The sequence below is a fragment of the Edaphosphingomonas haloaromaticamans genome, from assembly GCF_001853345.1.
Classification (GTDB): Bacteria; Pseudomonadota; Alphaproteobacteria; order Sphingomonadales; family Sphingomonadaceae; genus Sphingomonas_E; species Sphingomonas_E fennica.
This window is the reverse complement of record NZ_MIPT01000001.1, coordinates 1,880,173-1,976,215: the sequence shown is the minus strand read 5'-3', so window position 1 is coordinate 1,976,215 and position 96,043 is coordinate 1,880,173. Positions and strand designations below refer to the sequence as shown.

The window sequence follows — 96,043 nt, the reverse complement described above, 5'->3', positions numbered from 1 at the left end:
AAAAAAAAAACCGAAATGGCAGTAGGTGCGGAAGCTGCCGCCCTCCCGCCGCACGACCATCGATACCTTGGCGTGCGTCTTCCAGTCGACGAAGCCGTAGACGACCTGCACGCCCGCCCGTTCGAGCTGCGAGGCCCACATGAGGTTCTGCTCCTCGTCGAAACGGGCCTTCAGCTCGACCACGGCTGTCACCGACTTGCCGGCCTCCGCCGCATCGACCAGCGCGCGGATCACCGCCGATTGCTTGCCGGCGCGATAGAGCGTCTGCTTGATGGCGACGACATCGGGATCGCTGGCGGCCTGGCGGAGGAAGGCCAGCACCACGTCGAACGTCTCATAAGGGTGATGGACGACGATATCCTTGGCGCGGATCGCCGCGAAGCAATCCCCGCCATGTTCGCGGATCCGCTCGGGAAAACGCGGCATGAAGGGCGGGAATTTCAGGTCCGGCCGATCTTCCTCGACCAGCTGCTCGAGATCCGAGATGCCGAGGAACCGTTCGGTATCGGTGATGATGGCGTCGGTGCCGACGATCTCGTCCTTCACCAGCCGCTCCAGCGATTCAGGCATGCCGGCCAGCAGCTCCAGCCGGATCACGCGGCCCTTGCGCCGCCGCTTGATGGCCGACCGGAAATAGCGGACGAGATCCTCCGCTTCCTCCTCGATTTCGATATCGCTGTCGCGGATGACGCGGAAGGCGCCATAGGCTTCCACCGCATAGCCCGGAAACAGCATCGCCGTGGATCGGCGGATCGCCGCCTCGATCGAGATATAACGCGCCTCCTTGCCGGGCAGGCGGATGAAGCGCGGCAGGGTGGCGGGCACCATCAGCAGCTCGCGGATCGGTTCGCCGTCCGCAAGCCGGCGCAGCTCGAACATCAGGCTGAAGCCCTTGTTCGGGATGAAAGGAAACGGATGGGCGGGATCGAGCGCCTGTGGCGTCAGCACGGGGAAGATCTGGTCCCTGAAATGGGCGTCCAGCCACAGGGCGTCATCCCCCGATATCTCGTCATGCGCGAGCACGACGATGCCCGCGCGCGCAATCTCCGCCCGAAGATCGCGCCAGACGAGCTGCTGCGAATCCATCAGCTGATCGGCCTCGACCTCGATCGCCGCGAGCTGCTGGGCGACCGTCAGCCCATCGGCGGAGCGGGCATCGACATCCTCGGTGAGCTGGCCCTTGAGGCCGGCGACGCGGACCATGAAGAATTCGTCGAGATTGCTGCCGGATATCGACAGGAAACGGAGCCGCTCCAGCAGCGGATGGGCCGTGTTGCAGGCTTCCTCCAGCACCCGGCGGTTGAAGCCGAGCCAGGATATCTCCCGATTGAAATAGCGCTGGGCCGGTTCGATTTCCGGTGTGACGGGATCGATTTCGACGATCGACTGCAGGGCGACGGCTTCATCCATGCGCGGGACGATATGCCAAATTTCATGAATCGTCGATGACACCCACCAGCCGCAGCGCCTCGCGCGTAAGCGGCACCGTGATCCGCGACCGGCGCTCGAGCGAAAGCTGGTCCAGCGCATCCACCACCCGCAGGATCGCGACATAGCTGCGCTCGATCCGGGGCAGCAGATAAGCGATCACGTCCGGCCCGGCGGCCAGCCCGCGCTGGCCCAGCAACCGTTCCATCAACGTCGCGGCGAGCCCGTCATCCGGCTCCGTGATCGCGACATGCGGCGTCGCCGCTATCCGCGATCGCAGATCGGGCAAGGCGATCTGCCACATGGGCGGCGGCGCATCGGCGATCAGCAGCAAGGGCAGCCGCTCCGCCTGGGCGCGGTTCCAGGCGTGGAACAGCTCCTCCTCCGGCCGGCGATCGGCATCGTCGATCAGCCCTCCGCCCGTCTTGGCGGCGAAGATGCGGCCCAGCAGGCTGCGCCCGGACTTGCGCGGGCCGGTAATCAGCGTCGCCATGACCGGCCAGAGCGCGCGATGCTCGAGGTGGCGGAGCACCTGGATATTGGCCTCGCCACGGCAGAAATCCCGCTCATCCTCCACCGCCGGCCACGCGAATGGCAGGGCGATCTGGCTCATTGGCCCGGCGTTCCGCCTGGTGCCGGCGGGGGGGCGGGCGTGGGCGCGGCCCGCCTGATACGGAGCGTGCCCGGCCCCTCATCGACCCTCCAGCCCCGCGCCTGCAAGGCAATGCGGAGCCCCGAAATCTCGCCCTCATAGGCGACGCGCATCACCGATGTGCCGCCGAGCGCGAGGCTGGTGGTATCGACCCCGCGCACGCCCGGCACGGCGCGCAGCGACGATTCGGCGACGGTGAGCGCGTTGGCGTCGGCGGTTTCCACCTGCACCGTATAGTTGACGGCGGTAAGCGGGCTTTCCTCCGCCATCGTCTCGCCGGCGAACGCCTCGTCCGAAAGCTCGGCCGGCTCCTCCTCGATCACCAGCGAGGGATCGGGCCGCAGCCGGCCGTCGCGCAGCGCCTGCGAATAGATTTCGTCCATCCGCCGCACGCCTTCGTCCATCAGCGCCGCCATGCCGTCGCCATTGGCCGCCCGCAGGGTGAAGCGATCGAGCACGACATCGTCCGGCCCGTGGCGCGCGGTGAAGCGGGCGAGGATCGGCCCGCCCGGCCAGCTCCGTTCGACCGCGACCTCCGCGACGATCACGTCGGCCGTGCCGAACTGATCGAGAATCATCCGCCACCAGCCGCGCCCCGGCCGGCCGGCCTGCGCCTCGTTCAGCAGCAGCGGATCGCTGCCGGTGCCCGTGGGCCGCACATAATCGATCGGGCTGCCGCCGGGGCGGAACCGCGCCCAGGCCCGCTGCCATTCGGTGCGGGTTTCGAAGCTGGTGGGCGTGGCGCCGGACCACATCACCGGGATGAGCAGCATCGGCGGCGATCGCAGCCCCCGCCCGTGCGCGCCGAGGAGCTGGCCGGTGCGGGCGCGATCGAACAGCACGCCCAGCCGGGCGATGTAGCGGCGCGGGCCGACCTGCTCATCCTCCACGACGATGCCGGCGACGATCGAATCGAGGGTCGAATCGGAAAGGCTGGGCGCCGCCGACACAGGCTGGCCGTTGGTGCGGCTCCACAAAAGCTGCCAGCCCTTGCGCTGGGCGATCCGCCATCCGGCGGTGCGCGCGGCATCGGCGTCGCGTGCGGCGACGTCCACGGCAACGCCGCCGACCTCGTAGCTCGACGTGCTGTCGATGGGGGCTATCCCCCTGTCACTGCCTTCAATCTGGGCGAAGACGACGCCTGCAACGCCCAGCAGCCCGGCCGCCAGCAAGGCGAGCCCGGCACGATTCAGCGGAGGCAAGGAACGAACGGCGGAGATCACCGCCGTCTTTTGGCGACTTGGGCGTGGAAATCCAAGCAGGATATGTCTAGGCGGACGTCATGAGCGACGATACCCCCTATACCTACGCCAAGGCCGGCGTCTCCATCGCGGCCGGAAACGCCCTGGTGAAGGCGATCGCGCCGCTGGCGCGCGCCACCGCGCGGCCGGGCGCCAATGCCGACCTCGGCGGGTTCGGCGGCTTCTTCGACCTGAAGGCCGCGGGCTATGCCGATCCGCTGCTGGTGGCCGCCAATGACGGCGTGGGCACCAAGCTGAAGCTTGCCATCGACAGCGGCAAGCATGACGGCGTGGGCATCGATCTGGTCGCCATGTGCGTGAACGACCTGATCGTGCAGGGTGCCGAGCCGCTCTTCTTCCTCGATTATTTCGCGACCGGGAAGCTCGACAACGGCGTGGCAGAACGGGTGATCGCCGGCATCGCCGAAGGCTGCCGCATCGCCGGCTGCGCGCTGATCGGCGGCGAGACCGCCGAGATGCCGGGCATGTATGCCGATGGCGACTATGACCTCGCCGGCTTCTGCGTGGGCGCCGTGGAGCGCGATCAGGCGCTGACGGGCACGCGCGTGGCCGAGGGGGATGTGATCCTGGGCCTCGCCTCTTCCGGCGTCCATTCCAACGGCTTCTCGCTCGTCCGCCGGCTGGCCGCCGACAAGGGCTGGAAGCTCGACCGCCCCGCCCTGTTCGATCAGGACGTGCTGCTGATCGATGCGCTGCTGGCGCCGACCCGCATCTATGTGAAGTCGCTGCTGCCCTTGATCCGCGCCGGCAAGGTGGCCGCCATGGCCCACATCACCGGCGGCGGGTTGCTGGAGAATATCCCGCGCGTGCTGCCCGATGGCCTCCACGCCCATGTCGATGCCGATGCCTGGCCGCAGCCGCGGCTGATGGCCTTCCTGCAAGCGCAGGGCAATATCGAGCCTGGGGAAATGGCCCGCACCTTCAACTGCGGGATCGGCATGGCCGTGATCGTGCGGCCGGACGAGGCCGACGGGGTTGCCGCCGCGCTCGAATCGGCGGGCGAGACGGTGTTCCGCATCGGCCGGATCGCGCAGGGCGCCAAGGGCTGCACGGTTTCCGGTTCGGCCGAGGCATGGAGCGCGCGGGCGGCCTGGACGGCCACGCATGAAGGCTGATCCGGTTCGCGTCGGCATACTGATTTCGGGCCGCGGATCGAACATGGCCTCGCTGGTGAAGGCGAGCGAGGCCCCCGACAGCCCCTATCGGGTGGTCCGGGTGCTTTCCAATGTCGAGGATGCTGGCGGGCTGGCGATCGCCGCCGCGGCCGGCATCCCGACCTGGGCGAAAAGCCACAAGGGGATGCCGCGCGCCGAATTCGATGCGCTGCTGGATGCCGAGCTGCGCGCCGCCGATGTCGAGCTGATCGCGCTCGCCGGCTATATGCGCCTGCTCTCCCCCGAATTCATCGCCGGCTGGCAGGGGCGCATCCTCAACATCCACCCCTCGCTGCTGCCGCTCTACAAGGGGCTGGATACCCATGCCCGCGCCATCGCCGCCGGCGATGCGGAAGCCGGCTGCTCGGTGCATGTGGTGACGCCCGAGCTGGATGACGGCCCGGTCGTCGCGCAGGCGCGCGTGCCCGTGCTGCCGGGCGATACGCCCGATACGCTGGCCGAACGGGTGCTGGGGCAGGAGCATGCGCTCTACGCCCGCGCGCTCGCCGATTATGCGCGGAGCCTGCGCTGAACGCGGCAGCCCTGCTCGAACGGATAAGCGCGATATGCCTCGCGCTGCCCGAAGCCGGCACCAGGCTTTCCCACGGCGCCCATGGCTTCCACGTCGCCGGCAAGAAGATGTTCGCTTATTTCGCCGACCACGGCCATCACGGCGCCCCGGTGAGCATCATGGTGAAGACGAGCGGCCGGGAAGAGCAGGAGATGCTGATCGAGGCCGATCCCGGCCTCTATTACTGGCCCGCTTATATCGGCGTTTCCGGCTGGATCGGCATCCGGCTGGACGGCGGCGAACCCGACTGGGATCATATCGAGGATCGGGTGCGGCAAAGCTATCGCCTCGCCGCCCCGAAAAGGCTCGCAAGGCTGGTTTAGATCAGCCCCGCCAGCGGGCTCGACGGATCGGCATAGAGCCTGCGGCCCATGCGGCCCGCGCGATAGGCCATGCGCCCCGATTCCACCGCGGCCTTCATCGCCTGGGCCATCAGGATCGGGTCCTTCGCCTCGGCGATCGCGGTGTTCATCAGCACGCCGTCGCAGCCCAGCTCCATCGCGACCGCCGCGTCGGATGCGGTGCCGACGCCGGCATCGACCAGCACCGGCATCCCGGCGCCTTCCACGATCAGCCGGATCGTCACCCGGTTCTGGATGCCCAGTCCCGAACCGATCGGCGCGCCCAGGGGCATGATCGCGACCGCGCCGGCATCCTCCAGCCGCTTCGCCGCGATCGGATCGTCCACGCAATAGACCATCGGCTGGAACCCTTCCCTGGCAAGGATTTCCGTCGCGCGGAGCGTTTCCAGCATGTCGGGATAGAGGGTGCGCGCCTCGCCCAGCACCTCCAGCTTCACCAGGGTCCAGCCGCCCGCCTCGCGGGCAAGGCGGAGGGTGCGAATCGCCTCGTCCGCCGTGAAGCAGCCGGCGGTGTTGGGCAGGTAGGTGATCTTCTTCGGATCGATATAGTCGGTCAGCATCGGCGCCTTGGGATCGGCGATGTTCACCCGGCGGACGGCGACGGTGACGATCTCCGCCCCCGATGCCTCCACCGCGGCGGCATTCTGCGCGAAATCCTTATATTTGCCGGTGCCGACGATCAGCCGCGAGCGGAAGGTGCGGCCGGCGACCGTCCAGCTATCCTCCTCCACCTTCGCGGCATGATCGCCGCCGCCGACGAAATGGACGATCTCCAGCTCGTCGCCATCCTCGATCACCACGTCGGTAAGGGTGGAACGGGGCACGACCTCCAGGTTGCGCTCCACGGCGACCTTGGCCGGATCCAGCCCCAGATCGGCCGCGAGCCCGGCGAGCGTGAGCCCCGCCGGCACGCGACGATGCTCGCCATTCACGCGAAGCTGGATGGTGCCGTCGATGGTCATGTTCGAAAAGGCTCCTCGAGGGGGGAATGCAATAAGGATGTCCATGCTTGGACATCGGCTTCGACCCCATATAGAAACCGCCCTACCCCGATCGCAACCGCAAGGCATCCCACGCATGGCCGATACGATTTTCGTCCTGAACGGTCCGAACCTGAATCTGCTCGGCCTGCGCGAGCCGGAGATATACGGATCGGATACGCTGGACGACATCGCCGACCGGCTGGAGGACCAGGCACGCGCGCTCGGCCTCACCATCGACATGCGCCAGTCCAACCATGAGGGGCATCTGATCGACTGGCTGCACGAGGCGAACGCGCTGCCGGCCAGGGCCGTGCTGCTCAACCCCGGCGGCTATACGCACACGTCGGTGGCGCTGCACGACGCGATCAAGGCGATCCGCGTGCCGGTGATCGAGGTGCATCTTTCCAATCCGCACGCGCGCGAAAGCTTCCGTCACAAGAGCTTTGTCGGCATGGCGGCACGGGGCACGGTGGCGGGCTTCGGCGCGCTTTCCTACACGCTCGCGCTGGACGCGGCGGCGAAGCTCTGACAGTAGCGCGCGCAACTTTGAAACAAGCAAGACAAGAGAAGGGTCAGATCCAATGACCGAGAAGCATGAGGGCCCGATCCGGGTCGACGTCGATCTGGTGAAGCAGCTGGCCGAGCTGCTGGACGCCACCAAGCTCACCGAGATCGAGGTCGAGGACGGCGATCGCCGCATCCGCGTGGCCCGCAAGGCGGCGTCGCCCGCCCCGGTGGCCTATGCCGCCGCCCCGGCGCCCGCCGCCGGCGCTCCCGCCGCCACGCTGCCGGCCGCGCCGATCGTGGAAGCCGCCCCGGCGGACCATCCGGGCGCCGTGAAATCGCCGATGGTGGGCACGGTCTATCTCGCGCCCGAACCCGGCGCGCCGACCTTCGTCTCTCCCGGCGACAAGGTTGCCGCGGGCCAGACGCTGCTGATCGTCGAGGCGATGAAGGTGATGAACCCGATCACCGCGTCGCGCGGCGGCGTCGTCCGCGATGTGCTGGTCGAAAACGGCCAGCCCGTGGAATTCGATCAGCCGCTGCTGATCATCGAGTAAGCGGCGATGGCGATCCACAAGGTCCTCATCGCCAATCGCGGCGAAATCGCGCTGCGCATCCATCGCGCCTGCCATGAAATGGGCATCCAGACGGTGGCGGTGCATTCCACCGCCGACGCGGACGCGATGCACGTGCGGCTGGCCGATCAGGCGGTGTGCATCGGCCCGCCGCCGGCGGCCGAAAGCTATCTGAACATTCCGAACATCATCGCCGCCGCCGAAATCTCCGGCGCGGACGCGATCCATCCCGGCTACGGCTTCCTTTCGGAAAATGCCCGCTTTGCGGAGATCGTGGAAAGCCACAACATCATCTGGATCGGCCCCAAGCCCGAACATATCCGGACGATGGGCGACAAGATCGAGGCGAAGCTGACGGCCGCCAAGCTGGGCCTGCCGCTGGTGCCGGGATCGGATGGGCCGCTGACGTCCTTCGATCAGGCCCGGAAGGTCGCCGCCGAGATCGGCTATCCCGTGCTCATCAAGGCCGCGTCCGGCGGCGGCGGGCGCGGCATGAAGGTGGTGCCGAGCGAGGACCAGCTGGAAAGCCTGATGGCGCAGGCGGGGTCGGAGGCGAAGGCCGCCTTCGGCGACGCCACCGTCTACATGGAAAAATATCTGGGCGATCCGCGCCATATCGAGTTCCAGATCTTCGGCGACGGCAAGGGCAACGCCATCCACCTGGGCGAGCGGGACTGCTCGCTCCAGCGTCGCCACCAGAAGGTGCTGGAGGAAGCCCCCTCCCCCGTCATCACCGCCGCCCAGCGCGAGGAGATGGGCGGCATCGTCGCCAAGGCGATGGCGGAGATGGGCTATCGCGGCGCCGGCACGATCGAGTTCCTCTACGAGGACGGCCGCTTCTACTTCATCGAGATGAACACCCGCCTGCAGGTGGAGCATCCGGTGACGGAGGCGATCACCGGGCTCGATCTGGTGCGCGAGCAGATCCGCATCGCCGACGGCCACGGCCTGACGCTGCGGCAGGAGGACGTGCATTTCCGGGGCCACGCCATCGAATGCCGGATCAATGCCGAAGACCCGCGCACCTTCGCGCCCTCGCCGGGGCTGGTGAAGCAGTTCCACGCGCCGGGCGGCATGAACGTGCGCGTCGATAGCGGGCTTTATGCCGGCTATCGCATCCCGCCTTATTACGACAGCATGATCGCCAAGCTGATCGTCTACGGCACCACCCGCGAGGGCGCGTTGCGCCGGCTGCGGCGGGCGCTGGAGGAATTCGTGATCGACGGCGTGAAGACCACCATCCCGCTGCACCAGGCGCTGCTGGACGATCCCGATTTCCAGAAGGGCAACTACACGATCAAATGGCTGGAGGAGTGGCTGGCCGGGCAGGAGGCCGCGGAATGAAGGCCACCATCTGGCACAACCCCAAATGCGGCACGTCGCGCAAGACGCTCGCGATCCTCGAGGAAGCCGGCGCCGACGTGACGGTGGTGGAATATCTGAAGACGCCGCCCACCCGCGCCAAGCTGGCCGAGCTTTATCGCAAGGCCGGCATCAGCCCGCGCGCGGGGCTGCGCATGAAGGAAGAGGGCGCGAAGGCGCTGGTCGCCGCCAATGCCAGCGACAATGCAATCCTGGATGCGATGCTGGCCGATCCGATCCTGATCGAACGCCCGCTGGTGGAGACCGAGAAGGGCGTGGTGCTGGCCCGCCCGCAGGACAAGGTGCGCGAAATCCTGTAGCATCCGTCCTTTCCGACGGATTCAGCCAATCGAGGAGCTGACATGGCCCTGACGCCCCCGCCGCACCGCAAGCAGGCAAATGGGGGCGCAGGCGCCGCGACCATCGCCGTCTTCAGCCTGAAGGGCGGCGTGGGCAAGACGACGCTGGCCGTGAACCTTGCCTGGTGCGCCGCCGCCCAATCCTCCCGGCGGACCTTGCTCTGGGATCTCGATCCGCAGGCGGCCTCCACATTCCTGCTGGGCGGCGAAACCGGCCGCAACGTGGCGCAGGCCGTGTTCGCCAAGGACGTCGCCCCGGCGAAGCTGCGAACTCCCACCGCCATAGACCGGCTCTGGCTGCTGCCGGCGGACGCATCGCTGCGCGGCCTCGATCACTTCTTCTTCGGGCTCGGCAAGAAGAAGCGGATGGCCAAGCTGATCGACGATATCGGCCGCGATCATGACCGCATCGTCCTCGATTGCCCGCCGGGCCTTACCGAGACCGCCGATCAGGCGATGCGGGCCGCCTCGCTGATCCTCGTGCCGCTGATCCCCTCCCCGCTTTCCCGCCGCGCGCTGGACGAAGTGGTGGCCCATCTGACGCGTGAGCATGGCCGCCATGCGCCGATCCTGCCGGTGTTCACCATGGTCGATCGCCGTCGCGCGCTGCACCTGTCGGCGCTGGCCGAACAGCCGGACTGGCCCGTCGTGCCGATGGCGAGCGCGATCGAGGCGATGGCCGCGCGGCGCGAGCCGGTGGGCGCCTTCGCCCCGAAATCCCCTGCCAGCGAGGCGTTTTCCAGCCTGTGGCGCGGAATAGAGCGCCGCCTGGCCCAGGCATGAGCGAGGGCAGCGGGGCCGCCCGCGCGTAAATGCTGTTCACTCCCGCCTCGCGGCGGGTTACGATCGTCCCACATGTCGCGCCTCGACCCGGATCTGCTGCTACGCGCTTACTCCGTCGGTGTGTTTCCGATGGCGGACAGCCGTGACGCCCGCGAGATATTCTGGGTGGAACCCAAGCGGCGCGGCATCCTGCCGCTGAACGGGTTCAGGCTTTCGCGGTCGCTGGCCAAGACGATCCGGTCCGATCGCTTCACCGTGACGGTGAACAAGGCCTTCGCCCGCGTGGTTTCCTGCTGCGCGGAACCGCGCCCCGACCGCCCCGATACCTGGATCAACCCGCAGATCGAGGCAGCCTATGGCGACCTGCATCTGCGCGGCCATGCCCATTCGGTGGAATGCTGGATGGGCGAGGAGCTGGTCGGCGGCCTCTACGGCGTGGCGCTGGGCGGCGCCTTCTTCGGCGAGAGCATGTTCAGCCGGCAGCGCGATGCATCGAAGGTCGCGCTCGCCTGGCTGGTGGCGCGGCTTGCGCTCGGCAATTTCCGCCTGCTCGACTGCCAGTTCATCACCGATCATCTCGCCTCGCTGGGCGCGATCGAGATCAGCCGCGACGATTATGTCGCGTTGCTGGATGCGGCGCTGGGCGCGAGGGGCGGCGGCGTGGTCGGCGGGGTTGGAGGGCTTTCCCCTTCGCCCGACGGCGTGGGGCCGCCCGACTTCTTCGCGCTGGATCGCGGGGCGCCCTGCGATGATCCGGCGGACACGGTTTCCGGCCCTACATCGGGATGGCGCATCGTGCAGCTTTTGGGCCAGACATCGTAGATCGGATGCTCGACCATGTTGAGCGAGGGCGACTCCTTGTAGAGCCAGCCTGAAAATACCCGCCGCCACACATTGTCGCGGCCGCGAATGTCGGTCTGGATGAAGGCCCCGGTCAGCTTCTGCGGTTCCCACGGCGCGGTTTCCTCGCACGCCTTCAGCCGGATGATGACGTCGCCCGCCCGCACCGCCTGGCCGGGATGCATCGAGAAATCGCGGGCAATGCCGTTCCGCTTGTTGAGCAGGCCGATCACCGCGATGCGATCGGCCATCGGCGTGGCGGCGCGGACGGCGGGTTCAGCCGCCCGCCTTTCCGCAGGCGGCCTGGAAGGCGCGTCCGCGTTGGTTGAGGAAGGCTCGCCGGGCGCGGCCGGTTTCGGATCGGTATCCACGATGGGCTGCGGCGGCGCGGCCTCGTTCTGCAGGGCTTCCGCCGCCTGCCACGCGCCGAAGCCCAGCAGCGCGGCGAGCGCCGTCGCCGCGACGATCCGTTTCACGGCGTGGCGCCGTCCGCTGCGGCGCCTTCATTCTTGGCGGAACTGTCGGAATCGCGGCCCGTGCCGTTCACGAACTGGCCGATCATGCCCATCAGGTCGGTGGCGCCCTGGGTATCGATGATCGTGTCGCCCGTCTTCAGCGGCGTCTCCGACCCGCCGGGCATCAGCGCGACATAGGTGGCGCCGAGAAAGCCTTCGGAGGTGATGGCGGCGCTGCTGTCCGACGGGATCTTCACGCTGGGATCGATCGCCAGCGTCACCGCCACCTGGAAGCTCTGCGGATCGAGATGCTGTTCGGCGACGGTGCCGACCTTGAGGCCGGCCACCCGCACATCGGTGCCGACGTTGACGCCCGCCGCATTGGGGAAGAGCGCCGTGACCCGCACCGCGCCCGCGCGCGCGCCGCCGCCCGTGCTGTCCCATGCGAACATCACGAACCATGCGGCGAGGAGGACGACCAGAAGGCCGACCAGCGCTTCGCCGACATTTTCCCGCAGCAGCGCTTTCATGGTCAGTTCGGGCTCCAGGCCTCATAATCGCCCGTCGCGGCGGCACGATGGCCGCCTTTCTCCAACGCGCCGGGCGGGCGATAGGCCAGGGCCGTGCCGGTGGCGTTGGGACGGGACGGCTGCTGCCAGGCGCGGGCCGGAGGCAGTGCCTTGTCCGGCGCCTCCTCGATCGTCTGGTGCAGCCAGCCATGCCATTCGGCGGGCACCCGGCTCGCATCGTTCGAGCCGTTATAGATCACCCAGCGGCGGCGCGGCGACTTGCCCGCGCGGCTTTCATAATAGACGTTGCCCAGCGCGTCCTCGCCAATCCTGGTGCCGTTGCGGCGGCTCCAGAGCGAGGTGCCGATGGTGGCGCCGTCCCACCAGGTGAAGATGCTTTTCAACAGACCCATGGGTGTGCGCTTAGCCTTTGTGACGGGGTGGGTGCAACGGCAAAGCCGCCGATGCCGTTCAGCGGATGCCCTTGCGCCGCGGATCGTGCCAGCTGACCTTGTCGCCCACGGCGATTCCCAGCGCCGCGGCGCCGCCGCCGGCAATCTCCAGCACGGCGCCGACCGGCTCGCCCGAGGGCACCGGCTGTAGCGATTCGGGAATCGTGTTCTCGGCGATGCGGGCGATCGTGCCGTCGCGCCGTATGAAGATCATATCCAGGGGAATCAGCGTGTTCTTCATCCAGAAACTGGCCGGCTGGGGCGGATCATAAGGGAAGAGCATGCCGCGATCGGCCGCTAGCTCGGTGCGGAACATGAGCCCGCGCTCCTGCTCCGCCGGGGTCCGCGCCATTTCCACCAGGAAGCTGCGCGCGCCCGAACTCGTCGCGATCGTCAGCGGAACGAGGTCCTCCGCCTGGGCTGCGGCATTCGCGGTCTTGGCGGCGGCGCAGCCGGCCAAGGGAGAGATCGCCAGCATCAGCGCGGCGACCGGAGCAAGAGAGCGTCTGATCATGGCCCCCATTAGGACGATTTCGGCGCCGGTGAAATGATTCAGCTCACCTGCACCATCACGGCCAGCGGCCCCTTCCGGCCGGAAGCCACCCTGGCGAGCAACGCCTGATCGGGCTCCAGATCGCTGAGCCCGGCACGGCGCACCACCTCCATGTGGACGAATATGTCCTGCTCGTCATCCGGACGGACGACGAAGCCATAGCCCTTCAGGCGGTTGAACCATTTGACCACGACGGGCTCGAATTCGCCGGCATCCTCGACCAGTTCGGCGGGATCGACCCGGTCGGCGCTGCGCTGGGCGATCGCGTCGGCATCCGGGCCGGTGGCGGTGGTGAGATCGATATCGATCACCGATCGCGCCTGCAGACCCCGCTCGCGGCGCACCGCGATGACCGTGGCGCGCGCGCCTTCCGGCAGCGTCCGCCGATCATGTTCGCGCAACACCGAAAAATGGACGAGGATATCCCCGACCCCATCGTCTCCGATCAGGAAACCGAATCCCCTTGTGGCATCGAACCATTTTACGGTGCCGCCGATGGAGAAGCCCTCGTCCACCGGCTCGGAAAGCAGGCTTTCGCCCACCCCGACATCCTCAATGGCCGAATTCTCCGATGCCCGCGACACCTGACTTTCAAACTTCATTAGGCCCACCCCCCCGGTAAGCATCTGACGAAGCTAGCACGGGCCGCAACCGAAACGAAGGTCCAATTACCGTCTTTCGCTCAACTGATCCGATCCGGGACATCATCCGGCGCGCAGGCGATGATTTTCCGGGCAAGCTCCAGCGAATGCCCCGCCCTCAGCATCGCCGCGAGCGCGCGGCGGCGGGCATCGGGATCGAGAGGCTCGGCGGCGAACGGGCCGATCCTGCGGCGACGGGCGAAGGCCAGCGCCGCATCCCACGCCCCGTTTTCGGCAACATCGCGGGCGGCGGCGGCGTCCTCGCCCTCCACGCCGTCGGCGCGCAGGCGATCGGCCAGGCGGCGCGCGCCATAGCCGCGCCGCACGAATGCGGCCGCGCGCGCCTCCGCGAAGCCGCGATCGTCGATATAGCCCGCCTCGGCGAAGCGCGCGACGATCGCCTCCACGGGCGGGGCGCCCTCGCCCTCCCAATCGCGCTCGGCGAGCTTGCGGCGGAGATAGGCGGCGAGCTTCGCCCGCGTCGTCGCAAAGCGGCCGACATAGGCGATGGCGAGTCGCTCCAATGCCTCGGCATCGAGCGACTTATGGTTGCGATATGATGATGATCGTGCCACGCGCCATGTTTGTGCCACAGTCGGGCCGGATTTAGAACGCGTCCATTGGGGTATTCCGTGCGTAATATGCCGCTTCGTGCGGCTGGAACCCAGCAATCGCGAACGGGGATCGGCTGACGATTACCGTTCGACCAAGAATCTAAGGAGTCGCCGTCGGTGCTGAACAAGACCGCAGCCACGACGATCAAAGCCACCACGCCCGCCAGCGCCGAAGCCAAGGCGACGATCGCCCCGACGCCGACCGAGGATGCCCTTCCGCGCATCTTCTCGGAATTCGCGACGCTGGGCGATGCGCTGGACTATGCCGCCAGCGGCGTGCGCGGGCTCAACTTCCACGACGCGCGCGGCGCGTTGGTGCGCCCCTATGCCTATGCCGATCTGCGCGCGGATGCGATCGCCACTGCCTATCGGCTGATCGCCCACGGCGTGCGGACAGCCGACCGGATCGCGCTCGTCGCCGAGACGGGACCGGAATTCGCCGCGCTCTTCTTCGGCGCGGTCTATGCCGGCGCCTGGCCGGTGCCGCTGCCGCTGCCGACCAGCTTCGGCGGCAAGGAAAGCTATATCGACCAGCTCAAGGTCCAGCTCGGCAGTTCCGACCCGAAGATGCTCATCTTCCCCGAGGAATTGCGCGAGATGGCCGGCGCCGCCGCGGCCGCCTGCCACGTCGAAGGCATCAGCTACGAGGAATTCGGCCAGCGGGACGCCGATCCCGCGCCGCTGCCGCATGCTGCGCCGCATGACATCGCCTATCTGCAATATTCCAGCGGATCGACGCGCTTTCCGCACGGCGTGGCCGTGACCCACGCGGCGCTGCTCAACAATCTGGCCGCCCACGCTCATGGCATGGCGCTGGAACCGCAGGATCGCTGCATATCGTGGCTGCCCTGGTATCATGACATGGGGCTGGTCGGCTGCTTCCTGTCGCCGATCGCCAACCAGGTGTCGGTCGATTATCTGAAGACCGAGGATTTCGCCCGGCGTCCGCTCGCCTGGCTCGACCTCATCAGCCGCAACCCCGGCACGACGCTCAGCTATTCGCCGACCTTCGGCTACGATATCTGCGCCCGCCGCATGTCCAGCCAGACCAAGGCTTCCGACCGGTTCGATCTTTCGCGCTGGCGGGTGGCCGGCAACGGCGCGGACATGATCCGGCCGGACGTGATGCAGGCCTTCGTCGACGCCTTCGCCGAAGCCGGCTTCAACGCATCGGCCTTCCTGCCCAGCTATGGCCTGGCCGAAGCGACGCTGGCGGTTTCGATCATGCCGCCCGGCGAAGGCATCGTCGTGGAGCTGGTGGAGGAAACCCAGCTTTCCGGCGGCGACGCCGCGATCGGCCGGCCGCAGCGCTATCGCGCGATCGTGAACTGCGGCAAGCCGGTGAAGGACATGCTGGTCGAGATACGCGACGAGGACGGCAGCCCCCTGCCCGACCGTGCGATCGGCAAGGTCTGGTGCAAGGGCCCGTCGATCATGGACGGATATTTCCGCGATCCCGAATCCACCGCCGCCTGCATGGTGGACGGCTGGCTTGACACCGGCGACATGGGATATCTGAGCGACGGCTACATCTATATCGTCGGCCGCGCCAAGGACATGATCATCATCAACGGCAAGAACCACTGGCCGCAGGATATCGAATGGGCGGTGGAGCAGATTCCCGGCTTCAAGGCCGGCGACATCGCCGCCTTCGCGATCACCACGCCGGGCGGGGAGGAAACGCCGGCGGTGCTCGTCCAGTGCCGCACGTCGGACCTGGCCGAGCGCGCGCGCCTGCGCGACCAGATCCGCGNGAAGGTGCGATCGATCACCGGCATGCATTGCGTGGTCGAACTGGTGCCGCCCCGCACGCTGCCGCGCACCAGCTCCGGCAAGCTCAGCCGGGCGAAAGCGCGAAATCTGTATCTTTCCGGCGAAATCCAGCCCTACGACATCGCCGCCTGACACGGATCGCGGCAAGTTTCGTGCAATTATGCGGAACTGCCGCGATTATCCGTGTCCATGAAATAACCGGCGCGGTTACTTTGCGCTAACCCGCCGCAACTAAGGATCGTCCGCATCATGCGGCAGCGATCCGATCCATCGTCGACGACCGGAGCTGGCTGGCGGGCCATATCGCGCATGTTGCGCGATCGCCCGGCCGGCTGGGAACAGGTGCGCGCCGCACAGATCGCCGAGCTGGCGCGGCTGTGCGGCGGCGCCGTGCTGGCCCAGATCGGCTGCGCCGCGGTGCTGGCCGCGCTGCTGTGGGGCGCCGCGCCTTCCTGGCAATTGATCGGCTGGCTCGCCGCCGTCGCTGCCGTCGCGATCGATATCCATCGTCTCGCCCGGCGCGCGCGCCGGGGGACCGGGCCGGCGGCATCCGGAGCACCCGTCCGCCGGGCCGTCGCCCGCGCCATCCTGCTCGGCGCGCTGTGGGCCATTCCGCCGGCCTTCCTTTCAGGCACCGGCACGATCGAGCAGCAGCTTGCGATATGCCTCGTTTCGGCGGCCATCATCGCCAGCGCCGCCATGGTCGCAGCGCCCGTGCCTCCGGCAATGCTGGGCTTCATCCTGATCGGATCGGCGGGGCTCACCGCGATGATGGTCAAGACCGGATCGTGGCTGCTGGCGGCCCTTCCCGTGGGCTATGCCGCCTTCCTCGCCGCCGGAGGGCTGCTCAATGCCCGCGCCTTCGTCCGCCGCCAGTGGGCGGAGATCGCGCTGACCGAAAAGCGCGCGGTGGTAAGCCTTCTGCTCCGCGAATCCGGCGATCGCGACGGCGGCTGGCTCTGGCAGACCGATGCCGGGCGCTGCCTCCGTTCCGTCTCGCCCGCATTCGCCCAGGCCGCCGCCGCCACGCCCGAGGCGCTGGAGCATATGCCGATGTTCCGCCTGCTCGCCGGGGAGAATTGGGAGACGGCGGATCATCCCCAGGAATTGCGCGAGCTGCTCAATCGCATGAACGCGCGCGAACGCTTCATCGAGTTCGAGCTTCCCGTGGCAATCCTCGACGAAACCCGCTGGTGGCGCGTTTCGGGTGCCCCGCGCGAGGATGAACGCGGCGGCTTCGCCGGCTATCACGGGGTGGGATCGGATATCACCGAAGCGCGGCGATCGGCCGACAAGATTGACCGGATGGCGCGGTTCGACGCGCTGACCGGCCTCGCCAACCGCACCGCCTTCAACGAGGCCCTTCGCAAGGCGCTGGGGCGGTGCTTCCGCGAAAAGGGCCAGTGCGCGCTGATGCTGATCGATCTCGATCGCTTCAAGGCGGTGAACGACACGCTGGGCCATCCGGTGGGGGACAAGCTGCTGCGCCTCGTGGCCCAGCGCCTGCTGGGCCTGATCGGCCCGGCCGATACCTGCGGCCGGCTGGGGGGCGACGAATTCGCCCTGGTCGTCGCCAACGCCGCCGACATCGCCCGCATCGATGCGCTGGGCGAGGCGATCATCGCCGCGCTTTCCGCCCCCTTCGAGATAGACGAGCAGATCGTCCGCGTCGGCGCCAGCGTGGGCACGGCGATCGGCCCGCGCGACGGGCGATCGGCCGAGATGCTGGTCCGCAACGCCGATCTCGCCCTCTACCGCGCCAAGGAGGACGGCCGGGGCCTCCACCAGCGTTTCGAGCCCAACCTGCTGGCCCGCGCCGAAAAGCGCCGCGCGATCGAAAGCGCGCTGCGCGACGCGATGGACCGGCGGGAATTGCGGCTGAGCTACCAGCCCGTCGTCCGCGCCCGCGACGGCCGCATCAGCGGCTTCGAGGCATTGCTGCGCTGGACGCACGCCGAGCTGGGCGAGGTGGCGCCGGACGAATTCATCCCCATCGCCAGCGAAGCCCGGCTGCTGAGCCAGATCGGCGAATGGGTGATCCGGTCCGCCTGCGCCGAGGCCGCGCGCTGGCCGGATCATGTCCGGCTCCACGTCAACCTCGCCCGCGAACAGATGATCGATCCGCAGCTGCCGGCGATCATCCTTTCCGCCCTCGCCCAATCCGGCCTGCCGCCGTCGCGGCTGGAGCTGGAGGTGGGCGAAAAGGCCTTCCGCGAGGACAGCGCCGCCGTCAGCGCCGCCGCCGATCGGCTGCGCGCGCTTTCGGTGCGGATCTCGCTCGACGATTTCGGCACCTGCGCCTCCGCGCTCGGCCATATCCGCCAGGGCCGGTTCAGCACCGTGAAGATCGACCGCAGCCTGATCGTCGCGGCGGCCGATCGCGATCCCGACGCGCTGGGCCTGATCCGCGCGATCGTGGCGCTGACCGGCACGCTCGGCATGGATACGACCGCCGAGGGAACCGAGACCGATGCGGAGCAGCGCGTGGCCCGCGATCTCGGCTGCACGCACTTCCAGGGCTTTCTCACCGGAGCCCCGGCAACGCCCGACGATGCCAGGGCGATGATCGCGGGAACGCTGCGCCGCACCGCCTGACGGCCGCGCATTTCGCGCCACGGCGAGGGGCAAATCTTTGCGCGTCATGGCTTGCGCTCGCCTTTCGCCGCCGCTATGTCGCCCTCCTCTCCGGACCCCGGAGGAGTGTAGCTCAGTTGGTAGAGCATCGGTCTCCAAAACCGAGGGCCGGGGGTTCGAGTCCCTCCACTCCTGCCAGTCCAGCCGCCTGAAGGTGTCTGGAAAGGCTGGTCCAAGGGTCCGGAAAGGCAGGACGAGGCCGGGCTGCGCCGGGACACCGGATAGCGGCCGTCGGCCTCGTTGTCGCTGTTTGCGTCCGATCGATTCGGATGCGATGAGGCGGAAAACGGATTGCGAGGTTCTTGGTGGCGAAGGTTTCACCCGGCGAATTCATCCGGCAGGTCCGTGCCGAGACGGCGAAGGTCGTCTGGCCGAGCCGTCGTGAGACGATCACGACCGGCATCCTCGTCGCGATCATGACGTCGCTGCTGGCGATCTTCTTCTTCGGCGTCGATTCCTTCTTCGGCGCCGTCGTGAAGTTCCTGATCGGCCTGGCGTCCGGCAACTAATCGGGGAACAGGCAAGGCACATGGCGCGCTGGTACATCATCCATGCCTATTCGGGCTTCGAGAACAAGGTGAAGGAAACGATCCTCGCCGATGCCGCGCGCCTCGGTCTCGAGCAGCTCGTGGAAGCCGTCGAGGTTCCGACCGAGAAGGTGACGGAAGTCCGCCGCGGCAAGAAGATCACCTCCGACCGCAAATTCTTCCCCGGCTATGTGCTGGCGAAGCTCAGCATGAACGACGACGTCTATCACCTGGTGAAGAACACACCGAAGGTGACGGGCTTCCTCGGTTCGTCGGGCAAGCCGCAGCCGATCAGCGAGGCCGAGGCCGCGCGCATCCTCAACACCAAGGAGGAGGCCGCCGCGTCCGCGCCCAAGACGAAGATCAAGGTCGATTTCGAGATCGGCGACAGCGTCAAGGTGCTGGACGGCCCCTTCGCCAGCTTCAACGGCCTGGTCGAAGAGCTGGATTTCGAAAAGAACAAGGTCAAGGTTTCGGTGTCGATCTTTGGCCGCGCGACGCCCGTCGAGCTCGATTTCGAGCAGGTGGAGCGCGCGAAGTAAGAGATTTCCGGCACCAGCCGGAATGCCCGCGGGAGGCGGCCTCGGCCGTCGCATGAACCGCTAAACTTGGAAGAGAGTGAGTAACCATGGCCAAGAAGATCACTGGCTATATCAAGCTGCAGGTGCCGGCCGGCAAGGCCAATCCCAGCCCGCCGATCGGCCCCGCGCTCGGTCAGCGCGGCGTCAACATCATGGAATTCTGCAAGGCGTTCAACGCGCAGACCCAGGGTGAGGAAGTCGGCACCCCGCTGCCGACCGTCATCACCGTCTATGCCGACCGTTCCTTCTCCTTCGTCACCAAGACGCCGCCGGCGTCCTACCTGCTGAAGAAGGCCGCCAACCTGAAGTCGGGCTCCAAGGAGCCGGGCAAGGCTTCGGCCGGCAAGATCAAGCGCTCGCAGCTCGCCGAGATCGCGACCGCGAAGATGAAGGATCTGAACGCCAACGATATCGAAGCGGCGACCCGCATCATCGAAGGCTCCGCCCGCGCGATGGGCCTCGAAGTGGTGGAGGGCTAAGACATGTTCGCTCCGAAGAAGCTGACCAAGAAGCAGAAGACGCTGGTGAACGCGGTCGACAAGACCAAGCTCTATGGCGTCGACGAAGCGATCGCGCTGGCCAAGACCCACGCTACCGCCAAGTTCGACGAGACGATCGAAGTCGCCGTCAACCTGGGCGTCGATCCCCGCCATGCCGACCAGATGGTCCGCGGCGTGGTGACGCTGCCCAAGGGCACCGGCAAGGATGTTCGCGTCGGCGTGTTCGCCCGTGGCGCCAAGGCTGAGGAAGCCAAGGCCGCCGGTGCGGAAGTGGTGGGCGCGGAAGACCTGCTCGAAGCCGTGCAGGCCGGCAACATCGATTTCGATCGCTGCATCGCCACCCCGGACATGATGGGCCTCGTCGGCCGCCTCGGCAAGGTGCTCGGCCCCAAGGGCCTGATGCCGAACCCGAAGCTCGGCACCGTCACCATGAACGTCGGCGAAGCCGTGAAGGCCGCCAAGGGTGGCCAGGTGGAATATCGCGTCGAGAAGGCCGGTATCATCCACTCGGGCATCGGCAAGGCGAGCTTCCCGGCGGAAGACCTGCGCGCCAACTTCGACGCGCTGCTCGATGCGCTGGTGAAGTCCAAGCCGTCGGGCGCCAAGGGCAAGTATGTCAAGAAGATCGCCGTGAGCTCCTCGATGGGCCCGGGCATCAAGGTCGACGTCGCCGACGTGGCGGCCGCCTGAACGAGATCGCTTGCCCTTTCGGGGGCAAGTTTGGGGCTGGCCCTTTCCGCAGAGATGCGCTAAGGGCCGCCCACGAAAACCCGCCGGCCTCGCGTCGGCGGGTCTCTCTTTTCTCCCCGCGGGGCGAATCGAGGGAAGTACCGTCCGAGACTGCAGCTGGGCCTTGGCCCTTAATTCGGCTGCATAGGCGGGGATAGAGTTTCCGGACCGGCCAATGGCCGTCCCTCCGGGTCTGCCAAGGGCTCCATGCCCGGCGTCAGACTACCCTACCCCTTCGGACTTGCCGTGCGGACTGCGTATCCGTCTGCCGGCGCAATCACCCGTATCCGGCATGCCGGCTGCGGGGCCTCGGCGGATGTTCCGTCGGGGCAGTCAAGGAGTAAGGCATGGATCGAGCTCAGAAAGCCGACCTGGTCGCCGAACTGAAGAGCACCTTCGCCGAGAGCGGCGTGGTCGTCGTGACCCGCAACCTCGGCCTTACCGTCGCGCAGTCCACTGCGCTTCGGGTGAAGATGCGCGAAGCCGGCGCCAGCTATCGGGTATCGAAGAATACGCTCGCCCGCATTGCGACCGAAGGCACGCCCTACACAGCGATCAACGATCTGCTGGTGGGGCCGACGGCGCTCTCCACGTCTGCCGATCCGGTGGCGGCCGCCAAGGTCGTCGTCGAATTCGCGAAGACCAACGACAAGTTGGAAATCGTCGGCGGCGCGATGGGTGACACTGTCCTGGACGTGAATGGGGTGAAGGCTCTGGCGACGCTTCCGTCGCTGGACGAACTGCGCGCGAAGATCATCGGGCTCGTCAGCGCGCCCGCGACCAAGATCGCCCAGGTGCTTCAGGCGCCCGGCGGCCAGGTCGCTCGCGTGCTTGGCGCTTACGCCGCCAAGACCGACGCCTGATTTTCGATACCGTTTCACTGACACTGACTGGGGCGCTGCGCCCCACATGGAGACTTTAAATGGCTGACCTTCAGAAGCTTGTTGACGATCTTTCCGCCCTCACCGTTCTCGAAGCCGCTGAGCTTTCGAAGCTGCTCGAAGAGAAGTGGGGCGTTTCGGCCGCTGCGGCCGTCGCCGTTGCCGCTCCGGCCGCCGGTGGCGCCGCCGGTGGCGCTGCCGCCGAAGAGAAGACCGAGTTCGACGTGATCCTCACCGGCGACGGTGGCAAGAAGATCAACGTCATCAAGGAAGTCCGCGCCATCACCGGCCTGGGCCTGACCGAAGCCAAGGCGCTCGTCGAAGGCGCGCCGAAGGCGATCAAGGAAGGCGTCGGCAAGGACGAGGCCGAGAAGCTCAAGAAGCAGCTTGAAGAAGCCGGCGCGACCGTCGAGCTCAAGTAAGCTTCCTCGCTTCGGCGAAGAACAGGAAGGGCGGCTCCATCCGGGGCCGCCCTTTTTTGCGCCCGGAAACCGGCTTTTCGTTGCCTGGCCTTAACGGAAACAAGACGGACCGTGGCGCTGGCGGGGCCGATTCCCCGCATGGTTATTCCTTATCAACCGCACCGGCGTATTTTCTGATCCGGGTTTGAAAAGCGGTTGGGCATCATGACTGTAGCTACGAGACACACGGATCGGCGTGGGCTGCTGGCCGGCGCCCTCGCCTTCGGGGCCGGCGCGCTCCTCACGCCGAAGGCAGCCTTCGCCATGGTGGGCGAAAAGCGGCTGGCCTTCCGCAACGTCCACAATAACGAGCGGATCGACGCGCGCTATTGGGGCGCGAGCGGCTTCGATGCGGACGGGCTGGCCGAGATCAACCACGGCATGCGCGACTGGCGCACCGGCGACGTCACCACGATGGATCGCGATCTGATCGACCTGCTGGTGGCGCTGCGCGACAAGCTCGGCGCCTCGCCGCGATCCTCCTTCGACCTCATCTCCGGCTATCGCTCGCCGCAGACCAACGCCTCGCTGCACGCCCGCAGCAACGGCGTCGCCACCAAGAGCCAGCACATGCTGGGCAAGGCGAGCGACATCGCGCTGCCCGGCGTGCGGCTGGAGACGCTGCGCACGGCGGCGCTTTCCATCGGCCGGGGCGGCGTCGGCTATTATCCGCGCGACGGCTTCGTCCATGTCGATACGGGGCGCGTCCGCACCTGGTGAACGCGCCGCCGGCCGGAAAACCTCAGGAAGCGGAGAGCAGCGCCGCGAATTTCCTGACGGCCGCCGCCGGCCCTTCCGGATCGTTCCAGACGGCGCCTGACACGGCGAGGAAATCGGCCCCGGCATCGATCAGGGGCTTGGCATTGTCCGGCGTGATGCCGCCGATCGCGACACAAGGTATGCCCGTCACCGTCGACCACCAGCCCAGGATCGAGGGATCGGGCCGGTGCTTCGTCTCCTTGGTATCGGTGGGATAGAAGGCGCCGAAGGCCACATAATCGGCCCCCGCCTCGCCCGCTTCCATCGCCAGATGCCGGCTGTCGTGGCAGGTGACGCCGATCTGCGCGTCGCGGCCCAGTTGCTCGCGCGCGTCGCGGGGATCGCCGTCATCCTGGCCGAGATGGACGCCATCGGCCTTCAGGCGCTTGGCAAGGCCGATCGAATCGTTGACGATGAAGGCGACCTCGCGATCGGCGCAGACCTTCTGCAGCGGCGGCGCCAGCGCGGCGATGGCATGTTCGTCGATGCCCTTGAGGCGAAGCTGGAAGGCCGCCACGGGGCTGGCATCCAGCGCCTCGGCCAGCCTATCGGCAAAGCCTTCGTCGATCTTCGGCGGCGAGATCAAATAGAGCTGGCAGGCGGGCTTTTCCTCCTGCTCGAAACGGTCCGCGAAATGCGGGTCGAGCGCCAGATCCTCGTCGTCGAAATCGTCCTGATCGTTCATTTCAATCCATGTCCGCCGATCGGCCGGGTCGAATGGCCGTTGTCCATGCCCGCTATCAGTGGGCGCGCCCTGGCGATAGCGGCACGGACCGCGGGAAGCGAGAGCGAAGCCGCATGCGCTTCCCTGCTTTCCCAAACCTCGGTGATCCACAGCGCGTCGGCATTCTCGCCGTCCTCGGCCACGATGTAGCTGAGGCAGCCGGGCATGTCCGAAACGCCATCCAGCAGGATTTCCGCCAGCGCGTCCCGCTGGCCGGGCCGTGCCATCATCCGGCCGATCAGCCCATACATCGCCGCGTTGGCCGGAGCCCCGGCCTGCGCGGTGCCGGCGAGCGCCGCGACGGCGGTGGACCCGGCGATGAAATCGCGTCTCAACAATTCCATCGCCGGTCCTTTCCCCGGATTATTCCTCGTTCTTGTAGATGCGGACGAGCTTGTCGAGCATCGCCAGCGCCTCGTCGCGCGGGCGCTGGAAGGTGTTGCGGCCGATGATCGATCCGTTGCCGCCGCCATCGCGGATGTCGCGGGCATCCTGATAGACGGCGTCCGCGCCCTTGGCCGCGCCGCCCGAGAAGACGACGATGCGGCGGCCGTTGAAGCAGCTCTTCACCACATGGGCGACGCGCTTGGCCTGGGTGGAGGCGTCGAAGCCCTCATAGGCCTTCTTCGCGTCCTTCTGCTCGATATGGTCGGTCGGCAGCTTCACCTTGATGATGTGCGCGCCGAGCAGCGCCGCCATGTGCGCGGCATAGGCGCCGACGTCGAGCGCCAGCTCGCCATCCTTGGAAAGATTGCCGCCGCGCGGATAGGACCAGATCACGGTGGCGATGCCGACGGCGGCGGCTTCCGCCCGCATCTCGCGGATTTCTTCCATCATCTCGAAGATGTTGTCCGAACCCGGATAGATGGTGAAGCCGATGGCCGAGCAGCCGAGCCGCAGCGCATCGTCGACCGTACCGGTGACGGCCTGGTCGATGGAAGTGGCCCAGCTGTTCGAGGAATTGACCTTCAGGATCGTCGGGATCTGGCCGGCGAAGGCATCGGCGCCGGCTTCCAGCATGCCGAGCGGGGCCGCATAAGCCGACAGGCCGGCATCGATGGCGAGCTGATAGTGGTAATGCGGGTCATAGGCCGGCTCGTTGACCGAGAAGCTGCGCGCCGGGCCATGTTCGAACCCCTGGTCCACCGGCAGGATGATGAGCTTGCCGGTGCCGCCGAGGCGGCCCTGCGTCAGGATGCGGGCGAGATTGGCCTTAACGCCGGGATTGTCGCTTTCATACTTGTCGAGAATGGCTTTGACGGTGGGCGTGAAGGTCATCGTCGGCTCCTGTTGGGACATGTCCCCGCGTCCCTATCCGAATTGTCCCGCAGGACAAGACCTGTCGGTCAAATCCTGTCCTGTTCGGGACCAACAGGCCATGGCGGCCCTTTCAGCTCCAGCATATTGCCTTCCGGGTCGGCGAGGTAGATCGAAGGCCCCTCCCCCTCCGCGCCGTAGCGCGAGGCGATTTCGGCCGCGATCCCATGGCCGGCGAGAAAGGCCAGGATCGCATCGCCATCCCATGGCGACACGCGGAAGCAGACATGATCGACATTGCGCCCCTCCCTGCCCGGCGGAGCGCCGCCCATCGCGCCGAGCGCGCCCTCCACCGGCACGAGATCGACGAGCGCGGTGCCGAGGCGAAGCTGATAAAGGCCGATCTCCGCCTGCACCTTCTCCAACCGCGCGCCTAGGATGCCGGTGTAGAAACGGATCATGCGATCGAGATCGACCACCCGGAACACGACATGATCGATGGCCGCGATGGAAATCATGCCGGCGGCACCACCCGCCGGGGTCCGGCGCGGCGCCCGCCGAATCCAACGAAGTTGAGGAAGTTGAGGATTGCCAGCGATATCGGGCAGAAGCCGGGTATGGCCGGCAAGCGACTAATATTACGTCGATTTCCGTCGATCGTGGCCATGAAGGGACTTTAGCATGATCCAACGGCCGTAGGACAGTTCCAACGAAGATCGGGATCATGCGGGGCATGGGCGACGAGTTTCGGAATTCCCTTCCGTCATTCCCGCGAAGGCGGGAATCCATGGTATCCCGACATCGCGGCCCTTTCGGGGTCGGTGCCTATGGATCCCCGCCTGCGCGGGGATGACGAAGAAGGGGATTGGCGCCCGCCCTCAAGGCTCAGCCGAGCGCCTTCACGCCCGGCAGTTCCTTGCCTTCCATCCATTCGAGGAAGGCGCCGCCGGCGGTGGAGACGAAGCTGAACTGATCGGCCACGCCGGCATGGTTGAGCGCGGCCACCGTATCGCCGCCGCCGGCGACCGACACGAGCTGGCCGGCGGTGGTGAGCGCGGCGGCCGTCCGGGCGAGCGCCACCGTGGCGGCATCGAAGGGCGGAATCTCGAAGGCGCCGAGCGGGCCGTTCCACACCAGGGTGCGGCAGGTCTTGAGCGCATCGCCCAGCGCCTCGACGGCGGCGGGGCCGACATCGAGGATCATCTCGTCCGCCGCCACCTCATGCACGTTCACGGTGCGCGTCGGCGGATTGGCGCGGAATTCCTTGGCCACCACCACGTCATAAGGCAGGTGGACGATGCAATTGGCCTTGTCCGCCGCGTCGAGGATTTCGAGCGCGGTGCTCGTCAGGTCGTGCTCGCACAGCGACTTGCCCACATCCACGCCGCGCGCGGCGAGGAAGGTGTTGGCCATGCCGCCGCCGATGATGAGGTGATCGACCTTGGCAACGAGATGCTTGAGCACATCGAGCTTGGTGGAGACCTTGGCGCCGCCGACCACGGCCGCCACAGGATGCTCGGGCTTCCCCAGCGCCTTTTCCAGCGCTTCCAGTTCGGCCTGCATCGAGCGGCCCGCATAAGCGGGAAGCACGTGCGCCAGCCCCTCCGTCGAGGCATGGGCGCGGTGCGCGGCGGAGAAGGCGTCGTTGACGTAGATGTCGCCGAGCGCGGCGAAGCGCTGGACGACGGCGGGATCATTCTTCTCCTCGCCGCCGAAGAAGCGCGTATTTTCAAGAACGGCGATGTCCCCCGGCTGGAGCGTCGCCACAGCTTCCTTGTCGCCTTCCCAATCGATGTAGCGGACCTCGCGGCCCAGCACATCGGCCAGCGGGCGAACGATCTGCGCCAGCGACAATTCCGGCGTCGGCGCCTTGGGCCGGCCGAAATGGGCCAGAACCAGCACGATGGCGCCCTTGTCCGACAGTTCGGACAAGGTGGGCGCGGCGGCGCGCAGACGGGTATCGTCCGTCACCTTCGCGCCGTCCATGGGCACGTTCAGATCCTCGCGCACCAGCACGCGCTTGCCGCGGATATCGCCCAGATCGTCCAGCGTCTTGAAGGTCATGATGTCCCGATCCTTACTTCGTCGCCGATGGCAAGCTCGCCCCCGGCCAGCACCCGCGCCGTGATGCCGCCGCGCCAATCGGGCACGAGCGCATCCTGCAGGCCGGGCGCGATTTCATCCATCCGGCGGCACGGGTCGCATTCGCCGGTAATTTCCAGCACCACCCCGCCCGCGAAAAGAAGGCGGGCGCCCGCCTCGCGCGGGAGATCGATGCCATCCACCAGCAGGTTGGCGCGGCGGACCCACCAGTCGAGCGGCTGGGCCAGCCCCAGATCCGCCATCGCCGCATCCCAGGCCGCGCGGGCGATCACCGTCACCTGACGGCGCCCCTTTCCGCCCGGTTTCACCGCGCCGCGATGATCGCCATGGATGCCGAGCGACGGGGTGACGATGGCGGCATCGATCGTCTCCATGGGGCCGCGCGGCCGATCATGGCGCGCGATCCCCAGGAGACGGCCGGTCATGCCTGCCTTGCCTTAGAGCAGCTTGCCCATGGCGGCGCCGGTATCGACCATGCGGTTCGAGAAACCCCATTCATTGTCATACCAGGAAACGACGCGCACCAGCTTGCCGTCCAGCACGGCGGTTTCGAGGCTGTCGACCGTCGAGGAAGCCGCGGTGTGCTGGAAGTCGATCGAGACGAGCGGCTCGTCCGTATAATCGAGGATGCCGGCCAGCGGGCCGCTTTCCGACGCCGCCTTGAGGATGGCGTTCACCTCTTCCTTGGTGGTGTCGCGCTTCGGCGTGAAGGTGAGATCGACGAGGCTGACGTCCGGCGTAGGCACGCGGACGGCCGAACCGTCCAGCTTGCCCTTCAGCTCCGGCAGCACCTCGCCTACGGCGCGGGCGGCGCCCGTGGTCGTCGGGATGATCGACATCGCGGCCGCGCGGGCGCGGCGGAGATCCGGGTGGATCTGATCGAGGATCTTCTGATCGTTGGTGTAGGCGTGGATCGTGGTCATCAGGCCACGCTCGATGCCGATGGTGTCGTTCAGCACCTTGGCGACGGGCGCCAGGCAGTTGGTGGTGCACGACGCGTTGGAGACGATGTTGTGCTCCGGCTTCAGCTTGTCGTCGTTGACGCCGAACACGACGGTCAGGTCGACATTCTTGCCGGGGGCCGAGATCAGCACCTTCTTGGCGCCGGCGGCGATATGCTTCTCAGCCGACGCGCGATCGGTGAAGAAGCCGGTGCATTCGAAGGCGATGTCCACGCCGTTGGCGGCGTGCGGCAGGTTGGCGGGATCGCGCTCGGCCGAAACCTTGATGCGCTTGCCGTCGATGATCAGATCGTTGCCGTCGACCTCGACCGAGCCCGGCCAGGTGCCGTGCACGGAATCGCGCTTGAAGAGCAGCGCGTTGGACTTGGCATCGGCGAGATCGTTGATCGCGACCAGCTCGAGCCCGCTGTCCGGACGCTCCAGGATCGCCCGCGCGACGAGACGCCCGATACGCCCGAACCCGTTGATCGCTACCTTCACCGCCATGGTCTCGTCTCCTTAGTTGCCAAGCGCCGCAAGAATCTTGGGCGCGATCGCATCGGGCGTGAGCCCGAAATATTCGTAGAGGGCCGGCGCGGGCGCCGACGCGCCGAAGCCGTCGATGCCGAAGCGCAGGCCGTCAAGCCCAACATAACGTTCCCAGCCGATCGTCGTGCCGGCCTCGATCGAAATCTTCAGCACGTCGGCGGGCAGGATTTCCGCCCGATATTCCGGGGTCTGCGCATCGAATCGCGACCAGCAGGGCATGGAGACGACATCGGCGCCGATGCCGGCGGCTTCAAGCCTTTCCGCCACGCCGAGCGCGATTTCCACCTCGGAACCACTGGCGACGATCACCGCCTTGCGCGCGGCGGTGGCGCCCCGCAGGCGATAGGCACCCTTCGCCGAAAGATTCTCGTCCGCGCCCGTCCGCACCTGCGGCAGGTTCTGGCGGCTCAGCGCCAGCAGCGACGGGCCGTCCGCCTTCTCCAGCGAAAGCGCCCAGCATTCCGCCGTCTCCACCGCATCGGCGGGGCGATAGACGTCGAGATTGGGCATCACCCTGAGCGACATGAGATGCTCGATCGGCTGATGGGTGGGGCCATCCTCGCCCAGCCCGATCGAATCGTGCGTCATCACATAGACGACGCGGGTCCGCTGCAGCGCCGACAGGCGGATCGCCGGGCGGCAATAATCGGAGAAGACCAGGAAGGTGCCGCCATAGGGGATGACGCCGCCATGCAGCGCCATGCCGTTCATCGCGGCGGCCATGCCGAATTCGCGGATGCCGTAATAGATGTAGCGGCCGGAATAATCCTTGGCGGTCAGCGGCTGCTGGATCTTGGTCTTGGTGTTGTTCGAACCGGTGAGATCGGCCGAACCGCCCACCATCTCCGGGATCGCGGCGGTCAGCGCTTCGAGCGCGTTTTCCGAAGCCTTGCGCGTGGCGACCTTCTGCGGATTGGCGAGCAGCGCCTGGATATGTTCGGCAGCGGCGGCGTTCACCGGCAGCCGGCCTTCCATGCGGCGGGTGAATTCAGCGCCCTGCGCATGCGTGGCCAGCCGCTTTTCCCATTCGGCGCGGACGGGCGCGCCGCGGGCGCCGGCCTCGGCCCAGGCGGCGGCGATGTCCGCCGGAATCTCGAACGGGGCCGAATCCCAGCCCAGCGCGGCGCGGGCGGCGGCGACCTCGTCCCCGCCCAGCGGCGAACCGTGGGTGGCCGACGTGCCCTGCTTGTTGGGCGCGCCATAGCCGATGACGGTGCGGCAGGCGATCAGCGACGGGCGCGGATCGGCGATGGCGGCATCGATGGCGCGGGCGACATCGGCCGGATCATGGCCGTCGCAGGCGATGGTGTGCCAGCCCGAGGCATCGTAGCGGCCGAGCACGTTCTCGCTCGACGAAAGGTCCACCGATCCGTCGATGGTGATGCGGTTGTCGTCCCACAGCACGATCAGGCGGCCGAGGCCGAGATGGCCGGCCAGGCCCACCGCCTCATGGTTGATGCCTTCCATCAGGCAGCCGTCCCCGGCGATCACCCAGGTGCGGTGATCGACAAGGTCGTCGCCGAAGGTGGCATTCAGGTGGCGTTCGGCGATGGCCATGCCCACGGCGGTGGCGAAGCCCGAGCCCAGCGGGCCGGTGGTCGCTTCCACGCCGGCCAGCTCGAAATTCTCGGGATGGCCCGCGCACGGGCTGTGGAGCTGGCGGAAATTCCGGATATCCGCCATCGTCGGACGGGCGTACCCCGTAAGATGGAGCAGCGAATAGATCAGCATCGATCCATGGCCGGCGGACAGGACGAAGCGGTCGCGATCAGCCCATTTCGGCGCCTGCGGATCGAACTTCAGATATTGGGTGAACAGCACGGTCGCGGCGTCGGCCATTCCCATCGGCATGCCGGGATGCCCGGAATTGGCCGCCTGCACGGCATCCATCGACAGCGCGCGAACGGCGTTGGCGAGTTGCTTGGGAGCGACGGTCATGGGCAAGCCTTGTATATCAAGCGGGATGGAAACCGCAGGGGCTGCGGCGATTCGAATGGGATCGCGGGTCCCTTTGTAGCGCGGAGCACCGATCGTCAACCACGGTGGAATGCACCGGGCGCGCGGTGCGCGATATTGATGCGCGCCCGAGCCGTGCTATGCGTGCGGCGATGACCGACGAGCGCCTGATTTCCGCGATCGATCGCATCGAACGCGCCCTCGCCCGCCTCGAAAGCCGGGGTTCCGGCCGCCCCGGCGGCGATCCCGCCATGGAAGCGCTGGGCCAGCTGCAGCAACGCTACGACCTGCTGGCCGAGCGGGAACGCCGCCTGCGCGAGCGCACCAGCGCGGCGATGGAGCGGCTGACGGCGATCATCGACCAGCGGAAGGCGGGCTGATGGCGGAAGTCGACCTCGATATCGGCGGACGCCGCTACGCGCTCGCGTGCCGCGACGGCGAGGAGGCGCATTTCCGCCGGCTGGCCGCAATCATCGACGAGCGGATGGCGCGGGCGACGCAGGCGGTGGGCGGCCTGAACGAGGTGCGCCAGTTCCTTTTCGCCTCCCTGCTGCTGGCCGACGAGCTGGACGAGGCCAAGCGCGGCGCGGCGCCCCGCACGGCCGCCCCCCCCGCCCCCGCCGCGACGCCGGCGGCGATCGAGCCCGCCGCGCTGACCGCGCTGGAGCGCCTGGCCGACCGGCTGGAAGCGCTGGCCGGCTTGAACGACGCCGATCGCCCTTGAGCCCGGCCGGACGGACGCCTAAATAGAAAGACGGCGGGCACTGCCCGGTACGAGCCTTTGAACATCCCTGAGGCGATTCATCATCCAAGGGAGCTGTCCCTGTGAGGACCCTGGTCCAAAACACACGGCCCCCACCTGACGTTTACGGCGTCAGAGGATATTCCGGAAAACGGCCATGGTGGTCCCGCCAACCCTCCAGCCGCCTTTCCTCCTGCCGCCCACGGCCCGGCTTCGGCATGATCCGGGCGGCATGATCCCGGCGAAGGCCGACCTGCGGCGCGCGCTGCGCGGCCGGCGGCGCGACTTCGCAGCGCTGCTCGATCGCGAGGGGCGGTTGCGCGAGGCGGCCGACGCCCTCGCCGCCCAGGCCCTTCCCCATATCCGGGACGCCCGCGTCATCGCCGGCTATTGGCCGATCGGGTCGGAAGCGGACCCCCGCCCCCTCCTCCACGCGCTCCACGATCGCGGCCGCGCCGTCGCCCTGCCCCGCGTCACGACCCCCGAAAGCCCGATGACCTTCCATCGCTGGCGCCCCGGCGACACGCTCGTCGCCGGCGGCCACGGCCTGCTCCAGCCCGCCGACGGCGCGCCCGCGCTCCTGCCGGACCTGATCGTCACGCCGCTGGTCGGCTTCGACCGGCGGCTGATGCGGATGGGCCAGGGCGCCGGCTATTATGACCGGCTGTTCGCGCGCTTTCCCGATATCCGCAGGATCGGCCTTGCATGGTCCGCGCAAGAAGTGGAGGAGGTGCCGGCCGATCCGTGGGACATGCCGCTCCACGCGATCGCCACCGAACGCGAATGGATCGAACCGGAGACCGCATGACCCCGAGCTGGCGCAAACCCGCAGGCATGTTCCTGATATTGGCGCTGATCGGCCTGTGGGCATTCGCCGCCGTGACGATCGTCGAGGCGCTTTCGCCGCCGGAGTGGATCGCGATGGCCCTCTATGTCGTGGCGGGGTTCGCCTGGCTATGGGCGCTGCCGATGAAGCGCCTGCTGCGCTGGATGGAGCTGGGCGTCTGGAAGGATTGAAGGCGCGTGGGGAGCGCGAAGGGCGCCCTTCCCGCTGCATGGCTGCGTTGCATGCTGATGCATGGGAAGTGGCGCGAGTGACGGGGCTCGAACCCGCGACCTCCGGCGTGACAGGCCGGCGCTCTAACCAACTGAGCTACACCCGCANNNAANNNGAAGNNCGANCCTNNCGAAAACCACCCCCGTTACAGGGAATGGCGCGAGTGACGGGGCTCGAACCCGCGACCTCCGGCGTGACAGGCCGGCGCTCTAACCAACTGAGCTACACCCGCATCGAAGCGATGAGGCGCGCTCCCTAGAACCGCCCCCGATGGCTGTCAACCGCCATGGAAGGATTATTGTGGAGAACTCCGCCTCGCCTCGCGCTCGGCCTCCATCGCGGCGATCACCTCGTCATGATGGCCGTTGGTGAGCGTGCCTTCCTCGAACAGGAAGCCGGCGATGTCCGGCTTGCCCGCCGCATCCAATATCGTCTTGAGGATGATGAGCAGCGGCACCGCCAGCAGCGCGCCCGTGGTGCCCCACACCCAGCCCCAATAGCTCAGGGCGATCAGGATCAGCAGCGGATTGATCGTCAGCCGCCGCCCCACCAGCGTGGGCGTGAGCACGTTCGCCTCGATCAGGTGGATGGCGACGAAGATCGCCGCCGGCGCCAGGCCCACCCACACGTCGGGATAGGTCATCAGCCCGCCCGCCGCCAGCAGCAGCGCCGCCGCGATCGGCCCGAGATAGGGGATGTAGTTGAGCAGCGCGACGATGCCGCCCCACATCATCGGCGTTTCCATGCCGATCGCCCACAGCGCCACCGCCACCAGCGCGCCCAGCGACATGTTGATGATGGTGATCGTGCCCAGATAGGCGGAGGTGGAATCCACCATCTCCTGGATCACCCGCGCCGTCATCATCGCGTTGGAAAAGCTCGACCGGCTCTGGATGATTCGGCGGCGCATCCGCGTCCAGCCGGACAGGAAGAAGAAGACCACCAATATGCCGAAGAACATCTGGATCGCGGCATAAGGCGCGGAGGAAGCCACGATTTCCAGCAGCGAATTGGGCGTCTGCACCGCGACCGTCGCCGCCGCCGTCGGCTTGCGCGCGAAGGTGTGGACCAGATCGTCGATGAAACGTTCGAAGCTGGCGTAAAGCTCGATCAGCGGCGAAAGGTTGGCGCGCATCTGGCCGGCGCGTTCCGGCAGGCGGGCGAACCAGTCGCTGGCCGGCACGACGATGAGGGCGACGGCGATATTGGCCGCGCCCAGGAACAGCGACATGCAGGCGAAGGCCGCGAGCGCGGACGGCACGCGCCGCCGCTCCAGCCATTCGAGCAGCGGCACCAGCGCGATCGCGACCACGAGCGCCGCCGTCACCGGAAGGAAGAATTCCGCCCCCGACCGGAGCGCGAAGGGCGTGCCGAGGAACAGGCCCGCCCCGCCCAGCAGCGTCAGCGCCGCGAGCAGCCGATCGCGGCGATAGGCCATCTCCGCATTCTCGGCCCGCGCGCTGTCCAGCGCTTCCTCGACGGCGTGATCGATCACGTCCTCGATCTCGGTGGCGAGATTGCGTTCGTCGTCTTCTTGCCGGGCCGGATGCTGGTTCATCGCTCACACTTCATTAAGCTTCGCCTGCTCTACATGCATTCCGCCGTCGGCCACAACGCCGCATCGCGATTCGACGGGGGCCGCCACCGGCCCGCCAAGCCACCCGTTTTCTCAATGGGTTCCCCGGAACGTGCATCGGGCCGTCCCGTGAGCGTAACGACTCGTCGTGCGACATTTGACTCCTCGCCCCGCCGACCCGATGTGGGTGCCGATCCGGTCGCTGCGGGGGATCGCGACTATCCTGTCCCTACCCTGCTGATCGACAAGACGTGAAAGTTTCGGCCGCGCCCAAGTGTTTGGTTTTGGGGGCACGGACGGCTTTTGCGCATTCGATAGAGCCTTGAATGTCGTTCCGCGCTTCCCGCCGCCAACTCTATATCTCCGCCACCGCCGCGATGGCGATGGCCGTTCCGGCCACCTTCGGTTTCGCTTCCGAAACCTCCCTGGCCGCCACCGTTTCCGCAGCGTTTCCCGCCATCGTCGCCGAAGAGACTGCGCCCGCGATCGTCGCGGATGCTCCGGGCGAAGCGGTCGAGACCCCTGCGCTTTCCCTGGATATTCCGGCGCGCGACACCCGCGCTGCCACCACAGCCACGGCTTCGGCCGAACGCATCGACGATCCCGAGCTGGAATGCATGGCCAAGGTCGTCCACCACGAAGCCGCGAACCAGTCGCGCGCCGGGCAGCTCGCGGTCGCCCAGCTCATCATGAACCGCCTCGAATCGGGCCGCTTCGCCGATACCGTGTGCGGCGTGGCGCACCAGCCGGGCCAGTTCTTCAACACCAACACCTATAATCCGCGCCGCACCACCGCGCAGTGGCGCACCGCCGTCGAGGTTTCGCGCGAGGCGATGGCCGGCAAGGCCCCGGATGTGATGCCGGGCGCCCTCTTCTACCACGCCTCCTACCAGGCCCCGCCGCGCTTCTTCCGGACCCGCGAACGCGCCGGCGTGCTGGGCGACCATATCTTCTACCGCTGATCGGCCGCGGCCGGCGAAGGCACCGCCCCCGCCGGCCCGGCTTTGTTGCCACATGCCCGGCCTTGAGTTATAGGCCGTCCATCCGCCTCGGCTGCGCGTCGCCCAGACGCCGCGTCCGGGGCGATCTTCTTTTAACGCCCGGGGAGCCCGCGCCCATGTCCCGCCGCCGCCAGATCTACGAAGGCAAGGCCAAGATCCTTTACGAAGGCCCAGAGCCCGGCACGCTGATCCAGTATTTCAAGGACGACGCGACCGCCTTCAACGCGCAGAAGAAGGGCACGATCTCGGGCAAGGGCGTGCTGAACAACCGGATTTCCGAGCATGTCTTCACCCTGCTCGGCCAGATCGGCGTGCCGACGCACTTCATCCGCCGCCTCAACATGCGCGAGCAACTCATTCGCCAGGTTGAAATCGTGCCGATCGAGGTGGTCGTGCGCAACGTCGCCGCCGGATCGCTCAGCAAGCGGCTGGGCATTGAGGAAGGCACGCAGCTGCCGCGCACGATCATCGAATATTATTACAAGGACGATGCGCTCGGCGATCCGCTGGTGACGGACGAGCATATCGCCTGCTTCGGCTGGGCGAGCCAGGAGGAGATGCACGACATCGCCGACCTCGCCATCCGCGTGAACGATTTCATGTCCGGCCTGTTCGCGGGCGTCGGCATCCGGCTGGTCGACTTCAAGCTCGAATTCGGCCGCATCTGGGACAATGATTACAGCCGCATCATCCTGGCGGACGAGATCAGCCCCGACGGCTGCCGCCTGTGGGACATGACCTCGGGCGAGAAGCTGGACAAGGACCGGTTCCGCCGCGACCTCGGCGGCGAGGTGGAGGCCTATCAGGAGGTCGCACGCCGCCTCGGCCTGCTGCCGGAGGGCGACACCACGGTGCTCGACCTCGAAAAGCACCGCAAGAATCGCGAGAAAAAGTAACGACTTGCCGTTGGCGCGGGGCGTCCGCGCCAACGGAAGGTTGAAAGCCAGGCCCCCCGGGCGCATAAGCCCGCCAATCCAAATCATCATCGGGCTGAATCGCATGAAGGCGCGCGTCTACGTCACCCTCAAGAACGGCGTTCTGGATCCGCAGGGCCGCGCCATCCACCATGCGCTGGAGGGCCTCGGCTTTTCCGGCGTGGAGGATGTCCGCGCCGGCAAGCTGATCGAACTTTCGCTGGCCGACGGCACCAGCGACGCGGACATCGAGGCGATGTGCCGCAAGCTGCTCGCCAACACGGTCATCGAGAATTTCCGGATCGAGCGGATCGCGGCATGAAGAGCGCCGTCATCGTCTTCCCCGGATCGAACTGCGATCGCGATCTCGCCGTCGCCATCCGGGACGTCACCGGCGAGGCGCCGGCGATGGTGTGGCACCGCGAGACGGAGCTGCCCGAGGGCGTGGGCCTGATCGGCGTTCCGGGCGGCTTCTCCTATGGCGATTACCTTCGCGCCGGCGCGATGGCCGCGCGCAGCCCGGTGATGCGCGCCGTGGCCGATGCCGCCGCCCGCGGCGTGGCCGTGCTCGGCGTGTGCAACGGCTTCCAGGTGCTGACCGAGGCGGGGCTGCTGCCCGGCGCGCTGATGCGCAACGCCGGCCTCAACTTCGTCTGCCGCGACGTGACGCTGACCGTCGGCACCAGCCAGTCGGCCTTCACCTCGCGCTACGAGGTGGGCGAGGAAATCCGCATCCCCGTCGCCCATCATGACGGCAATTACACCGCTGACGCGGAAACGCTGGACCGGCTCGAGGGCGAAGGCCGCGTCGCCTTCCGCTATGGCGAGCAGGTGAACGGCTCCGCGCGGGACATCGCCGGCATCCTCAACGATGCGGGCAACGTGCTGGGCATGATGCCGCACCCCGAACGGATGATGGAGCCGGCGCACGGCCGCACCGACGGCCGCCGCCTGTTCGAAGGCCTGGTCGCGGCCATCGCCTGATGCGGGTTTGCCTGATGCGGGGCCGGCGGTGAGCGTTTCCGGCGGCTGCCTGTGCGGCGCGGTGCGCTTCACGGCCGATGCCGCGCCGCTCGGCGCCAGGGCCTGCTGGTGCCGCCTCTGCCAGTATCTGGGGGCCGGCAGCGCCACCGTGAACGTGACCTTCCCGGCCGATGCCCTGCACGTGGAGGGCGAGGTGCGCTGGCATGAGACGCTGGCCGATTCCGGCAACCACATGCGGCGCGGCTTCTGCCCGCAATGCGGCACGCAATTGTTCAGCAAGGCGGACGAGCGGCCGCACCTCACCATCATCCGGGCCGGCGCGCTGGACGATCCCGGGTTGATCGGGCCGCAGATGACGATCTGGACATCGGCCGCGCCGCGCTGGGCGCATATCGATCCCGATCTGCCGACCGACGACGCGCAACCACCGCCGATTGCCTGAATCGAGAAGCCTCGATCCTTGCGGGCGCCGCCGCGCCGTCGTCTGATAGGAGCATGGAGAGGCGCGAGAACAGGCTGATCGCCTGCCACTGGACGATCGCCGGCAACCAGCATCCGCTGCGATCGGACGGCACCAGCCCGCATTCGCTGCCGGACAGGATCAGGGCTGCCGCAGGCGCCGGGTTCAGCGGCATCGGCTTCCTCCACAGCGACCTCGCCCGCCTGCTGGAACGATACCGCCCGGCCGAGATCGCGCGGATGCTGGGCGACCATGGGCTGACCGACATCGAGGTGGAATGCCTGGGCGACTGGTTCGCCGTAGGAGAGCGGCGCCGGCAATCCGATGCCATGCGGCACATGCTGATCGAATTCGGCGCGGCGGTGGGCGCGCGCCACCTGAAGCTGATGGGGCCGATCGGCGAGGAATGGCCGCTGGAGCATCTGGCCGAATGTTATGCGGGCGTGGCGGGCGACGCCCGGGGATCGGGCGTGAGGCCCGCGATCGAGTTGCTGCCCTTTTCCGGCATCGCCGATCCCGCCACAGGGCTGAAGGTGGTGGGCGGCGCGGATGGCGGCCTCTATCTGGACATCTGGCACGTCCGCCACGGCGGCATCGATGACGACCAGATCCGCGCCATCCCGATCGATCGGATCGTGGGGATCGAGATCAACGATGCGATCCCGAACCCGGCGCGCGACATGATGGACGCCACCATCGGGGACAGGCTGCCACCGGGGCACGGCGCGCTGGACACGGCGGGCTTCGTCCGCACGATGCGCGAGATCGGCTATACCGGGCCGATCGGCGTGGAGATCATCGCGGACGCCCATCGCGCCCTGCCGCTGGACGAGGCCGTGCGCATTGCCTTTGCGAGCGCCACGGCCTGCGCCGCCGGATCAGGAAGCGACGACGGGGAAGCAATCGAAGCCGGCGGCGGCGGCGGCGGCGCATAGCCGGATCGAATCCGCCCGGCTGCCGAGCGGGCCGACCTGCACGCGCACCAGCTTCTTCCCCGGCACGGCTTCGTAACGCGGCTTGAAGCCGGCGACGTCGGCCATCCGCGCGCTGATCTTCCGCCAGGCGCCCTGCGCCGCATCCTCGCCCGAAAAGGCGCCGAGCTGGATGCGCCACGAGGCCGACGACGCGTCCATGGCGTCAGCGCGGGAAGCCGCCGCTGCCGCCTGCTTCGGGGCCGGCGATGCCGCCGCCAGCGCCGTCGGCGCGGCGCGCGCGGCCGGAACGGCGGCCGTCCTGACCTGATCGCCGCGCTCCCACGCAGCGAGCTGGACGCGATAATCGTCATAGGCGCGGTAGAAATCGTCGAACGGCCGCTCCAGCCGGGCCAGCGCGGACATGGCGAAGGCGGGGAAGGCCCCCGTTCCCACGCCGCGCGCCTCGGTCGCGACATCGCGGGCGACGGCGCAGAAGCCGGCCTGGGCAGGCGGCTGCGCGTAGAAATTGTAGAGCTGCGTCATGTGGCGATCGAGGGCGATATTGCCGCCGGACCTGTGCCCCGCCACCTCCGCCGCATAGGCTTTCGCGAACAGGCTTTTCCGCTGCGTGAGCAACGCATTGTAATCGGCGGGGATATTCGTGCCCGAACAGCTCAGCGCGGCGACGTTGAGCGCGGAGCGGAGGTGCCAGACGGCCTCGTCCTGCCCGAGCCCGTCATTGATGGTGCGATAGCCGCCCTGCCCGTCCGCCGGCGGGACGACCAGATTGGTCGCGGCACCGGCCGGGGGCACGGGCCGGGCGGCGGACGGCTGTTCGGGCCGGGCCTGCCGTTTCGAGGCGCAACCGGCCAGAAGCGCGATCCCCGCCACCAGCGCCGCCCCGGCAAAGGCCTTTCCACCAGATCGCGCCTGCATCGCCCCCCTCCCCGCTGATATGCTTGGGAATCTGCCGCAATCGGCGCCCATGGGGAATCGCGCCCGCGCCCGCCCGTGCCGGGAGCGCGGCGGATTCCCGCCGATCGGCCGAAAGCTCAGGCGAAAGCGCGGATATAATCGCGGGCGAAGGCTTCCATCGCGCGCTTCTTCTCGTCGATCGTCGATCGCGGGCCGATGGTGAGCATGAAGGGATAGGCGACGGTGGCATCCATGCCGGCCGCGTGCAGGCGCTTCAGCTCATCGACGCTGGCCGGCCGGGTGAGCGGCAGGATGGTTTCGAACGGCTGGTCCGCCCGGCCAGCCTCGGCGCGCAGGCGCTTCAGGGTGGCGAGCAGTTCGGGCACATCCTCCGGCGCATCGCCGCCGCCGATCCAGCCATCGCCCAGCCGCGCCGCGCGCTTCCACGCGACCTCGCCCGATCCGCCGATATAGATGGGCAGCGCATAGCCGGGCATCGGCTCTAGCCGGACCGGCCCGAAATCGTAGAATTCGCCATGATGCTCGACCGCGCCGCCGCCCCAGAGCTTGCGGGTGGCGCGGATCGCCTCGTCCAGCCGCGCACCGCGCCGTTCGAAGGGGATGCCGGCGGCGTCGAATTCCTCCTTCATCCAGCCCGGCGCCACGCCGACGATCGCGCGGTTGCCGGAAAGCAGCGCCAGCGTGCCGGTGGCCTTGGCGGTGACGATCGGGTGCCGGGTCGCCATGGTGTAGATGGCGGCGGCGAAGCGCAGCCGGCTGGTCACCGCCGCCTGCGCCGCCATCGTCACCCAGAGATCGGGATAGGCCCAGTCGGTGGGCATCGGCGCCGCGCCGTCGGGCGACATGGGATAGCGGCTGCGGATGACATCGGGAAAACAGAAATGATCGCCGTGCATGACGCCGTCAAAGCCGACCTCCTCGGCGAAGCGGGCGCATTCGATCTGCTGATCGGTTTCGATCCAGCTCAGATTCTGCCAGAATTTCATGCTCTCAAGGCTCCCTTCCCTGCGGACGATAATGGCGCAAATCGGGAAGGAAGACTGCCGGCTTCGCTTATGGTTTCGGGCGGAGCGTTCCGGATTTTGCTTCGATGCGGGTTAGAGCGGCCGGCTGGGAAATCCCGGAAAAACAATCCAAACAGATGCAGGTCTCGACCTATCCGCAAGCAGATCAACCCGACCATCGCAGATAAATTTCCCCTTCAGAAAATCTAATCAATTCTATTTTCGAATTGATGATCCATCGAAAATCATAATATCATCGTGGCAGCCTTTGGGGGGAGGCATTCCATGACACGCTTTTCAGCATCTTTATTGATCGCGTCATCGCTGCTGGCCGGCTGCGCAACGATCCGCACCACGCCATATCGGGAACAGACCGTGGAGGCGGGAGATGCCCTGCCGGGTTTGACCTACAGGCTGCCGATGGCGCGATACGAACTGACGATCGTGCGAACTCTTGCCGAATGCCCAGGTGGCATGATCGAAGGCAAACCGACGAGCCTCAAATTCTCCACCGATGTCGCGGCCGAGAAAAGCTATGTCCCCGGCGAGGCCTATATGCTGGACCCGCGGCTGACCGGCTTCCTCAAGACCTCCAGCCTGGAAATGAACTATTATCCCAACGGCACGCTGAAATCGATCGGCGTGGCGGCGGAAGATCGCACCGGTCAGGTCGTCGAGAATGCCGCCAAGATCGCCGCCGCCGGCGTCATGCTGGCGGCGGGAGTGCCGCCAGTTGCGGTGGTAGCGGGCGCAGGTGCCGCCGCCATACCGCCGACTTCCGGCGACGCGAACGTGCTGTCTAACAAATCCAGCAATTTCAAATTGCAGCCGATCGGGCCAACGCAGGTAATCTGCACCGATGAGGCGAAGCAGAACCTGAAAACGCTCACCGATGCCGACAAGGCGATCAAGGAAGAGACGAAGGCGCTGATCGGCGCCAACAAGGCCATGGAAGAGCTGACCGAGGAACTCAGGCTCAAGCTGAAGACGCCCCGGCAAGCAAAGGGGCGGTGGCAGGCGATATTGCTGGAACAGCGCCGGGCGAATGCCGCCATCGAAGGCGCCAAGGACAGCAAGGCCAAGGCCTTGGAAGCGCTGAGCGTGAAAGAGATCGCACGCTGGCCGGAGCATTATGGCGAGGCCGGCCGCCAACAGGATTTGCCGCTGGGGAATAGCGCGCGCGAGAAACTGGAAAAGCTGGTGACGATGGGCACCGCCCAGCGTGTCGTCCCCGTGGGCGGGGTGGACATGTCCGCGCTATCCAGCGAGATACGGGCGCTTGCCGGCATGAAAGCCGTATCGCCATTCGGAAACAGCACCACCAAGGCACAATCCACGGATCTCGCCGCTGAGTTGGCGAGCGCCGCCACGCAATCCACGCCCACGGTCCCGGCCGAATGCCTCGGCAGCAGCACGCTGAAAGCCTGCCTGGAACATCACCTCGAGCTGCACCTGGCCGTCCGCACCGAATGGCCCCTTGCCAAGGACTGCGCGGCAGGAGCCCCCAACGATGCGGAGTGCCTGCACAAACGCCTGACCGACGAAGCGGTCGACGATCTTGATAAGGCCTATCGCATCCGGCACGCCCGCGACACGGCATATGACGAAGGCGTCTTCATTCGCGAGCCCGCGCAGGGGAAGCTGCTCGTCTGCCGCAAGGCACTCGCCACGGACGTCGGCTGCGCCCTCGAAGATGATCTGGCCGAAGTGGAGGCAGCCAATTTCCCGCAGCTCGGCCAGTTGCGCTTCCTGAAGTTCAAGGTCCCCATGTTCCAGGCCAAGGATCTGGGCGTGTTCCTGAGCGCGGACGGACGGCTCGAACGTTATTATCTGAAATCGACCAAGGCCGCACTTGAGGCCGCGACAGCCTCGGCCGCCAACGCGGCGACGACCATGGCCGATGCCATGGAAAAACGCGAAACGGAACGCCGATCCGACCTGGAATATGCGCAGAGCGAAAAGAGCAAGGCGCTGACCGCGCAGATCGCGGAGCTGGAAAATGCCGAAAAGCTGCGGAAACTCCAGCAGCCGCCTTCAAGCGATCCTTTGAAGCCACTGCGCGAGGCCGCCGCGGAAAATGAGGCGCATATAGCGCAGCTCCAATCGCAGCTTGCGCGGGAACAACTGGAAGCCGCGCTCAATAGCGGAGACGATGCGGCGGCGCGTGCCTTGCTCGCTATCCTGAAGGGGCAGTAGTTCGAGACCGGGGTAGCCCTGGAAAAGGGCTACCCCGGGCGATCGTCAGGCCGCTTCCAGTTCCCGGATCAGCGCCAGCACCTGATCGGCATAGCTGGGCGGGCAGATCAGGAGATCGGGAAGGTAGACGTCCGCCTGGTTGTAGACGAGCGGGCTGCCGTCGATGCGGCTGACGTGGAGGCCCGCCGCCTGCGCCACCGCGACGGGGGCGCAGCTGTCCCATTCATATTGGCCGCCGGAGTGGAGGTAGATCTCCGCCTCGCCGCGCACCACCGCCATCGCCTTGGCGCCGGCCGAGCCCATCGGCACCAGCTCCGCGCCCAGCTTCTCGGCGACTGCCACCGCTTCCCGCGCGGGGCGGGTGCGGCTGACGAGCATGCGCGGCTTGCCCCTACCGACGAGCGCGCCGAAGCTGCGTTCGGTGCAGAGCGTGAGCGGGATGCCGGGCAGCGCCACCGCGCCGACCGTGGCCCGGCCGTTGACCGCGAGCGCGACATGGACCGCCCAGTCGGTGCGTTCCTCGCCATATTCGCGGGTGCCGTCGAGGGGATCGACGATCCACACCCGCTCGCGCTTCAGGCGCTCGGGATTGTCCTTCTCCTCCTCCGACAGCACGGCGTCGTCGGGGCGCTGCTGCTTCAGCGCCTCCATGATGAAGGCGTTGGCGACGCGATCGCCCGCCTTGCCCAGCGCCTTGCCTTCGAACAGCCCCGATTTCTGGAGCGTGACGAGGATGTGGCCGGCGGTTTCCGCGATGCGGCGGGCGAGATCGACGTCCGATCCGATGATGCCTTCGAACAGCGTGCTCATTTCAGCAGCTCCTCGACGATCAGGTCGGCGGCTTCCTCGGGCGTCATCTTCGTCGTGTCGATGCGGACCTCGGGATTGGCCGGCGCCTCATAGGGGCTGTCGATGCCGGTGAAGTTGGCGAGCTGGCCGGAGCGCGCCTTCTTGTAGAGGCCCTTCACGTCGCGCGCCTCGGCATCGGCCAGCGGCGTATCGATATGCACCTCGAAGAATTCGCCCGGCGCCATCATGTCGCGCACCATCTGCCGTTCCTGGCGGAAAGGCGAGATGAAGGCGGTGATGACGATCAGGCCCGCATCGGTCATCAGCTTCGCCACCTCGCCGACGCGGCGGATATTCTCCACGCGATCGGCATCGGTGAAGCCGAGATCCTTGTTCAGGCCGTGGCGGACATTGTCGCCGTCGAGCAGGAAAGTGTGCCGGTTCATCCGGTGCAGCTTCTTTTCCACCAGGTTGGCGATGGTGGACTTGCCCGCGCCCGAAAGCCCCGTGAACCACAGCACCGCCGGCTTCTGGTTCTTGAGGTTGGCATGCGCCTCGCGGCTGATGTCCAGCGCCTGCCAGTGGACATTCTGCGCGCGCCGGAGCGAGAAGTGCAGCATGCCGGCCGCCACGGTGGCGTTGGTGAGCTTGTCGATCAGGATGAAGCCGCCCAGATCGCGGTTCGCCTCATAGGGTTCGAACACCAGCGGCCGATCGGTCGACAGGTTGGCGACGCCGATGGCGTTCAGATCCAGCGTCTTGGCCGCCAGATGCTCCATCGTGTTGACGTTGACCTGATATTTGGGCGCCTGGATGCTGGCCGTCACCGTCTGGGTGCCGAGCTTCAGCCAATAGGGACGGCCGGGGAGCATCTCCTCATCTGCCATCCAGACGATCGTCGCCTCGAACTGGTCGGCCGCCTGGGGCGGCGTATCGGCGACGGACAGCACGTCCCCGCGCGAACAATCCACCTCGTCGGCCAGCGTGATGGTGACGGACTGGCCGGCCACCGCCTCGTCGAGATCGCCGTCCATGGTGACGATGCGGGCGACGGTGGAGGTCTTGCCCGAAGGCAGCACGCGCACCGCATCGCCCGGCCGCACCGTGCCGGTGGCGACAAGCCCCGAGAATCCACGGAAATCGAGGTTCGGGCGGTTCACCCACTGCACCGGCATGCGGAACGGCTTGGCCTGATCGGTGGTGACGTCCAGCTCCACCGTCTCGAGATGCTCGATCAGCGCGGGGCCTTGATACCAGGGCGTGTTGGGCGACGGGCCGGTGATGTTGTCGCCCTTGAAGCCGGAAATCGGCATCGCCACGAAATCGCCGATCCCGATCGAGGTGGCGAAAACGCGATAATCCTCGACGATCGCCTCATATTGTTCCTGATCGTAATCGATCAGGTCCATCTTGTTCACCGCCAGCACGATATTCTTGATGCCGATCAGGTGGGCAAGGTAGCTGTGCCGCCGCGTCTGGGTGAGCACGCCCTTGCGCGCGTCGATCAGGATCACGGCGAGATCGGCGGTGGACGCGCCCGTTACCATGTTGCGGGTATATTGTTCATGCCCCGGCGTGTCGGCGACGATGAACTTGCGCTTTTCCGTTGAGAAGAAGCGGTAGGCGACGTCGATGGTGATGCCCTGCTCGCGCTCGGCGGCGAGGCCGTCGACCAGCAGGGCGAAATCGATATTCTGCCCCTGCGTGCCGACGCGCTTGGAATCCGCCTCCAGCGCGGCGAGCTGATCCTCGAAGATCATCTTGGAATCGTAGAGCAGCCGGCCGATCAGCGTGGACTTGCCGTCATCCACCGAACCGCAGGTGATGAAGCGCAGCAGCGACTTGTGCTGGTGCTGCTTCAGATAGGCGTCGATATCCTCGGCGATGAGGTCCTGCGCCTTGTAGGAGCTTTCATTGGTCGTCATGGTTCAATCCCGTCATCCCAGCGCGGGCTGGGATCTCTTGCGGTTGAGAGCATGCTCTCGGGGAGGGAGATCCTGACCTTCGTCAGGATGACGCACGGCCGCCGCCGTCCGTCAGAAATATCCCTCCTGCTTCTTCTTCTCCATGCTGGCGGCCTGATCGTGGTCGATCGCGCGGCCCTGGCGTTCGGACGTGGTGGTGAGGAGCATCTCCTGGATCACCTCCGGCAGCGTCTTCGCCTCGCTCTCCACGGCGCCGGTCAGCGGGTAGCAGCCGAGCGTGCGGAAGCGGATCGACTTCATCTCCGGCACCTCGCCGGGGCGCAGCGGGAAGCGATCGTCGTCCACCATCAGGGTCAGCCCGTCGCGCACCACCGTGGGGCGCGGGGCGGAGAAATAGAGGGGAACGATCGGGATGTTCTCCAGGTGGATATATTGCCAGATATCCAGCTCGGTCCAGTTGGAGATGGGGAAGACGCGGATGCTCTCCCCCTTCGCCTTGCGCGCATTGTAGAGGCGCCACAGCTCCGGCCGCTGGTTCTTCGGGTCCCACCGGTGATTGGCCGAGCGGAAGGAGAAGATGCGTTCCTTGGCGCGGCTCTTCTCCTCGTCGCGGCGCGCGCCGCCGAAAGCCGCGTCGAAGCCGTATTTGTCGAGCGCCTGCTTCAGCCCTTCCGTCTTCCACATGTCGGTGTGGAGCGATCCGTGATCGAACGGGTTGATGCCGCGTTCCATGGCTTCGGGGTTGTGATAGACCAGCAGCTCCATGCCGCTTTCCTTCGCCATCCGGTCGCGAAGCTCATACATCGCCCTGAACTTCCACGTCGTATCGACATGGAGCAGCGGAAAGGGCGGCGGCGAGGGATAGAAGGCCTTGCGCGCCAGATGCAGCATGACCGCCGAATCCTTGCCGACCGAATAGAGCATCACCGGCCGTTCGACCTCGGACACCACCTCGCGCAGGATATGGATGCTTTCCGCCTCGAGACGCTGGAGATGCGTCAGGTTCACGCCGGCGGGCGCGCTGGGATTATCGCTCACTCTCTCTCGCTCTTTTTCTGTCTTCAGCGGCGGGCGCCGGCCCNCCGATCCCTGCCGTTCAAGCTAGGTGGAGCGACAGGAAGGCGGCAAGGCCGGCGACTTCATCCTGAATGACGTGCCTTTCGCCCCGGCGCCATAAAGCGATTCTTGGGGCGGATGCGGGCTTTTCCATCAGCCGCCCACCGGACAATCTGGCCACGGACAAAGGAGAGGCACGGATGGACGCGATCGAGAGGCTGCTGGCCATCGAGGAGATAAAGACGCTGAAGGCGCGATATTTCCGCTGCATGGACCTGAAGGACTGGGCCGGCCTGCGCGCCGTGTTCACGGACGACCTGCACGCGGATTTCCGCGAGGGCACCGATCCGCCCAACCCGCAGGCCCTGATCGCGGGCGCGGACGCCTATATCGCGATGCTGGCGCCGATCCTGGCCAACATCACCACCGTGCACCACGGCCACATGCCCGAAATCGCCTTCACATCGCCGAAGCTGGCCACCGGCATCTGGGCGATGGAGGACAAATTATGGGTGGGGCCGGGCGCGACCGTGCCCTACACCTTCCTGCACGGATACGGCCATTATCACGAGACCTACCGGCACGAGGCGGACGGCTGGCGGATCGCCAGCGTGCGGCTGACGCGGCTCAGGATCGATATCTCCTGAGGCAGGGGGCCGGAGGAGCCGGCCCTCGCCGCCCCGGACCCCGCCGGGGTGGCGGCGGAGCCGGCGGCTATTCCGCCGCCTGCTGCTGCTCGCGCTGCTCCAGCTCGCGCTTCGCCCAATAGGCGTTCACATGATTCCAGGCTTCGTCCGCCGTTTCCACGAAGCGGAACAGCTTGAGATCGTTGGGCGAAACCACGCCTTCCTCGACCAAAGCCTCGAAATCGATCACGCGATCCCAGAATTCGCGGCCGAAGAACAGGATCGGCAGCGGCTTCATCTTGCCGGTCTGGATCAGGGTAAGCAGCTCGAACGTCTCGTCGAAGGTGCCGAAGCCGCCGGGGAACACCGCCACCGCGCGCGCATGGAGCAGGAAATGCATCTTGCGCAGCGCGAAATAGTGGAACTGGAAGCTCAATGACGGCGTGACATATTCGTTGGGCGCCTGCTCGTGCGGCAGCACGATGTTGAGCCCGATCGAATCCGCGCCGACATCGGCGGCGCCGCGATTGGCGGCTTCCATGATCGAGGGGCCGCCGCCCGAGCAGACGACGAACTGCCGCCGCCCTTCCGCGTCGAGCGGGGACTGGCTGGCGAGCGCGGCGAGCTTGCGCGCCTCGTCATAATAATGCGCCTTGGCCTTCAGCCGTTCGGCGATGCGGCGCTGCGTATCGGTGACGGCGGCATCGACCAGCATGTCGGCCTTGGCCGGCTCCGGTATGCGGGCCGATCCATACATCACAAAGGTGGAACCGATATTCGCCTCGTTCAGCAGAAGCTGCGGCTTCATCAGCTCGAGCTGGAAGCGCACCGGGCGCAGATCGTCCCGCAGCAGGAAATCCATGTCCTGGAAGGCGAGCCGGTAGGCGGGATCGGTGGTCTGGGGCGCCGGCGTCACATGCCGCGCGGAAGCGGCGTCGTCCTTCGCGGGCGGGAAGACGCGCTTGGGAATCTCTCGGTTACTCATGGAAAGCAAATTAGCCTTGTTCTGTTATCGATTTGGTGCGTTCCGGCACCTTATCGAAATGGGGCCTTTCGGCTCACTTACAATATGGCCCGTCGGCGCCCATGTCGAAGTGGAAATGGTTGTAGTGGGCGGCATCGCCGTCCGGGCCGATGACGATCGCGAAGCGCCGGCAGGCCGCCTTGTGGACCGCGCGCAGGAAGTTGCGGACGTTGGCGTCCGGCCCGCGCCACCCCTTCTCCACCGTGATCCGCCGGCCATCGGCAAGCTGGAAGGCGGCGATATCGACGGCGTTGGCGCGGCCATGCTCCGAAAGCTTGGCGCCCGCCACGCCGTTGCGCGGGCGGCAATTATAGGTGCCGAAACTCTCGATCTTCACCACCCGGCTGTCCAGCCAGGCCATGGCGGCATTCTGCACCGCCTCGTTCGTCCAGGCGGACAGCCGTTCCGCCGTGCGGCACTTCATCGCGCCGAGATTGGTGACGGGAATGCCGATGGCAACGAGCTGCACCGCGCCCGTGGCCGAGCAGCCATTGCCGAACCAGCGATCCGGCAGCACGTTGAACTGGGCGCCATATTTGCCGAGATCGGCTAGGCACTGCTTCAGCTCGCGCGGATCATCCGCCTTGGCCACGGGCGGCGGGCGATGCGCGGGCGGGCGGCGGGGCTTTTCCCGCGACGGGCCGACGCAGGCGGCAAGCGCCAGCATCGCCAACAGCCATGCCCCCCGAATACGCATCATGGGAATCTGTGCGTTTTCAGGCCGGTCCGGTCAATCCCGCGTGAGTCGAAGCGAGGCAAAGCGGCGTTGCGCCGTTTGCCTGCCGCCGCTTGCCCTCGCCGATCCGGCCATATTTGCGCCCAGAACCGCAAATAACGTCGTGCCGAATATCGGGAGGCGGCATGTTATCGATCGCGATCGCCCTGCAAGCCGCNAATATAGCCCCGCCGATAGACTTCGATCTCGGCAAGATGAAGCCGCCGGAAACCGATTGCCGGGCCGATGCCGCCGGATCGGGCCGCGACATCATCGTCTGCGCCAGCCGCGACAAGCAGGAATATAGCCGCGTCACCGCGGAAGAAGCGCCGCCCGAAGGCATGCCGAAAGCGGAGTTCGGCCTGTTCGGCAAGGTTCGCGGCAAGGTGAATACCGAGCAGGTCGGCGTCGGCGGATTTCCGAGCAACCGCGCCAAGGTGACGATTACAGTTCCGTTCTGATCCACTCCCAGCCCGTCCAAGCATCCGGCATCGGATCATTTTCCATCTGGTCAAGAACGGGGCGTCGTGCGAGCCAGCCCCTCGGGGAATATTCGGGGGAATTTGACGATGAGAATCAAGATGCTGGCGGCCGCCATCCTGCTGGCCGGCGTTCCGGCGCAGATATTGGCCAGCCCCGCGGCGAACACCACCGCCACGGCGGAGCTTACGGCCGAGCAGAAGGCCTATGTCGCGCGAATGAAGGCATTGCTGGACAGCCTGCATCCCAGGACCGGGGACGTGCCGATCGGAAACGCCAACGCCACGCTCCACCTGGGCGAGGATTATTATTTCCTGCCGGCCGAGGAGGCGAAGAAGGTGCTCGTCGAAGGCTGGGGCAATCCGCCGGATGCGGTGGGCGGGGTGCTGGGCCTCGTCTTTCCCAAGGGCAAGACCTTCCTCGACGATAGCTGGGGGGCGGTCGTCACCTACGAAGCCACCGGCTATGTGAGCGACAAGGACGCGAAGACGGAGGATTACGACGCCCTCCTCCGCGACATCCAGGAAAGCGAGAAAGCGGATAATGAGGAGCGGACCAAGGCCGGCTATGCCGCGCGCCACCTCGTCGGCTGGGCGCAGCAGCCATCCTATAATCCGGCCGATCATTCGCTGATCTGGGCCCGCGACATCCGCTTTTCGGGAAGCGACGTCGATGCGCTCAACTATGACGTGCGGCTGCTCGGCCGCCATGGCGTTCTGAGCCTCAACATGGTGGCGAGCATGCCGCAGCTTGCCGAGGTGCGCACGGCGGCGGCGGCCTTCGGGAAAGCGGCGAGCTTCGATGTCGGATCGCGCTATGCCGATTATGATTCGAGCAAGGACAAGACCGCCGAGTTCGGCCTCGCCGGGCTGGTCGCGGCCGGCGCCGGCGTCGCGGCCGCGAAGAAAGTGGGGCTGCTGGGCGCCATCCTGCTTTTCGGCAAGAAATTCCTGGCCATCTTCATCGCCGCGATCGCCGGCGGCCTTGCCTGGGTGCGCCGCAAATTCTCGCGCAGCGGGGAGGAAGGCTGACGGGCAGGTCGCGCTGCGTCAGCCCTTCCGGCTGCGGGGTTGATCCGCGAAGCGAGTGGCGGGCAGCCGAGGCACGCCCGCCACCGATCCCCGCTCCATCCCCCGTTCAGGCGAAGGCGGCTTGCCCGCGTCGACGGCGCATCGCAGCGCCGACCAAGCCGAAGCCCGTGATCAGCATCGCCCAGGTCGAAGGCTCCGGCACCAACGGCTCGTTCAGCGGCAAGGCCGTCGGCGTGACGCGAACCTGGCGAACGTCGTTTATATTGTCCGCCGTCGTGATCACCACTTTGCTGATCAACGAGCCGTCGGTCCCCTGAGCCGAGAACCAATCCGCGCCGTTGCTCAGCGTGAAACCGGAGAGCGTCGTCGCAACACCGAACTGATCGTAGAAATCGATCGTTGCCGTGGTGTGATAGTTGCCGTTCGGGTCCGTAAGCCTGAATTCCACCTCGCTCATCGCAAGCGCGGGATTGGTGAGGTAGAAGGTGAGCGTGGTCAGGTTGCTGTCGGTGCCGGTGATGCGCGCCTGCCCGCTAGATGGCGTATAGAGCAGCTCGTTCGATTCGAACGTCACCAGCGTGCCGTGATTGGTTTCCGCCTGCAGCGGATTGGCGGGATTCGGATAGCCGTCGTTGAACTGGACATTGTCCGACGGCGAAACGGCGCCCGGCGAGGTGTAGATCACGATCGCGGCCGAGGCCGGAACGGCAGCCAGAGCGGCCCCCATCACCGCCGCCGAAAGTGCGGCGACACCCCAAAGCTTCCGCATGTTCACCTCTCCCAATGCTACGATTGACGAAGCACCAAGCAAGGCCCGGGCCAAAGCCTTATCGTTATGATTTCGTAACGAATGCAGTTGCGAGCCCTTCGCACGTGCAAAATTTTCCGACACGAAGGGCGATTGACTCCCCTCGCCCAATCTCTAGAAGCGCCGGCGGGCCACGCCGTCCCAACGCGGCGCGCGCTCTCTGTGAGGAGAGACTACATGACTGACGTTGCTCGCCCCGGCACCAAGCCGGCGCGCCCCCATTTCTCGTCCGGTCCCTGCGCCAAGCCTCCGGGCTGGGCCGCCGACCATCTCGCCACCGGATCGCTGGGCCGTTCGCACCGCTCCAAGCTGGGCAAGAGCCGCCTCGTCCACGCGATCGAGCTGACGCGCGAGATACTGGGCGTTCCCGCCACCCACCGCATCGGCATCGTTCCCGGATCGGACACCGGCGCCGTCGAGATGGCGCTCTGGTCGCTGCTGGGCGCGCGCAAGGCCACGATGGTCGCCTGGGAAAGCTTCGGCGAAGGTTGGGTCACCGATGTCGTCAAGCAGCTGAAGATCGACGCGGACGTGGTGAAGGCGCCCTATGGCGAGCTGCCGGACCTCCACGCGCTCGACCAGTCGACCGATATCGTCTTCACCTGGAACGGCACCACGTCCGGCGTGCGCGTGCCGAACGGCGACTGGATCAGGGACGACCGCGAGGGCCTGACCATCGCGGACGCCACCTCCGCCTGCTTCGCCATGGACCTGCCGTGGGACAAGCTGGATGTCGTCACCTTCTCCTGGCAGAAGGTGCTGGGCGGCGAAGGCGCGCACGGCATCCTGATCCTCGGCCCCCGCGCCGTGGAACGGCTGGAAAGCTACTCGCCGGCCTGGCCGCTGCCCAAGATCTTCCGCATGACGAAAAGCGGCAAGCTGATCGAGGGCATCTTCAAGGGCGAGACGATCAACACGCCCTCGATGCTCGCGGTCGAGGATTATATCTGGTCGCTGGAATGGGCGAAGTCGATCGGCGGGCTGACCGCGCTGATCAAGCGCGCCGACGCCAATGCCGCGGCGCTCGACGCCTGGGTGCAAAAGACGCCGTGGATCGACCATCTGGCCGTGGACGCAGCCTCGCGCTCCAACACCTCCGTCTGCCTGAAGTTCGCGGACGATGCGGTGACGGGCCTGGACGACGAGGGCAAGCTGGCGCTCGTCAAGAAGATCGCCTCGCTGCTCGAGAATGAGGACGCGGCCTACGACATCGCCGGCTATCGCGATGCCCCGCCGGGCCTGCGCGTGTGGTGCGGCGCGACCGTCGAGACCGCCGATATCGAGGCCCTCGGCCCGTGGCTCGACTGGGCCTGGTCGCAGGCGCGCGGCTGACCCCTCCCTTATTCAAGACGTCATCCCGGCGAAAGCCGGGGTCTCGTGAGGGCATTCCCCGCCGACCGAGATCCTGACCTTCGTCAGGATGACGAAAATCCAAGGATTTTCACCATGCCCAAGGTTCTGATTTCCGACAAGATGGACCCGCTTGCCGCCCAGATCTTCCGCAATCGCGGGGTCGAGGTGGACGAGATCACCGGCAAGACCAAGGAAGAGCTGATCGCCATCATCGGCGAGTATGATGGCCTGGCCATCCGTTCCGCCACCAAGGTGACGAAGGAGGTGCTGGAAGCCGCCACCAACCTGAAGGTGGTCGGCCGCGCCGGCATCGGCGTCGACAATGTCGATATTCCCGCCGCCTCCGCCAAGGGCGTGGTGGTGATGAACACGCCGTTCGGCAATTCCATCACCACCGCCGAACATGCCATCGCGCTGATGTTCGCGCTCGCCCGCGATCTGCCGGAGGCCGATCGGTCCACCCAGGCCGGCAAGTGGGAGAAGAACCGCTTCATGGGCGTCGAGGTGACGGGCAAGACGCTCGGCCTGATCGGCGCCGGCAATATCGGATCGATCGTCGCCGATCGCGCGCTGGGCCTGAAGATGAAGGTCGTCGCCTACGATCCCTTCCTCACGCCCGAGCGCGCCGTGGACATGGGCGTGGAGAAGGTGACGCTGGACGAGCTTCTCTCCCGCGCGGATTTCATCACCCTCCACACGCCGCTGACCGACAGCACCCGCAACATCCTTTCGGCCGAGAATATCGCCAAGACCAAGAAGGGCGTGCGCATCATCAACTGCGCGCGCGGCGGCCTGGTGGACGAGGAGGCGCTGAAGGCGGCGCTGGACAGCGGTCATGTCGCGGGCGCGGCGCTGGACGTGTTCGTGACCGAACCGGCCAAGGAAAGCCCGCTGTTCGGCACGCCGGGCTTCATCTCCACCCCGCACCTCGGCGCCTCGACCAACGAGGCGCAGGTAAACGTGGCGATCCAGGTGGCCGAGCAGATGGCCGATTTCCTGATTTCCGGCGGCGTCACCAACGCGCTCAACATGCCGAGCCTGTCGGCCGAGGAAGCGCCGAAGCTGAAGCCCTACATGGCGCTGGCCGAGCGGCTGGGCGCGCTGGTCGGCCAGCTTGAGGGCGATGCGATCAAGTCCGTCGCCATCGAGGTCGAGGGCGCTGCCGCCGAGCTGAATCAGAAGCCGATCACCGGCGCCGTGCTGAAGGGCCTGATGGGCGTCTATTCCGACACGGTGAACATGGTGAACGCCCCCTTCCTGGCGCGCGAACGCGGGCTGGACGTGCGCGAGGTGCGCCACGACCGCGAGGGCGATTACCACACGCTGATCCGCGTTTCGGTGACGACCGCCAATGGCGAGAAATCGGTGGCGGGCACCCTGTTCGCCAATTCCGAGCCGCGCCTGGTCGAAATCTTCGGCGTGAAGGTGGAGGCCGACCTCGCCGGCACGATGCTCTATGTCGTGAACGAGGACGCCCCCGGCTTCATCGGCCGGCTGGGTTCCAAGCTGGGCGAGGCCGGCGTCAACATCGGCACCTTCCACCTCGGCCGCCGTTCGGCCGGCGGCGAGGCGGTGCTGCTCCTCTCGCTAGACACGCCCGCCGGCGAGCCGGTGATGTGGGACATCTGCCGCCTGCCCGGCGTCAAGACGGTGAAATCGCTGCGGTTTTGATAACGAAGCCCTCCCCCCTCGGGGGGAGGGTTTGGGTGGGGGGGGGACCGTGCGGACGGACGAAACGCTGAAGGCGCGTGCCCGCGAGATGCGGGCGAACCCCACCCCCGCCGAGCGTAAATTGTGGCTGCTTCTCAAGGGTAAGCGCTTCGAAGGCGTAAAATTCACCCGCCAGGCGATCATTGGCCGCTACATCGCAGACTTTGCCGCTCCTTCGGCAAATCTCGCTATCGAAATTGATGGGGATACACATGGCGGCCAAGTCGAGTATGACGCCGCGCGAACGAGCTTCATCGAACGGCAGGGATATCGGGTGATCCGCTTCACCAATTCGGAAGTCCTTGGGGACATCGACGGCGTGCTGGCCGCCATTGCCGATGCGCTTGCCGCACCGTCGCCCCCCCCACCCCATCCCTCCCCCCGAGGGGGGAGGGGGAATTGGGCATGACCAACACACCCGCCTTTTGCCCGTTGGGCTTCGCGATCGGCTGCCGCCGCAGGCGGAGGCGGCGTCGCGGTTGCTGCATCGGGTGATCGTGGCGATCGGGCGCAACGGATATGAGCGGGTGGCGCCGCCGCTGGCCGAGTTCGAGGACGAGCTGGTCGGCCGGCTGAAATCGGCGCGCGCGCAGGATCTGCTGCGCGTCGTCGATCCCATATCGCAGCGGACGCTGGCGCTGCGGCCCGACATCACCGCGCAGGCCGGCCGCATCGCCGCCACGCGCATGGCCCACCGGCCCCGGCCGCTGCGGCTGGCCTATGGCGGGCCGATCCTGAAGCTGAAGACCACCCAGCTCCGCCCCGAGCGGGAACTGATCCAGGCCGGCGCCGAGCTGATCGGCAGCGATTCGGTGACGGCGGCGATCGAGGTGCTGGGCGTCGCGATCGAGGCGCTGGAAACGGCGGGCGTGACCGGCATCACCGTGGATCTGACCCTGCCCGACCTGATCGAGACCCTGGCCGCCGGGCCGATGCCGCTCACCCCCGCCCGGCTGGAACGGGTGCGCGAGCGGCTGGACGCGAAGGATGTGGGCGCGCTCGCGGCGCTCGACGGGCAGGATTATCTGCCGCTGGTCGCCGCCGCCGGGCCGATCGACCGCGCCGTCGCGCGGCTGCGGCTGCTGGACGGCGTGGCGCCGCTGGCCGAGCGGCTGGACGCGGTGGAGCGGATCGCCGCCGCCTTCGCCGGCCGCGTCGGGCTGACGCTGGACCCGACCGAGCGGCACGGCTTCGAATATCAGAGCTGGATCGGCTTTTCGCTGTTCGCCGACGGCCTTTCGGGCGAGATCGGGCGCGGCGGCAGCTACACCATCCTCCACGCCGACGGCCGCGAGGAGCCGGCGATGGGCTTTTCGCTCTATATCGATCCACTGGTGGACGCCGGGCTGGGACAGGAGCCGAGCCGCCGCGTGTTCGTGCCGGCGGGAAGCGATCCGGCGGCGGCGGCCGCGCTGCGCGCCGAGGGCTGGACCACCATCGCGGCGCTGGGCGAGAGCGACGATCCCGCCGCCGCCAATTGCGCGTTCATCCTGCGGGGCACGACGCCCGAACCACTGCAACCGTCATCCTGACCTTGTTTCAGGGACCATTTCGGCGCTAGGCGCTGCCTGACGCGATGGATGCCGAAGCATGTTCGGCATGACGCTTTAGAAAGAAGAGTAGCATGGCCAACGTCACCGTCATCGGCGCCCAGTGGGGCGATGAAGGCAAGGGCAAGATCGTCGACTGGCTGGCGGAACGCGCGGATTGCGTCGTCCGGTTCCAGGGCGGGCACAATGCCGGGCATACGCTGGTGGTGGGCGAGAAGGTCTACAAGCTCTCCCTGCTGCCGTCCGGCATCGTGCGCGGCACGCTTTCGGTGATCGGCAACGGCGTGGTGCTGGACCCGTGGCACTTCCGCGACGAGGTGGCCAAGCTGGCCGGACAGGGCGTGGAGATGACGCCCGACAACCTCCAGATCGCCGAAACCTGCCCGCTGATCCTGCCCTTCCACCGCGACCTGGACGGCCTGCGCGAGGATGCGAGCGGCGCGGGCAAGATCGGCACCACCCGGCGCGGCATCGGCCCGGCCTATGAGGACAAGGTGGGCCGCCGCGCGATCCGGGTATGCGACCTCGCCCATCTCGACGATCTCGACCTGCAGCTCGACCGCGTCTGCGCCCACCATGACGCGCTGCGCGCCGGCTTCGGCGAGCCGCCGATCGACCGCGCCGCGCTGATGGCCGAGCTGGCCGAGATCGCCGGCTTCATCCTGCCTTATGCCAAGCCCGTGTGGCGCACGCTGGACGAGGCCCGCAAGCGCGGCGACCGCATCCTCTTCGAAGGCGCGCAGGGCGTGCTGCTGGACGTGGACCACGGCACCTATCCGTTCGTCACCTCCTCCAACACCATCGCCGGCACGGCCGCCGGCGGTTCCGGCCTCGGGCCTTCGGCGGCGGGCTTCGTGCTCGGCATCGTCAAGGCCTATACGACGCGCGTCGGTTCCGGCCCCTTCCCCACCGAACTGACCGACGAGACCGGCCAGCGGCTGGGCGAGCGCGGCCACGAATTCGGCACCGTCACCGGCCGCAAGCGCCGCTGCGGCTGGTTCGATGCGGTGCTGGTGCGCCAGTCGGCCGCCGTGTCGGGCATCACCGGCATCGCGCTGACCAAGCTGGACGTGCTGGACGGGTTCGAGGAGCTGAAGATCTGCACCGGCTACATGCTGGACGGCCGGCATTACGACTATCTGCCGCCGCATCCGCAGGATCAGGCCCGCGTCGAGCCGGTCTATGAGGTGTTCGAAGGCTGGAGCCAGTCCACCGCGGGCGCGCGGAGCTGGGCCGACCTGCCGGCGCAGGCGATCAAATATATCCGCCGGGTGGAGGAGCTGATCCAGTGCCCGGTGGCGCTGGTTTCCACCAGCCCCGAGCGCGACGACACCATCCTGGTGCGCGATCCGTTCCAGGATTGAGGGGCGGGCTGGCCCCTCAAATCAGAACCCGTCACCCTGGCAAAAGCCAGGGCGCGTCGGCGCCGGGCTCGCTTCTTGCCGCCAATGGATGCTGGCTTTCGTCAGCATGACAATAGCGGCCTGGTTGCGGGGTCAGCGGCTCCCGGGCATCTCGTCACCCTGGCGAAAATCGGGGTCCATCGACGTCCGGCCTGCATCCGCAGGACCGGCGCTGCGGCCAATGGATGTGGGCTTTCGTCGGCATGGCGGCAGGTGGCGGCTGGCTATTCCGCCTTTTCCTGCCCCTTGAACCGCGCCGTCTGAAGCGCCTTCCAGCGGGCATGGAGCCAGGCGCGCGGCGCGGCGATGCCGATCGCCTCGGTGGTTTCCTCCCACGCTTCCGTCGCCGCCACGATCCGCGCGCTCAGCGGCGTGGGCGCCAGCTCGACCGCCCAGCCGTTGATCGCGGTGGCGTTGAACAGGCCGAGGAACAGCGTGGCGACGGCGATGGCGATCGTCGCCCAGCGCAGCGGCCGGCCGTGGAAATCCGGGCCGCCGGGCAGATCAACCGGGGATGGATGATGGTCTTCGCTCATGCCCTCGCCTCCCCGGCCCTAGAATTGGTAATAGATGAAGGGCGCGACCCCTTCGAACCGCATCGCATCGATCAGCAGGATCACCACGCCGGTGGCAAGCCCCAGCCAGATGGCCGGAACGCCCCGGAGGCGGAACGCGATCCCCTGCGCCAACGTGGGCGGCGTGAAGTGGATCGCCATGCCGAACAGGATGAGGCCGATGGCCAGCGGCGTCGCGATCGTCGATCCCCAGTCGCCCCGGCCGATGCCGTCCAGGAAGGCGATCGCGCCGTCGAACGTATCGGCGCGGAAGAATATCCAGCCGAGCGTGACGATATGGAAGGTGGCGACGATCGCCAGCGCCGCCGGCAGCTGCGGCCAGCCCGCCGGCCGCAGCTTGCGCCACAGCGTTTCCAGCACCTGGACGATGCCGTGGAGGCCGCCCCAGATCAGGAAGGTCCATTTCGCGCCGTGCCAGAGGCCGCCCAGCAGCATCGTTATCATGATGTTGCGGCAGGCCCTGGCCAGCCCGCCCCGGCTGCCGCCGAGCGAGATATAGAGATAGTCGCGCAGCCAGCTCGACAGGCTGATGTGCCAGCGGCGCCAGAAATCCTGGAGCGATCTCGCGCGATAAGGCTGATTGAAATTATAGGGGAAGCGATAGCCGAGCAGGGCGGCGAGCCCGATCGCCATGTCGCTATAGGCCGAGAAATCGCAGTAGATCTGCACCGCATAGCCATAGGCCGCGATGACGAGATCGAGGCTGGAATGGGCCGACGGATCGAAGAAGACCGGATCGACCAGCCCCACCGAAAGCTCGGATGCGATCACCGCCTTCTTGAACAGGCCCCAGACGATCAGCAGCAGCCCCATCGCCACCATGCCGCGTTCCAGCTTCGGCGTGCGGCGGAACTGGGGGATCAGATCGGACGCGCGCACGATCGGCCCGGCGACGAGGTGCGGGAAGAAGGACATGAGCAGCGTCATGTCCAGCAGGCTGGCCGGCGGCACCTTCCGCCGCGCGACATCGATGAGGTAGGACATGCCCTGGAAGGTGAAGAAGCTGACCCCCACCGGCAGGATGATCTCCAGCAGGGGCATGTCCCGCTCGAACCCGAAATGGGCGAGCAGCAGGCCGAGCTGTTCCAGGAAGAAATCATAATATTTGAAGAAGCCGAGGATGCCGAGATTGGCGGCGACCCCGAAGGCGAGCAGCGCCTTGCGCCGGCCGGGTTCATATTCCTCGTCCGTCCGCGCGATCAGCGCCGCCGTGCCCCAGTTGAGGAAGGCGGAGAAGATCAGCAGCGCGACGAAGCGCCAGTCCCAGGCGCCATAGAAGATCCAGCTCGCCAGCAGCAGCAGGATCTTGCGCCATTCGTTCGCGCGGCCGACGCCCCAGATCACCGCATAGGTGGCGAGGAAGAACAGCCCGAAGGTGAGCGTGGGGAACAGCATCTAGCGCGACGCGCTCAGCAGCGTGCGGGCCTGTTCCAGATCGGCGTTCAGCCGCTGGGCGATGTCGCGCCCGCCGGCCGAGTTGAAATGCACATAATCGCCGCGCATGCGGGGCGGATTCCCCTTCACCCATTTGACCGCGGAGCAGGCGCCCCCCATCCGCGCTTCCCAATCCCAGAAGGCGATGCCGAGCTGGCCGGCGACGCGGCGCTGGACATCGCGCACGGCGCGCAGGCCCGCGGGCGGGAACAACGGATTGGCGCGGACCGACCAGCTTATCTGAGCCGGCGCGGGCGGCGGGGGAGCGGGCGGAGCCACCACCGGATCGGCGCCGTCCTGGCCGGCATCGGCGCTGTCGCCCGCGCTGATATCGGCGAGCAGGTTATCGAGCCGGCCGGTGCCGATCCGCGTCTGCCCCGGCGGGATGGAGGCGTTGATCGGCCCCGAAGGCTCCGCGCACGGGCGCGGCGCGGGGCCGGGCGCGTTGATCAGCATCTCCGGCCGGCGGCTGCTGGCATCGGGCGCGCCGATCAGCAGGATCGGCACGCCGGGCGCGAGCCTGCGCATCCGGCCGATCTGGCTGCGGAGCGTGATCTCATACTCATTCGGCCGGAAGACCGGCGAGAAGCCCTCGTTGGTGCCGAATTCGATGACGATCAGGTCGGGACGGTAGGCGCGAAGCTCCTCCGCGACGACGGCATCGTCCGTCCGCGCGAAATGCTGGAGCTGGGAGCCGACCACGCCGACATTGGAGAGCGCGATGCCGCCATTGTCGCGGAAGGTGGCCCAGGAGGTGATCGTGACCGGGCGGTCCTCCGCCGTCACGGTTACGGTGAAGGACGGCTGGTCGACGGAGACCGTGCGGCATTCCGCGCGTTCCGTGGCCGACGCAAGCTGCATCCGTTCCGTCCGCGCGCCGATGCGGATGGTAAGCGCGCCCGCGCCCGGCGCCGCGACCGCGCAGAGCACGAAGCGATCGAACATCTGCCCGGCATCGGCGGTGAGCGACATTTCCGCCCCCGGCTGCTGCGAGGTGAGGCTGAAGCCGGAAACGCCCATCAGCGGGCGCGGCGGCGCGGAGGCCGAGCCGAAGGTGGAGGATATCCGCCACCCCGAGGACATCTGCGCGGTGATGCCCTGGGTGAGATAGCCCTGATAGGGCCGCCCCGCCGCCAGCACGCCGCGCCCGCCGCCGCCGTAGCGCGCCTGCAGCACCTCCCGCCAGGCGCCGGTGATCGTATCGCCCGCCGTGTGGCTGTCGCCGATCTGGAGGATGTGGATCGGGCGCTTGCCGGCCTGGTTGCGGGGCTGGCGTTCCAGCTTGTCGAAGAAGGGTTCGAGCCCGCGAATGTTGCACAGGCCCTCGGCGCAGTTCGGCCCGGCGGCGGCAGCGGCGGCAAGCGCCAGGATCGGAACCATCATGAAACGCTGGCCTGCCCGGCAGCGGGGACGGCCCCCTCAGCGACGGACCTGCGCGCCGTATCCACATAGTTGCGGATGCGCTCCGCCAGCCCGCGCGTGATGCGGACATAGCCCGTCATCGACATGTGGATGCCGTCATTGGCGCGGATCAGCGTGCGCTTCTTCTCCGGCCCGTCCGGCAGATAGGGGGCGTAGGCGCCGTTCTCGTCCACCGAAAGGGGCGCGGTATCGATGAAGGGCACGTTCAGCGCGCGCATCCGATCCGCATAGAAGGCGTTCATCGCGCTGATATCCGCGTCGAAGCTGTCCTTGCGCATCTTGGGCAGGCCGACCCAGTAGACCATCGCGCCGCGCGCGCGCAGCAGGTTGACGAGGCCGTCGATCCGTTCGCCGATCACCCGCTTCCATTCGGGCGAAAGCAGGCGCGCCGCCTTGCCGCCGGCCCACACGCCCTGCGTATCGTTGGCGCCGAAGGAGATGACGGCGATGTCGACCGGGCCGTCCGCCGCGAGCTGCTGGGCGGTATGCTCCTCGATATTGAGGCTGGCATAGCGGGTGAAGCCCGTGGACTGCTGGCTATATTTGACGACCTGGTAATTGGCCTTGGCGGGAAGCTGGCGATAGAGCGCCGACCAGAGGCCGTCGCCGAAGCTGTCGCCGAACACGCCGACGCGCACCTTGCCGCCGCCGGCCAGCGTATCCAGCAATTGCTGCTGGAAGGGCATGGAGCAGTCGATCGCGGCCGAGGAGGAATGATCGGGCAGCGTGACGGCGGCCGTGGCCGGCCCCCTGCCCCCCGTCGCCGGCAAAGCGGGCTCCGCCCCCGGCCCCTTCGCGGGCGGGACGACGGCGGGCACGCCTTCGTCGATCGCGGCGGTATCCGGCCAGGGGTGCCCGCCATAAGCGAAGGACAGGCCGATCGCGACGCCGGCCGCCACCCCCAGGAAAAGCACGGCGGTGCGATCAGCCAGCACCATCCAAGGCTTCATCGCATTACCCCGCCCGATTCCAAGCCGTTCGCTACACGGATGCACATGCGCATCCGAAATGTCCTTAACGCGGGCCGGACTCGGCTGTCGAGCGGGCAAATCATCGCGGCTGGGCGGAATGCTCCGGCGATGCGGCAGAATTTCTCTTGCAATTAAGAACGAGTCGCAATAATGCTCATCTCACCGGGGCGATCCCCTAGTCGCTCCGCGGGCTACGGCACCCTCTCCGCCGTGACGCGAAATAACTTGGCCGGGGCGCCTCCCCGCACCCCGGCCAATTTTTTCGAATGACGGGTGGACTGGACGGATCAGGGAGCGGCGACGGCCGCTTCGAGCGTGTCGATCAGGTCGCGACAGTCGAAGGGCTTGCGCAGCGTGCGGATGGCGCCGCAGCATGCCGCGCGATCGAGGATATTCTCGTCGGTGCTGGCGGTCATCAGCAGGACGGGCAGCGAGCAGCCCCGCCCCGCCAGCGCATGCTTGAGGTCGATGCCGCTCAGGCCCGGCATGTTGACGTCGGTGATGAGGCAGGCGGCGCGATCGGCATCGCCGGACGCCAGAAAATCCTCGGCATTGCCGTAATCATGGACCTCATAGCCCAGCGAGCGGACGAGGCTGCGCGTCGCGGCACGAAGCGAATCGTCGTCATCGACGATCACGATCATGGGCAGGGACTTCGCACTCGTCACATCGGGCCTCGCATCGGGCGTTCCACAGGGGACGGGCGATCATGCGCCCGCATGAATTGCCGCCCCGTGAATGCCGATATGGGCAAGGCCCGTCCCCCTGTGAATCATACGGAAGTGTGAATCACACTCATTTCCGCGATTCAAGCCCGCAGCAAGGCTGAAAACCGTCAGGCCGGCCGCTCGACGGTGCCGTCCGGCCGGNGCTGGAGCGCCTCGGCCATGCGGACGAGATCGGCCAGCGACCGCGCGCCCATCTTGCGCATGGCGTGGCCGCGATGGATCTTCACCGTGATCTCGCTGAGGTTGAGATCGCCGGCGACCTGCTTGTTCATCTTGCCCGCCGTGACCAGCGCCATCACCTGCCGTTCGCGCGGCGAAAGCGTGCCGAACAGCCCGTGAAGATCGGCGGCGTCGCCTTCCGCCGCGCGGCGCGCCGTATCCCGCTCGATCGCGGTGGCGACCGCATCCAGCATATCCTGATCGCGGAACGGCTTGGTGAGGAAATCGACCGCCCCGGCCTTCATCCCCCTGACGGACATGGGAATATCGCCGAAACCCGTCATCAGGATCACCGGCAGGCGCACGCCCGATTCCTGGAGCTGCGCCTGGAAATCCAGCCCGCTCATCCCCGGCAGGCGGATATCGAGCACGAGGCAGCCGGGCGCGTCGGGCCGATCGGCTTCCATGAAGGCGCGCGCCGATCCGTAGAGCCGCGTCGCCAGCCCGACCGATCGGAACAGGCTGTCGAGCGAGGCGCGCAGCGACTCATCATCCTCGACGATGTGAACGATCGCTGTCTCGCTCATCCGATTGCCCCCACTTTTTCAGAAATTCGTTCCCGTTTTAGTCCAATCCGGCGGCGGATCGCAACCCGTTGTGCACCGGCGAAATCAGCCATGGGAATCAGCCCGGCGGCCTTCAACATAAACCTTCGTATGATGCGCATAAACCAACGCGCCGAAGGACATACCTTCGTCTGAAATGACCTGGCTGCCGCGCTGCAATATGTTGCCTGCCATGGGAAAGCGCCGGTCCCCGCAGGATCGGCAGCGGTGACGAGAGGGTCCACCTCCGCATCGCAGGGAGACAGACAATGGCATTCATGGATTTCGCCGTGGCCGCCGCCACGGGCACGCAGCCTGTTGCCGCCAGCAAGGCGTTCCACCTGTTCGATCGGGCCGAATGGTCGGTGATCGGGCTTGCCGCGCATGACGACACGACAAGCCTGGCGCCGGACGGCTGGTGGGCCAGGCTGCGCCACCGCCTGTTCGGCATCGAGGCCCCCCGCCCGCTTGCCAACGAACGGCTGGAAGCCCTTCGCCGTTTCGCGGTGACCGCCCGGTTGCGGCGCCGCAAGATCGATCATCACGAAATCGCCCGCTTCGTCGCGGCCGGCTTCAGCGCGTTCCAGGCGGACATGCTGCTGGCCATCATCGACGATGCGCGGCCGAGCAGCGCCATGGGGAGCCTCGCATGACCTTCGACAGCCGCAACGAGAATTTCACGGACCGCGCGGAGGTGGTGCCGGTGCCCGCCGACGCGGCGCCGGCGGCCGTGCCGCCCTTCACGCCGCGCCGCTCCCGCGTGCGGCTGGCGGCGCTGGTCGGCCTGCCGGTGGCCGCCCTGCTGGGCGTGGGCCACATGATGATGGGCGGCACCCCCGCCTCCGCCGACGCGCCTTCCGCCCCCACGGTGACGGTGGCGACGCCGGTGGAACGCAGCGTGACCGAGTGGGACGATTATATCGGCCGCTTCGCCGCCAGCCAGGCGGTGGAGATCCGGCCCCGTGTTTCGGGCCAGATCACCGGCATCCACTTCAAGGACGGTGACTTCGTCCGCAAGGGACAGCTTCTCTTCACCATCGATCCCCGCCCCTTCACCGCCGCGATGGCGGAAGCGCAGGCGCGCGCCGCATCCGCCCGCACGGCCGCCGCGCTGGCCCGCAGCGAGCTGGCCCGCGCCGAACGGCTGATCGCCGACGAAGCCGTTTCCGCCGAGGAGATCGATTCGCTGCGCGCCGCCGTCCGTTCCGCGAACGCCGCCGTCGCGGCGGCCGAGGCGACCGTGCGCACCCGCGCGCTGGACGTGGAGTTCACCCAGGTGCGCGCGCCGATTTCCGGCCGCGTATCCGATCGCCGCGCCGACATCGGCAACCTCGTGGCCGGCGACAATGCCGGATCGGCCACGCTGCTGACGACGGTCTATGCGCTCGATCCGATCTATTTCACCTTCGATGGATCGGAGGCGCTCTACCTGAAGGCGCAGCGCCTGGCGCAGGCGGGCGAGAAGGAAACGACCGTGCAGGTGCGCCTGCAGGACGAGACCGATTATCGCTGGAACGGCCGCATCGACTTCACCGACAACGGCATCGATCCCAATTCGGGGACGATCCGGGGCCGCGCGGTGATCCCCAACCCGGATCATTTCCTGACGCCGGGCATGTTCGGCAACATGCGGCTTTCCGGCGGCCAGGCGCGGCCGGCGCTGCTGGTGCCCGACAGCGCGGTGGTGAGCGACCAGGCCCGCAAGGTGGTGCTGGTGGTGCAGCAGGACGGCACGGTCGTCGCCCGCCCGGTGGAGCTGGGCGCGGTGGTGGACGGCCTCCGCATCATCCGCAGCGGCATCGCCGCCAGGGACCGCGTGGTCATCAGCGGCATGCAGCTCGCCCAGCCCGGCACCATGGTGCAGACGCGGGCCGGCAAGGTCGAGGCCGTGAAGGCGGCGTCGAACGGCAGGCCCATCACCCCCCCGGCATCGCAGGCGACCTTCACCGTCCGCTGAGGGAAACGAACCGAACCGCGCCCGCGCCGGAGGGATATCGCGCCGGGGCCTGACGCCTTCCTGAAGGCCAGGCCCCGGCGATCCCCCGGAACGGGCGGATGACAGGACAAGGGGCGCTTCCCCGAAGCGGCCCAACAGGGAAGACTTGCCATGCGCATATCCCGCATATTCATCGACCGCCCGATCTTCGCGGGCGTGATCGCGGTGATCATCACGATCATCGGCGCGATCGCCTATTTCGCGCTGCCCATATCCCAATATCCCGACGTGGTGCCGCCGACCGTGACGGTGAGCGCCACCTATCCCGGCGCCAATGCCGAGACGGTGGCCGATACCGTCGCCGCCCCGCTGGAGCAGGAGATCAACGGCGTCGACGACATGCTCTACATGTCGAGCCAGTCCACCGGCGACGGCCGCCTGACGATCACCGTCACCTTCCGGCTGGGCACCGACCTCGATCAGGCGCAGGTGCTGGTGCAGAACCGCGTCGCGCTGGCCGAGCCGCGTCTGCCGGAGGAGGTGCGCCGCCAGGGCGTCGTCACCCGCAAGACGTCGCCCGACTTCCTGATGGTGGTGAACCTGATCTCGCCGGACGGGTCGCTCGACCAGGCCTATATGTCCAACTATGCGCTGACCCAGATCCGCGACCGGCTGAGCCGCATCGACGGCGTGGGCGACGTGCGCATCTTCGGCGCGCGCGACTACGGCATGCGCATCTGGATCGATCCCGGCAAGGCGGCCGCCCGCAACATGACGGCGGGCGAGATCGTGGCGGCGCTGCGCGCCCAGAACGTGCAGGTCGCCGCCGGTGCGGTGGGCCAGCCGCCCTATAATACGGGCGCCGCCTTCCAGGTGGGCGTGGAGACGCTGGGCCGCCTCAACCGACCCGAGCAGTTCGCCGGCATCGTCATCAAGACCGACGCCGAGGGCCGCCAGACGCGCCTTTCGGACGTCGCCCGCGTGGAGCTGGGCGCCGAGGACTATAGCGTCAACGCCTATCTGAGCGGCAAGCCCGCCATCCACATCGGCATCTTCCAGCGGCCGGGCTCCAACGCGCTCGCCGCCGCCGAGGAGGTGCGCGCCGAGATGCGGACGCTGGCCAAGTCCTTCCCCAAGGGGCTGGAATATAAGTCCGTCTACAACCCGACCGAGTTCATCGAGAAATCGATCGAGGCGGTGAACCACACGCTGATCGAGGCGGTGATCCTCGTCGTCCTCGTCATCCTCGTCTTCCTGCAGAGCTGGCGCGCGGCCATCGTGCCCGTGCTGGCCATCCCGGTATCGCTGATCGGCACCTTCGCGGTGCTGGCGGGGCTGGGCTATTCGCTCAACAACCTCTCGCTGTTCGGCATGGTGCTGGCGATCGGCATCGTCGTCGACGACGCGATCGTCGTGGTCGAGAATGTCGAGCGCAACATCGCGCGCGGGCTGAGCCCGCTCGAGGCGTCGCGCCTGTCGATGGACGAGGTTTCGACCGCGCTCGTCGCCATCGTGCTGGTGCTGCTGGCCGTGTTCGTGCCGACCCTGTTCATCACCGGCATTTCGGGCCAGTTCTACCGCCAGTTCGCGGTGACGATCTCCACCGCGACGGTGATCTCGCTGATCCTGTCGCTCACCCTCTCGCCGGCGCTGGCCGCCCGCCTGCTCAAGTCCGGCCATCACCGGCCGACCCACGGCTGGCGGGGCATCGCGGCGCGCGCGGGCGATGCGTTCAACCGCGGGTTCGATCGGATGTCCGCCGCTTATGGCGCGCTGGTCCGCCGGCTGGTGACGGCGCCCAGGAAGATGCTGACCATCTATGCCGGGCTGATCGCGCTCACCGGCGCGCTATTCTGGGCGACGCCCGCCGGCTTCGTGCCGTGGCAGGACCAGGGCTATTATCTCGCCGCCGTGCGCCTGCCTTCCGGCGCCTCGCTGGAGCGCACCGATACGCTGATGCGGCAATTGTCGCAGCGGCTGCTGAAGGTGCCCGGCACCGAGGGCGCGGTGATGTTCGCCGGGTTCGACGCGCCTTCGCAGACGCAGGCGCCCAATTCGGCCGCGTCCTTCATCGTGCTGAAGCCGTTCGACGAGCGCAAGAAGCTGGGCCTGACCGCGCAGGGCATCGCCGATGAGCTGCGCAAGGCGGCCGCCGAGTTCGACGGCGCCACCATCTTCATCGTGCCGCCGCCGCTGATCCGCGGCATCGGCACGGCGGGCGGCTTCTCCATGATGGTGCAGGACCGCAGCGGCCAGGGCTTTACCGAGCTATACAAGGCCACCGGCGGGGTGATCGGCGAGGGCAACAAGACCCAGGGCCTCGCCATGGTGCACACCAAGATCGATCCGTCCTCGCCCCGCATCTATGCCGATATCGATCGCGCCAAGGCCGATATGCTGGGCGTGGCCCCGGCCCGCGTGTTCGAGGCGCTGCAGGTCTATCTCGGCTCCTCCTTCGTCAACGATTTCAACCTGCTGGGCCGCACCTACCGGGTGACGGCGCAGGCGGAGGGAACATCGCGGACGAGCGTGGCGGACATCGCCAACCTCAAGACCCGGTCCAATTCGGGCGCGATGGTGCCGATCGGCGCGGTCGCCAATTTCGAGGACCGGACCGGGCCGTATCGCGTCACCCGCTACAACCTCTATCCCGCGATCGAGGTGGAGGGCGAGAATGCGCCGGGCTATTCATCCGGCCAGGCGCTGGACGGGATGGAGGCCGCCGTCGCCAAGGCGCTGCCCGCCGGCTATGGCTGGGAATGGACCGGCATGGCCTATCAGCAGCGCGCCACCGGCAATACCGCCGCCGTCGTGTTCGCCCTGGCCGTGGTGTTCGTGTTCCTGGTGCTGGCCGCCCAGTTCGAAAGCCTGGTTCTGCCGCTGGCGATCATCCTGATCGTGCCGATGACGCTGCTGGCGGCATTGGCGGGCGTGAACCTGCGCGGGCTGGACAACAACATCCTGACGCAGATCGGCCTGGTCGTGCTGATCGCGCTGGCCGCCAAGAACGCCATCCTGATCGTGGAATTCGCCAAGCAGGCGGAGGAAGCGGGCCGGAGCGTGGTGGACGCGGCGGTGCAGGCGGCCGAAACCCGGCTGCGGCCGATCCTGATGACCAGCTTCGCCTTCATCCTGGGCGTGCTGCCGCTGGTGATCGCTTCCGGGCCGGGCGCCGAGCTGCGGCAGGCGCTGGGCACGGCGGTGTTCTTCGGGATGCTGGGCGTCACCGGCTTCGGCCTGATCTTCACCCCCGTCTTCTACGTGGCGGCCCGCGCGCTGGGCGATCGGCTTCGCCGTCGCCCGGCGGACGATCCCGCCGCCGCCCTGCAACCCGCCGAATGAGGAGGACGACCATGAACCGTCTCCGCAACCTTGCCTTCTCCAGCCTCGCCGCCCTGGCGCTCGCCGGGTGCGCCGTCGGCCCCGATTATGTGGCGCCGCTGCCGGCGGCGCCCACCCAGGGCGCCTTCCTGAGCCAGCCCGCCGCCGTGACGGCGGATGCGGCGACGGACGGCCGCTGGTGGCGGCTCTATGACGATCCCGTGCTCGACCGGCTGGTCGAGGATGCGCTCGCCAACAACAAGGACGTCGCCGTCGCCGTCGCCAACATCGCCAAGGCCCGCGCCTCGCTGCGCGGCGTGAAGGGCGATCGGCTGCCGCAGACCAATGCCGGCTTCGGCGCCAATTNCGGCCGGTTGCCGGCGATCCAGCGGCCGGCGGGCGTCGACCGCGAGGACTGGCAGGTCGATACCGGGCTCGACATCTCCTACGAGGTCGACCTGTTCGGCCGGATCAGCCGCAACGTCGAGGCCGCCCGCGCGGACGTGGCCGAGGCGGAGGCCGAGCGGGACGCCGTGCGCGTCGCGGTCGCGGCCGAGACGGCGCGGGCCTATGCCGACCTCAACAGCGCGACCGAGCGGCTGGGCGTGGCCGAGCATATCGTCGAGTTGATCGACCAGACCGCCTCCCTCACCGCCAAGCGGCTGGAAGCCGGGCGCGGCACGCGGCTGGACGTATCCCGCGCGCTGGCGCTGCGGGACCAGCAGAAGGCGCTGATCCCGCCGCTGGCGGCCGAGCGCGACGCCGCCCGCTTCCGGCTGGCGACATTGACCGGCCGTGCGCCTTCCGAGCTGCCGGCGGAGGCGCAGGCGCGCGGCACGACGCTGCGGCTGGAAAAGCCGATCCCGGTGGGCGACGGGCGCGCCCTGCTCGCCCGCCGGCCGGACGTGCGGGCGGCCGAGCGCCGGCTGGCCGCGCAAACCGCGCGGATCGGCGTGGCGACGGCAGACCTCTATCCCCGGATCACGCTGGGCGGATCGGTAAGCTCCACCGGCAACAGCTTCGGCAACATCTTCGGCGCCGGGCCGCTCGGCTGGCTGGTGGGCGGATTGGTGAACTGGAACTTCCTGAACCAGGAAGCCACCCGCGCCCGCATTCAGGGGGCCGAGGCCGACGCGCAGGGTGCGCTCGCCACCTTCGACGGGACGGTGCTGCGCGCACTGGAGGAGACCGAGACAGCGCTGTCCGCCTACGGCCACGCGCTCGACCGGCGGACCGCGCTGCAATCCGCCCGCGACCAGGCGGAGATCGCCGCCCGCATCGCGCGTGCCCAGCAGCGCGAAGGCCGTGTCGACTTCCTCGTCGTGCTGGATGCGGAGCGGACCTTCGCCGAGACGCAGGCTGCGCTGGCCGAGGCCGATGCCCGGATCGTGACCACGCAGGTCGATCTGTTCCGCGCGCTGGGCGGCGGCTGGCAGGAAGGATGAGGCCCCTTCCCGCCGCCCGCTTTCCAGACGGAGCGGGCGGCGGAAAGGCGGCGAGGCTCAGCCGATCGCCATCAGCGTGGCGTTGCCGCCCGCCGCAGCGGTGTTGGTGCTGACGGACTTTTCCTCCAGCAGCAGATCGAGATTGTAGGTGGAGCGGCCCGAGGCGAGATCCGCGGGCGTGGCGCCCTGGACGGTGACGATCCGGCCGGGGCGTTCCGCGAGGATGGCGTTGACCTTGATCAGCGCATCGGCATCGCCTTCGAACAGCACGCCCCCCAGATCGGCGCGCGCCGCCCAGTCGCCCGTGCGATGGACCCGCCGGGCAAGATCGGACGGCAGGCCTTCGAGGATGGCGAGCACCGGCTGGCCGCTTTCGACGACGACGTCGTTCCCGGTCGCCAGCGCCGCGCCGAGCTGCACGAGCAGGCCCAGCGTGGAGGACGGAATGAGCGCGATCGTGCCGCGCGGCTCCAGACGGTAGAGATTGCGCTCGCCCACCGGCCCCGGCAGCTCCGCCAGCGCGCCCAGCGGCACGCCCCGGCTGTGCGCCTGGCAGACGGCCAGCGCCTCGCCATGGCCGGCATCGCGCAGCCAATCGGCATAGGCTTCATAGGGCGCGAGCATCGCCGGATCGGCCGACAGGCCCGGCCGCTCCACCGCCGGCCGGCTGGCGAGCAGGCGCGGCACATAGAGGGGGCCGCCCGCCTTGGGGCCGGTGCCCGAAAGCCCCTGCCCGCCGAACGGCTGCACGCCGACCACCGCGCCGATGATGTTGCGGTTCACATAGATGTTGCCGGCATGGCTGCGATCGGTGAGCCGGGCGATCGTCTCGTCGATGCGGGAATGGACGCCGAAGGTGAGGCCGTAGCCGCTGGCATTGACCTGTTCGAGCACGGCATCGCGATCCTCCCGCGCGTAGCGGAGGACATGGAGGACGGGGCCGAACACCTCCTGCTCGACATCGGCGACGGCGTCGATCTCGATCATCGTCGGCGCGACGAAGGTGCCGTTGCGGGTTTCGGCCGGCAGCGGCAGCGATCGGACCTTGTGGCCCCTGGCCGCCATCGCATCGACATGCGCCTGGATGCGATCGCGCGCCTCGGCGGTGATGACCGGGCCGACATCGGTGGAGAGCCGATCGGGATTGTTGACCGAAAGCTCGTTCATCGCGCCCCACAGCATCTCCAGCGTGCGATCGGCGACATCTTCCTGCACGCAGAGAATACGCAGCGCCGAGCAGCGCTGGCCCGCGCTGTCGAAGGCGGAAGCGATGACATCGCCCACCACCTGTTCGGCCAGCGCGGAGCTGTCCACGATCATCGCGTTCATGCCGCCCGTTTCGGCGACCAGCGGCACCGCATGGCCTTCGGGCGTCACGCGCTTCGCCAGCGTCTTCTGGATGAGGCGGGCGACCTCGGTCGATCCGGTGAAGACGACGCCGCGCACCCGGGCGTCGCCCGTCAGCATCCCGCCGACATCACCGGCACCGGTGACGAGCTGGAGCGCATCGGCCGGCACGCCGGCGGCGTGCAGCAGCCGCACGGCTTCGGCCGCGATCAGCGGCGTTTCCTCCGCCGGCTTGGCGAGGACGGTGTTGCCCGCGGCCAGCGCCGCCGAAACCTGGCCGGTGAAGATCGCCAGCGGGAAGTTCCACGGGCTGATGCAGGCGACGGGGCCGAGCGGACGATGCGTATCCGCCGCGAAATCCTGCGCGGCATCGGCATAATAGCGCAGGAAATCCACGGCCTCGCGCACTTCGGCGATGGCGTTGGGAAGGGACTTGCCGGCTTCGCGCACGATCAGGCCGAGCAGGATCGGCATCCGCGCTTCCATCAGGTCCGCCGCATGGCGCAGGCAGGCCGCGCGCTCGGCCGCGGGCGTGGCGCCCCACACCACCTGTTCGCGCACGGCGCGGGCGAGCGCCGCGTCCACCATCACCGGCGTGCAATCCCACACGGTGCCGACGATGTCGCGGCCGTCGGCCGGGTTGTAGACGGGCCGTTCGATCCCGCCTTCATCCGCCGGCTCCGCCCGCCAGGCGGTGGCGGCGCTGGTGAGGAGCGCCGCCGAGAGCGAGGCCAGCCGCTGTTCGTTGACGAGATCGAGGCCGGCCGAATTGGGCCGCGACGGGCCGTAGAGATCGCGCGGCGAGCGGATGGCGGGATGCTGGGACCCGAGCGGCTCGATCTTGCGGGCGACCTCCACCGGATCGACCACGAGCGAGGCGATGGGCACGTCGGCATTGCCGATCTGGTTGACGAAGGAGCTGTTCGCGCCATTTTCCAGCAGGCGGCGGACGAGATAGGCGAGCAGCGTCTCATGCGTGCCGACCGGCGCGTAGATGCGGCACGGGCGGTTCAGCTTGTCCGCGCCGACGACCTCCTCATAAAGCGGCTCGCCCATGCCGTGCAGGCACTGGAACTCATATTGGCCGGCATAATAATTGCCGCCCGCCATCGCCATCACGCTGGCGAGCGTGCGGGCATTGTGCGTGGCGAATTGCGGGAACACCGCATCCGGCGCCGCCAGCAGCTTGCGCGCGCAGGCGAGGTAGGAAACATCGGTGTGCACCTTGCGGGTGAAGACGGGGAAATCCTCCAGCCCGTCCACCTGGGCGCGCTTGATCTCGCTATCCCAATAGGCGCCCTTCACCAGCCGGATCATCAGGCGGTGGCCGGTGCGGCGCGCCAGATCGATGACATGATCGATCACATAGGGGCAGCGCTTGGAATAAGCCTGGATGACGAAGCCGATGCCGTTCCAGCCCTTGAGCTCGGGCGCGGCGCAGAGCCCTTCCAGCAGGTCCAGCGACAGCTCGAGCCGGTCGGCTTCCTCGGCATCGATGTTGACGGCGATGTCATAGCCGCGCGCGAGGATGACGAGCGCCTTCAGCCGGGGATAAAGCTCCGCCATCACCCGATCGGCCTGGGCGCGGGAATAGCGGGCATGGAGCGCGGAGAGCTTCACCGAGATGCCCGGCCCCTCATAGATGCCGCGCCCGCCCGAAGCCTTGCCGATCGCGTGGATCGCGCGTTCGTAATCGGCATAATAGCGATCGGCATCGGCCGCCGTGGTCGCCGCCTCGCCCAGCATGTCGTAGGAATAACGGAAGCCGCGCGCCTCCATCTTGCGGGCGTTGGCCAGCGCCTCGCCGATATCCTGGCCGGTGACGAACTGTTCGCCCATCATCCGCATCGCCATGTCCACGCCCTTGCGGATCACCGGCTCGCCGCCGCGCCCGATCAGCTTGGTGAGCGCCGATGACAGGCTCTTCTCGCTGGCGGTGGAGGTGAGCTTGCCGGTGACGACCAGCCCCCATGTCGCGGCATTGACGAACAGCGAGGGGCTGCGGCCGACATGGGACTGCCAGTCGCCGGTGGAAATCTTGTCGCGGATCAGCGCGTCGCGGGTGGCGCGATCGGGGATGCGGAGCAGCGCCTCCGCCAGGCACATCAGCGCCACGCCTTCCTGGCTGGACAGCGAATATTCCTGGATCAGCCCTTCCACTCCGCCGCCCTGGCCCTTGGCGCGGAGCGCGCTGACGAGCCGGGTCGCGGTTTCGGTGGCCTGGCGCTGCTGCTCGGGGCTCAACGTCGCCTCGGCCAGCAGATAGGGCAGGCATTCCCGTTCCGGCAGGCGATAGGCGGATGTGATCCGCGCCCTGAGCGCGCCCTGCGGCTGCACCGTCTGGGCGAACTGGATGAAGGGCGCGGGCGGGCCATCCTGATCGGCGGCGGCGACGGGCTCCACCTCCTCGGCCACGGCGGGTCCTTCCTGGACGATGCCGTGATCGCCCCGCTCGATCGCCTCGATCGCGCCGATCAGCGATTTCTTCGCCAGCCAATGGGGGGTGCGGGCGATTTCGGCCGCCGCCGCCTTGAGGCGCTGGCGAAGCTCCTCGCTAACCTTCACGCCGATCGTCGAATCAACCATAGGTGCAACCTTGTTTCGCTGTTCTGGTTTTACCTGTGCCCTAGCATGACCTTTTCAAAGGTGGAACCTCCAAGAAGGGCGAGTTTCCTATCCATTTGGATATTGCGGCCCCGATTCGCGCGCGCGATGGTGCCAGCCAAAATACAATGGAGCAGAGGATGACCGCGAACCATTATTCGGCGAAGCCATGGTTAAGGCTTTTCCCCGAAGGGCAACCCCATGACCACCAGGCCCGCTTCGGCGACATGCTGGCGGCGTTCCGCGCGGCGGTGGCGGACGCGGCGGACCGGACGGCGATCCGCTTTTCGGGCAGCGGCATCAGCTTCGGCGCGCTGGATGCCAAGAGCGATCGCCTGGCCGGTTGGGCGGCCGCGCACGGGGTCAAGCCCGGGGATCGCATCGCCATCATCCTTCAGAACGTGCCCGCCGCCGCGATCGCGACGGTGGCGGCATGGAAGCTGGGCGCCATCCCGGTGCCGGGCAACCCCATGTATCGCGCGGCCGAGATCGCCCGCCAGTTCGGGGACAGCCGCCCCGCTTTGCTGATCTGCCACGAAGGCCATGCCGCGACGATCGGCGAGGCGCTGGCGATCATCGGCGACGGCGGCCGGCCGGTGCTGACGGTGCCCGAGGACGGCGGGCCGGGCGACGCAGCCCTCCCCGGCAGCCTTGCCGCCGCGCTGGCGGAAGAACTGGTGCCGCCACCCTCTCCCGCCATCGCGCCGGACGACCTCGGCCTGCTGCTCTATACCTCCGGCACGACGGGCGTTCCCAAGGCGGCCATGATCCGGCACGAAAGCCTCGCCTGGAACAGCGAGGCGATGTCGCTCTGGTATGGGATAGACGGCGATGCCCGCATCTTGGGCGTGGCGCCGATGTTCCACATCACCGGCTTCGTCATGCACCTCGCTTTGTCGATCGCGGCGCGGGCGACGCTGATCCTGTTCGGCCGCTTCGATCCGGCCAGGGCGCTCGCCACCATCCGCGCGGAACGGCCGACATGGACGGTGGGCGCCATCACCGCCTACAACGCGCTGGCCGGGCTGGGCGAGGTGACGCGCGAGGATTTCGCCAGCTTCCGGCGGATGGATTCGGGCGGCGCGCCGATCGCGCCCGCGCTCCGCGCCACGATCGCCGATACGATCGGCCACGCCGTTTATGCCGCCTATGGCATGACCGAGACGGCCTCCGTCACCCATAGCTGCCCGGTGGGCGTCGAGGTGCCCGTCGATCCCGCATCGGGCGCCTTTTCGGTCGGCATCCCCTTCATCGGCACCGAGGCGATGGTGGCGGACGAAGCCGGCCGGCCCGTGCCCGTCGGCGAGACCGGCGAGATATGGATGCGCGGCCGCCAGATCATGGCCGGCTACTGGAACAAGCCCGAGGAGACGGCGGCCACGCTGACCGATGGCTGGATGCGATCCGGCGATGTCGGCTTCATGGACGAGCAAGGCTGGTTCTACGTCGTCGACCGCAAGAAGGACTGCATCATCGCTTCCGGCTTCAAGGTATGGCCGCGCGAGGTGGAGGATGCGCTCCACACCCATCCGGCGGTGCGCGAGGCGGCCGTGGTGGGCGCGCCGGATGCCTATCGCGGCGAAACGGTGGTGGCGCACGTCTCGCTGCGGCCCGGCGCCGCGGCGGACGAGGCGGCGCTGATCGCCCATTGCCGCGATCAGCTTGCCGCCTACAAGGTGCCCCGCGCCATCCGCATCGCCGCCGAACTGCCCAAGACCGCGACCGGCAAGATCCAGCGCAACGTGCTGCGCGAGGCGGAGCAGAGCGCGGCCGCGGCGTAGGCGGCAGCCCGCAAGCTGCCTCGGCCGTTCCGGCGATCGGGCATCAGGCCGCGATGCGCCAGCCCGCCCGGCCGCCGCGCTTCGCCTCGTAGAGCGCGGCGTCCGCACGGACGAGGAGGCCGGCGGCGGCTTCCCCGCCATAGTTGCGCGGGGCGACGCCGATGCTGGCGCTGGCTGCAATCCGCGCGCCATCCACCAGATAGGGCGCCTGCAGCGCGGCCAGCAGGCGTTCGGCAAGGGCCGCATGATCGCCTCCTTCGTCCTCGACGAGGAGGACGGCGAACTCATCCCCGCCCAGCCGGGCGACGATATCCCCGGCGCGGACGGTGGCGCGTATCCGCCGGGCGGCCTCGCACAGCACGGCATCGCCGACGGCATGGCCGTGGCCGTCGTTGACCGCCTTGAAATGATCGAGGTCGATCAGCACCAGCCCGCCCCAGCCGGCCGCAGCCCGCCGATCGAAGCCGCGACGGTTGAGCAGGCCGGTGAGCGGATCGCTTTCCGCTTCCATCTGCAGGCGCGCCTGGCGGCTGCGCTCCTCGTTGATGTCGATGGTGATGCCGACGATGCTTTCCGGCTGGCCGGCGCCGTCGCGCAGCAGCTTCGCGGTGGATCGAACCCAGCGATATTCGTCGTCATGCACGCGGATGCGGAAATGGGCGACGGCCCGGTCCGTCTCATTGGCCAGCAGCGCCATGAAGCTGGCCGCCGGGCGATCGTCCGGATGGATGCGGGCCTGAAAGTCATCGGCATCGATCCCGCCATGGCCGTCGCCGCAGACGAAGCGGGTGAGATAGGAGGACATGGTGAAAACGCCGCCGGCGATGTCATATTGCCAGGGGCCACCCTCCATCACCTCGAACGCCAGCGCCAGCCGCTCGGCCTCCTCCCGCGCCGCCCGTTCGGCGAGCTTGCGCGCGCCGATATCCTCGATCTGCGAGACGAACAGCTCCGCATGGCCGCCCGCGTCGCGCACCACCGATACGCTCAGCATGCCGTGCGCCACTTTCCCATCCTTGCGCAGATAGCGCTTTTCCAGCCGGTAATGATCGATATCGCCACGCAGCACCGCCTCGAACTGTTCCGTATCGGCGGCCAGATCATCGGGATGGGTGACGGCCTGGAAGCGCTGGCCCTCCAGCTCGCCGGCGGGATAGCCGAGCATGTCCGCGAAAGAGGGATTGACCCGGATCAGCCGCCCATCGAGGCCGACCAGCGCCATGCCGATCACCGCCGAATGGAACGCTCCATTGAACATCGCCTCGCTCCGGTTGGGCGGCACGATGTCGGCGAAGGGGTCCGGTCCGGACATGATCGATATCAATCCCACAAAAATCCCGGCACGCCCACCCGTGCGACGCAATCCGCCCCGAATGTCTAACCGTAATCAGGGTTAACAGGCCGTCAGGACATGCGGCTGTGACCGTCGACACAAGCGAAATAACGGGTTAGCCCTGTGCCTATGGAACCAGACCGCTATTCGCGCATCGCGATCACGCTCCACTGGCTTATCGCCGCGGCCCTCGCCTTCCAGATCGGCCTCGGCTGGCGAATGGGGAATCTGACCGCCGCCACCGGCCAGTTCACCGCCTTCCAGCTCCACAAGTCGATCGGCATCACGATCCTGCTGCTCAGCCTGATCCGCGTGGCGGTGCGCTGGTGGAAGCCCCGGCCGGCGGCGGAACCGGACAGCCCGTGGGCGAAGCGGGCCGCCGGCCTCGTGCATTTCGGCCTCTACGCCTTCATGATCGGCGGACCGATCACCGGATGGCTGCTGGTATCCACATCGCGCATCCAGGTGCCGACCCTGCTGTTCAACACCATTCCCTGGCCGCACATTCCCGGCCTGCACGGCGCGCTGCGCGGCCCGGTCCACGAATTCAGCGAGGCGGCCCATTCGGCGCTGGCCTGGATCGGCATCGCATTGTTCGTGCTGCACGTCGCCGGCGCGCTCCGCCACCAATGGCTGCTGCGCCAGCCGCTGATCGAACGGATGCTGCCTGCCGGACCGGAGCGGCTGTCGCCCGGTGGCGGCGCCCTCGCTTATGTTGCGGCGCTCGCGCTGGTGGGCGGCGCCTTCCTGCTGCCCGGCACGATCGGATCGACGCGGGGCAATGTGCCGCCGCCCGCCCCGGCTGCCGCCGAAACCCCCGCCGGCGAGACGGCGGGGGACGATGCGGCGGAGGCGAATGGCGCCATAGAAACCGCGCCGGCCGAAGCCGCCGATAACGCCGTCACCGCCGGAGACAATGCCAGCGTCGCCGCCGCCCCGGCCGAGGAAGCCAAGGCGGAAGCGCCGCGCTGGGCCGTCCAGCCCGGCGGCCGGCTGGGCTTCACCGCCAGCTTCACCGGCACCCCGATCGAGGGGCGCTTCGCCCGCTGGGACGCGGATATCCGCTTCGACGCGGACGCGCTCGACAAGTCGGACATCCGCGTGCGGATCGACATGGCGTCCGCCGATACCGAGGATTCCTCGCGCGACGAGACGCTGCGCGGCGACGCCTTCTTCGATACCGGCGCCCATGCCGCCGCCACCTTCCGCGCCACGCGGGTGACGTCGGCCGGGCCGGGCCGCTATCGCGCGCAGGGCAGCCTGACCATCAAGGACGTGAAGCGGCCGATGACCGTGGATTTCACGCTCGCGATCAAGGGCGATCGCGCCGATGTGGCCGGCAAGGGCACGATCACGCGCGGCGATTTCGGCATCGGCACGGGCGAATGGGAGGCGACCGATCGCATCGCCGGGCCTGTCGCGGTGGACTTCCGCTTCTCCGCCATACGAAAGGATTAATTGCGGAGGCGGGCCGGCTCCCTGATACCCGGCCGACACCTTCTGGGAGCGCTGCGATGATCGACCTGCATTACTGGCCCACGCCGAATGGCCACAAGATCACCCTTTTCCTCGAGGAAACGGGCATTCCCTATCGCATCGTGCCGGTGAACATCGGCAAGGGCGAGCAGTTCGACCCCGAATATCTGAAGATCGCGCCCAACAACCGCATGCCGGCGATCGTGGACCAGGCCCCGGCCGACGGCGGCGCGCCCATCTCGCTGTTCGAATCGGGCGCGATCCTGCTCTACCTCGCCGAAAAGCACGGCCGCTTCATCCCGGCCGACATTCGCGGCCGGGCGGAGGTGCTGCAATGGCTGTTCTGGCAGATGGGCGGGCTGGGGCCGATGGCCGGCCAGAACCATCATTTCCGCGTCTATGCGCCGGAAAAGCTGCCTTATGCCATCGATCGCTACGTCAACGAGACCAACCGGCTCTACGGCGTGCTGAACAAGCGGCTGGCGGATCGGGAATTCGTGGCCGGCGATTATTCGATCGCCGACATGGCCGCCTATCCCTGGATCGTGCCGCACGAGAATCAGGGGCAGGACCTCAACGATTTCCCGCACCTGAAGCGCTGGTTCGAGGCGATCGCCGCGCGGCCGGCGACGGTGCGCGCCTATGCGATCGGCGAACAATTCCGCACGACGCCGGGCGTCCAGAGCGAGGAGCAGCGCCGCATCCTCTTCGGCCAGACCGCCGCCTCGCTGGATCAGGGCAAGCCCGCCACCGCCGGCAACTGAGGACCAAGCGAAAAAATCCCGTCCCGCCCGCGCGGGGGCATCTCGACGCCCGAGACGCTACGGCACGGCTTGCCGTTGCCGGACGGGCGCCGCCGGCAGAGCCATTCGCGGGCGGGACGGCACCGGAATTGGGGCCATTCTCGCACTGGACGCTCATTTTGGTTGCGCTAAGAAACGGGGCATGACCCTGCCAGCCATCTTCGACCGGCTTTCGCTGCCGGCCATCGCTTCGCCCATGTTCATCGTCTCCGGCGTCGATCTGGTGATCGCGCAGTGCAAGGCGGGGATCGTGGGTTCTTTCCCCGCGCTGAACGCCCGCCCGCAGAGCGAGCTGGACGAATGGCTGCACCGCATCACCGAGGAACTGGCCGCCTGGGACCGGGATCATCCCGAAAGCCCGTCCGCCCCGTTTGCGGTGAACCAGATCGTCCACAAGTCCAACGCGCGGCTGGAGGAGGATGTCGCCACCTGCGCCAAATGGAAGGTGCCGATCGTCATCACCTCGCTGGGCGCGCGCGAGGATCTGAACCACGCGGTGCACGGCTGGGGTGGCATCACGCTGCACGACATCATCGACGATCGCTTCGCCCGCAAGGCGATCGAAAAGGGCGCGGACGGGCTGATCGCGGTGGCGGCGGGCGCCGGCGGCCATGCCGGGCGGCTCTCCCCCTTCGCGTTGATCCAGGAGATTCGGGAATGGTTCGCCGGCCCGCTGATCCTGTCGGGCGCCATCGCCTCCGGCCGCGCGATCCTGGCGGCGCAGGCGATGGGCGCGGACCTCGCTTATATCGGATCGGCCTTCATCGCCACGAAGGAAGGCACCGCGACCGACGCCTACAAGCAGGCGATCGTCGAAGGCCATGCGACGGACATCGTCTATTCCGATCTCTTCACCGGCGTGCACGGCAATTATCTGCGCGGATCGATCGTCGCGGCGGGGCTGGACCCGGACAATCTGCCCAAGGGCGACATCAAGTCGATGGATTTCGGCGCGACGATCACCGCCAAGGCCTGGCGCGACATCTGGGGTTGCGGCCAGGGCATCGGCACCATCCACGCGGTGGAGCCGGCCGCCGACATGATCGCCCGCTTCAAGGCCGAATATGTCGCCGCCAAGGCGGAGCTGGACGCCAAGTTCCGGGGCTGAAGGGATTTCCAGGCGGATGATCCCATCTGCCGGCCCGGAAATCACGTCGGATAAGAAGCTTTTCGGAGATGCTCCGGCTCTGATTGAACCGGAACATCGCCGAAAAGCGGATTGCGGGGAGGAGGCGATCCCCTCCCCGCTTCCACCGATCAGCCGACCGGCTGGTTCGCGCCCGTAAGGTCGCGCGCGGCGGCATAGCCGAAGGTCATCGCCGGGCCGATCGTGGCGCCGGCGCCAGGATAGGAACGGCCCATCACCGAGGCCGCGGTATTGCCGATGGCGTAGAGGCCCGGGATGCGCTTGCCCTGCTTGTCCAGCACCGCGCCGTGGCTGTCCGTCACCAGGCCGCCATTGGTGCCGATGTCGCCGGGATTGACCGGCAGCGCATAGAAAGGCGCCTTTTCCAGCGGCAGCAGGTTGGGATTGGGCTGCACCTTGGGATCGCCATAATAGCGATCATAGGGCTGATGGCCGCGCCCGAAATCCGGGTCCTCGCCGCGCCGGGAATTCTCGTTGAAGCGCTCCACCGTCGCCACCAGTGCGTCCGCGGGCAGGCCCAGTTTCTCCGCGAGTTCGGCGATGCTGTTCGCCTTGGTCACGATCTGCTTCACCTCGCCGCGCATGGTGAAATCCGGGAAGACCGGCATCACCGGCCCCATCGGATATTTGCTGCGGAAGGTGGCGTCGAAGATCACATAAGCGGGCGTGGTCTCGGCGCCGGGCAAATTCTTCTCGAACATCTCCTTGCCGACGATGTGGTAGGAGGCCGCTTCATTGGTGAACCGCTTGCCGGCCTGGTTGACGATGATCGATCCGGGCAGCGACCGTTCGAAAAAAAGCGGCCGGGCGCGATCCTCGCCCGGCACCTTGATCGTCGGCGCCCACCAGGCCGAATCGAGCCGCTCGACCGCAGCACCGGCCCGTTCGGCCGCAAGCAGCGTATCGCCGGTATTGTCCGGCTGGCCGCCACTGACATCGGGATCGGGCGAGCGGCGGAGGTTGGCGCCGCGCAGCTCGGCATTCCGTTCGAACCCGCCGGCGGCCAGGATCACGCCCTTGCGGGCGCGGATGCGCTGGACACGGCCGTCCTTCACCACCGTGGCGCCGACGACCTTGCCGTCCTCGACGATCAGGTCCGCGAACGGCGCCTTGCGCCAGAGCGGCACATGGCGCTTGTCCAGCGCCAGCTTCAGCCGCGCGACCAGCGCATTGCCGCCGGTGAGGAAGCGCGCGCGATCCGATTTGAGCCGCTGGCCGATATCGGAATAATAGCGCCAGAGCACCTTGAGCAGGCTCTTGAACCAGCCCGGCCAGCGCGTGATCATCGGCGCGGCTTCGGCCGCCGTCCACGATATCTTGCCGAACAGCATCGCGGAGGCGTGGGTCGGCCGCATCCAGCGCAGATCGTCGCCCAGCAGCCGCCCGTCCAGCGGCACCGGATCGTGGCTGCGCCAGCCGAGCTTCCCGCCCGGCAGTTCCGCATGATAATCGGTATAGGGAATCGAGTTGTAGAGGACGTTCGCCTCGCGCTCGACATATTGCAGCATCGCCGGCGCCATATCGACGAAGGCCTCGATCCGCTTGGGATCGACGTCGCCCGCGAGCGCGGAGATATATTCGATCGCCTCTTCCCGCGAATCCTGCTGGCCCGCCGCCTTGGCGAGGTGGCTGTTGGGAATCCACAGCACGCCGCCGGACGTGGCGCTGGTGCCGCCGAACAGCTCGCCCTTCTCGATCACCAGCACGTCGGCATGGTTGTCCGCCGCCACGATCGCCGCCGTCAGCGCGCCCGCCCCCGATCCCACGACCAGCACGTCCGTCTCATGATCCCAGCCGGTCGTGATCTTGCCCTCCATCATCCGCCTCACCCTTTTATCCGGTCGTGCGCATCATGCGCGGCGACGCAATCGTTGATCACAGTTCCACCACGTCCCGCCGCCCAGGAGAAGCCCGTCCTTCCAAAATCGGGCCAAATTCACGCTCCACGGACGCAAAACGCCCCCTGAATCTTCCCCCTAGGCATCATATGCGCAGCGATGCTATGGTTCCTCGAACGCATAGCAAGGCCGTCGAAGGTCAAAAACAATAAAATGCGAACCGGAGATGGAAAAAGGGAAAGGCATGACGAACGTGATCGCAGCCCAGCAAGCCACCCAATCGTCCACCATCCATGTGGATGCCGCCATCGTTGCCCCGAACTGCACGATCCAGATCGTGAGCGCGATCCACCCGACGCCGGTGGAATATACGCATTGCGAACCGCATCATGCGATCGCGATGCAGCGCCAGCGCAAGCAGGCCTTCTCCACCGGCCGCTACCTGATCGAGGGCGCGGAAAAGCGCTTCGAGGATATCGGCCGGGTGCTCGTGCTTCCCGCCAACGTGCCGCTGGAGGTGCGCGCCGAAGGCGGGCCGACCCAGGCGGTGCGCTGCATCTTCAACCAGGATGCCTATGCCCGCATCACCGGGCTGGACGAGCTGGTCCATCCCAATGAGATGGTCGGCTGCCTCGACGTGAAGAGCCCGCGCATCACCGACACGCTCGCCCGCCTTGCCGGCGAGGCGGAGGCGCCGGGCTTCGCCTCGCGCGTGCTGGCCGAAGCGCTCGGCACCTCGCTGATGGTGGAAATCGCGCGTTATGTGAACGATCTGCAGCCGCGCTCCACGATCCAGCGCGGCGGGCTGGCGCGGCGCACCCACCGCCAGATCATCGAATATGTCGAGACGCAGAACGGCACGCCGTCGTTGAGCGATCTTGCCAAGCTGACCGGCCTCAGCCGCCGCCACCTGAGCCGTGCCTTCAAGCAGACCACCGGCCAGACGATCTACGATTATGTCGAGCAGGTGCGCTTCAACCGCGCGGCCAACATGCTGGCGGATACCGATCTGCTCATCAAGGATATCGCCTTCAAGCTGGGCTTCACCTGTTCCAGCAGCTTCTCGGTCGCGTTCCGCCGCGCCTGCGGCGAGACGCCCAAGTCCTTCCGCAAGCGGATGCGCCCCGGCGCGCCGGACGAGATCGCCAGCCCGCTGTCGCTGGCGGCCTGAACCGCATGTCCCTGGCAAGGGCCGGAGAGCGGATCGCCCGCCCCCCGGCCCTTCGCCTTTCCGGCCGGTTCGCGGATTCCAGTGAACGAATATTTACGTTGTGGCCCGCACGCCCCCTTCCGCCCGCGCAATCCCGTGCCTAACAAGGGCCAGTCATGTGGCAATTGTATCAATTCCCGCTCTGTCCCTTCTCGCGCAAGGTGCGCCTGCTGCTCGGTGAAAAGGGCGTGGGCTATGAGCTCGTCCGCGAATCGCCCTGGGTGCAGCGGGACGAGTTCCTGGACATGAACCCCGCCGGGCAGACGCCGGTGATGGCGGACAGCGCCGCCGGCACGGTGCTGATCGATTCCTCCACGATCTGCGAATATTTCGAGGAGACGATCGACAAGGCGTCGATGCTGCCGGGCACCGCCGCCAACCGCGCGGAAATCCGCCGGCTCGTCACCTGGTTCGACGAGCGCATGTATGCCGAGGTGGTGGCGCCGCTGATGCACGAACGCATGCTGAAGCGGATCGTCCACCGCATGACGCCGGATGCCAAGGCCCTGCGCGAGGCGATGAAGGCGGCCAACAGCCACCTCGATTATGTCGATTACCTGCTCGATCATCGCCGCTGGATCGGCGGGCCGGTGCTGAGCCTCGCGGATCTCACCGCAGCCGCCCACCTGTCCGTCGCGGACTATCTGGGCGGAATCGACTGGCGCGGGCATGACCGCACCAAGGAATGGTATGCCGCGCTGAAATCGCGGCCTAGCTTCCGCCCGCTTTTGTCGGAACGCATGGAAATCGTCAGCCCGCCCGATCATTATGACAAGGTCGATTTCTAAGCACCGCTCCGCCGCGGCCGCGACGCCGCCCATGGGCACCGCCGCCCGGCGACCGATGCATATCCGCGCGATCAGCGGAGGACGGTCACGGGCTCCGATGCGTATCCTGTTCCTGTTCGTGGGCGAAAAGCACCATGTTTTCCATGCCTTGCCGATCGCGGGCGAGATGGCGGCACGCTATCCCGATCTGGATATCGAGATAGCGATCGCCGGCCCGGAAAATGATGCGCTGGTGCGCGACGTGCTGAATTGCTTTCCCGGCTTCACCCCCACGATCCGCTATCTCGATCTTCCCGGCCCGGCCGATGCCCTGCACAAATGGGGCGTGCTGCGTGGGCAGCAGCGCATTACCCGGCTGATCGCCGCCCTGCCCTATCTTCGCGGCTTCGATGCGATCGTGGTGCCGGAACGGACCACCACCATGATCCGGCATTTCCTGGGGTCCCGCACGAAGCTGATCTTCACGCCGCACGGCGCAGGCGATCGCGCCATCACCTATGACAAGCGGGACCGGCTGTTCGATTTCGCCCTGGTAGCGGGCGAGAAAAGCGAGCGGCGCATGCTGGAGCTGGGCACCATCCGCCCCGGCGCCTATGCCGTCACCGGCTATGTGAAGATGGATTTCATGCAGCGGCTGGCGGCGCATCGCCCGCCGCTGTTCGACAACGGCCGGCCGACGGTGCTCTATGCACCGCATTTCCGATCGTCGCTGTCGTCCTGGGACAGGTTCGGCAAGGCGATCATCCGCGCCTTCGCCGCGCAGGATCGCTACAATCTGGTGGTGGCGCCGCATATCCGGCTGTTCGATCATGCCCCCGCCCGCGTGACCGCGCCGATCGAGGCGATGGCCGTGCCCGGCAAGATCATCGTCGATCTCAGCTCCGAACGGCTCGTCGACATGACCTATACGGCCGGCGCGGACATCTATCTCGGCGACGTGAGCAGCCAGGTCTATGAATTCCTCAACCGGCCGCGCCCCTGCGTGTTCCTGAACGCGCACGATGCCGACTGGCCGGACAATCCCGACTATCTGTTCTGGACGCTGGGGGACGTGGTTTCCAGCGTGGCCGATGTGCTGCCGGCGATCGATGCGGCGGCGGAGCGCCATCCCCTCTATGCCGCCCGCCAGTGCCAGATATTGTCCGATTCGATCGGTGGCGACCCCACCGGCGCCTCGGCCCGCAGCGCGGACGCGATCCTGCATTTCCTGGAGGAAAAGGCCAAGGCCGGCAGGAAGGCCGCCAGCCGCTGATCCTATTCCGCTGCCGCCGCGGGCACGGCCGTCAGCAGATAATCCATCGCCTTGTTGTCCGAGAGGTGGAAGCCCCGGCCCGGCCCGAAGGACAGGCCGGTCACGTCTGCCACCCTTAGCCCCGCCGCCTCGACCAGCCCGGCCAGTTCCTCGGGCGTGAGGAATTTGTGCCAGTCATGTGTGCCCTTCGGGATGCCGCCCACGCTTTCGCCCACGGCGATGAGCGCGAGGCGCGACATCGGCGTCCGGTTGGGCGTGGAAAGCACCATCAGCCCGCCCGGCGCCAGCCGCCGCGCCAGTTCCGCGACGAAAGCGGCGGGATCGGCGACATGCTCGATCACCTCCAGCGAGGTGACGAGATCGAAGGCGTCCACCTCGTCCATCTCCTCCACGCCGCCGACGCGATAGTCGATGGCGAGGCCCTGCCCTTCGGCATGGGCGCGGGCGACGGCGATATTCTCCGGCGCGGCGTCGATCGCGGTGACGCTGGCGCCCAGCCGCGCCAGCGGCTCGGCCAGCAGCCCCGCCCCGCAGCCGACATCCAGCACCCGCCGGCCGGCCAGCGGCTTCAGCCCGGCGGGGTCGCCGTGCCAGTGCCCGTCCACGGCGCCGCGGATGTAGCGCAGCCGCACCGGATTGAGCCGGTGCAGCATCGCCGACGATCCCTTGGGGTTCCACCAGTCCGCCGCCATCGCGCCGAAATGGGCGGCTTCGGCGGGATCGATCGTATCGGGCGTGCTTGCGTTCATGGCGCCTCCTCCCTATCAGGCCGGCACACCGCGCGCCAAGCCGGTTCCTGATAGAGCTAGAAGACCTGCCCATGGCCCGTATCGTCATGAAGTTCGGCGGCACCTCGATGGCCGGCATCGAACGGATCCGCAATGTCGCCAATCGCGTGAAGCACGAGGTGGACGCCGGCAACCAGGTGGCCGTCGTGGTTTCGGCCATGGCGGGCGAAACCGATCGCCTCGTCAATTTCTGCCGCGAGGCATCGCCCCTTTACGACCCGCGCGAATATGACGTGGTGGTCGCATCGGGCGAGCAGGTGACGAGCGGCCTGCTCGCCATCGTGCTGCAATCCATCGGCGTGAACGCGCGGAGCTGGCTGGGCTGGCAGCTGCCGATCCGCACGTCGGACGCGCATGCCTCCGCCCGCATCGCTGCGATCGATACCGCCGCGCTGGATGCGTCGCTGGCGGCGGGCGAGGTCGCGGTGATCCCCGGTTTCCAGGGCATGGCCGATGGCGATCGGGTGACGACGCTGGGCCGGGGCGGTTCGGATACGTCGGCCGTGGCGGTCGCCGCCGCGATGAAGGCGGATCGCTGCGACATCTATACCGACGTGGACGGCGTCTACACCACGGACCCGCGCATCGTGCCCAGGGCCCGCAAGCTCAGCCGCGTCACCTATGAGGAGATGCTGGAACTGGCCAGCGTTGGCGCCAAGGTGCTGCAGACCCGGTCGGTAGGCCTGGCGATGAAGGAGAAGGTGCGCGTGCGCGTGCTTTCGTCCTTCGACGACAGCCGCGACGATGACGGCCATCGCGGCACGCTGATCGTAGGCGACGACGAGATCGAAGAGGGAAGCATGGAACGTCAGCTCATCACGGGCATCGCCCACGACAAGAACGAAGCCAAGGTGACGCTGGTCGCCGTGCCGGACCGGCCGGGCGCCGTCGCCACCATCTTCACGCCGCTGGCCGATGCCAGCATCAACGTGGACATGATCGTCCAGAACATCGCCCATGAAACGGGCAGCACGGACGTGACCTTCACCGTCCCCAAGGCGGAGTTGGCCCGCGCGCTGGACGTGCTGGAAAAGGCGCGGCCGACCATCGGCTTCGAACGCGTCCTCCACGCCACCAACGTCTGCAAGGTTTCGGTGGTCGGCGTCGGCATGCGCAGCCATGCGGGCGTGGCCGCGACGATGTTCAAGGCGCTAGCCGATCGCGGTATCAACATCCAGGCGATCACCACCTCCGAAATCAAGGTCAGCGTGCTGATCGAGGACGATTATACCGAGCTGGCCGTTCGCGTGCTGCACACCGCCTACGGCCTGGACGCCGAGGAAGAGACGGTGGACGCGTGAGCCTTTCCAGCCCGCGCCTCGACGCGCTGATGGCGCGCGGGGCGGAATTCCTCGGCACGCGCCATGCGATCATGGCCGGCGCCATGTCGTGGGTGTCCGAACGCCATCTCGTCGCGGCGATCTCCAATGCCGGCGGCTTCGGCGTGATCGCCTGCGGGGCGATGACGCCGGCACTGCTGGATGCCGAGATTGCGGGCACCAAGGGGCTTACGGACAAGCCTTTCGGCGTCAATCTCATAACGATGCACCCCGATCTTGATGAATTGATCGAGGTTTGCGCGCGCCATCAGGTCGGCCATGTCGTGCTGGCCGGCGGCCTTCCGCCGGGCGGCGCGATCGAACGGATCAAGGCATCGGGCGCAAAGGTGCTCTGCTTCGCGCCCGCGCTGGCGCTGGCCAAGAAGCTGATCCGTTCCGGCGTGGACGCGCTGGTGATCGAGGGGATGGAAGCCGGCGGCCATATCGGCCCGGTCTCCACCTCCGTCCTTGCGCAGGAAATCCTGCCCGAGGTGGCGGACAAGCTGCCCGTGTTCGTCGCCGGCGGCATCGGCCGGGGCGAGGCGATCGCCGCTTATCTGGAAATGGGCGCGGCCGGCGTGCAGCTCGGCACCCGCTTCGTCTGCGCGGTGGAATCGATTGCGCATCCCAATTTCAAGAAGGCGTTCATCCGCGCTTCCGCCCGCGAGGCGGTGGCCAGCGTCCAGATCGACCCGCGCCTGCCAGTGATCCCGGTGCGCGCGCTGAAGAACGCCTCCACCGAGCTGTTCACGGCAAAGCAGCGCGAAGTGGCGCAGGCGCTGGACGAAGGCCGGGTGGAGATGGCCGAGGCCCAGTTGCAGATCGAGCATTATTGGGCAGGCGCGCTCCGCCGCGCGGTGATCGACGGCGATGTGGAGAACGGATCGCTGATGGCCGGCCAGTCGGTGGGCATGGTGACCAGGGAGGAACCGGCGACCGACATCATCGCCGCGCTCGTCACCGAAGCCGAAACCGCGCTCACCGCGCGCGGCTGAACGCGGGCCACGGGGCGCCGCCGCGACAGGGCGCCCCACCGTCATTCCGCTTTCTCGGGAATTACGGATAAGGTCGCGGCATCTGCCTTGCCCAGCGCCTAGAATGCCTGCTGCAGGCGCTCCACGAGGCTGCGGGCCGGACTGGGGACGGCGCGGAAACCGCCCATGTCGCGATCTAGCCGGTCGACGCGATCGTAAAGGTCCCGGCTGGCGGCGATCAGGTGGCGCGCCGTCGGCGGAAGATCGGCGACCACCTGCGGATCGCTGTCATGCGCGCCGCCCAGCCGCCGGCCCGGCTCGCGCGCCTGCTCGGGCGTCAGTTCGCCCGCCTCGACCGCCTTGCGCACCAGCAGCCAGGCAATCACGTGCATCAGCCGCGTCGTCACCTTGAGCGATTCGCAGGAGAAGCTGACGCGCGCCAGCGGCGACAGCGCATCCCGCTCGGCCCGGCCGGGCTCGTCGAAATAGGCCCGCACCTCGTCGGCGAGCACCATGGCCTCGAGATAGAGGCTGTCGACCAGCCGGGCGGCCATGCGGCCGTCCACATCCAAGTGCCCATCACCCTGCATCTCCGCATGATGCCACGAAAGCGGCGGCGGCGCAGCCCGGAAAGAGGGTGAATGCCGGCTTTGCCCTGTCCCGCAAGGCCCGTCCGCGCCCGCCGGCTCCAGCCGACGGAGCCGCGCGATCCGGCAAGATTTCGATGCACATCCCGCCCCTTGAAGCCTGCTGCCGGCTGCCTATCTCGATCGTGGCGCATCGTCGCCTGATGGGACGATGACGCTACGGCCCGGCGGGTTTCCGCGGGCCTGTTCCATCCTCAATGCCAGAAAGGATTGAGACAATGCGTGCAGTGGATTTCGCCCCCCTCCTCCGGTCCTCGATCGGTTTCGAGAACCTCAACCGCCTCGTCGATTTCGCGACGCGCGGCGAAGGGGACGCCTACCCCCCCTATAATATCGAAAAGCTGGGCGACGGCGCCTATCGCATTTCGATGGCCGTTGCCGGCTTCAGCCGCGACGAGCTTGACCTCACCGTTCAGGAGAATGTCCTGATCGTGGTCGGCCGCGCGGGCGAAGCGCAGGAAAACGGCACGCGGGAATTCCTCCATCGCGGCATCGCCAAGCGCGCCTTCGAGCGCCGCTTCCAGCTTGCCGACACCATCAAGGTGACGGGCGCGGGCTATGAGAACGGCCTGCTGAACATCGACCTGGTCCGCGAGGTGCCCGAGCACAAGAAGCCGCGCCGGATCGAGATCGGCCATGCCGTCGCGCCGGTGCCGGAAGCGATCACCGAGCAGCGCGACGCCGCCTGACGCAGATATCGTGGCATGAAAAAGGGGCCGGCGGATCACCCATCCGCCGGCCCTTTTGCTGTCCCGATCGCTTTCAGGCGATGATGTCGGGGATGAGCTGGTCCTCCAGCAGCGCGATCTCGTCCCTGAGGCGGAGCTTGCGCTTCTTGAGTCGCGCCAGGGCAAGCTGGTCGGCGGCCGGCGCATCGCCCATCGCCTCGATTGCGATGTCGAGATCGCGATGTTCTTCCCGCAGAATCTCGATTCGCCGGCCGATGCCGATATCTTCCATCCCGCGCGCTCCCTGCCGGAAATTCCGTGCCATGCCAGCGATATCGGCGATCGGGCCGGCGCTCAAGCACATCCCGCCCCGCCCATCCATCGCATGCCCGATGGCAAATATCGCAACCATGCGAATAGGTGGATTACAAGCGGGCCGATCGGTGATTTACTCCCTCTCCCCATAGTGGGAAACGAAAGGAGGATCCTTCATGGACAACGCCCATTCGTCTGCACTGATCGCCAAGCATGCCGGCCTCGACGCCCGCATCGCCGCCGAGAACAACCGGCCGGCACCCGACGGCATCCTGATCGCCAACCTCAAGAAACAGAAGCTGAAAATCAAGGAAGCGCTCCGCCAGGTCTGAGCGCCGCCGCACCGGGTCGCTGCCCAGGAACGGGCAGCGACAGCGGCCTCCTTCCGCTCCATCCCAAAGTCGAATCGACCCGCCTGCCCCTCACGGCTAGGTCTGGAGGGACGAAATTTCCAAGCCGGCGCCGCGCCCGGCCCGCCCTTCCCCCGCCATGCAGATCGATCCGCTCCGGCGGCGCTAGCGCCCCGTGCGGAAGCCCGGACGGCGCATGCGTTCCAGATCGGCGATCGTCATCGTCTGCGGTTTTGGCCCGGCGATCGGCTTGCGAGCGAGATGGGGATCGATCGGCGCGTCGAAGGCGACGCCCACGCGGCCCTGCGCGCACCAGGCGATTCGGCCCGCCACCGGCCCGACGCCCCTCAGTTCCACGATGAGTCGATCCCCGGAACGGCAATCGCGAAGGCAATCGGCCATCAGCCCGCCTTCGGAAAGATTGCGGACGCGCAGCTGCACCGAATCGCCGCGATCCGAAAAGGTCGCCATCGCCTGCAAAAACATACTGTCGCGGGGCGCGCGACCGCCATTTCCTGCGTCCGCGACATCCCCGATCTCGTCATCCGAGACGGTGCTATCCTTCACGACCGGCCCCATATTTTCTTATAGATCGCGCACTTGAACCGCAGCGCGCCATGGGGACAAAAAAGCAGCAAATCATCCAGAAACGGTTAACGGTGCGGTAGCGTATTATTCGTCGCGGGAGATCTTTTCCTGCCGCTCGTGCCGTTCCTGCGCCTCGACGGTCATCGTCGCGATCGGGCGGGCTTCCAGGCGGGCCAGCGAGATCGGTTCCCCCGTCACTTCGCAATAGCCATATTCGCCTTCCTCGATCCGGCGCAGCGCGGCTTCGATCTTGGAGATCAGCTTGCGCTGGCGATCGCGGGTACGCAGCTCGATCGACCAGTCGGTCTCGCTGGAGGCGCGGTCGGTGATGTCGGGTTCGCGCAGCGAGTCGGTCTGCAACTGGGCCAGCGTGCCCTGGGCCTCGCGCAGGATCGACTCCTTCCAATCGATCAGCTTGCGGCGGAAATAGGCCATCTGCCGCGGGTTCATGAACTCTTCGTCGGGAGACGGGCGATAATCCGCGTCGATGATATCGTCCTGATGAGCACCGTTGGAACCGGGAGTCGAATTGAGCGCCGTCGCCATCACGTTCTCCGCTACCACCCGCGTTGGCCGCGGTGGGCTATTTGCCGGGGCGCTATACCGGCCCGCCGAACCGGGCACAAGCGCCGGAATCAGCGACATTTCGATGAAACAACGATCGATCCCGCAACTATGCCGATTAATCCCGGCGCGTTCCCGGATCGATCGCCGCCCGATTGCCACCGGCCAGCCGAAACAGCGGAAAGCCGCGCCCGGCCTTTCGGCTGGACACGGCTTTCCCCGTTCTTTCGCCTGTCTCTTCCGGCAGGCGCCGCCTTAGCGGCCGCCGCCGCTCGGCGTGTTGGCGCCGGCCTGCGCGTCGAGCTGATCCTTCGTCATGCCGATCACCGGGCCGTCCTCGCCCGCCGCGAAGGCGGTCAGGGGCAGGCGGACCTGCACCTTGCTGGTGTCGACCAGGGCATATTGCGCATCGACCGACTTNATGGTGCCGACAGTGCCGCCGGACGGGTCCTTCACCGTGGCGCCGGCCACGAGCTGCGACGCCTTCTTCGCTTCGGCCTCCTGCGCGGCCTGCGCGTTGGCGGCGCCGGCCTGGGCGTCGATCTGGTCGCGTGTCAGGGCCAGGACCGGGCCATTGGCGCCCTCACCGAACGAGGCGACCGGAATGGAAACCTTGCTCTTTTCCGTCGCCAGAACGGCAAGATCGCCATTCACCGACTCGATCGTGCCGACGGTGCCGCCCGACGTGTCATAGACGGTGGAGCCGACGGCGACCTTGGCCGATGCGCTCGCCGCCGGGGCGGCCGTCTGGGCCAGTGCCGGCGCCGTGGCGAGCGCAAGGGCGGAAACCGCAAAAGCCATCTTCAATCTCATCAGAATCGTCTCCTAGCGATCAAAATCCCGATGAGAAAACGCGAGAAGCCGGCCATCAGGCCATGCCAAGGCGATGAATTGAGACCAAAAGGCGACGGATCGCCCCGGTGGATCAATCCATCTCGGCAATGATGCGGCTGATCGCACCCACGGGATGACCGGTCAGGTCCTTGGCGATCTCGCCCTTCAGCCGATCGGTGACTTCGCGGTGATAATGCTTGCGCAGTTCGCCAAGCGTGCGGGGCGGCGCCACAACTATCAGCCGATCATATTCGCCTTCCATCGCCATCCGTTCTAGCATGGCGGCGGCATCGGCGGCGAAGCGATCCTCCTCCTGCTGCTGGAAATCGGTCTCCTCCATCGCACTGCGCGATCCGCCGACGCTGGCGAAGGCCCGGCCGGGGGCGTCGCGCTTCATGTCGCGGTCGTAACGCACCGGCTGCTGGGCGGCGTTCATCACCTCGAGCTGGGGATATTGGGCATCGCCCATGTTGCGCAGCAGCAGCATCTTGCGGCCATCGGCGACGAGGACCACGCTGTTATAGGGCAGGATCATGCTTTGCCTCCTTCCCGCTATCGGAACAGCACCGCAACGCATGAGGCATGACGGAGTTGCGCGGGCGAGGATCGCGCAGGCTTGCGCGGGCCGCGCGGCTTGGCCATAGCCCGGCCATGCACGACATACGCGCCATCCGGGAAAACCCCGCCACCTTCGATGCCGGCCTCGCGCGACGGGGCGTGGAGCCGCATGCGGCCGAGATCATCGCCCTCGACGAGAAGCGCCGCGCGCNCGCCACCGNGCTGCAGGGCATGCAGACCCGCCGCAACGAGGCATCGAAGGCGATCGGCCAGGCGAAGGCCCGGAAGGACGAGGCCACCGCCACGGCGCTGATGGCCGAGGTCGCGACGCTCAAGGAACGCATGCCCGCGCTGGAAGGCGAGGAGCAGCAGGCCGGCACCGCGCTGGATACGCTGCTGGCGGCGCTACCCAACCTGCCCGCCGACGAGGTGCCCGAGGGCGCCGACGAGGACGGCAATGTCGAGGTCGGCCGCTGGGGCGAGCCGCCGGCGTTCGATTTCGAGCCGAAGGAACATGCCGATATCGGCCCGGCGCTGGGCCTCGATTTCGAGAGCGCCGCCGCCATCGCCGGCGCGCGTTTCGCCGTGCTGAAGGGCGGCATCGCCCGGCTGAACCGCGCGATCGGCCAGTTCATGCTGGACGTGCAGACCCTGGGCAACGGCTATATGGAGGTCGCGCCCCCGCTGCTGGTGCGCGACGAGGCCGCTTTCGGCACCGGCCAGCTGCCCAAGTTCCGCGAGGACCTGTTCCAGACGACCGACGGCCGCTGGCTGATCTCCACGGCCGAGATCAGCCTGACCAACCTGGTGCGCGAGCAGATCGTGGACGAGGCCGCGCTGCCGCTGCGCTACACCGCGCTCACCCCCTGCTTCCGGTCGGAAGCGGGCGCCGCCGGCCGCGACACGCGCGGCATGATCCGCCAGCACCAGTTCGACAAGGTCGAGATGGTCGCCATCTGCACACCGGAGCAATCCGAGGCGGAGCATGAGCGGATGGTGGATGCGGCCGAGATGATTCTCGAGCAGCTCGGCCTGCCCTATCGCCGCATGCTGCTTTGCGCCGGCGACATGGGCTTCACCGCGCGCAAGACCTATGATCTGGAGGTCTGGCTGCCGGGCCAGGGCCGCTATCGGGAAATCAGCAGCGTTTCCAACTGCGGCGATTTCCAGGCGCGGCGGATGAACGCACGCTACCGCCCCGGCGGCGACACCAAGGGCACGCGCTTCCTCCACACGCTCAACGGATCGGGGCTGGCAGTGGGCCGCACCCTCGTCGCCATCCTGGAAAATTACCAGGAGGCCGACGGATCGGTCCGCATTCCCGAAAAGCTCCGCCCCTATATGGGCGGGATCGACCGGCTGGTGCCGGCCTGATGCGTATCCTGCTGACCAACGACGACGGCATCCACGCCCCCGGCCTCGCGGTGCTGGAGGCGATCGCGCGGACCATTTCCGACGACATCACCATCGTCGCCCCGGCCGAGGAGATGTCCGGCGCGGGCCATTCGCTCACCCTCACCCGGCCGGTGCGGCTGCGCAAGCATGGCGAGCGCCGCTTCTCCGTCACCGGCACGCCGACCGATGCGGTGATGATGGCGGTGGCCGAGATCATGAAGGACAATCCGCCCGATCTCGTCCTCTCCGGCGTCAATCGCGGCGCCAATCTGGGCGAGGACGTGACCTATTCGGGCACCGTCTCGGCCGCGATGGAAGGCGCGCTGGCTGGTTTCCGGTCGGTCGCGCTCAGCCAGGTCTATGCCCGCGAGGCGATGGGCGATGCCGTTCCCTTCTCCGCCGCCGAAGCCTGGGGCGCCCGCGTGCTCGCGCCGCTGCTGGACGGGCCGTGGACGCCGGGAACGCTTGTGAACATCAACTTCCCGGCCGTGCCCGCCGATCAGGTCCGCGGCGTGCGCGTCGTCGGCCAGGGCATCCGCGATTATGGGCGGCTGCGCATCGTCAAGGGCACCGATCCGCGCGGCTATAATTATTACTGGTTCGGGCTGGGCGGCGCGGTGCCGACCCCCAAGCACGACACCGACCTGGAGGCGATCGCCGACGGCTTCATATCCGTGACGCCGCTACACCTCGATCTCACCCACGGCCCCTCGCTCGACAGCCTGCGCGGCGCTTATCGGGATATTTGATAATCGCCGCACGGGAACTGCTGATAGAGAGAAGGGCCGCATAGTCGGGGGATAGCGGACATAAGCTAGGCTAATTCGTCGCGCTTCTGCTTGGGTCTGGCGCGACCAATTTTCCTGGCAGCTCCATGCCAAAGACGCGTCTCGAAAGAGCGAAGCTGCGTGGCTGCATCGGTGTCGCCTGCCCGTGCCGCGCGCCGAAGCCTGTTGCGATAGCCCATCATGTCACGGCGATTGAAGCAGCTCATCGCGGCGTTCGAAGCAGCGCGGGCATCGCCTGCTCTGTAAGCGCGTCGGTAAAGTCCCGCAGCACTGAAACCATCGGCGGCCGGACCAAAGGACTGCAAGCTGTCCCCTGCTGAAAACCAGTCCGCCAACTCGATCATGGCGCCTGTGTGCCTTCGTAAAGCCAAATGCCACATGATGGGCATCCACAGTCCGCGCTGCCGATCGTAACGGATTCCGAGGCCCTTCAGATAAAGGCGGTCGAACTTCGTGTGATCGTTGGAGCTTTCCATCGACCGACCCTCGCATGAAGGCATTGCGTCCGCTATGTCGCGATGTCCCGACGGCCCAGATTTTTTCCAGCGTCGCCGCAGCTGCGGTAACGACCGAAAAGTTGGGGTTGGTGGAGGTTCGCCTTGACGAGGCCCTACCCGGCTGCGACGCGTCGAAAATGTCATCACGTTCTGTTTGGCTCAAGAGAGGCGGTATCCTCTTCGCCGGAGCTATCGTCCTGCGAGGACTTGCGGAAAGGCGACCTGACAAGCTGGCCATAATCTCGACGGTCGCGGGCTGCTTCGTTGCCGTGGTCCTCATTGGCTGGTTGTTCGCACTGCGGCGCGAACGCTAGGCGAAGCGTCCGCAAACTCGCCGTGTGCGGATAGTTCGGATTTTCAAGCGTCGCCGGGGCGCAACGGCCGGAAAGTCGAGGAAGTGGACGTTTGGCCAGCCTTCCGCTCGTCAATCCTGCGAGGGTGGGAGGCGTAGGTAAGCGCCGCTGGTCCGTGGAGGCGGTTGGCTCGATTGAGCCCCGACACAATGGATTCCCGCCTTCGCGGGAACGACGAAGGGGAGAGCATGTCTTATGTTGAGGGGCCGGACACTCCTCAGGACGGACGCCCCGGCCTCGAAGTCCGCCTATGCGGCGCGGGTCTCCCGTCGCACGGCAAGGGTGATGATCGCGAGGATCGCGGACACGCCCGCCGCAATCCACAGGGCGTGGAGGCCGAGCAGCGGATAGATGGCGGCGCCCGCGCAGGCCCCCAGCGCCAGCCCCGTCCACAGCAGCGCATAAGGCAGCCAGCCCAGCCGGTCCCCGCCGAAGCAGGCGGCCGCGATGCGCTGGCCCATCTTCACCAGCGTGCCCGTCATGTAGGTGAGGCCGATATGGATCTCGCCGTCGCGCTCGAACATCGCGTTCTCGCTGCCCAT

Annotated in this window: 97 protein-coding genes, 3 tRNA genes and 1 pseudogene; 54 read left to right on the top strand and 47 right to left on the bottom strand. The window is 67.3% G+C overall.

Annotated elements, in window-relative coordinates:
- The 3 genes from ppk1 to BHE75_RS09030 all read right to left on the bottom strand — a co-directional run.
- A partial coding sequence (gene ppk1, locus BHE75_RS24925) for a polyphosphate kinase 1 (RefSeq protein WP_254684405.1) occupies positions 1 to 1,410 on the bottom strand: 1,410 nt, incomplete at its 3' end.
- 22 nt (positions 1,411 to 1,432) lie between these two features.
- Positions 1,433 to 2,041, bottom strand: a complete 609-nt coding sequence (locus tag BHE75_RS09035) for an HdaA/DnaA family protein (RefSeq protein WP_070933656.1) — start codon at positions 2,039 to 2,041, stop codon at positions 1,433 to 1,435.
- A complete protein-coding gene (locus BHE75_RS09030) occupies positions 2,038 to 3,303 on the bottom strand; it encodes a hypothetical protein (RefSeq protein WP_084653038.1) in 1,266 nt (421 codons plus the stop codon). Before BHE75_RS09030 ends, BHE75_RS09035 begins: the two co-directional genes overlap by 4 nt.
- A gap of 59 nt (positions 3,304 to 3,362) precedes the next feature.
- On the opposite strand from BHE75_RS09030, the gene purM reads away from it, so the two are divergent.
- From purM to BHE75_RS09015, 3 genes are read left to right on the top strand one after another with little or no spacing between them, the layout of a single operon-like run.
- Complete coding sequence (purM, locus tag BHE75_RS09025; RefSeq protein WP_070933654.1) at positions 3,363 to 4,457, top strand: phosphoribosylformylglycinamidine cyclo-ligase; 1,095 nt, start codon at positions 3,363 to 3,365, stop codon at positions 4,455 to 4,457.
- Positions 4,447 to 5,028, top strand: coding sequence for a phosphoribosylglycinamide formyltransferase (gene purN, locus BHE75_RS09020; RefSeq protein WP_070933653.1), 582 nt, complete (start codon positions 4,447 to 4,449; stop codon positions 5,026 to 5,028). The genes purM and purN overlap by 11 nt, the downstream gene beginning before the upstream one ends.
- Positions 5,025 to 5,390, top strand: a complete 366-nt coding sequence (locus tag BHE75_RS09015) for an MmcQ/YjbR family DNA-binding protein (protein ID WP_070933652.1) — start codon at positions 5,025 to 5,027, stop codon at positions 5,388 to 5,390. Before purN ends, BHE75_RS09015 begins: the two co-directional genes overlap by 4 nt.
- Here the strand turns inward: BHE75_RS09015 and thiS are convergent.
- On the bottom strand, positions 5,387 to 6,391 hold the full coding sequence (gene thiS, locus BHE75_RS09010) for a sulfur carrier protein ThiS (protein ID WP_084653036.1): 1,005 nt from the start codon (positions 6,389 to 6,391) through the stop codon (positions 5,387 to 5,389). The genes BHE75_RS09015 and thiS overlap by 4 nt on opposite strands.
- 115 nt (positions 6,392 to 6,506) lie before the next feature.
- Here thiS and aroQ point away from each other — a divergent pair, with 115 nt between their 5' ends.
- The 6 genes from aroQ (at position 6,507) to aat (ending at position 10,817) form a co-directional block, all read left to right on the top strand.
- On the top strand, positions 6,507 to 6,941 hold the full coding sequence (gene aroQ, locus BHE75_RS09005; protein ID WP_015460273.1) for a type II 3-dehydroquinate dehydratase: 435 nt from the start codon (positions 6,507 to 6,509) through the stop codon (positions 6,939 to 6,941).
- 52 nt (positions 6,942 to 6,993) lie between these two features.
- On the top strand, positions 6,994 to 7,473 hold the full coding sequence (accB, locus tag BHE75_RS09000; protein WP_070933651.1) for an acetyl-CoA carboxylase biotin carboxyl carrier protein: 480 nt from the start codon (positions 6,994 to 6,996) through the stop codon (positions 7,471 to 7,473).
- A 6-nt stretch (positions 7,474 to 7,479) separates the two neighbouring features.
- Entirely contained in the window at positions 7,480 to 8,835 is a 1,356-nt protein-coding gene (gene accC / locus BHE75_RS08995; protein WP_015460271.1) for an acetyl-CoA carboxylase biotin carboxylase subunit, read from the top strand.
- Positions 8,832 to 9,173, top strand: coding sequence for an arsenate reductase (glutaredoxin) (gene arsC, locus BHE75_RS08990; protein ID WP_070935683.1), 342 nt, complete (start codon positions 8,832 to 8,834; stop codon positions 9,171 to 9,173). The genes accC and arsC overlap by 4 nt, the downstream gene beginning before the upstream one ends.
- A 42-nt stretch (positions 9,174 to 9,215) precedes the next feature.
- The gene (locus tag BHE75_RS08985; protein WP_015460269.1) at positions 9,216 to 9,995 is read left to right on the top strand and encodes a ParA family protein; all 780 of its coding nucleotides are present in this window, start codon (positions 9,216 to 9,218) and stop codon (positions 9,993 to 9,995) included.
- A 72-nt stretch (positions 9,996 to 10,067) separates the two neighbouring features.
- A complete protein-coding gene (gene aat / locus BHE75_RS08980; RefSeq protein ID WP_070933650.1) occupies positions 10,068 to 10,817 on the top strand; it encodes a leucyl/phenylalanyl-tRNA--protein transferase in 750 nt (249 codons plus the stop codon).
- Between the two features lie 35 nt (positions 10,818 to 10,852).
- On the opposite strand, the pseudogene BHE75_RS25285 reads toward aat, so the two are convergent.
- The 6 genes and pseudogenes from BHE75_RS25285 to BHE75_RS08955 all read right to left on the bottom strand — a co-directional run.
- A pseudogene (locus tag BHE75_RS25285) lies at positions 10,853 to 11,020 on the bottom strand (DUF2155 domain-containing protein); the annotation flags it as partial.
- A gap of 287 nt (positions 11,021 to 11,307) precedes the next feature.
- Positions 11,308 to 11,820, bottom strand: coding sequence for an outer membrane lipid asymmetry maintenance protein MlaD (mlaD, locus tag BHE75_RS08975; protein WP_015460266.1), 513 nt, complete (start codon positions 11,818 to 11,820; stop codon positions 11,308 to 11,310).
- A gap of 2 nt (positions 11,821 to 11,822) precedes the next feature.
- Positions 11,823 to 12,212 carry an NADH:ubiquinone oxidoreductase subunit NDUFA12 gene (locus tag BHE75_RS08970; RefSeq protein WP_070933649.1) on the bottom strand — a complete coding sequence of 130 codons (390 nt, stop codon included), beginning with the start codon at positions 12,210 to 12,212 and terminating at the stop codon, positions 11,823 to 11,825.
- Between the two features lie 58 nt (positions 12,213 to 12,270).
- The gene (locus BHE75_RS08965) at positions 12,271 to 12,765 is read right to left on the bottom strand and encodes a DUF192 domain-containing protein (RefSeq protein ID WP_041865557.1); all 495 of its coding nucleotides are present in this window, start codon (positions 12,763 to 12,765) and stop codon (positions 12,271 to 12,273) included.
- 38 nt (positions 12,766 to 12,803) lie between these two features.
- Complete coding sequence (locus tag BHE75_RS08960) at positions 12,804 to 13,406, bottom strand: cold-shock protein (protein WP_254684404.1); 603 nt, start codon at positions 13,404 to 13,406, stop codon at positions 12,804 to 12,806.
- A gap of 80 nt (positions 13,407 to 13,486) precedes the next feature.
- Positions 13,487 to 14,020: a regulatory protein RecX gene (locus BHE75_RS08955; protein WP_139181682.1), complete on the bottom strand. Its 534-nt coding sequence runs from the start codon at positions 14,018 to 14,020 to the stop codon at positions 13,487 to 13,489.
- Positions 14,021 to 14,203: 183 nt separating this feature from the next.
- Between BHE75_RS08955 and BHE75_RS08950 the strand changes: the two genes are divergently transcribed.
- The 10 genes from BHE75_RS08950 to BHE75_RS08905 all read left to right on the top strand — a co-directional run bounded on the left by BHE75_RS08950 (position 14,204) and on the right by BHE75_RS08905 (position 22,865).
- On the top strand, positions 14,204 to 15,964 hold the full coding sequence (locus BHE75_RS08950; RefSeq protein ID WP_084653479.1) for a fatty acyl-AMP ligase: 1,761 nt from the start codon (positions 14,204 to 14,206) through the stop codon (positions 15,962 to 15,964).
- 117 nt (positions 15,965 to 16,081) lie between these two features.
- The gene (locus tag BHE75_RS08945) at positions 16,082 to 18,427 is read left to right on the top strand and encodes a putative bifunctional diguanylate cyclase/phosphodiesterase (protein ID WP_254684403.1); all 2,346 of its coding nucleotides are present in this window, start codon (positions 16,082 to 16,084) and stop codon (positions 18,425 to 18,427) included.
- A 101-nt stretch (positions 18,428 to 18,528) separates the two neighbouring features.
- Positions 18,529 to 18,604, top strand: a tRNA-Trp gene (locus BHE75_RS08940).
- Positions 18,605 to 18,771: 167 nt separating this feature from the next.
- Positions 18,772 to 18,975 carry a preprotein translocase subunit SecE gene (gene secE, locus BHE75_RS08935; RefSeq protein ID WP_015460259.1) on the top strand — a complete coding sequence of 68 codons (204 nt, stop codon included), beginning with the start codon at positions 18,772 to 18,774 and terminating at the stop codon, positions 18,973 to 18,975.
- A gap of 20 nt (positions 18,976 to 18,995) precedes the next feature.
- Positions 18,996 to 19,535 carry a transcription termination/antitermination protein NusG gene (nusG, locus tag BHE75_RS08930; RefSeq protein WP_015460258.1) on the top strand — a complete coding sequence of 180 codons (540 nt, stop codon included), beginning with the start codon at positions 18,996 to 18,998 and terminating at the stop codon, positions 19,533 to 19,535.
- An 86-nt stretch (positions 19,536 to 19,621) separates the two neighbouring features.
- Positions 19,622 to 20,053 carry a 50S ribosomal protein L11 gene (gene rplK / locus BHE75_RS08925; RefSeq protein ID WP_015460257.1) on the top strand — a complete coding sequence of 144 codons (432 nt, stop codon included), beginning with the start codon at positions 19,622 to 19,624 and terminating at the stop codon, positions 20,051 to 20,053.
- 3 nt (positions 20,054 to 20,056) lie between these two features.
- Positions 20,057 to 20,764, top strand: a complete 708-nt coding sequence (gene rplA, locus BHE75_RS08920) for a 50S ribosomal protein L1 (protein WP_015460256.1) — start codon at positions 20,057 to 20,059, stop codon at positions 20,762 to 20,764.
- A gap of 386 nt (positions 20,765 to 21,150) precedes the next feature.
- Positions 21,151 to 21,666, top strand: coding sequence for a 50S ribosomal protein L10 (gene rplJ, locus BHE75_RS08915; RefSeq protein WP_015460255.1), 516 nt, complete (start codon positions 21,151 to 21,153; stop codon positions 21,664 to 21,666).
- Between the two features lie 59 nt (positions 21,667 to 21,725).
- Positions 21,726 to 22,106, top strand: coding sequence for a 50S ribosomal protein L7/L12 (rplL, locus tag BHE75_RS08910; RefSeq protein ID WP_015460254.1), 381 nt, complete (start codon positions 21,726 to 21,728; stop codon positions 22,104 to 22,106).
- A gap of 204 nt (positions 22,107 to 22,310) precedes the next feature.
- Positions 22,311 to 22,865: a YcbK family protein gene (locus BHE75_RS08905; RefSeq protein ID WP_070935676.1), complete on the top strand. Its 555-nt coding sequence runs from the start codon at positions 22,311 to 22,313 to the stop codon at positions 22,863 to 22,865.
- A 22-nt stretch (positions 22,866 to 22,887) separates the two neighbouring features.
- Here the strand turns inward: BHE75_RS08905 and thiE are convergent, their stop codons facing one another.
- The 8 genes from thiE to tkt form a co-directional block, all read right to left on the bottom strand.
- Positions 22,888 to 23,589 carry a thiamine phosphate synthase gene (thiE, locus tag BHE75_RS08900; RefSeq protein ID WP_070933647.1) on the bottom strand — a complete coding sequence of 234 codons (702 nt, stop codon included), beginning with the start codon at positions 23,587 to 23,589 and terminating at the stop codon, positions 22,888 to 22,890.
- Positions 23,586 to 23,972, bottom strand: coding sequence for an antibiotic biosynthesis monooxygenase family protein (locus BHE75_RS08895; RefSeq protein WP_084653034.1), 387 nt, complete (start codon positions 23,970 to 23,972; stop codon positions 23,586 to 23,588). Before BHE75_RS08895 ends, thiE begins: the two co-directional genes overlap by 4 nt.
- A 19-nt stretch (positions 23,973 to 23,991) precedes the next feature.
- On the bottom strand, positions 23,992 to 24,906 hold the full coding sequence (locus BHE75_RS08890) for a class I fructose-bisphosphate aldolase (RefSeq protein ID WP_015460250.1): 915 nt from the start codon (positions 24,904 to 24,906) through the stop codon (positions 23,992 to 23,994).
- A gap of 68 nt (positions 24,907 to 24,974) precedes the next feature.
- On the bottom strand, positions 24,975 to 25,403 hold the full coding sequence (locus tag BHE75_RS08885; protein ID WP_070933646.1) for a VOC family protein: 429 nt from the start codon (positions 25,401 to 25,403) through the stop codon (positions 24,975 to 24,977).
- Between the two features lie 367 nt (positions 25,404 to 25,770).
- Positions 25,771 to 26,949, bottom strand: a complete 1,179-nt coding sequence (locus BHE75_RS08880; protein WP_070933645.1) for a phosphoglycerate kinase — start codon at positions 26,947 to 26,949, stop codon at positions 25,771 to 25,773.
- The gene (locus BHE75_RS08875) at positions 26,946 to 27,413 is read right to left on the bottom strand and encodes an MOSC domain-containing protein (protein ID WP_070933644.1); all 468 of its coding nucleotides are present in this window, start codon (positions 27,411 to 27,413) and stop codon (positions 26,946 to 26,948) included. Before BHE75_RS08875 ends, BHE75_RS08880 begins: the two co-directional genes overlap by 4 nt.
- Positions 27,414 to 27,425: 12 nt before the next feature.
- A complete protein-coding gene (gene gap / locus BHE75_RS08870; RefSeq protein ID WP_015460246.1) occupies positions 27,426 to 28,436 on the bottom strand; it encodes a type I glyceraldehyde-3-phosphate dehydrogenase in 1,011 nt (336 codons plus the stop codon).
- Between the two features lie 12 nt (positions 28,437 to 28,448).
- The gene (gene tkt / locus BHE75_RS08865; protein ID WP_070933643.1) at positions 28,449 to 30,416 is read right to left on the bottom strand and encodes a transketolase; all 1,968 of its coding nucleotides are present in this window, start codon (positions 30,414 to 30,416) and stop codon (positions 28,449 to 28,451) included.
- Positions 30,417 to 30,586: 170 nt separating this feature from the next.
- Here tkt and BHE75_RS08860 point away from each other — a divergent pair, with 170 nt between their 5' ends.
- The 4 genes from BHE75_RS08860 (at position 30,587) to BHE75_RS08845 (ending at position 32,193) form a co-directional block, all read left to right on the top strand.
- On the top strand, positions 30,587 to 30,814 hold the full coding sequence (locus tag BHE75_RS08860; protein ID WP_107395903.1) for a hypothetical protein: 228 nt from the start codon (positions 30,587 to 30,589) through the stop codon (positions 30,812 to 30,814).
- The gene (locus BHE75_RS08855) at positions 30,814 to 31,158 is read left to right on the top strand and encodes a cell division protein ZapA (RefSeq protein ID WP_070933642.1); all 345 of its coding nucleotides are present in this window, start codon (positions 30,814 to 30,816) and stop codon (positions 31,156 to 31,158) included. Before BHE75_RS08860 ends, BHE75_RS08855 begins: the two co-directional genes overlap by 1 nt.
- Positions 31,159 to 31,333: 175 nt before the next feature.
- Positions 31,334 to 31,984, top strand: a complete 651-nt coding sequence (locus BHE75_RS08850) for a 5-formyltetrahydrofolate cyclo-ligase (RefSeq protein ID WP_084653032.1) — start codon at positions 31,334 to 31,336, stop codon at positions 31,982 to 31,984.
- Positions 31,981 to 32,193 (top strand): DUF2842 domain-containing protein, encoded by a 213-nt coding sequence (locus tag BHE75_RS08845; protein ID WP_015460241.1) that lies wholly within the window; start codon positions 31,981 to 31,983, stop codon positions 32,191 to 32,193. Before BHE75_RS08850 ends, BHE75_RS08845 begins: the two co-directional genes overlap by 4 nt.
- Before the next feature lie 69 nt (positions 32,194 to 32,262).
- On the opposite strand, the gene BHE75_RS08840 is transcribed toward BHE75_RS08845, so the two are convergent.
- The 3 genes from BHE75_RS08840 to BHE75_RS08830 all read right to left on the bottom strand — a co-directional run bounded on the left by BHE75_RS08840 (position 32,263) and on the right by BHE75_RS08830 (position 33,791).
- Positions 32,263 to 32,339 (bottom strand) — tRNA-Asp (locus BHE75_RS08840).
- A 49-nt stretch (positions 32,340 to 32,388) separates the two neighbouring features.
- Positions 32,389 to 32,465, bottom strand: a tRNA-Asp gene (locus tag BHE75_RS08835).
- Positions 32,466 to 32,528: 63 nt separating this feature from the next.
- The gene (locus BHE75_RS08830; protein WP_015460240.1) at positions 32,529 to 33,791 is read right to left on the bottom strand and encodes an AI-2E family transporter; all 1,263 of its coding nucleotides are present in this window, start codon (positions 33,789 to 33,791) and stop codon (positions 32,529 to 32,531) included.
- A gap of 344 nt (positions 33,792 to 34,135) precedes the next feature.
- On the opposite strand from BHE75_RS08830, the gene BHE75_RS08825 reads away from it, so the two are divergent.
- The 6 genes from BHE75_RS08825 to BHE75_RS08800 all read left to right on the top strand — a co-directional run bounded on the left by BHE75_RS08825 (position 34,136) and on the right by BHE75_RS08800 (position 38,103).
- Positions 34,136 to 34,771 carry a cell wall hydrolase gene (locus BHE75_RS08825; protein WP_070933641.1) on the top strand — a complete coding sequence of 212 codons (636 nt, stop codon included), beginning with the start codon at positions 34,136 to 34,138 and terminating at the stop codon, positions 34,769 to 34,771.
- Positions 34,772 to 34,926: 155 nt separating this feature from the next.
- Positions 34,927 to 35,706 carry a phosphoribosylaminoimidazolesuccinocarboxamide synthase gene (purC, locus tag BHE75_RS08820; RefSeq protein WP_015460238.1) on the top strand — a complete coding sequence of 260 codons (780 nt, stop codon included), beginning with the start codon at positions 34,927 to 34,929 and terminating at the stop codon, positions 35,704 to 35,706.
- A 103-nt stretch (positions 35,707 to 35,809) separates the two neighbouring features.
- Positions 35,810 to 36,046, top strand: coding sequence for a phosphoribosylformylglycinamidine synthase subunit PurS (purS, locus tag BHE75_RS08815; protein ID WP_015460237.1), 237 nt, complete (start codon positions 35,810 to 35,812; stop codon positions 36,044 to 36,046).
- On the top strand, positions 36,043 to 36,708 hold the full coding sequence (gene purQ, locus BHE75_RS08810) for a phosphoribosylformylglycinamidine synthase subunit PurQ (protein WP_015460236.1): 666 nt from the start codon (positions 36,043 to 36,045) through the stop codon (positions 36,706 to 36,708). Before purS ends, purQ begins: the two co-directional genes overlap by 4 nt.
- Positions 36,709 to 36,736: 28 nt before the next feature.
- Positions 36,737 to 37,150: a GFA family protein gene (locus BHE75_RS08805; RefSeq protein ID WP_041865551.1), complete on the top strand. Its 414-nt coding sequence runs from the start codon at positions 36,737 to 36,739 to the stop codon at positions 37,148 to 37,150.
- A 53-nt stretch (positions 37,151 to 37,203) separates the two neighbouring features.
- Positions 37,204 to 38,103, top strand: coding sequence for a sugar phosphate isomerase/epimerase family protein (locus BHE75_RS08800; protein ID WP_070933640.1), 900 nt, complete (start codon positions 37,204 to 37,206; stop codon positions 38,101 to 38,103).
- Here the strand turns inward: BHE75_RS08800 and BHE75_RS08795 are convergent.
- Entirely contained in the window at positions 38,047 to 39,018 is a 972-nt protein-coding gene (locus BHE75_RS08795) for an SPOR domain-containing protein (protein ID WP_070933639.1), read from the bottom strand. The genes BHE75_RS08800 and BHE75_RS08795 overlap by 57 nt on opposite strands.
- Positions 39,019 to 39,134: 116 nt before the next feature.
- On the bottom strand, positions 39,135 to 40,004 hold the full coding sequence (locus BHE75_RS08790) for a TIGR03619 family F420-dependent LLM class oxidoreductase (RefSeq protein WP_070933638.1): 870 nt from the start codon (positions 40,002 to 40,004) through the stop codon (positions 39,135 to 39,137).
- Positions 40,005 to 40,307: 303 nt separating this feature from the next.
- Between BHE75_RS08790 and BHE75_RS08785 the strand changes: the two genes are divergently transcribed.
- Positions 40,308 to 42,218 carry a hypothetical protein gene (locus BHE75_RS08785; RefSeq protein WP_139181681.1) on the top strand — a complete coding sequence of 637 codons (1,911 nt, stop codon included), beginning with the start codon at positions 40,308 to 40,310 and terminating at the stop codon, positions 42,216 to 42,218.
- Positions 42,219 to 42,263: 45 nt separating this feature from the next.
- Here the strand turns inward: BHE75_RS08785 and BHE75_RS08780 are convergent, their stop codons facing one another.
- The 3 genes from BHE75_RS08780 to cysD all read right to left on the bottom strand — a co-directional run bounded on the left by BHE75_RS08780 (position 42,264) and on the right by cysD (position 45,970).
- Complete coding sequence (locus BHE75_RS08780; RefSeq protein ID WP_015460230.1) at positions 42,264 to 43,028, bottom strand: 3'(2'),5'-bisphosphate nucleotidase CysQ; 765 nt, start codon at positions 43,026 to 43,028, stop codon at positions 42,264 to 42,266.
- Positions 43,025 to 44,932, bottom strand: a complete 1,908-nt coding sequence (cysN, locus tag BHE75_RS08775) for a sulfate adenylyltransferase subunit CysN (protein ID WP_070933636.1) — start codon at positions 44,930 to 44,932, stop codon at positions 43,025 to 43,027. Before cysN ends, BHE75_RS08780 begins: the two co-directional genes overlap by 4 nt.
- 111 nt (positions 44,933 to 45,043) lie before the next feature.
- Positions 45,044 to 45,970, bottom strand: a complete 927-nt coding sequence (gene cysD / locus BHE75_RS08770; protein WP_015460228.1) for a sulfate adenylyltransferase subunit CysD — start codon at positions 45,968 to 45,970, stop codon at positions 45,044 to 45,046.
- A gap of 218 nt (positions 45,971 to 46,188) precedes the next feature.
- On the opposite strand from cysD, the gene BHE75_RS08765 reads away from it, so the two are divergent.
- Complete coding sequence (locus tag BHE75_RS08765) at positions 46,189 to 46,635, top strand: nuclear transport factor 2 family protein (RefSeq protein ID WP_070933635.1); 447 nt, start codon at positions 46,189 to 46,191, stop codon at positions 46,633 to 46,635.
- Between the two features lie 67 nt (positions 46,636 to 46,702).
- On the opposite strand, the gene BHE75_RS08760 is transcribed toward BHE75_RS08765, so the two are convergent.
- Both BHE75_RS08760 and BHE75_RS08755 read right to left on the bottom strand, forming a co-directional pair.
- Positions 46,703 to 47,599, bottom strand: a complete 897-nt coding sequence (locus BHE75_RS08760; protein ID WP_015460226.1) for a TIGR00730 family Rossman fold protein — start codon at positions 47,597 to 47,599, stop codon at positions 46,703 to 46,705.
- A 73-nt stretch (positions 47,600 to 47,672) separates the two neighbouring features.
- Positions 47,673 to 48,335, bottom strand: coding sequence for an extensin family protein (locus tag BHE75_RS08755; RefSeq protein WP_070935669.1), 663 nt, complete (start codon positions 48,333 to 48,335; stop codon positions 47,673 to 47,675).
- Between the two features lie 587 nt (positions 48,336 to 48,922).
- Between BHE75_RS08755 and BHE75_RS08745 the strand changes: the two genes are divergently transcribed.
- Positions 48,923 to 49,864, top strand: coding sequence for a DUF2167 domain-containing protein (locus BHE75_RS08745; protein ID WP_254684402.1), 942 nt, complete (start codon positions 48,923 to 48,925; stop codon positions 49,862 to 49,864).
- A 106-nt stretch (positions 49,865 to 49,970) separates the two neighbouring features.
- On the opposite strand, the gene BHE75_RS24910 is transcribed toward BHE75_RS08745, so the two are convergent.
- Positions 49,971 to 50,633, bottom strand: coding sequence for a PEPxxWA-CTERM sorting domain-containing protein (locus tag BHE75_RS24910; protein ID WP_070933633.1), 663 nt, complete (start codon positions 50,631 to 50,633; stop codon positions 49,971 to 49,973).
- 216 nt (positions 50,634 to 50,849) lie between these two features.
- On the opposite strand from BHE75_RS24910, the gene BHE75_RS08735 reads away from it, so the two are divergent.
- From BHE75_RS08735 to BHE75_RS08715, 5 genes are all read left to right on the top strand, one after another.
- A complete protein-coding gene (locus BHE75_RS08735) occupies positions 50,850 to 52,004 on the top strand; it encodes a phosphoserine transaminase (RefSeq protein WP_070933632.1) in 1,155 nt (384 codons plus the stop codon).
- A gap of 114 nt (positions 52,005 to 52,118) precedes the next feature.
- Positions 52,119 to 53,696: a phosphoglycerate dehydrogenase gene (gene serA, locus BHE75_RS08730; RefSeq protein ID WP_015460220.1), complete on the top strand. Its 1,578-nt coding sequence runs from the start codon at positions 52,119 to 52,121 to the stop codon at positions 53,694 to 53,696.
- 49 nt (positions 53,697 to 53,745) lie between these two features.
- On the top strand, positions 53,746 to 54,144 hold the full coding sequence (locus tag BHE75_RS08725; RefSeq protein ID WP_084653475.1) for an endonuclease domain-containing protein: 399 nt from the start codon (positions 53,746 to 53,748) through the stop codon (positions 54,142 to 54,144).
- A 70-nt stretch (positions 54,145 to 54,214) separates the two neighbouring features.
- A complete protein-coding gene (locus tag BHE75_RS08720) occupies positions 54,215 to 55,267 on the top strand; it encodes an ATP phosphoribosyltransferase regulatory subunit (protein WP_438830584.1) in 1,053 nt (350 codons plus the stop codon).
- A gap of 92 nt (positions 55,268 to 55,359) precedes the next feature.
- A complete protein-coding gene (locus BHE75_RS08715) occupies positions 55,360 to 56,649 on the top strand; it encodes an adenylosuccinate synthase (RefSeq protein WP_015460217.1) in 1,290 nt (429 codons plus the stop codon).
- Positions 56,650 to 56,912: 263 nt separating this feature from the next.
- Here BHE75_RS08715 and BHE75_RS08710 read toward each other — a convergent pair whose 3' ends face one another.
- The 7 genes from BHE75_RS08710 to BHE75_RS25200 form a co-directional block, all read right to left on the bottom strand.
- Entirely contained in the window at positions 56,913 to 57,224 is a 312-nt protein-coding gene (locus tag BHE75_RS08710) for a hypothetical protein (protein WP_015460216.1), read from the bottom strand.
- 18 nt (positions 57,225 to 57,242) lie between these two features.
- On the bottom strand, positions 57,243 to 58,658 hold the full coding sequence (locus BHE75_RS08705) for an MBOAT family O-acyltransferase (RefSeq protein WP_070933631.1): 1,416 nt from the start codon (positions 58,656 to 58,658) through the stop codon (positions 57,243 to 57,245).
- The gene (locus BHE75_RS08700) at positions 58,659 to 60,080 is read right to left on the bottom strand and encodes a GDSL-type esterase/lipase family protein (RefSeq protein ID WP_191225168.1); all 1,422 of its coding nucleotides are present in this window, start codon (positions 60,078 to 60,080) and stop codon (positions 58,659 to 58,661) included.
- A complete protein-coding gene (locus BHE75_RS08695; RefSeq protein ID WP_084653473.1) occupies positions 60,077 to 61,057 on the bottom strand; it encodes an SGNH/GDSL hydrolase family protein in 981 nt (326 codons plus the stop codon). Before BHE75_RS08695 ends, BHE75_RS08700 begins: the two co-directional genes overlap by 4 nt.
- A 320-nt stretch (positions 61,058 to 61,377) precedes the next feature.
- Complete coding sequence (locus tag BHE75_RS08690) at positions 61,378 to 61,758, bottom strand: response regulator transcription factor (RefSeq protein WP_015460212.1); 381 nt, start codon at positions 61,756 to 61,758, stop codon at positions 61,378 to 61,380.
- 167 nt (positions 61,759 to 61,925) lie between these two features.
- A complete protein-coding gene (locus BHE75_RS08685; protein WP_070933629.1) occupies positions 61,926 to 62,564 on the bottom strand; it encodes a response regulator transcription factor in 639 nt (212 codons plus the stop codon).
- A gap of 84 nt (positions 62,565 to 62,648) precedes the next feature.
- Positions 62,649 to 62,777: a hypothetical protein gene (locus tag BHE75_RS25200; RefSeq protein WP_269078675.1), complete on the bottom strand. Its 129-nt coding sequence runs from the start codon at positions 62,775 to 62,777 to the stop codon at positions 62,649 to 62,651.
- Positions 62,778 to 62,851: 74 nt separating this feature from the next.
- Between BHE75_RS25200 and BHE75_RS08680 the strand changes: the two genes are divergently transcribed.
- From BHE75_RS08680 to BHE75_RS08665, 4 genes are all read left to right on the top strand, one after another.
- Positions 62,852 to 63,235, top strand: coding sequence for a hypothetical protein (locus BHE75_RS08680; RefSeq protein ID WP_015460210.1), 384 nt, complete (start codon positions 62,852 to 62,854; stop codon positions 63,233 to 63,235).
- Positions 63,232 to 64,539 (top strand): efflux RND transporter periplasmic adaptor subunit, encoded by a 1,308-nt coding sequence (locus tag BHE75_RS08675; RefSeq protein WP_139181680.1) that lies wholly within the window; start codon positions 63,232 to 63,234, stop codon positions 64,537 to 64,539. Before BHE75_RS08680 ends, BHE75_RS08675 begins: the two co-directional genes overlap by 4 nt.
- 150 nt (positions 64,540 to 64,689) lie before the next feature.
- Entirely contained in the window at positions 64,690 to 67,860 is a 3,171-nt protein-coding gene (locus BHE75_RS08670; protein ID WP_070933628.1) for an efflux RND transporter permease subunit, read from the top strand.
- 11 nt (positions 67,861 to 67,871) lie between these two features.
- Positions 67,872 to 69,284 (top strand): efflux transporter outer membrane subunit, encoded by a 1,413-nt coding sequence (locus BHE75_RS08665; RefSeq protein WP_070933627.1) that lies wholly within the window; start codon positions 67,872 to 67,874, stop codon positions 69,282 to 69,284.
- 57 nt (positions 69,285 to 69,341) lie between these two features.
- On the opposite strand, the gene putA is transcribed toward BHE75_RS08665, so the two are convergent.
- Positions 69,342 to 73,217: a trifunctional transcriptional regulator/proline dehydrogenase/L-glutamate gamma-semialdehyde dehydrogenase gene (putA, locus tag BHE75_RS08660; RefSeq protein WP_070933626.1), complete on the bottom strand. Its 3,876-nt coding sequence runs from the start codon at positions 73,215 to 73,217 to the stop codon at positions 69,342 to 69,344.
- Between the two features lie 158 nt (positions 73,218 to 73,375).
- On the opposite strand from putA, the gene BHE75_RS08655 reads away from it, so the two are divergent.
- Positions 73,376 to 75,016, top strand: a complete 1,641-nt coding sequence (locus BHE75_RS08655; RefSeq protein ID WP_070935657.1) for an AMP-binding protein — start codon at positions 73,376 to 73,378, stop codon at positions 75,014 to 75,016.
- Between the two features lie 43 nt (positions 75,017 to 75,059).
- Here the strand turns inward: BHE75_RS08655 and BHE75_RS08650 are convergent, their stop codons facing one another.
- The gene (locus BHE75_RS08650) at positions 75,060 to 76,328 is read right to left on the bottom strand and encodes a diguanylate cyclase (protein ID WP_254684401.1); all 1,269 of its coding nucleotides are present in this window, start codon (positions 76,326 to 76,328) and stop codon (positions 75,060 to 75,062) included.
- Positions 76,329 to 76,478: 150 nt separating this feature from the next.
- On the opposite strand from BHE75_RS08650, the gene BHE75_RS08645 reads away from it, so the two are divergent.
- The 3 genes from BHE75_RS08645 (at position 76,479) to BHE75_RS08635 (ending at position 79,736) form a co-directional block, all read left to right on the top strand.
- The gene (locus tag BHE75_RS08645) at positions 76,479 to 77,807 is read left to right on the top strand and encodes a YceI family protein (RefSeq protein WP_070933625.1); all 1,329 of its coding nucleotides are present in this window, start codon (positions 76,479 to 76,481) and stop codon (positions 77,805 to 77,807) included.
- Positions 77,808 to 77,863: 56 nt separating this feature from the next.
- A complete protein-coding gene (locus tag BHE75_RS08640) occupies positions 77,864 to 78,589 on the top strand; it encodes a glutathione S-transferase N-terminal domain-containing protein (protein ID WP_015460202.1) in 726 nt (241 codons plus the stop codon).
- Positions 78,590 to 78,770: 181 nt separating this feature from the next.
- The gene (locus BHE75_RS08635) at positions 78,771 to 79,736 is read left to right on the top strand and encodes an NAD(P)H-dependent flavin oxidoreductase (RefSeq protein ID WP_070933624.1); all 966 of its coding nucleotides are present in this window, start codon (positions 78,771 to 78,773) and stop codon (positions 79,734 to 79,736) included.
- Positions 79,737 to 79,885: 149 nt separating this feature from the next.
- Here BHE75_RS08635 and BHE75_RS08630 read toward each other — a convergent pair whose 3' ends face one another.
- The gene (locus tag BHE75_RS08630; protein WP_070933623.1) at positions 79,886 to 81,595 is read right to left on the bottom strand and encodes an FAD-dependent oxidoreductase; all 1,710 of its coding nucleotides are present in this window, start codon (positions 81,593 to 81,595) and stop codon (positions 79,886 to 79,888) included.
- Positions 81,596 to 81,857: 262 nt separating this feature from the next.
- On the opposite strand from BHE75_RS08630, the gene BHE75_RS08625 reads away from it, so the two are divergent.
- The 3 genes from BHE75_RS08625 to BHE75_RS08615 all read left to right on the top strand — a co-directional run bounded on the left by BHE75_RS08625 (position 81,858) and on the right by BHE75_RS08615 (position 84,863).
- Positions 81,858 to 82,784, top strand: coding sequence for an AraC family transcriptional regulator (locus tag BHE75_RS08625; RefSeq protein WP_236626814.1), 927 nt, complete (start codon positions 81,858 to 81,860; stop codon positions 82,782 to 82,784).
- Positions 82,785 to 82,939: 155 nt separating this feature from the next.
- A complete protein-coding gene (locus BHE75_RS08620) occupies positions 82,940 to 83,611 on the top strand; it encodes a glutathione S-transferase family protein (RefSeq protein WP_015460198.1) in 672 nt (223 codons plus the stop codon).
- Between the two features lie 97 nt (positions 83,612 to 83,708).
- Positions 83,709 to 84,863: a hypothetical protein gene (locus tag BHE75_RS08615; RefSeq protein WP_015460197.1), complete on the top strand. Its 1,155-nt coding sequence runs from the start codon at positions 83,709 to 83,711 to the stop codon at positions 84,861 to 84,863.
- 2 nt (positions 84,864 to 84,865) lie between these two features.
- On the opposite strand, the gene ubiG is transcribed toward BHE75_RS08615, so the two are convergent.
- Complete coding sequence (gene ubiG / locus BHE75_RS08610; protein WP_070933622.1) at positions 84,866 to 85,612, bottom strand: bifunctional 2-polyprenyl-6-hydroxyphenol methylase/3-demethylubiquinol 3-O-methyltransferase UbiG; 747 nt, start codon at positions 85,610 to 85,612, stop codon at positions 84,866 to 84,868.
- A 71-nt stretch (positions 85,613 to 85,683) separates the two neighbouring features.
- Between ubiG and BHE75_RS08605 the strand changes: the two genes are divergently transcribed.
- Both BHE75_RS08605 and BHE75_RS08600 read left to right on the top strand, forming a co-directional pair.
- Positions 85,684 to 86,952, top strand: a complete 1,269-nt coding sequence (locus tag BHE75_RS08605; protein WP_015460195.1) for an aspartate kinase — start codon at positions 85,684 to 85,686, stop codon at positions 86,950 to 86,952.
- A gap of 29 nt (positions 86,953 to 86,981) precedes the next feature.
- Positions 86,982 to 87,965, top strand: coding sequence for an NAD(P)H-dependent flavin oxidoreductase (locus tag BHE75_RS08600; RefSeq protein WP_070933621.1), 984 nt, complete (start codon positions 86,982 to 86,984; stop codon positions 87,963 to 87,965).
- Positions 87,966 to 88,063: 98 nt separating this feature from the next.
- Here BHE75_RS08600 and BHE75_RS08595 read toward each other — a convergent pair whose 3' ends face one another.
- Positions 88,064 to 88,516, bottom strand: coding sequence for a DUF1465 family protein (locus BHE75_RS08595; protein WP_015460193.1), 453 nt, complete (start codon positions 88,514 to 88,516; stop codon positions 88,064 to 88,066).
- Between the two features lie 293 nt (positions 88,517 to 88,809).
- Here BHE75_RS08595 and BHE75_RS08590 point away from each other — a divergent pair, with 293 nt between their 5' ends.
- Positions 88,810 to 89,280, top strand: a complete 471-nt coding sequence (locus tag BHE75_RS08590; protein WP_070933620.1) for an Hsp20 family protein — start codon at positions 88,810 to 88,812, stop codon at positions 89,278 to 89,280.
- A 73-nt stretch (positions 89,281 to 89,353) separates the two neighbouring features.
- Here BHE75_RS08590 and BHE75_RS08585 read toward each other — a convergent pair whose 3' ends face one another.
- Positions 89,354 to 89,551 carry a YdcH family protein gene (locus tag BHE75_RS08585; RefSeq protein WP_015460191.1) on the bottom strand — a complete coding sequence of 66 codons (198 nt, stop codon included), beginning with the start codon at positions 89,549 to 89,551 and terminating at the stop codon, positions 89,354 to 89,356.
- A 199-nt stretch (positions 89,552 to 89,750) separates the two neighbouring features.
- On the opposite strand from BHE75_RS08585, the gene BHE75_RS23155 reads away from it, so the two are divergent.
- Positions 89,751 to 89,906, top strand: coding sequence for a YdcH family protein (locus tag BHE75_RS23155; RefSeq protein WP_015460190.1), 156 nt, complete (start codon positions 89,751 to 89,753; stop codon positions 89,904 to 89,906).
- A 183-nt stretch (positions 89,907 to 90,089) separates the two neighbouring features.
- On the opposite strand, the gene BHE75_RS08580 is transcribed toward BHE75_RS23155, so the two are convergent.
- The 3 genes from BHE75_RS08580 to BHE75_RS08565 all read right to left on the bottom strand — a co-directional run bounded on the left by BHE75_RS08580 (position 90,090) and on the right by BHE75_RS08565 (position 92,445).
- Positions 90,090 to 90,491 carry a PilZ domain-containing protein gene (locus BHE75_RS08580; RefSeq protein WP_236626813.1) on the bottom strand — a complete coding sequence of 134 codons (402 nt, stop codon included), beginning with the start codon at positions 90,489 to 90,491 and terminating at the stop codon, positions 90,090 to 90,092.
- A 105-nt stretch (positions 90,492 to 90,596) separates the two neighbouring features.
- A complete protein-coding gene (dksA, locus tag BHE75_RS08575; protein ID WP_015460188.1) occupies positions 90,597 to 91,058 on the bottom strand; it encodes an RNA polymerase-binding protein DksA in 462 nt (153 codons plus the stop codon).
- A gap of 943 nt (positions 91,059 to 92,001) precedes the next feature.
- Positions 92,002 to 92,445, bottom strand: coding sequence for a host attachment family protein (locus BHE75_RS08565; protein ID WP_015460186.1), 444 nt, complete (start codon positions 92,443 to 92,445; stop codon positions 92,002 to 92,004).
- A gap of 116 nt (positions 92,446 to 92,561) precedes the next feature.
- On the opposite strand from BHE75_RS08565, the gene serS reads away from it, so the two are divergent.
- Positions 92,562 to 93,842 carry a serine--tRNA ligase gene (gene serS, locus BHE75_RS08560; RefSeq protein ID WP_070933618.1) on the top strand — a complete coding sequence of 427 codons (1,281 nt, stop codon included), beginning with the start codon at positions 92,562 to 92,564 and terminating at the stop codon, positions 93,840 to 93,842.
- Positions 93,842 to 94,612 (top strand): 5'/3'-nucleotidase SurE, encoded by a 771-nt coding sequence (gene surE, locus BHE75_RS08555; protein ID WP_015460184.1) that lies wholly within the window; start codon positions 93,842 to 93,844, stop codon positions 94,610 to 94,612. Before serS ends, surE begins: the two co-directional genes overlap by 1 nt.
- Positions 94,613 to 94,677: 65 nt before the next feature.
- On the opposite strand, the gene BHE75_RS24005 is transcribed toward surE, so the two are convergent.
- Positions 94,678 to 95,127, bottom strand: coding sequence for a hypothetical protein (locus BHE75_RS24005; RefSeq protein ID WP_139181679.1), 450 nt, complete (start codon positions 95,125 to 95,127; stop codon positions 94,678 to 94,680).
- Positions 95,128 to 95,749: 622 nt separating this feature from the next.
- A partial coding sequence (locus BHE75_RS08545; protein WP_139181678.1) for a DUF1275 family protein occupies positions 95,750 to 96,043 on the bottom strand: 294 nt, incomplete at its 5' end.

Excerpts from the sequence above, each read along its gene's own strand:
- BHE75_RS09035 (WP_070933656.1), bottom strand. The coding sequence starts at position 2,041 with ATGAGCCAGATCGCCCTGCCATTCGCGTGGCCGGCGGTGGAGGATGAG.
- purM (WP_070933654.1), top strand. The coding sequence starts at position 3,363 with ATGAGCGACGATACCCCCTATACCTACGCCAAGGCCGGCGTCTCCATC.
- purN (WP_070933653.1), top strand. The coding sequence starts at position 4,447 with ATGAAGGCTGATCCGGTTCGCGTCGGCATACTGATTTCGGGCCGCGGA.
- thiS (WP_084653036.1), bottom strand. The coding sequence starts at position 6,391 with ATGACCATCGACGGCACCATCCAGCTTCGCGTGAATGGCGAGCATCGT.
- aroQ (WP_015460273.1), top strand. The coding sequence starts at position 6,507 with ATGGCCGATACGATTTTCGTCCTGAACGGTCCGAACCTGAATCTGCTC.
- accB (WP_070933651.1), top strand. The coding sequence starts at position 6,994 with ATGACCGAGAAGCATGAGGGCCCGATCCGGGTCGACGTCGATCTGGTG.
- accC (WP_015460271.1), top strand. The coding sequence starts at position 7,480 with ATGGCGATCCACAAGGTCCTCATCGCCAATCGCGGCGAAATCGCGCTG.
- arsC (WP_070935683.1), top strand. The coding sequence starts at position 8,832 with ATGAAGGCCACCATCTGGCACAACCCCAAATGCGGCACGTCGCGCAAG.
- BHE75_RS08985 (WP_015460269.1), top strand. The coding sequence starts at position 9,216 with ATGGCCCTGACGCCCCCGCCGCACCGCAAGCAGGCAAATGGGGGCGCA.
- aat (WP_070933650.1), top strand. The coding sequence starts at position 10,068 with ATGTCGCGCCTCGACCCGGATCTGCTGCTACGCGCTTACTCCGTCGGT.
- mlaD (WP_015460266.1), bottom strand. The coding sequence starts at position 11,820 with ATGAAAGCGCTGCTGCGGGAAAATGTCGGCGAAGCGCTGGTCGGCCTT.
- BHE75_RS08970 (WP_070933649.1), bottom strand. The coding sequence starts at position 12,212 with ATGGGTCTGTTGAAAAGCATCTTCACCTGGTGGGACGGCGCCACCATC.
- BHE75_RS08965 (WP_041865557.1), bottom strand. The coding sequence starts at position 12,765 with ATGATCAGACGCTCTCTTGCTCCGGTCGCCGCGCTGATGCTGGCGATC.
- BHE75_RS08960 (WP_254684404.1), bottom strand. The coding sequence starts at position 13,406 with ATGAAGTTTGAAAGTCAGGTGTCGCGGGCATCGGAGAATTCGGCCATT.
- BHE75_RS08945 (WP_254684403.1), top strand. The coding sequence starts at position 16,082 with ATGCGGCAGCGATCCGATCCATCGTCGACGACCGGAGCTGGCTGGCGG.
- nusG (WP_015460258.1), top strand. The coding sequence starts at position 18,996 with ATGGCGCGCTGGTACATCATCCATGCCTATTCGGGCTTCGAGAACAAG.
- rplK (WP_015460257.1), top strand. The coding sequence starts at position 19,622 with ATGGCCAAGAAGATCACTGGCTATATCAAGCTGCAGGTGCCGGCCGGC.
- rplA (WP_015460256.1), top strand. The coding sequence starts at position 20,057 with ATGTTCGCTCCGAAGAAGCTGACCAAGAAGCAGAAGACGCTGGTGAAC.
- rplJ (WP_015460255.1), top strand. The coding sequence starts at position 21,151 with ATGGATCGAGCTCAGAAAGCCGACCTGGTCGCCGAACTGAAGAGCACC.
- rplL (WP_015460254.1), top strand. The coding sequence starts at position 21,726 with ATGGCTGACCTTCAGAAGCTTGTTGACGATCTTTCCGCCCTCACCGTT.
- BHE75_RS08905 (WP_070935676.1), top strand. The coding sequence starts at position 22,311 with ATGACTGTAGCTACGAGACACACGGATCGGCGTGGGCTGCTGGCCGGC.
- thiE (WP_070933647.1), bottom strand. The coding sequence starts at position 23,589 with ATGAACGATCAGGACGATTTCGACGACGAGGATCTGGCGCTCGACCCG.
- BHE75_RS08895 (WP_084653034.1), bottom strand. The coding sequence starts at position 23,972 with ATGGAATTGTTGAGACGCGATTTCATCGCCGGGTCCACCGCCGTCGCG.
- BHE75_RS08890 (WP_015460250.1), bottom strand. The coding sequence starts at position 24,906 with ATGACCTTCACGCCCACCGTCAAAGCCATTCTCGACAAGTATGAAAGC.
- BHE75_RS08885 (WP_070933646.1), bottom strand. The coding sequence starts at position 25,403 with ATGATTTCCATCGCGGCCATCGATCATGTCGTGTTCCGGGTGGTCGAT.
- BHE75_RS08880 (WP_070933645.1), bottom strand. The coding sequence starts at position 26,949 with ATGACCTTCAAGACGCTGGACGATCTGGGCGATATCCGCGGCAAGCGC.
- BHE75_RS08875 (WP_070933644.1), bottom strand. The coding sequence starts at position 27,413 with ATGACCGGCCGTCTCCTGGGGATCGCGCGCCATGATCGGCCGCGCGGC.
- gap (WP_015460246.1), bottom strand. The coding sequence starts at position 28,436 with ATGGCGGTGAAGGTAGCGATCAACGGGTTCGGGCGTATCGGGCGTCTC.
- tkt (WP_070933643.1), bottom strand. The coding sequence starts at position 30,416 with ATGACCGTCGCTCCCAAGCAACTCGCCAACGCCGTTCGCGCGCTGTCG.
- BHE75_RS08860 (WP_107395903.1), top strand. The coding sequence starts at position 30,587 with ATGACCGACGAGCGCCTGATTTCCGCGATCGATCGCATCGAACGCGCC.
- BHE75_RS08855 (WP_070933642.1), top strand. The coding sequence starts at position 30,814 with ATGGCGGAAGTCGACCTCGATATCGGCGGACGCCGCTACGCGCTCGCG.
- BHE75_RS08850 (WP_084653032.1), top strand. The coding sequence starts at position 31,334 with ATGGTGGTCCCGCCAACCCTCCAGCCGCCTTTCCTCCTGCCGCCCACG.
- BHE75_RS08845 (WP_015460241.1), top strand. The coding sequence starts at position 31,981 with ATGACCCCGAGCTGGCGCAAACCCGCAGGCATGTTCCTGATATTGGCG.
- BHE75_RS08830 (WP_015460240.1), bottom strand. The coding sequence starts at position 33,791 with ATGAACCAGCATCCGGCCCGGCAAGAAGACGACGAACGCAATCTCGCC.
- BHE75_RS08825 (WP_070933641.1), top strand. The coding sequence starts at position 34,136 with ATGTCGTTCCGCGCTTCCCGCCGCCAACTCTATATCTCCGCCACCGCC.
- purC (WP_015460238.1), top strand. The coding sequence starts at position 34,927 with ATGTCCCGCCGCCGCCAGATCTACGAAGGCAAGGCCAAGATCCTTTAC.
- purS (WP_015460237.1), top strand. The coding sequence starts at position 35,810 with ATGAAGGCGCGCGTCTACGTCACCCTCAAGAACGGCGTTCTGGATCCG.
- purQ (WP_015460236.1), top strand. The coding sequence starts at position 36,043 with ATGAAGAGCGCCGTCATCGTCTTCCCCGGATCGAACTGCGATCGCGAT.
- BHE75_RS08800 (WP_070933640.1), top strand. The coding sequence starts at position 37,204 with ATGGAGAGGCGCGAGAACAGGCTGATCGCCTGCCACTGGACGATCGCC.
- BHE75_RS08795 (WP_070933639.1), bottom strand. The coding sequence starts at position 39,018 with ATGCAGGCGCGATCTGGTGGAAAGGCCTTTGCCGGGGCGGCGCTGGTG.
- BHE75_RS08790 (WP_070933638.1), bottom strand. The coding sequence starts at position 40,004 with ATGAAATTCTGGCAGAATCTGAGCTGGATCGAAACCGATCAGCAGATC.
- BHE75_RS08785 (WP_139181681.1), top strand. The coding sequence starts at position 40,308 with ATGACACGCTTTTCAGCATCTTTATTGATCGCGTCATCGCTGCTGGCC.
- BHE75_RS08780 (WP_015460230.1), bottom strand. The coding sequence starts at position 43,028 with ATGAGCACGCTGTTCGAAGGCATCATCGGATCGGACGTCGATCTCGCC.
- cysN (WP_070933636.1), bottom strand. The coding sequence starts at position 44,932 with ATGACGACCAATGAAAGCTCCTACAAGGCGCAGGACCTCATCGCCGAG.
- BHE75_RS08765 (WP_070933635.1), top strand. The coding sequence starts at position 46,189 with ATGGACGCGATCGAGAGGCTGCTGGCCATCGAGGAGATAAAGACGCTG.
- BHE75_RS08760 (WP_015460226.1), bottom strand. The coding sequence starts at position 47,599 with ATGAGTAACCGAGAGATTCCCAAGCGCGTCTTCCCGCCCGCGAAGGAC.
- BHE75_RS08755 (WP_070935669.1), bottom strand. The coding sequence starts at position 48,335 with ATGCGTATTCGGGGGGCATGGCTGTTGGCGATGCTGGCGCTTGCCGCC.
- BHE75_RS08745 (WP_254684402.1), top strand. The coding sequence starts at position 48,923 with ATGAGAATCAAGATGCTGGCGGCCGCCATCCTGCTGGCCGGCGTTCCG.
- BHE75_RS24910 (WP_070933633.1), bottom strand. The coding sequence starts at position 50,633 with ATGCGGAAGCTTTGGGGTGTCGCCGCACTTTCGGCGGCGGTGATGGGG.
- BHE75_RS08735 (WP_070933632.1), top strand. The coding sequence starts at position 50,850 with ATGACTGACGTTGCTCGCCCCGGCACCAAGCCGGCGCGCCCCCATTTC.
- serA (WP_015460220.1), top strand. The coding sequence starts at position 52,119 with ATGCCCAAGGTTCTGATTTCCGACAAGATGGACCCGCTTGCCGCCCAG.
- BHE75_RS08715 (WP_015460217.1), top strand. The coding sequence starts at position 55,360 with ATGGCCAACGTCACCGTCATCGGCGCCCAGTGGGGCGATGAAGGCAAG.
- BHE75_RS08710 (WP_015460216.1), bottom strand. The coding sequence starts at position 57,224 with ATGAGCGAAGACCATCATCCATCCCCGGTTGATCTGCCCGGCGGCCCG.
- BHE75_RS08705 (WP_070933631.1), bottom strand. The coding sequence starts at position 58,658 with ATGCTGTTCCCCACGCTCACCTTCGGGCTGTTCTTCCTCGCCACCTAT.
- BHE75_RS08700 (WP_191225168.1), bottom strand. The coding sequence starts at position 60,080 with ATGATGGTTCCGATCCTGGCGCTTGCCGCCGCTGCCGCCGCCGGGCCG.
- BHE75_RS08695 (WP_084653473.1), bottom strand. The coding sequence starts at position 61,057 with ATGGTGCTGGCTGATCGCACCGCCGTGCTTTTCCTGGGGGTGGCGGCC.
- BHE75_RS25200 (WP_269078675.1), bottom strand. The coding sequence starts at position 62,777 with ATGGCAGGCAACATATTGCAGCGCGGCAGCCAGGTCATTTCAGACGAA.
- BHE75_RS08680 (WP_015460210.1), top strand. The coding sequence starts at position 62,852 with ATGGCATTCATGGATTTCGCCGTGGCCGCCGCCACGGGCACGCAGCCT.
- BHE75_RS08675 (WP_139181680.1), top strand. The coding sequence starts at position 63,232 with ATGACCTTCGACAGCCGCAACGAGAATTTCACGGACCGCGCGGAGGTG.
- BHE75_RS08670 (WP_070933628.1), top strand. The coding sequence starts at position 64,690 with ATGCGCATATCCCGCATATTCATCGACCGCCCGATCTTCGCGGGCGTG.
- putA (WP_070933626.1), bottom strand. The coding sequence starts at position 73,217 with ATGGTTGATTCGACGATCGGCGTGAAGGTTAGCGAGGAGCTTCGCCAG.
- BHE75_RS08655 (WP_070935657.1), top strand. The coding sequence starts at position 73,376 with ATGACCGCGAACCATTATTCGGCGAAGCCATGGTTAAGGCTTTTCCCC.
- BHE75_RS08650 (WP_254684401.1), bottom strand. The coding sequence starts at position 76,328 with ATGTCCGGACCGGACCCCTTCGCCGACATCGTGCCGCCCAACCGGAGC.
- BHE75_RS08645 (WP_070933625.1), top strand. The coding sequence starts at position 76,479 with ATGGAACCAGACCGCTATTCGCGCATCGCGATCACGCTCCACTGGCTT.
- BHE75_RS08640 (WP_015460202.1), top strand. The coding sequence starts at position 77,864 with ATGATCGACCTGCATTACTGGCCCACGCCGAATGGCCACAAGATCACC.
- BHE75_RS08635 (WP_070933624.1), top strand. The coding sequence starts at position 78,771 with ATGACCCTGCCAGCCATCTTCGACCGGCTTTCGCTGCCGGCCATCGCT.
- BHE75_RS08630 (WP_070933623.1), bottom strand. The coding sequence starts at position 81,595 with ATGATGGAGGGCAAGATCACGACCGGCTGGGATCATGAGACGGACGTG.
- BHE75_RS08625 (WP_236626814.1), top strand. The coding sequence starts at position 81,858 with ATGACGAACGTGATCGCAGCCCAGCAAGCCACCCAATCGTCCACCATC.
- BHE75_RS08620 (WP_015460198.1), top strand. The coding sequence starts at position 82,940 with ATGTGGCAATTGTATCAATTCCCGCTCTGTCCCTTCTCGCGCAAGGTG.
- BHE75_RS08615 (WP_015460197.1), top strand. The coding sequence starts at position 83,709 with ATGCGTATCCTGTTCCTGTTCGTGGGCGAAAAGCACCATGTTTTCCAT.
- ubiG (WP_070933622.1), bottom strand. The coding sequence starts at position 85,612 with ATGAACGCAAGCACGCCCGATACGATCGATCCCGCCGAAGCCGCCCAT.
- BHE75_RS08605 (WP_015460195.1), top strand. The coding sequence starts at position 85,684 with ATGGCCCGTATCGTCATGAAGTTCGGCGGCACCTCGATGGCCGGCATC.
- BHE75_RS08600 (WP_070933621.1), top strand. The coding sequence starts at position 86,982 with ATGGCGCGCGGGGCGGAATTCCTCGGCACGCGCCATGCGATCATGGCC.
- BHE75_RS08590 (WP_070933620.1), top strand. The coding sequence starts at position 88,810 with ATGCGTGCAGTGGATTTCGCCCCCCTCCTCCGGTCCTCGATCGGTTTC.
- BHE75_RS08585 (WP_015460191.1), bottom strand. The coding sequence starts at position 89,551 with ATGGAAGATATCGGCATCGGCCGGCGAATCGAGATTCTGCGGGAAGAA.
- BHE75_RS23155 (WP_015460190.1), top strand. The coding sequence starts at position 89,751 with ATGGACAACGCCCATTCGTCTGCACTGATCGCCAAGCATGCCGGCCTC.
- dksA (WP_015460188.1), bottom strand. The coding sequence starts at position 91,058 with ATGGCGACGGCGCTCAATTCGACTCCCGGTTCCAACGGTGCTCATCAG.
- BHE75_RS08565 (WP_015460186.1), bottom strand. The coding sequence starts at position 92,445 with ATGATCCTGCCCTATAACAGCGTGGTCCTCGTCGCCGATGGCCGCAAG.
- surE (WP_015460184.1), top strand. The coding sequence starts at position 93,842 with ATGCGTATCCTGCTGACCAACGACGACGGCATCCACGCCCCCGGCCTC.
- BHE75_RS24005 (WP_139181679.1), bottom strand. The coding sequence starts at position 95,127 with ATGGAAAGCTCCAACGATCACACGAAGTTCGACCGCCTTTATCTGAAG.